Genomic DNA, 87,175 nt, shown 5'->3' with positions numbered 1-87,175 from the left:
GTGAGTGGCAAAGAGCGTTAGAACGCTCTTTGCCACTCACGACCCCGTTCAGGAACGTGCCTTCAGGCATCAACCGGACACCGAGTCACCGAAAACTGCCCTTCGCGGACAGGTCCCCGTCTCGTGAGGGAGCCTCACGTAGGTCGCCAAGGTAGTGAAAGCCTCCTTCGCTACCTTGAGGGTAGGCAAGGGGACCTTCACGGCATCGAGTCGATCACGCCACGTTTGCCCTACCTCTCAAAATAGAACCGTCATCGCCGCTCACGACGCCTGGGCTGCTGCGCGACCGGCCGCCCGTGCCCGCGGGGAGTGCCTGGGGGAGCCGTGCCGATCCCGCAACAATTCCCCTTTCCCGCAATTGGCCTCCATTTCTTTCTTGCGCTATAAACTTAAAGAACCCTTCGCGCGCGAAGGTGCTTCGCTCGCGAAGCGGCGCTTCGCGTGAATGCGGGAGTGCAAGTGGTCAGCAATTGAGGTGAATTACCGCGTGGCAGTCACTGCGCGGCCGGAGTTCGGCTCTACTTTGGCCCGCATGGTTGAGAAGGATTCGACGGCGCGGACCCGGGAACTGGGCCACCGCATGAAGGCGTTCCGGCAGCGCAGGCACTTCAGCGGAGCCGACGTCAGCCGCCGTAACGGCTGGTTGCAGAGCAAGGTCACGAGGTGGGAACAGGGCCTGCGCGAGCTGTCCGTCGTGGACGCGGCGCTGTATCTCGCGACCTGTGGCGAGGCGGAGCCCGAGCGCGAACTGCTCCTGGAACTCACGCAGTCCGGCAACGACCTCTACTGGGTGCGGCCGTACTTCGACGAACTCGTCGATCCGACGAAATCCCTGATGATCCAAGAGAATCTCGCGCATACCTTGGTGCGCTACGAGTCGCTGACCCTCCCCGCGCTGCTGCAGACCGAACCGTACGCCCGCACCACCTACGAACTGCTCGGCAACCGCGATCAGGCGCGGCTGGACCAGATCGTCAGCGCCAGGATGGACCGGCAGCAGCTGCTGCGCCGGGACCGGCCGCCGCAGTGCCGGTTCTACGTCCACGAGCGCGCGCTCCGTTCCGTCGTCGGCGGGCCGCGGATCATGCACGAGCAGCTGCTGCACCTCGTCCTGTCGGCGAATCTCCCTTATTGTTCCATCCGTGTCGTCCCCGAAACGAACGAAGTGAGCAGAACAATCGAGAATTCGTTCACCATCATGGAATTCTCGGAGCATCCGGCGGTGGTGTACACGGATTCCTATGCGGCCGGGATGTTCATCGACGACCGGGTGGCGGTCGAGGCGTACTATTCGCTTGTTGCGCGGCTGGAAAGCGATACCCTGACAGTGGAGAATTCGCGGCAAATGCTCGCCGAGTGGGCGGACCGGTACGACCGGATGGAGGAGTGACCCGATCGGGGTTTCCCGGCGCCTCGTCCTGGGGTAATCCTTCCTGGTAGCCGAGGAGAAGGAGTTCGTGGTGACGAAGACGCAGGGTGGTGCCCCGGTCGCCGAGGCGGAGATCGAGCGGAAGTACGACCTGGCGGCCGACCGGCCCATCCCGCCGCTGGTCCCGGCCGGTCCCGTGACGAACCAGGCCGAACCGAGGGTGGACGTCCTCGACGCCACGTACTTCGACACCGCCGACTTCAGGCTCGCGCAGGCGGGGATCACGCTGCGCCGCAGGCTCGGCGGAACCGACGAGGGCTGGCATCTGAAACTGCCGGTCAGCGCGGACAGGCGCGAGGAACTGCGGCTTCCGTTGTCGGGCAAGCCGGACAAGGTGCCGGGCGCGCTGGCGAAGCTGGTCCGCGCGCACACCCTCGGCGCCAAACTCGTCCAGGCCGCGCACCTGCGCACCGAGCGCACGTCGTACGCCTTGCTCGACAAGGAAGGTCGCGAGCTCGCGACGCTGACGGACGACGTCGTCACCGGTGAGGCGGGCGGGGAGAAGGCGCATCTCGATCGCTGGCGGGAGATCGAGATCGAGCTTTCGCCCGGCACGGATCTCGAAGTGCTCGACAGCCTGGACGAAGCCGTCGTGAAGGCGGGGGCTGAGCGGTCGAGGTGGCCGTCGAAGCTCCGGAGGCTGACCGACGAACTCGTCCCGTCGGCCGGGGCGGCGTCCGGTTCGGTACTCGCGGATTACCTCGCCGAGCAGCTGAACGCTTTGCGCCGCAACGACATCGGGGTTCGCCGGGACGTCGAGGACGCGGTACATCAGATGCGGGTCGCGAGCAGGCGACTGAGGAGTGCGCTGCGGACGTTCCGTCGCTCCCTCGACTCCGACGTCGCGAACGAGCTCGCCGCCGAACTTCGCTGGCTGGGCGGCGAACTCGGACCGGCGCGGGACAACGAGGTGATGGCCGAACGGCTGCACGACGACGTCAAGGCGCTTCCGGCGGAACTGGTCCTCGGCAACGTCGAGCAGCTGATGACGCGGCACTTCGCACGCGAGGCCCAGGAGGCCAAGGTGCGCGCCGTCCGGGCACTCGACAGCAAGCGGTACACGAATCTGTTGCGGGCACTGGAAAAGCTCGTCGCGAAGCCGCGGAAGATCAAGGATGGCAAGAAGGAACTCCGCAAAGCGGTGGCGCGTTCGGACCGGAAACTGCGCAAGGCCGTCGCGGCGGCGAACGACCTGCGGCCGGGCTCGGAGCAGGACGCCGCGTCGCACGAGGTGCGCAAGAAGGCCAAGCGCGCCCGATACGCCGCGGACACGGTCCGGCCGGTGACCGGCAAGAAGCTTCGAAAATGGCGTAAGAACGTCAAGGCCGTGCAAAGCACGCTCGGCACCCATCACGACGTGGTGGTCACCCGGGAGGTCCTGCGTCTCCTCGGGCTCCGCGCCTACGCCGAAAGCGAAAACGCTTTCACCTACGGCCTCCTGTACGGCCGTTCGGTCGCCACCGCCGAAGCCGCGCACCGGCGTTTCGCCGGAGAATGGCAAGAGGTACGTAAAGGTTCCCGCCCGAAATGGCTCAAATGAGGGAACGCGGGGTTGACCTGCCGCCGCCGCCGAGTACCGTCGAGGGAACTTGGTGGTCTGGAGAGAGGCGCCCCCAATGTTGCCTGGCAAGCGTGTTCCCGGCGACCCGCCTCCCTTGGCCGTGACCAGCAGCCGACGGCCCGACGGCGTCCTCGTCCTCACCGCGGTGGGGGAGATCGACGCGGCCACGGTCGGCCGGTTCCGCACCGAACTCAGCGGCGCGTGCGTCAAGGCCAAACGGGTGATCCTCGATCTGTCCGGCGTCGGTTTCCTCAGTTGCGCGGGATTGCACGCCCTTGAGGAGGCCAATGCCGTGTCGCCGCGGTTCTCGGTGATCGTGAAGACCACGCTGGTGTCGCGGATCCTGGACGTCAGCGGCGTCGGCGCGGGTCTCGACGTCTGGCGCGATTTCGAGGACGTGCGAGCCTAAACCCCCTCACGTGGGTCGTGAGTGGTAAGTGACGTTCTAACGGCACTTACCACTCACGACCATCTGAAGAACGGCCTGGTCAGCCGTCGAGTTCGACCTCGTCGGCGGTGACGTCCGGCAGCAGGCCGCGCCAGCGCGGATTGCGCAGGCAACCCGCGTCGGTCCAGCCGCCGAAGACGACCTCGCCGACGAGGGTCGGCCGCGACCAGTGCGCGTCCTTCGCCTGTTTCTCCGGGACGGAATGGAACGGGGATGTCTTGCGCTCCAAGCGGAACAGCCGGCGAGAGAGGTCCTCCAGTTCCTCGCCCGCGAATCCGACACCGACGTTCCCGATGTACCGCAAGCCGTCTTCGTACGGGACACCGAGCAGGAGCGAGCTGAACGTGCCCGCTCGGCTGCCGCCTCCCGGCCGCCAGCCGCCCAGCACCACCTGCTGGACCCTGGCGCCGGTGATGGAAAGCCATTCCCCGGTGCGCTTTCCCGGGTGGTAGGCGGAGTCGGCGCGTTTCGCGACGATCCCGGCGAGTCCGTGTTCGCGGGCCGCCCGCGCGACCGCGCCGCCGTCCCCGAGGTAGTGCCGGGGGACCTGCCAATGAGGTCCGGCGAGACCGAGTCCGTCGAGGAGTTCCCGCCGCTCGACATAGGACGCATCGACGCAGGAACGGCCGTCCAGGTGCAGGAGATCGTTCACCAGGTAGAACGCCGGATACCGGGCGGTGAGCCGTTTCGCGGAGTTCTTCGTGGCCCGCGCGCGGTGCCCGAGTCCGTCCACACTCGGCTTCCCACCGTCGAAGACGACGATTTCCCCGTCGAGAAAGGCTTCTGTGGCACCGAGTTGCTCGCCGAGGCCGCGGAACTCGGGGTACAGCCCGGTCACGTCGTCACCGGAATCGTCGTAGGCGGTGATCCGGCCGCCGGACACGCGCATGAGGGTGCGGCGCCCGGACCAGTCGAATTCGTAAGCCCATTCCGCGTCTTCGCCGGTCGAGGGGAGACGTCCGGGTTTGGTCAGCATCGGGGCGAGGAAAGGGGGAAGCTCCGCTCTGCCGGGTTCGGCGGGGTCGAGCCGTTTGAGCAGCCAGCCGCGATCGTTCCCGTCCTTCTTCACGTTGAGGAAGAGGTATTTCCCGCGTGCCCGTTCACCGTGGAAGACGATCTCGACCTTGTGGTTGTTGAAGTGCAGCGTCTCGTACCGGCCGGTGTCCCAGATCGTCATGCTGCCGCCGCCGTATTCGCCGACGGGGATCTCGCCCTCGAAGGTGAGATATTCCATCGGATGGTCCTCGGTGTGCACGGCCAGCCGTTCGGTCTCGGGCGACATCGGCAGGCCTTTCGGCACCGCCCAGGAGACCAGCACACCGTCCCGTTCGAGGCGGACGTCCCAGTGCAGGCTGCTCGCGTGGTGTTCCTGGATGACGAAGAGGTCGTTCGACCCGGTTTCGCCGTCACCGTCCGGAATGGGTTCGGGGGTCCGGTCCGGTTTGCGCTTACGGCGGTATTCGCCGAGTTTCTCCGCCATGGTCGGCCAGCGCACCCCCTCCGGATCCGGTCACGCAAGCCTAGCGCCGTTCCCCGCCACCACGCGTGGTGAAGGCCCCTTTTCCCACTGTGAGAGTAGGGAAAGGGGCCTTCACGAAGGAGCGATCAGTCGGTTTCGGCCAACGCCTCGGCGAACTGGGCGGCGTAGAGCCGCGAGTACGCCCCGCCGGTGAGCAGCAGCGTTTCGTGGTCGCCCTGTTCGACGATCGAGCCGTTCTCCATCACGAGGATGACATCCGCGTCGCGGATGGTGGAGAGCCGGTGCGCGATGACGAAACTCGTCCGTCCCTCGCGCAGCGAGTTCATCGCCCGCTGGATCAGCACCTCGGTCCGGGTGTCGACCGAACTCGTGGCCTCGTCGAGGATGAGGATCGCGGGCTTCGCCAGGAACGCCCGTGCGACGGTGATCAGCTGTTTCTCACCCGCGCTGACCGTGCCGCCCTCGTCGTCGATGACCGTGTCATACCCCTCCGGCAGGGTGCGGACGAAGCGGTCGACGTGGGTCGCCTTGGCCGCCGCGACGATCTCCTCGTGCGTGGCGCCCTCGGAACCGTAGGCGATGTTCTCCGCGATGGTGCCGCCGAACAGCCACGCGTCCTGCAGCACCATGCCGGTCTTCGACCGCAGGTCCTCGCGGTCCATCTCGGCGATGTCGACACCGTCGAGGGTGATCCGGCCACCGTCGAGTTCGTAGAACCGCATGAGCAGGTTGACCAGCGTGGTCTTCCCCGCGCCGGTCGGCCCGACGATGGCCACGGTGTGCCCGGGATCGACGGTGAGCGACAGGTCCTCGATGAGCGGCGTGTCCTCGGCGTACCGGAACGACACGTGCTCGAACTCGACCTGGCCGCGCACGTTCGCCACCCGCGCGGGTTCGGCGGGCTCGGGATCCTGCTCGTCCGCGTCGAGCAACGCGAAGACCCGCTCCGCGGACGCGATCCCGGACTGCAGCAGGTTCGCCATGCTGGCGATCTGCGTGACCGGCTGGCTGAACTGTCGCGAGTATTGGATGAACGCCTGGACGTCGCCGAGCGACAGTGTCCCGGACGCCACCCGCAGCGCGCCGATCACGGCCACCAGCACATAGCTCAGGTTGCCGATGAACATCATCGCGGGCTGGATGGTGCCCGAGATGAACTGCGCCTTGAAGCTCGCGCCGTAGAGCGTGTCGTTGTGCTCGCGGAAGACCTCTTCGGCCTCGGCACGGCGGCCGAACACCTTGACCAGCGAGTGCCCGGTGTACATCTCCTCGATATGCGAGTTGAGCCGCCCGGTGGTGGACCACTGCTTGATGAACTGCGGCTGCGCCTTCTTGCCGATCTTGGCCGCGACGAACACCGAAGCAGGCACCGAAAGCAGCGCGACCAGCGCCAGCACCGGCGAGATGACGAACATCATCACGAGCACGCCGATGACCATCAGCAGCGACGACACGATCTGCGCGAGCGTCTGCTGCAGGGACAGCGCGAGGTTGTCGATGTCGTTGGTCGCCCGGCTCAGCACCTCACCGCGCGGCTGGCGGTCGAAGTAGCTCAGCGGGAGCCTGGCGAACTTCTCCTCGATCCTCTCCCGCAGCTCGAACACCGCCCGCTGGACCAGGTTCGTGGTCAGCCGGGCCTGCAGCAGCGCGAAGAACGCGGCCACGATGTAGAGCAGCAGGACCCACATCAGGACCTGGCCGACGGCGTCGATGTCGATGCGCTGGCCGGGGACGAAGTCCATCGACGAGAACATGTCGGCGAGGGTGTTGTCACCCCTCGCGCGCATCCCGGCGATGACCTCTTCCTTGCTCAGCCCCGGGGGCATGTCCTTGGCGACGACACCGGCGAAGATGAGGTCCGTCGCCATGCCGAGGATCTTCGGGCCGATGACGCTCAGCGTCACGCTGGCGACACCGAAGGCCAGGATGCCGTACAGGACGGCGCGTTGCGGCTGAAGCAGGCGCAGCAGTCGTTTCAGTGAACCCTTGAAATCCAACGCTTTCTCGGCCGGACCACCCATCAGGGCGGCCGGACCGCGGCCGAAGGCGGCCCCGCCGCCCGGTCCCGGCCCGCGAGGCGCGCTCGCGCGCTCGCCCACGCCTTTCGCCGGAGCGGCCGAAGCACCTGAGGTGCCTGAAGTGTCCGTTGTGGACTCGGGCGCGCTCATCAGGCGGCCTCCTGTTCGGTCAGCTGGGACAGCACGATCTCCCGGTAGGTTTCGTTGCCGTCCATGAGTTCGGTATGCGTTCCACTGCCGACCACGCGGCCCTCGTCGAGCACGATGATGCGGTCGGCGTGGCGGATCGTGCTGACCCGCTGCGCGACGATCACCACGGTCGCTTCGGCGGTCTCGGCCACCAGCGCCCGCCGCAGGGCGGCGTCGGTCGCGTAGTCGAGCGCGGAGAAGGAGTCGTCGAAGAGGTAGATCTCGGGGCGGCGCACCAGCATCCGCGCGATCGCGAGCCGCTGCCGCTGGCCGCCTGAGACGTTCGTCCCGCCCTGGGAGATGGGGGAGTCGAGCCCCTCGGGCATCCGCTCGACGAAGTCCTTGCCCTGCGCCACTTCCAGCGCGTGCCACAGTTCCTCGTCGGTGGCGTCGGGCTTGCCGTACCGGAGGTTGCTGGCGACCGTCCCGGCGAACAGGTACGGCTTCTGCGGCACCAGTCCCACGGCGTCGGACAGCACGGTCGGATCCAGTTCGCGGACGTCGACGCCGTCGACGCGAACCGAACCGTCGGTGGCGTCCATCAGCCGGGGGATCAGGTTGAGCAGCGTGGTCTTGCCGCTGCCCGTACTGCCGATGATCGCGGTGGTCTCACCGGGCCTTGCCAGCAGCGAGATCTCCTGGAGCACCGGCTTCTCCGCACCGGGGTAGCGGAATTCCACATCGGACAGCTCGAGCCGCCCGTGCACTTCGCCCGGGCTGATCGGGTTCGCGGGGAGCACGACGCTGGTGTGCGTGTCGAGCACCTCGGTGATGCGTTCGGCGCTCACCTCGGCGCGCGGCACCATCATGAACATGAAGGTGGCCATCATGACCGCCATCAGAATCTGCATCAGGTAGGACAGGAACGCGGTGAGCGCGCCGATCTGCATGCTGCCGTCGTCGATGCGCAGCCCGCCGAACCACAGCACGGCGACGCTGGAGGCGTTCATCACGAGCATGACGATGGGGAACATCAGCGCCATGAGCCTGCCGACGACCAGCGAGACGTCCAGCAGTTCGGTGTTGGCCTTGGTGAACCGCCGCCGCTCGTGGGTGTCCTTGACGAAGGCCCGGATCACCCGGATGCCCATGATCTGCTCGCGCAGGATCTGGTTGATCTTGTCGAGGCGCTCCTGCATCAGGCGGAACGCCGGCCGCATCTTCGCGATGATGATCCCGACCGAGATCCCGAGGATCGGCACCACGACCACGAGCAGCCACGACAGCGTGACGTCCTGGTTCAGCGCCATGATGATGCCGCCGAAGCACATGATCGGCGCGGACACCATCAGGGTGAACGCCATCAACGTCAGCATCTGCACCTGCTGGACGTCGTTGGTGGTGCGGGTGATCAGCGACGGGGTGCCGAACTGGCCGACCTCACGGGCGGAGAAGTCCTGGACGCGGTGGAAGATCGCGCCGCGGACGTCGCGGCCGACCGCCATCGCGGTGCGGGCGCCGAAGTAGACGGCGCCGATCGAGCAGGCGATCTGCACCAGCGACACCAGCAGCATCACGCCGCCGACGCCGAGGATGTAGTCGATATCGCCCTTGACCACGCCGTCGTCGATGATGTCGGCGTTCAGCGTCGGCAGGTAGAGCCCGGCGAGGGTCTGGACGAACTGCAGCAGCACGATCAGCCACAGGTCTCGCCGGTACGGGCGCAGGTGAGTGCGCAACAGCTTCGTCAGCACAACGGTTTCTCCCCCAGTGGTGGGTAGGTGTTACTTTTTCTTCGGTTTCTTCACCGATTCGGGTCCGGTGAGCGAGGGGACGCCCGTGGCGGCCTCCCGCAGGAGGCTCTCGATCGTCTCCAGGAACGGCTCGGCGCCCTCGTTCGTCAGCCAGTTGAAGAACGCGGTCTTCACCGCGGACTCCACGATCGCCGCCATGAGCCGCGCGTTCAACGCGTTTTCCGGACCTGCCCCTGCCCGTTCGAGGATCGCCTCGGCCAGCACCTGCTCGACGGTGGCGTGCGCCTTGAGGAACTCGCCGTGCATCGACGGATGCAGCATCATCGACCGCGCGACCTTCACCGTGCCGCGGTCCGGTTCCCCCGAGCTGCCGTAGGCCTCCAGCGTCGCGGCGCTGACCGCCTCCCACAGTGTCTCCCCGGCGGGCCGCTCGCGCAGCGCCTCCCGCACGCGTTCCTGCCGTTCGACGATGAACGAGCAGATCGCCTCCTCCTTGCTGGAGAAGTAGTTGTTGAACGTGCGCGGCGAAACCCCCACGGCACTGGCGATGTCCTCGACGCGGACCTGTTCGACGCCCTTCTCCGCGGCGAGTTTCAGCGCCGCCTCGCTCATGGCGCGCCGAGCTGCGCGCTTCTTGCGTTCGCGTAGTCCGAGAGGGGCGACGGGGTCCGTGGGCACGACGGCAAGGGTAGGCAAAAGTTGCGTGGCACGCAAATTTATGCGCACTCCGCACTTTTCGGGCACGACACGGCGCACCTGACGGGCAAATTGAGCCGAATGGCCTAGTGTGCACCGCTCACCAGCCGCAATGCTTTCGTTACCACGTCACTGCCAGCTGTTGAACGGAAACCGGTTGTGGACACCGATAGTTCCGTCTGCTTGCATGTCGGACGTTGTCACTGGGGAGTGCAACACGGGTCCGGGTATGCGAAGAGAAAGAAGTGGAAGCACATGGTGACGCGGGCTCGAGGCTTGCTTGACCGCTCACGGGTTCTTCTGGACCGCTCCCGGGTGGCCGCGGCGCAGTTCCTCGCCGCACCGCCCCGGCACGCCCCTTCGGCGCCACCCGCCGAACCGGCGGCGGAACAGCGGCCCGCCGTGGAAGCGCCGGACGCCGGCGCACTCGCCGGGGTCTGTTCGAACGTCGCGCTGCGGGACCTCAATCTGCTGGACCAGTTGCTCGCGCAGCTGGAGACGATGGAGGCGGGGGAGGAGAACTCCGACCGTCTCGCCGAGCTCTACCGGCTCGACCACCTGGCGACCCGGTTGCGGCGCAACGCCGAGAACCTGCGGGTGCTCGCCGGCCGTGACGCCGACGACGCGGCGGCCGGGACCTCGTCGATGCTGGACGTGATGCGGGCCGCGATGTCGTCGATCGACCACTACTCGCGGATCACGATCGGCCGCGTCGTTTCCCTCGGCGTCGTCGGTTTCGCCGCCGAGGACGTCAGCCGGATCCTCGCGGAACTGTTCGACAACGCTGCGAACCAGTCGTCGCCGAGTTCGCCGGTCAGCGTCAGCGCGCACCTCACCGAACAGGGAAGCGTGCTGATCCGCATCGAAGACGAGGGCATCGGCATGCCGCCGGAGCGCCTCGCGGCGCTGAACGAACGCCTCTCCGCCGGCCCCGTGCTCGACGACGAGTCGGTGCGGCATATGGGACTCGCCGTCGTCGGCAGGCTCGCCCACCGGCACGAGATCATCGTCAAACTCGACCGCCGTACCCCGCACGGCACGGTCGCCACCGTGCTGCTGCCGGTCCCGGTGGTGTCGGAGCTGGCCGAGGCGCAGTGGTCCGGCACGCAGACCGTCGTGCTGCCCCAGACGAGGGTCGCCAACGGAGTGCCCGTGGGGAGCCCGGTCGCGACGCCGTCGGCACTGCCGAGGCGCCGCCCCGCCGGGTCGCCGGCACCGGAGCCGGAAGAACGGAAGCCCAGCCCGCGTCCGCGCACGGCCGTCCCGCCGCCCGCCGACGGCGGCACCACCGCCAGTGGCCTGCCGCGCCGGGTTTCCCGCAGTATCAGGACTTTGCCCGACGAACCGGCCCCGCCGACCCCCTCGTCCGCCGATCCGGCGGACGGGCATGAGGCGCTGCTGGCCGACCTCGACGCCTTCACCGACGGCGAGCGTGCCGCTCTCGATGACCGGCACGAGCGTGAGACCGGAGGAAACACCCAGTGACCGCCCAGGACGCGACCACGGATTTCACGTGGCTGCTCGACGACTTCGTGCGCAAGGTGCACGGCGCGAGTCACGCGCTGATCATGTCCGTCGACGGTTTCCCTTTGACCGCCTCGGAATCGGTGTCCAACGACGACGCGGAGCAGCTCGCCGCCATCGCGAGCGGACTGCTCAGCCTCGCGGGCAACAGCGCCGCGTTGTTCGGCAAGGGGAACTGCGAGCAGATCATCATCCGGCTCACCCGCGGGTACTTCCTGTTCATGGGGATCGGTGCCGAAGCCGGGCTCGCCGTGCTCACCGAACCCGACTGTGACATGAAGGTCGTCGCCTACGAGATGACCCAGTTCATCACCAACGCCGGTCACGCCCTCACCCCCGAGGTGCGAGCGGGGCTCCGGCAGGTCCTGACCGCCCGACGGCCGCAGGCCTGAGAATCCGGAGAAGGAAGGGATGACCGTGTCCAGCGACCAAGCTCCGGACCGGCCCGTCAAGATGCGCAGCCGCAGAATCCGGCCCTACGCGCTGACCGGCGGCCGGACCAAGAGCAGTCACCTGCTGCTGGTGGAGACCCTGATCTCGGTGCCGCGCTACGACCCGGCGCTGGCCGAGGCGCTGATGCCCGAATCGCGTTCGCTGTACGAGCGCGCCCGCGACCGCTCGTCGATCGCCGAACTGTCGGTGGAACTCGACCTGCCGCTGGGCGTGGTGCGCGTCCTCATCGGCGACCTCGCCACCCAGGGCGCCGTCTTCGTGCACCCGACGGCGCACGCCTACAACCACGATACGAACGTGCTCGAGAGGATCCTCGATGGACTCAAGCGCCTCCCGGTCTGACGCCGATCTTCTCGCCATCTCCGCCAAGATCGTGGTCGCCGGTGGATTCGGCGTGGGCAAGACGACGTTCGTCGGCTCCGTCTCCGAGGTCCCGCCCCTGAGCAACGAGGCATGGATGACCGAGGCGGGTGCCGGGGTCGACGAGCTGGTGCCGCCCGGAACCAAGTCCACCACCACGGTCGCGATGGACTTCGGCCGGATCACCCTGCGCGAAGACCTGCTCCTGTACCTGTTCGGCACGCCCGGTCAGGCCCGGTTCTGGTTCCTGTGGGACGACCTGTCGCGCGGCGCGCTCGGCGCCGTCGTGCTGGTCGACACCAGCCGGATCGACCAGTCGTTCGCCGCGATCAACTACTTCGAGAACGACTCCGAACTGCCGTTCATCGTCGCGGTCAACCAGTTCGAGGGAATGCCGGTGCACGACCTCGACGAGGTCCGCGACGCGCTGGCGCTGTCCCCGGACATCCCGCTGATCACCTGCGACGCACGCGACCCCAAGTCGGCGGTCGCGACGCTGCAGGAACTGGTGACCCACACGCTGTCCCTCGCGGTGCTCTCCGGGGGACGTGAGTTTGCTTCGCTCAGCTGACCAGTTCTGGGAGGAACGTCGAGGATGCGCAAGGTTCTGATCGTCGGTGCCGGGCAGTCGGGGTTGCAGCTGGCCTTGAGCCTGCTTTCCCACGACTACGACGTCACGGTGATGTCGGCGCGGACACCGGACGAGATCCGGTCCGGCAAGGTGATGTCGACCCAGTGCATGTTCCACTCCGCCCTGCAGCACGAGCGGGACCACAAGCTGAACCTGTGGGAGGACGAGACCGTCCGGGTCGAGGGGCTCGGCGTGTCGATCGCCGGTCCCGACTCCAGCCGGGTGCTGGACTGGTTCGGGCCGCTGGAGCAGTTCGCGCAGTCGGTGGACCAGCGCGTGAAGATGGCGGGCTGGCTGGAGCTGGTGGAGGAGCGCGGCGGCAAGGTCGTCATCCACGGCGTGACCACGTCCGATCTGGCGCCGCTGGCGAAGCTGTACGACCTCGTGGTGATCGCCGCCGGCAAGGGTGAGCTGGTCCAGCTGTTCGATCGCGTCCCGGAGCGTTCGCCCTACACCGAGCCGCAGCGCGCGCTTTCGCTGGCCTACGTGCACGGCCTCGAGCCCCGGCCGGAGCATCCGGACAAAGCCGCCGTGCGGTTCAACATCATCCCGGGTGTCGGCGAGCTGTTCATGATCCCCGCGTACACGCTGAGCGGGAACTGCGACATCCTGTTCTTCGAGGGCGTGCCCGGCGGGCCGCTGGACTGCTGGAACGACCGGCCGTCGCCGCAGGAACACCTCGACCGGATCCTGTCGCTGATGAAGCAGTTCCTCCCGTGGGAGTACGAGCGGTCCAAGAACGCCGTGCTGACCGACGACAAGGCGACGCTGGCCGGTGGGTACACGCCGGTCGTGCGGAACGCCGTCGGCGAACTGGCCTCGGGCACGGTGGTGCTGGGCATGGCCGACGTCGTGGTCGCCAACGACCCGATCACCGGGCAGGGCTCCAACAACGCGAGCCACTGCGCGGCGTCCTATCTGGACTCCATCCTCGAGCGCGGGGACAAGCCGTTCGACGCCGAGTGGATGACGGCGGCGTTCGAGAAGTACTGGGAATACGCCCAGCACGTGACGACCTGGACCAACGCGATGCTGCAGCCGCCGCCCCCGCACGTGCTCCAGATCATCGGGGCGGCGGGGGAGAACCCGGCCGTGGCGAAGCGGTTCGCCAACGGATTCTCCGATCCGACCGACTTCCAGCACTGGTTCCTCGACCCGGCCAAAGCGGAGAAGTACCTGGCCGAAGCGTGATTTTCGGACCGCGACAGTCCCGCGATCGGGTTCACGGGACTGTCGCGGTCCGACGTTTCGGGCTACCGTTGTTACCGAGCGTGAGTACGGTCGGTAACGGCGGTGGAGGTGCGGCGCGATGCGTTCGATGTGGAAGGGCTCGGTGTCGTTCGGGCTGGTGAGCATCCCGATCCAGCTCTACGCGGCCACCGAGAACAAGAACGTCTCGCTGCGCCAGGTGCACGAGGCCGACGGTGGCCGGATCCAGTACAAGCGGTTCTGCACGATCGACGGCGAGGAAGTGCCCTACGCCGAGATCGCCAAGGGCTACGAACTGCCCGACGGCGAGATGGTCGTGCTCACCGACGAGGACATGGCCGAACTGCCGCTGGCGTCGTCACGGGCGATCGACGTGCTCGAGTTCGTGCCGCTGGAGTCCATCGACCCGATCCACTTCGACAAGACCTACTACCTCGAACCGCAGAAGAACGCCGTCAAGCCGTACGTCGTCCTGCGTGACGCGCTGCAGAAGGCGAGCCACGTGGCGATCGCGAAGGTCGCCATCCGGCAGCGGGAGACGCTCGCGATCCTGCGGGTGCACAGCGACGTCCTGATGATGACGACGATGTTGTGGCCCGACGAGGTCCGCGTCCCGGATTTCGGCTTCCTGCACGACGATCCGCCGCAGGTGCGGCCGCAGGAGCTGACGATGGCCGGCTCGCTGATCGACTCGCTCTCGGAACCGGTGTTCGAGCACGAGAAGTACACCGACTCCTACCGTGAGGCGCTGGAGGCCATGATCGAGGCCAAGGCCGCGGGCAACGAGACGGCGAAACCGAAGGCCGTGGGCGCGAAGGCCGACGTCGTCGACCTGATGGAGGCCCTGCAGGCCAGCGTGAGCGAGGCCAAGAAGAGCCGGAAACCGGCCGCGTCGACTGCCAAGAAGGCCACCGCGGCGAAGAAACCCGCCACGGGCAAGCGAACCCCGAAGAGCGCCTGACCCTCCTTTGTGGACAATGCACCCGGCCTCACGTGGCCGGGTGTCGCGACACGCCGCCTCTCGCGGATGCCGGATTCTGTCGTGCCTCGGTGGTATCAAGGCAACCGAGGAGAACTTTTCCGGAGCGATCTTCTCTCTGATCGCGGGAGGCGGCATGAGCATGGAGTGCGCGTTCTGCGCCGGCGGACTCGACCACTGCCACGGAACCCTGGTGGTCCACCTCGACGGTGGCTTCATCGAATGCAGCGAAGACGGCTGCGTCGACCTCGATTTCGCCCGGCACACGCTGACGATCGACTGTTTCGACGTCGACGGTGGTTGCACGTGTGCGGAGGTGGAGGCCCGGCTGTTGCTGCGGGCTTCCTGACCGGCGGCTGCTACACCAGTCCGGCCTGATCCGGGTGATCGGCACCGATTGCCACCCGAAGGTGTAAGCCTTCGTGTACATCGTGGCCGGAAATGTGTTAACTATGACGGGGTCCTCCGGCTCTCCCTCCCCCTCGGAGCCGGGGGACCCCTTCATGTCACGGTGCTTCCTTCGCGGTGTCGTGGATCGAAGCGCCGTCGCAGTCGCGCACCGCTTCCCAGACTCCGTCTCCGTCCGCGTAGTCGTTCGCGGGAAGCGTCCCCAGTGGACCGAGGACATCGTCACCCGCTCCGGCCGCCGCGGCGGCTCGCAGGAGTTCGTCGCGTCCGCACGGGTACTTCGCCGCCGCCAAGTAGGGGCGGGGGTCCGGTCCGGCCATCGGCTCTCCCTCCTTCTCCTCGTCCACGATGGATTACCCGGTGGACGGGGGACGGAAACGGACCGGGCACCCGGCGTGAGGGGTACGCCGGGTGCCCGGTCCGTTTCGGTGCTGGTACCGGGGGCTCAGTACCAGTTTTTGGCTCGGTGCTCAGTACCAGTGGGCGCGACCGCCGATGGCCTTCCCGGTGTTCCCGAGGACGGCCAGGATGATGCCGATGACCGCGAGCGCGATCCCGATCGAGTACAGGACGGGGATGCTGGCGATGACACCGATGACAATCAGGATGACGCCGAGAATGATCACGGGGCACCTTCTCCTTCGTAGTCGCCCGGCCGAGTTGATGCCGGGGTGTGGCTACTTAGGGGATGCCCGGTCCATGCCCGGGGAAACAGGTCCATCCGGCCGTAGTTTTCACGCATTCGGCCTAACGTCACTGTCCGTAGTGTGCCCGGCTCGTGAGTGGTAATGACGGTTAGAACCGTCATTACCACTCACGAGGGTGCTCAGTATCGGTAGTGGTCCAGCTTGTACGGACCCTCGACGTCCACGCCGATGTACTCGGCCTGGCGCTTGGTGAGCTTCGTCAGCCGGACGCCCAGCGCGTCGAGGTGCAGGCGCGCCACCTTCTCGTCGAGGTGCTTCGGCAGGACGTGGACGTCGGTCGCGTATTCGCCCTGCTTCGTGAACAGTTCGATCTGCGCGATCGTCTGGTTGGTGAAGGAGTTCGACATCACGAAGCTCGGGTGACCGGTCGCGTTCCCGAGGTTCATCAGCCTGCCCTCGGACAGCACGATGATCGAGTGCGCTTCGCGGTCATCGGTGGCGGGGAAGACCCACTCGTGCACCTGCGGCTTGATCTCGATCTTCTGGATGCCCGGCGTCTTCGCGAGCCCGGCCATGTCGATCTCGTTGTCGAAGTGCCCGACGTTCGCGACGATCGCGTTGTGCTTCATCTTGGCCATCTGGTCGGCCATGATGATGTCGAAGTTGCCGGTGGTGGTGATGAAGATGTCACCGCGCTCGACGACGTCGTCGAGTTCGACGACGTCGAGACCCTCCATCGCGGCCTGCAGCGCGCAGATCGGGTCGATCTCGGTGACGACCACGCGGGCGCCCTGGCCGCGCAGCGATTCCACCGCGCCCTTGCCGACGTCGCCGTAGCCGCAGACGACCGCGACCTTGCCCGCGATCATCACGTCGGTGCCGCGGTTGAGACCGTCGATGAGCGAGTGACGGATGCCGTACTTGTTGTCGAACTTCGACTTCGTCACCGAGTCGTTCACGTTCATCGCCGGGAACAGCAGCTCGCCTTCCTTGGCGAGCTTGTAGAGCCGCTTGACGCCGTTGGTGGTCTCCTCGGTGACGCCGCGGACCTCCTTGGCGATGCGGGTGAACCGGCCGGCGTCACGGGCGAGGCTCTCGCGCAGCGTCCGCAGCACGGAGTGGTATTCCTCGGGGTCCTCTTCGGTCGGCTGCGGGACGGCACCGGCGGCCTCGAACTCGACGCCCTTGTGGATCAGCATGGTGGCGTCGCCGCCGTCGTCGAGGATCATGTTCGGGACGCGGCCGTCGCCGAAGTCGAAGAGCTGGTCGGTGCACCACCAGTACTCGGCGAGCGTCTCGCCCTTCCAGGCGAACACGGCCGAACCGGAGGGGGCGTCGACGGTGCCGTTCGGGCCGACGACGACGGCCGCGGCCGCCTCGTCCTGCGTCGAGAAGATGTTGCAGGACACCCAGCGCACCTCGGCGCCCAGCGCCACGAGCGTCTCGATCAGCACGGCGGTCTGGACCGTCATGTGCAGCGATCCCGCGACCCGCGCGCCCTTGAGCGGCTGCGAGGCGGCGTATTCGCGGCGCAGCGCCATCAAACCGGGCATCTCGACCTCGGCGAGGCGCAGCTGCTTGCGACCGGCCTCGGCGAGGGAAAGGTCGGCGACGGCGAATTCGATCCCGTTGACCTTGGACAGGGTGGGGCTCACTGGGTCTCCAATCATCGAGCAAGGCAGGGTGAAGCGGTCCTTCTCGCCGATGGCGGGAAGGACGGAGGCAGCGCGGAGGTTCAGAACTCGGCCTCGACGGCCGGAAAAGTGTTGTCAGACAAAAAAGAGGCACCTCCGCAGTGGGAGGCGCCCTTACGTCTGTCACAGCGGGCCGAGCGTGGCGGAAGAAATTCCGTCGCAGCGCCTCTCGGCCCGAAACCAGAATGGCAAAACGCCGCGATGGCTGTCAAGGCGACGCTGATCGCGCCGCCGCCGGGGGGAATTCGGCGCGGACACCCAGCAGGCGGACCGGCCTGCCGAGGTCGAACATGTCGAGCACTGCCAGCGCCGCCTTCTCGATCCCGGCCGGGTCCGCGGTCGGCGCGGGCAGGGTCACGCTGTGGGTGTGGGTCAGGAACGGCGCGAACCGGACCTTGACCGCCACCCGCGCGGCGGGTCTTCCTTCTTCGGCGACGTCCTGGGAAACGCGTTTCGCCAGCGCGACGACCTCCGCGGCCATGGCCTCGGGGTCGGTCAGGTTCTGCTGGAACGTGGTCTCGCGGCTGCGGGACCGTGCCACATACGGCGTCGCGGTGACTTCGGCGTCGCCGATCCCGCCGGCGAGGATCCGGTACCACGGGCCGAGCTTCGGGCCGAACCGCGCCGCGAGATCGCCCGCGTCGGCGCCCGCCAGCTCCAGCACGGTGTGATAGCCGGCCGCGGCGAGCTTCTTCGTGGTCTTGGCGCCGATGCCCCAGAGCGCGTCCGTCGGCTTCTCGGCCATGACGTCCCACCAGTTCTCCTGGACGAGACGGAAGATCCCGGCCGGTTTCGCGAATCCGGTGGCGAGTTTGGCGCGCAGCTTGTTGTCGCCGATGCCGACCGAACAGGACAACCCGGTCTCCTCGGCCACCACCCGCCGGATGTCGGCGGCGAGGGCTTCGGGATCGTCGGTGGTGGCGCCGAGGAACGCCTCGTCCCAGCCGAGTACCTCGACGACCACCGGGAACTCCCGCAGGGTCGCCATCACCCGATCGGAGACTTCTTGGTAGGCGGGCGCGTCCGTCGCCAGGAAGATCGCGTCAGGGCAGCGTTTCGCGGCGGTCCGCAACGGCATCCCGGACTGGATGCCGAACTCCCTCGCCTCGTACGACGCGGTCGCCACCACGGCCCGCTCGGCCGGATCGCCCGTGCCGCCGACGACCACGGGCTTGCCGCGCAGCTCAGGCCGCCGGGCGACCTCGACCGCCGCGATGAACTGGTCGAGGTCGACGTGGAGCACCCACTCCCGGACGGCCATGGAGCGAGCTTAGGACCGTTCGGCGATCTCGTCGCGCATGCGCTGCTCGTTCTCCTGCAGTTCCGGGGTGAAGGCGTCGCCGAAATCCTCGGCTTCGAGGATCTTGCGGATCTCCAGGACGGTGTCACCGTGCGGGGGAGTGGGGCAGCGCTTCGCCCACTCGATCGCTTCGGCGCGCGACGGGACGTCGACGATCCAGAAGCCGCCGACGAGTTCCTTGGCTTCGGTGAACGGGCCGTCGGTGACGGTGGCCCCCGCGGCGTTGAGCGTGACCCGCGCGCCCTTGGAGCTCTCCTGCAGGCCTTCGCCGCCCACCAGCACCCCGGCGTCGACCATGTCCTGGTTGAACTTCGCCATGGCGGTCAACGCCTCCATCGGCGGCATCTTCCCGGCCTCGGAATCCTCGTCCGCCTTGATGATGATCATGAACCGCATGGTCTTCCTCCCCGTGAACCGGACTTGACGCCCGGACTCTACCGGCGAGCGGGAAGACGGTCAGTCACGGCCGAATCGGGACAGATGCACGATCACGGCGCTGGTCACGGTGATCATCCCGATCAGCAGCAGGGCCGGGCTGTTCGTCACCATCCCCAGCAGCATCAGCAGCCCCGCGGTCAGGTCGAGGCTCAGCACGACCGCCAGCCGGAGCAGGGGAGGGTGCGCGGGCTTACCGGACCTGAGCCGGGCGGCCAGTGCCGGCTCCGTCAGTTCGAACCAGCGCTCGATCTTCTCCAGTTCTTGCCGATCGTGATGGCTCAGCATCGGTTTCTCCTTCGGCGCGCCCGCCCGGTCGACAACCAGGGAATACCCAGCGCCAAGGCGGTATAAGCATCGAATTTCGCCGACTTTCGTATAACGACCTATACGGCGTGGCCGGGTCGCGTCCACTGTGGATGGTGAGATTGGCCCATTCGGGGTTTCGGCACGCAGAAAGATCGTCAAAGAGGGGGGTGATCGGTAGTTTCCGTACTCACGGCCGTGGTGGCCACGGGCCGCTCCACCTGGGAGGAACCGCACGATGACCATACCCACCGAACCGATCGGCAGTATTCCCCGTCCGGCCTATCTCGTCGAAGCACTCGGCGAGCACGCCGCCGGACGGCTCGACGCCGACGGGCTCGGCGAGTTGCAGGAAAAGGCCCTCGTGGAGACGATCAAACGGATGGAGGAGACCGGTTCGCCGGTCATCACCGACGGTGAACAGGGCAAGCCGAGTTTCGCCACGTATCCGTTGGCGGGCTTGACTTCGCTGGCTCCGGACGGCGTCGTCATCCCCTTCGCCGACGGGCACACCCGGCAGCTTCCGCGGCTCACCGCCGGTCCGTTCCGCTATCAGACCTACGCCGCTTCGTACCTGCGCGCGGCCAAGAAGCACACGACCACGCCGGTGAAGCAGGCGGTGATCGCGGCGTCGGCGATCGGACTGGTCTATCCCGGTGAGGAATTGGCCGGATACAGCAAGGAAGAGTTCATCGCCGACCTGGTGAACGAAGCCGAGGCCGATATCCGCGGCAGTCTCGACGCGGGTGCGGACAGCGTGCAGATCGACTTCACCGAGGGCAGGTTGTCGCTGAAGCTCGACCCGTCCGGCGGGCTGCTGCAGTCCTTTGTGGACCTGAACAACGCGGTGCTGGACCGCTTTTCCGAGGAGGAGCGCAAGAAGATCGGGGTGCACACCTGCCCCGGTGGCGACCAGGACTCGGTGCACAGCCTCGACGTCGACTACGCCGCGCTGCTGCCGACGTTGTTCCAGCTGAAGGTGGGCAACGTCTACGTCCAGCTGGCCAGTGAGCCGGACCCCGAGCGGGCGCTTCGCGTGATCGCCGAGCATTCCCGGCCGGAACAGCGGATCTTCGTCGGCGTGACCGATCCGATCGATCCGCGGGTCGAAACGCCCGAAGAGGTGCGTGACAGGGTGCTTCAGGCGGCGCGGTACATCCCGGCCGACCGGCTGGGTACCTGTGACGACTGCGGGTTCTCGCCGTTCGCCGACGACCTGTCGACGTCACGGGACACCGCGTTCGCCAAGATCGCCGCCCGGGTCACGGGTACGCGCCTCGCCGAGGACTCCTTGTAGCCGGGGGGTGATGGGCACCTTCAGCTCTGGACGGCGACCCGGATGCCGAGCCCGACCAGCAAGGTGCCCATCACCGCGTCCATCGCGCGCCGCACCCGGCCCGCGGTGAAGAACCTCCGCAGCGAACCGACGAGCGTCGCCAGGACGAAGGTCCACACGACGGCCACCATGGTGGCCAGCGCCGCCAGTTGCAGGGTCTCCGCCGTCGTGGCCGAGTGGGGGAGGAACTGGGGGAGCAGCGCCAGGAAGAACACCGCGACCTTCGGGTTGAGCAGGTTGGTGAGCAGGCCGTGCCGGAACGCCGCCCGCGGCGCGACGACGGGCGTCACCTTGTCCTTGAGTTCGGCGTAGTCGCCGCGGCGCACGGCCAGCCAGGCCTTGACGCCGAGGAAGATCAGGTAGGCGGCGCCGATCAGCTTCACCACGGTGAAGGCGATCGCCGACGCGGTGAGGATCGCGGCGACACCGAGGGCGATCGCGACCACCCAGACGAAGACGCCGAGCGCGATGCCGAGTCCGGCGGCGATCCCGGCCTTGCGCCCGCCGAGGATCGCGCTGCGGGTCACCACCAGGAAATCCGGTCCGGGTGCCATCGCGCCGAGCAGGCAGACCAAGACGAACGAGAGTGCGGTAGCCCCGGAGATCATCAGCCGATGCTATCCGGCTGGTCGATATCCCGGCTCATGACGGCTCCGGGGACGTCGACGCCGTCGGGCGTCGTCACCGTCACCCGTTCGACCTCGGTGAAGCCGAACGCGCGGTACAGCGGGACACCGGGCATGGTCGCGGTCAGCGTCAGCGACGTGAATCCCTCGGCTTTCGCCGCGAGGCGGCACGATTCGAGGATCGCGCGCCCGAGCCCGCGCCGTGTCCAGTCGCCGCGGACGAACATGGCGCGGATCCGCGCGGGCTCGGTGGCCGGGTCGAGCGGGCGGTCGTCGTCCGCCGCGTCGCCGGCACCCGCATGCGTCTTGTTGCGCCTGCTCCAGCCCCCGCAGGCGACGATCTCGCCGTCCGCCTCGTGCACGAAGTAGGTGCCGTCTTCGATCAGCCGCAGATCGATATGCGCGATGTGGTCGGCCGCGCTCGCGGTCTGGCGGTCGTCGTAGAACCGGGGGAACAACTCCAGCACCGAAGCCCGCATCAGCGCGGCGATGGCGGGGGCGTCGGCGAGCGTGGCCGTCCGCTGCGGCGGCGTCTCCTTCGTCATGCGCGGAAGATAGCCAACAACGCCTGCCGCGCCTACCGGATAATCGCGTGATGATCACCGACGACGGCCGTGAACTGTGGACCTCGGCGACCGGCAGCGGTGAGCCGATCCTGTGCTGTCACGGCGGCCCGGGGCTGTGGGACATGTTCGGCACCCTCGATCTCGGCTCGCGGTTCCGCCTGATCCGCTGGGACCAGCGCGGCGCCGGACGATCGGAACCGCGCGGCCCGTACACCCTCGGCCGGATGGTGGCCGACGTCGACGCCGTCCGCGAGGAACACGGGCTCGATCGCGTCCCGGTGCTCGGGCATTCGTGGGGTGCGCAGCTGGGTCTCCTCTACGCCCTCGCGTATCCCGCGCGGGTGAGCGCGCTCGTTTACGTGTCGGGTGTCGGCCTCGGTCACGGCTGGCACCCGGAGTTCAAGCGGAACTTCGAGCGGGCCCTCGGGGACCGGCACGCGCGATGGGCCGAGTTGCGCGGGAAGGATCGCGATGAGGCCGAAGAGCGGGAACTCGCGGTGCTGCAATGGACAGCGGACTTCGTGGCGGACGGCGACCGCCACGCCGAGTCGATGGCGACGCCCTGGTTCTCGGTCAATTACGAGGCGAACGCTTTGTTGAGCGAGGAAATGCGGGCGACGCCGGAGCGGGAGCTGGTCGAGGCCTGCCGGGCGCTCACCGTGCCGGTGCTGATCATCGACGGGGCGGCGGACATCCGGCCCCGATGGGCTGTCGACTCGCTGGAGCGGGCTCTGCCCTCGGTGACCAGGGTGCGGCTGCCCGGCGTCGGCCACGTGCCGTGGCTGGAGGCGCCGGACGCTTTCCGGGCAGCCGTACTCGCTTTCCTGCCCGGCTCGTGAGTGGTAATGACGGTTCTAACCGTCATTACCACTCACGAGCGTTCAGGCCTTGGTGATCGGCTGCTGCAGTTCGGTGACCCACTGGTCGCCGTCGGCCGGGCAGTCGAGGTAGTACTCCCGTGCGGGCCCGCTCGCGCGGTATCCGTGCGCGTCGACCCATTTCGCCAGCGCCTGGTAACTGGCGAGCACGGTCTCGATCGCGCCCCGGTGCAGGATCGTCGCCGCGGCAGGGACCTCGGCGAGGCTCACCGTCGAAAACCCTTCGCTCCCGTCGGTTTCGGCCGAGATCGGGGCGGCGGCGTGGATCAGCACCTTCTCGCCGCCGGGGTCGTCCTCGTAGTAGGCGATCAACGGTCCCGACGGGGTGATCGGGCCGAGCGCGCCGAACAGCTCCCGGTAGAGCCGCTGCACCACCGGCCCGATCTCCTCGTTGACGTATCCGCTCACCGTGCCGGTCAGCTCGGCGACGCGCACCGCGGGAAGGCTCTTGACGACGACGTCTTCGGAAGGCATGACTCCCTCGCTTTCGATCGACCGGAGCCTCGCCTCGACGGCCCTGAGCCGCATCTCGTCGGCCGCGATCGCCGCTTCGAGCTCGGCCCGCCGCAGCCGCAGCATTCCGCGCAGCTCGTCCACGCCGATCTCGGCGTCGAGGATCTCCTGTACCTGGGTGAGCGTGAAACCGAGATCCTTGAGCGCGATCACCCGGTTGAGCCGGGCCAGCTGATCGCCGGTGTAGGACCGGTAGCCGCTGAACGGGTCGACCCTGGCGGGCCGCAGCAGCCCGATGGCGTCATAGTGACGCAGCATCCGGACCGACACGCGGCCGTGTTTGGCGAAGTCTCCGATACTGAACATGACGTCTCCCACCAGACAGCCTGACACGGTGTCACGGTCAAGCGATCAGCGCACCAGCCGGAAGAACGACCGCACCTCCTCGGTGAAGACAGCCGGCTGTTCGAAGGCGGCGAAATGCCCGCCCCGCTCGAGTTCGTTCCAGTACCGGATGTCGGTGAACCGGCGTTCGGCCCAGCGCCGGGACGGGCGCGGGGTCTCGCGCGGGAAGATCGAACAGCCGGTCGGCACGGAGATCTTGTCCACGGTGGACTCGGAGAACCAGCTCGACACCTCGCCGAAGCTCTCCCAGTACAACCGGGCGGACGAGGCGCCGGTGCCGGTCAGCCAGTAGAGCGTGATGTCGTCGAGCATCGCGTCCCGGCTCAGCGCGTTCTCCGGATGGCCGTCGCAATCGGTCCACGCCTGGAACTTTTCGAGGATCCACGCGCACAGCGCCACCGGCGAGTCCGTCAGCGCGTAGCCGATCGTCTGCGGCCGGGTCGCCTGCTGGTTCGCGTAGCCGGAACCGTCCACTTTGGCGTGTTCGAGATCGGCGAGCGACTTCCGCTCGAACTCGGTCAGGTCGTCGAACGTCGCCGGGTCCGGTGCCGCGAGCGGCGGATTGAGGTGGATCCCGGCGAGGCGTTCGGGAGCGGTGCGTCCCATGAGCGTGGTGATGCTCGTGCCCCAGTCGCCGCCCTGCGCGCCGAAGCGTTCGTAGCCGAGGCCTGTCATCAGGCGGATCCAAGCGTCGGCGATGCGCTGGATCGACCAGCCGGTCTTGGCGGGTTTGTCACTGAAGCCGTAACCGGGCAGGGACGGGACGACGACGTGGAAGGCGTCGGCCGCGTCGCCGCCGTGGGCGACCGGATCGGTGAGCGGGCCCAGCACGTCAAGGAATTCGAAGACCGAACCCGGCCAGCCGTGCGTGAGGATCAGCGGCAGTGCGCCGGGATGTGGTGAGCGGGCGTGCAGATAGTGGATGCCGAGGCCGTCGATCTCGGTCCGGAACTGGGGGATCGCGTTGAGCCGGGACTCCGCGGCGCGCCAGTCGTAGGTCTCCGCCCAGTAGGCGCACAGTTCGCGCAGGTAGGCGGCGGGAACCCCCTGCGACCAGTCGTCGACGGTCTCGTCTTCGGGCCAGCGGGTGCGGTGGAGCCGGGCGCGGAGGTCTTCGAGTTCGGCCTCCGGGACGCGGGCTCGGAAGGGCGTCGTGTCCATGGCGGTCGACGGTAACGATGGGGTCCGACAATTCGTGGACTTCCGCCCGACCGGGTGGCTGAAGGGAACTTTCCCCGCATGGCACGCGGCGAAGGGAGCTTTCGTCGCATGGGATGCGGTGAAAGCTCCCTTCAGCTCTCTCTGGGCCGGAGCCCGTTGACCGAGGCCAGGTCAGCGGGCTATTCTCGATATACGAAAGAAAGTTTCCGCAGAGCGAAATAACTGAGGTTTCGATGGCTGATCTTGCCGGTTCGCGTCATGCGCTGCCCTACGTGCTGAACCTGTCGATGGTCTTCACCGAGTTGCCGCTCCTCGAACGCGCGGAGGCGGCGCGCGCGGCGGGGTTCACCGCGGTCGAGTACTGGTGGCCGTTCGAGACGGCGGTGCCGGACTCCGCCGACGTCGACGCGTTCGTCGCGTCGGTCGAGAAGGCCGGGGTCGCGGTGACGGGGTTGAACTTCTTCCCCGGCGACATGGCGGGCGGCGACCGGGGTCTGGTCACCTGGACCGGCCGTGAGAAGGAGTTCGCCCACAGTGTCGCTTCCGCGATCGAGCTGGGTGAGCGGCTCGGCTGCCGCCGGTTCAACGCGCTCTACGGAAACCGGATCGACGGCGCAGACCCGGCCGGGCAGGACAAGCTCGGGCTGGAGAATTTGGCGCTCGCCTCGGACGCCGCCGCGCGGGTCGATGCGGAGATCGTCCTGGAGCCGTTGTCGGGAGCGGAAAAGTACCCGCTCAAGACCGCGGCCGACGTGCTGAAGGTGCTCGACGAACTCGGGCGGGACAACGTGAAGCTGCTGGCCGACCTGTACCACCTGGCGGTCAACGGTGACGACCTCGACCGGGTCGTGTCCGTCCACACCGGACGGATCGGTCATGTGCAGATCGCCGACGCCCCAGGGCGGCACCAGCCGGGGACCGGAACGCTGGACATCGAGGGATACCTGGAAAAGCTGCAGACGGCGGGCTACCGCGGGCAGGTCGGCGTGGAGTACAAGCCCGACGGGCCGAGCGCGGATTCGCTGTCGTGGCTGCCTTTCGAACGAAGGGGACTGGCATGACCAAGCTGGGATTCATCGGACTGGGGATCATGGGCGGGCCGATGGCGGGACATCTCGCCGCCGCCGGGTACGAGGTGAGCGGATTCGACACGAACGCCGACGCGCTCGCCCGGCTGGAGGCCGTGGGCGGACGGGCGGCCACCGGGGTGACGGACGCCGTCTCGGGCGCGGAAGTCGTCATCACCATGCTGCCGAACCACCCTCAGGTCGAGGCCGTCGTGCTCGCGGCGGGCGGGGTGCTGGAAGCGGCGAAACCGGGGACCCTGCTGATCGACATGAGCACCATCCGGCCGGAGACCTCCATCGAGGTGGCCGAACGGGCGGGCGAACGGGAGATCCGGGTGCTGGACGCGCCCGTTTCCGGCGGTCAGGCCGGTGCCCAGCAGGCCTCACTGTCCATTATGGTCGGTGGTGAGGACGACGACTTCGCGGCCGCGCTCCCGATCCTGGAAGCCGTCGGCAAGACGATCGTCCATGTCGGGCCGCACGGTGCCGGGCAGGTGGTGAAAGCCGCCAACCAGCTGGTGGTCGGCGGGACCTACGGGCTGATCGCCGAAGCCATCGTGCTGCTCGAAGCCTCGGGCGTCGACGCCGGTGTCGGACTGGACGTGCTGGCGGGCGGCCTCGCGGGCAGCCGGATCCTCGAACTCAAGCGGAAGTCCATGGTGGCAAGGGAATTCGCGCCGGGCTTCCGGATCGATCTGCACCACAAGGACATGGGCATCGCGCTCGCCGCCGCCCGGCAGGCCGACGTCGCACTGCCGATCACCGGGCTGGTCGCCCAGCTCATCGCCGCCGGACGGGCGATGGGCCACGGCTCGCTCGATCACTCCGCCCTGCTGAAAGTCGTCGAAGCGCTGTCCGGCGCGGAAAGCAAGGAGTGACGCATGCCCAGAATCCCCGCCATGCAGGCCGTCGTCGACGTCCTGGTCAGTGAGGGCGTCGACACCGCGTTCGGCTGCCCCGGCGCCGCGATCCTCCCGCTGTACCAAGCGATGCAGGGCAGCGGCATCGAGCATCTGATCGTGCGCCACGAAGAGGGCGCGACCCATATGGCCGACGGCTGGGCAAGGACCACGGGCAACGTCGGCGTCGCGATCGGCACCTCCGGGCCCGCCGGGACGAACATGATCACCGGGCTCTACACCGCACAGGCCGACTCGATCCCGATCATCTGCATCACCGGGCAGGCCGATTCGCGGAAGCTGCACACCGAGGCGTTCCAGGCCGTCGACATCGTCGAGATCGCGAAGCCGGTGACCAAATGGGCGGTGCAGGTCAAGGAGGCCGCGCAGCTGCCCTGGGTGTTCCGCGAGGCGTTCCGCGTCGCCCGGTCCGGCCGCCCCGGCCCGGTGCTGATCGACCTGCCGATCGACGTCCAGCGCCAGGACATCGAATGGGACTCCAGCATCGACTCGCCGCTGCCGGTCACCACGGTGACGCCGTCGCCCGCCCGGGTCGAGCGGGCGCTCGATCTGCTGCTGGCCGCGGAACGGCCGCTGATCATCGCCGGCGGCGGCGTGGTGCTCGGTGGCGCGAGTGACCGGCTGCGGACCGCGGCCGAACTGCTCGGCGTGCCGGTCGGCGTGACGCTGATGGGCAAGGGGACCTTCCCCGAGGACCACGAACTGTTCGCCGGGATGGCGGGGATCCAGACGTCGCAGCGGTGGGCGAACGCGGCCTTCCTCGAAGCGGATCTGGTGCTCGCGCTCGGTGCCCGGTTCGGTGACCGGCACACCGGTGACCTGGAGGTCTACCGCGGCAGCCGGAAGTTCATCCACGTCGACATCGAACCCACCCAGCTGGGCAAGGTGTTCGGGCCGGACCTCGGGATCGTGTCCGACACGGGAGCGTTCCTGGACGCGCTGATCGCGGCCGCGTCGAAACGTTCCCCGGCGCGGGATCGGGCGTGGCCGCGACGGATCGGCGAACTCAAACAGAGCCTGCCCAGGCGCGAGGACTTCGACGACACGCCGATCAAGGCACCGCGCGTGTTCAAGGAGATCAACGAGTTCTACGGCGAGGACGCCTACTTCGTCACCGCGATCGGGCTGTACCAGATCTGGTCCGGGCAGTTCCAGCGCGCGCACAAGCCCCGCCACTACCAGGTGTGCGGCCAGGCGGGTCCGCTCGGCTGGGAGATCCCGGCGGCGATCGGCGTCAAGAAGGCGAAACCGGAGGCGGAGGTCGTCGGCGTCGTCGGGGACTACTCGTTCCAGTTCCTGGTGGAGGAGCTGGCGGTGGCCGCGCAGTACGACGTCGGGTTCGTGCTGATCATGCTCAACAACGAGTACCTCGGGCTCATCCGGCAGGCCGAGACCGGCTACGAGATGAACTTCGAGGTCGACATCCACTACGACAAGATCGGCACGGACAACGTGAAGGTCATGGAGGCCTACGGCTGCTCCGGCACCCGCGTCACCGAGCCGGGCGAGATCCGGGCGTCGCTGGCATGGGCGCGTAAGGAGGCGGAGCGCACTTCGCGGCCGGTGCTGGTGGAGATCATGATCGAACGAGAAGGGAACGCCGCGATGGGCAAGGCGCTCGACAGCGTCGTCGAGTTCGAGCCGATCGCGGGCTGAGGGAACGAGATGAACGGGACTTTCATGCCAAGGCCCGCCAGGAAAGTCCCGTTCATCTCATCCGGTGCTACGCCTTGCCCTGGTCGTTGCTCAGCCACTTCTCCGGCCGGACGCGGACCAGGACGGAGTTGTCGTTGAGAGCGCCATCGACGTACTTCGTGCCCTCCGCCTCGGGCAGATACCGATGCGCGATCTTCAGCGCCTGCTCCCGGGTCGGCGGCGCGTCGTTGGCGATGACCGGCCCCTCGGCCGTCACGTACTTGTACGGCAGGGTCTCCGACTGCGCGACCAGGCTCAGCCTGCCCGCCTTCTTGATCGCCTTGTCCTTGACCGAACCGCCGTCCATCCAGATCAGGAGCTCCCCACCGGGCTCGTAGTCGTACCAGACCGGTACGGCCAGCGGAGCCCGTCCTTCCCGTTCCACGGCCAGGACCCCGATGTGGACCTCACTCAGGAAGGCTTCCCGTTCCTCGGCGGTCATGACGAAAGACGACATCCGTGTCCCACTTCTCTCGGCTCGATGATCTACGAGAGGAGGTAACGCGGAACACGTTCAGGACATTCCGGGCACGACGAGCCTCGCATCCAGAGGACTAAACGCGTGGGTTACGGCGTGGGCGAAGCGGAGCTGGTCGGCGTCGCGTCACCGGTGTTCCCGGCCGGGGTCGAAGACGGCGGCGGAGTGGTCGTGGTGCTCGACGGAGGAGGAGTCGACGACGGCGGGGTGCTCGAAGGCGGCGTGGACGAGGGCGGTGTGGAGGAGGGCGGCGTCGACGAAGGCGGGGTGCTGGTCGGCTTCGACGGCGACGTGCTCGTGGGTGGCACGGGGCTGCTCGGCGGGAACGACGAGCCGGGCAGCGGGCTCGGCGGCGGCGTGGTCGTGCCGGGCGGGGGAGTGCCGGGCAGGGTCGGGACCGGCAGTTGCCCGCCGGGTGTGTCGGCGGCGACGTTCGAGGAATCGGGCGCGCCGACCGGGACCTGGCTGTCCGGCAGCGTGGCGACGCCGCCGCGGTAGGCGACCGCCCAGCGGATCACGGTGTCCACATAGGACAATGAGTGGTTGTAGCGATACACGGCCACGCGCTGGGTCTGCTCGGAGGTCAGGTCGACGCCGCCGGAGCAGAGGTAGCGGCCCGAACCCAGGGTCGCGTCGTAGATGTTGTTCGGGTTCGACTCGCCGTCGCCGTTCCCGTCGGAGGCGTAGCCCTTCCACGTGGACGGGATGAACTGCGTCGGGCCGACGGCGCGGTCCCAAGCGGTGTCGCCGTCGTACTTGCCGCCGTCGGTGTCCGGGATGGCCGCGAACGGTCCGGCGCCGTTGAGCTGCGGGCCGAGGATCGGTTCGAGGGTGTTGCCCTTGGCGTCGACGTAGCCGCCGCGCGCGTGGTTGGACTCGATCCGGCCGATGCTGGCGATCAGGGCCCAGTCGATGTGACAGCCCGGCAGCTCCTTGGCGAGGATGTCCGCCGCGTTCCGGTACGCCTTCATCATGCTGGCGGGGATTCCGAGCGCACCCGACGGCGCGAACGAGCCGCCGACGTTGCCCGTGCCGCCGGGGACGGTCAGCGGATCCGGGTTGGGCGGTTCGGGGAGACTGCCGTCGACCGCGATCTCCGGGACGACGCCGGCGGGCGGCTGCCACTGCGCCGCCTGGTTCTGCGGCGCGGTGTCCTTCGCAGCGGCGATCGGGGTGTCGTCGGGACCGGCCGACGCGGTGACCGCGGGCAGGACGGCGAGTGCCCCGCCGGCGAGCGCGAAGGCCGTCCGGTGCCGGGCGGACAGCCTGTCCGTCTGTCGAGGGCGGTGCTTCGGCATGTTCTCTCCCGCTAGGTCGACTCCGGGCAAAACTATCCGATACAACCGAATTTCGGGGACGACACAACGAAAAACCTGCCGGGCCGCTCGGATTTCGTCCGCCCGGCACAAGACCTTCGTAGTGAACTTGTCAATTTCACGCTGAGTTCACCGAAATCCCAGCAGAATCCTCGGGCCGCCCGGAGGGACAGGTCTGAACCGCGTGCAAAGAAGTCTTTGCACAATCTTCTTTGCACGGCTAGGTTGGTGGCATGACCGGTCCACCGCCGCCCGAAGAGATCACCGATCCCGCCGTCCTGAAGGCGGTGATGCATCCGTTGCGCAGGCGGATCATGGAAGCGCTGGGCCGAGGGCCCGCGACGGCGACGAAGCTGGCCAAGGAACTGGGGGAGAGTTCGGGCGCGACCAGCTACCACCTGCGAGAACTGGCGAAATACCACTTCGTCGACGAGGCGCCGGAACTCGCGCACGGCAAGGAACGCTGGTGGCGCGCGAGGCAGCGCGACATCCGCTGGCCCCGGCACAGTGAGCAGAGCGAAGAGATGCGCGCGGTGTTCGACGAGGCGCAGCGCGCCGCGTTCACCGAAGACCTCGAACAGCTGGCGCGTTTCCTCGAACGCCGCGGTGAGCTGGGTGAATGGGGCGACGCGCTGGTGTTCTCCCGGGGCGCGGTGCACGTGGACATCGAGGAGCTCGCGCAGTTCTGGGACGACTATCTCGAGCTGCTGCGCCGCTATTGGCGGCCGGAGCCCGGCCCGGACGCGCGGAAGGTGTTCGTGCGCTGGATCGCGTTCCCGGATCCGGACGGGAAGGAAGGTGAGCGGGGGAACTGAAAAGCAGGTGGGAGAGCGGCCACTCGACCACCTCTGATCGCGTCACCACGCCGGACGGCGTGTCTTCACGGACGACTCCACAGACAAGGGGGAGCAGCATGCTGCTCTGGAAAAGAACAGGGGCCATCGGTGCGGCGATCGCGGCCGTCATGGCGGTGTCCTCGCCGGTACCCGCCGCGGCTTCCACTGGTGACGTCTCGTTCACCAGCCACGGCGTCACCCTGCACGGAACGGTGGTCGCGCCGCGAGGCGGCGGTGCGGCGCCGGGGATCGTCATGGTGCACGGCTCGGGCGAACACGACCGGGACGACTACCGAGCCGAAGCCGAGGCTTTCGCCAAAGCGGGGATCGCCACGCTGATCTACGACAAACGGACCGAGGGTTATTCACTGTTCGAGCGGGATTACTCGGTCCTGGCCGACGACGCGCTCGCCGCCGTCCAGGCCCTGCGTTCACGGCCGGGCGTGGACCCGGCCCGCGTCGGGGTGTGGGGGTTGAGCGAAGGGGGCTGGGTCGCGCCGTTGGCGGCGTCGAAGTCCCAGGACGTCGCCTTCGTGGTCACCATCGGGGCGAACGGCGTCTCACCCGACCGCCAGCAGTCCTGGGCCTTCGAGACGTACCTGCGGCGAGGCGGCGTCACCGGGTCGATGGTGGACATGGTCGCGTCGACGAACATGCGGACCCTCGCGGGTGCCGGTGCGTTCCCCGAAGCCGGGTACGACCCCGTGCCGGTGCTGGAGAAGGTGCGGCAACCGGTGCTCGGGATGTGGGGCGAACTGGACCGGCTCACCCCGCCCGGCGAGGCGGTGCGGATCTTCCGGGAAACGTTGGAGCGCACGGGGAATCGGCAGTACACGCTGAAGGTGTTCCCTCAGGCTCAGCACGCGCTCCGGTCGACGACCGACGGCTTCGACAAGCTCGACGGGTTCGCCCCCGGCTATCTCGACCTCGTCGGGACCTGGGTGAACGGCCTGAAGGACGGGCCGGTCCGGCCGTCCGCGGATCCGCCACCGGTGCAGGCGAGTCAGAGTGCCGCCCTGGCGCCGCTTGCCTGGTATGAGACCCCGTGGTCGCAGATCGCGGTGTGGGCGCTGGCGCTGCTCGCGTTCGCGGCTTATCCGGTGACGGCGTTGTTCCGCCGCCGTCGTGGCGGGGCCGTGCCGCTCGCCAAGCCGGCGCGCTGGCTGGCGTCGACCGGTTTGCTCGCCACGATGGGATTCCTCGTCTACTACGTCGTGTTGACGACAGGGGCGGCGATGGCGCCCGGCCCTGTCCTTTTAGGACGGACACTGCCGTGGCTCGCGCTGCAGCTGACCGCGGTCGGCGTCGTCGCCGCCGGTGCGGTAACCGCGGTTTCGTGGTGGCGGGCCAAAGGTGGCGGGGGATTCCGGGTCGGCCTGTTGCTGACCGGAGCCGTTCTGTTCGTCCCGTGGGCCGTCCACTGGGGACTGCTGGTGCCGTGAGGTGAGCCTGGGTGCCGGGCGGCCACCCGGCACCCAGGCGAGCGGAAGCGCGTCACCACGCCCGAGGGCGTGTCTTCACGAACGGACTTCCGCCTCAGAAGATACTCAGGACTTCGGCGTGACGGCGAACCGGCGCAGTTCCAAGGCCGGGTTCTTGGCGCGGACCTCGGAAACGCGTTCGGCCGTAAGCTCGGCGGCGGCGGTGCCCGTGCGTTCGCCGGCGGAGGCGAGCACGACGCCCATCGGGTCGACGATCATGCTGTGCCCCGACCCGGTCGGCGCCGCCTGTCCCGCCGCGACGAGATAGATGGTGTTCTCGATCGCCCGCGCGCGGACCAGGGTGGTCCAGTGGTCCTCCTTGAGCGGGCCGGGCATCCATTCGGCCGGGAGGAGCACCGCGTCCGCGCCCGCGTCGACCAGCCGCCGGGTGACCTCCGGGAAGCGCAGGTCGTAACAGGTCTGCAGGCCGAAGACGAACCCGTCCGCTTCGAAGGTCTCGGGTGCTTCGATGTCGCCGGGCCGGACGAGTTCCGATTCGCGGAAACCGAAGGCGTCGTACAGGTGCAGTTTGCGGTAGAGGGCGGCGATCGCCCCGTCGGGACCGGCCGCGACGAGCGTGTTCGAGATCCGGTCGCCACCGGGGAGGGCTTCGTTGATACCCGCGACGACGGTGATCCGGCGGTCCTTCGCGAGGCCGCGGAGTTCGGTGACGAACGGCCCGTCGAGTTCTTCGGCCGAGGTCACGAATTCCCGGCTCATCGTCGGTACGGTGAACAGCGAGTACTCGGGCAGCACGACCACCCGTGCCCCGCGGTCGGCCGCTTCACCGACGAGGGAGGCGACGCGGGCGAGGTTGGCCTGTTTGTCGTTGCCGGGCGCGAACTGCGCCACCGCGACGTGCACCATGGGACCCCTTCCAAGACGTGGAAGTCTTGTATACATGATGGATACTTGGCTGGTCCAGGTGTAGGCTCTGTCGCGGACAGTAACGGCACAGAGGGGGACGGGATGACTGCGACCGCCGAAGGGGGCGGCCCGGCGCGCGAACGGGTCTATACGTGGCTGCGCGACGGAATCATCTCAGGTGAGCTGGAGGGCGGCCGCTTCCTCGACGAGATGTGGGTTTCCGGTGTGGTCGGCGTTTCGCGGACGCCGGTACGCGAGGCGTTCCACCGCCTGGCCGCCGAACGGTTCATCAGTCTCCTGCCGCGCAAGGGCGCGCAGGTGCGCACGGTCACCGCGCGGGAACTGGAAGAGGTCTACCAGAGCAGGCGGCTGATCGAAGGCCACGCCATCGCGGCGCTCTGCGCGAACCGCGCCGGGGCGCCCGCCGAACTGCCCGAACTCATCGAAGCGATGGTGCGCGCCGGTGCCGAACACGACTGGTTCGCCGTCTCGGGATTCGACCGCCGCTTCCATCGCGCCATCGTGAACGCCGCCGGCAATTCGGTGCTGACCGAGTTGTACGACACGCTCCGCTCGCGGCAGCAACGGGTCACGGTCCGCGCGCTGGAGGCGCGGCCCGAACGGCTGACGGTGATCAACGCGGAACACCGGGAACTGGTCGCCGCCCTGAACGACCACGACGCGAAAGAGGCGTCGCGGTTGCTGGAGGAGCATCTGCGCCCGGTCTCGGAAGTGATGTCCGTCCTGCCTCAGGAGGGCTGACCAGGCTGATCGTGGGTGGCGCAGTGGATCCCGCCGCCGCCCGAGGCGATGGTCGGGATCTTCACCGGCACGATCTCGCGCCCGGGGAAGTGCTCACGCAAGACCTGTTGAGCGCGGCCGTCCGCCCGGGTGTCACCGAACTCCGGTACGAAGACCGACTCGTTCGCGACGTAGAAATTGACGTACGAGATCACGCTGTCCTCGTCGTGACCGCCGACCTTGTCCGGATCGGGCTGGACGAGGTCGATCACCTCGAACGGCTTGCCGTCGGCGTCGGTGGTGTTCGCGAGCACCGACTTCGCCTGAGCGGCCGCGCGGGACCACGAATCGGGCGGAGTGCCGGGTGCCGCCTTGTCCAGCAGGACGACGCCGGACGCGGTGAACCGGGCCAGGCAGTCGACGTGGGCGTCGGTGATGTCCTCGCCGCGGACGCCCGCGAACCAGATGACCTTCCGGACGCCGAGCACCTTCTTCAGTTCGTCTTCGATCGCCTGACGGGTCCTGCCCTTGTTGCGGTTGTCATTGACGAGTGAGCTTTCGGTGACCAGCAACGTGCCTGCGCCATCGGTCTCGAACGAGCCGCCCTCGGCGGTGATCCAGGTTCCGGTGCGCGCCAGGCCGTACTTGTCCAGTACCGACCTGGCGACGGCCTTGTCCCTGTCGTGCGGGTTCTGTTTGCCGCCCCAGCCGGAGAAGTTGAAGTCGACTCCCGCGACCTTGCCCGCCTCCTCCACGAACACCGGGACGGTGTCGCGGGCCCACAGGTCGTCGACCGGGATCGGGACGACCTCGACGGTGTCACCGCACGCCCGCTGAGCCGCGTCGGCGTGCTCGGGCCGGGCTAGGAGCACTACCGGTTCGAAGTCGGCGATCGTCTTGGCCAGCCCGGAGATCTCCTCGCGGACGGCGGGCAGGTCCGCTCCCCAGATGGAGGCCGACGCGGGCCACGACAGGTAGGTGCGTGCGTGACTTTCCCATTCGGCGCCCAGCCTGCGGGCTGTCGCGGCGGCGGGCTTCGGCGAACCGGTCACGTTGTACTCCTCGGCCGAACAGGGGATGTCACGATAGCATCCTGACTGAAAATTCAGTCAGGATGAGACCGCTGGGGTGATCACCCGTGTTGGACCGTCGGCAAAAGATCTTGGAAGCGGCCGTGCGAGTGATCGCGCGCAGTGGGGTGCGGGGCCTGCGGGTCGAGAAGATCGCGGCCGAGGCCGGGATCTCGACGTCGCTGATCTACTACCACTTCACCAACCGCGCCGGACTGCTCGAGAAGACGCTGGAATTCGTCAGCGATCGCGCCGCGGCGTACACCGGAGAAGCCGCGGCCGAGGCGGCGGATCCCCGCGCCGAGCTCGAACTCCTGTTGCTCGGGGAACTGCAGGACATCCAGGCGGTGCGGGAGAACAGCACCGCCTGGGGCGAGCTGCGGGCCAGCGCCGTTTTCACCCCGGAACTGCGTGAACCGCTGGCGGCGGCGACCCGGACCTGGGTGGACGAGGTCGCCGAGGTGATCCGGCGCGTCGGCGGTGTCGAGGCCGGAGCCGCCGCGGAACGGCTCACCGGTCTCGTCGAAGGGCTCAGTGAGCGGTGGCTTTCTGGTTCGATGGAACCGGACAGAGCGCGGGAACTCCTGCGGGGCGCGATCGCGCTGGAACTGGACAGGGTGGGGGCCTGATGGGACTCGAGAAGATCGTCGGTGTCATGCGGGACAACCTCACCGTCCGGCGCGTCTACGGCGAGCCCGTGGAGAACGACGGCGTCGTGATCATCCCGGCCGCGAGCGTCATCGGCGGCGGAGGCGGCGGGCACGGCAGCGAACAGGAGAAGGAAGGCGAGGGTGGCGGGTTCATCCTCGCCGCGCGCCCGGTCGGCGCGTACGTGCTCAAGGGCGGAGACGTGCGCTGGGTGCCCGCCGTGGACGTCACCTTCCTCGGCGCGGTCTTCGCGATCACGGTCGCGGCGATTCACCGGGCCCGGCGCCGGCGATCCCCGCAAGGATGAGATCGATCCCGGTCAGAAACTGCTCGCGGTCGTCGTGGTCACGGGCTTCTTCGGCGATGGACCGGAGGAAGGGGTACTCGCCGGGGTCGAGTTCTTCCCACGCGTTCGCCGCGGCGCGAAGGAATTCGGCGCGGTCCACGCCGGATCCGAGCGCCCGGGAGTTCGCGGCGTTCTGGGCCGCGGCGCCGAAGATGTAGTGCACCAGCGCCGAAGTCGCGGTGAACCAGGTGTCCTGGGGGACGCCCAGCGCGCTGACCCGCTGCCCGACACTTTCGAAGATCCGCGGCGTCACCGAGCCCCAAGGGCTGCGGGAGAGCTGAAGGGCGAGTTGCGGGGAGAGCCACGGGTGCCGCTCGATCGCCTCGAACAGGCCCAGCGCGACGGCGCGGATCTCGTCCTCGGGCGAGCCCGCGACCGCTTCGGTGGTCAACGCGGCCGCGATGACGGAGTCGGTCGCGGCGGCGAGCAGTTCGCCCTTGTTCGCCACATGCCAGTAGATCGCTCCCGGGCCGGTGGCGAGGCGTTCGGTCAACGTCCGGAAGGTGAGCCCGCGTTCGCCGTCCGCGTCGAGCAGCGCGACGGCGGCCTCGACGATGCGCTCGCGGGTCAGTGCCTCCGCGCGGGTCCGGGATGCCATGCCGCCATCCTGGCAGAGCGCCGATCCGCGTCGAGCGGACGCGGACCGCCGGATTTCGGGTTAGTTTCCCTTCATGGCGAAAAGCTCGGCGGTGGAGATCGAGGTCGGTGACCGGACGGTGCGCGTCTCGAACCCGGATCGCGTCTACTTCCCGGCGCGGGGTGAGACCAAGCTCGATCTCGTCCGGTACTACCTCGCTGTCGGCGACGGGATCGTCCGTGCGCTGCGGGAGCGGCCGTGCATGCTGCACCGGTTCCCGTCCGGTGTCTCGGGGGAGAAGGTCCCCCAGAAACGCGTCCCGAACGGCGCGCCGGAGTGGCTGCAGACCGTCCGCGTCGACTTCCCGTCCGGCAGGCACGCCTACGAACTCTGCGTCACACATCCCGCCGACGTGATCTGGGCGGTGCAGATGTCGACGGTCGAGTTCCATCCCTGGAACTCCCGCCGCGCCGACACCGAACGCCCCGACGAGTGGCGGATCGACCTCGACCCGATGCCCGACTGCCCGTTCTCCACCGTGCGGAAGGTCGCCGGCACCGTCCGCGAGATCCTGGACGAACTCGGCATCACCGGCTGGCCGAAGACCTCCGGCGGACACGGTCTGCACGTCTACGTCCGCATCGAACCGCGGTGGGGTTTCCAGGAGGTACGCCGGGCGGCGCTCGCCTTCGCGCGCGAGGTCGAACGCCGGATGCCGGACGAGGTCACCACCACCTGGTGGCGCAAGGACCGGGATCCCTCGAAACTGTTCGTGGACTACAACCAGAACGCCCGCGACCACACCATCGCGAGCGCGTACTCGGTCCGCGGCGTGCCCGAAGCCGTCGTCTCGACCCCGATCACCTGGGACGAGATCGACGACGTCGAGCCCCGCGACTTCACCATCGCGACCGTGCCCGCGCGCTTCGCCGAACTCGGCGACCTGCACGCGGGCATCGACGACACGAAGTACTCGCTGGACACCCTGCTCGAGTGGGCCGACCGCGACGGCCTCGAACCCGACACCGACTGACTCCCCCCCTCGCACTCAGAGGACTAAACGCGGAAGGACCGGCCCAGTAGCGAACCGCCCTCCCGCATTCAGAGGACGAAATGCGGAAAGACCGGGCCGGTGTCGCGCCGACTGTGCGCATTTAGGGGACTAAATGCGGGAGTGGGATCGGGCATTCAGGTCGAGTGGGGAAGATTCTGGACGTCGAACGGCCGGAATCTTCCCCGCTCGGGAGCCACGAGCGTCGCGCGCCACCCGAGCCCGCATTTAGAGGACTAAACGCGAGGGCACCGGGCCGAGCCTCGCATTTAGAGGACGGAATGCGGGGAGCGGGGTGGGGTTATTTGCCGACGTAGGCGGCCAGGTGCTCGCCGGTGAGTGTCGCACCGGTCGCGACGAGGTCGGACGGCGTGCCCTCGAAGACGATCTTGCCGCCGTCGTGGCCGGCGCCGGGGCCGAGGTCGATGATCCAGTCGGCGTGCGCCATGACCGCCTGGTGGTGCTCGATCACGATCACCGACTTGCCCGCGTCGACGAGCCGGTCCAGCAGGCCGAGCAGGTTCTCGACGTCGGCCAGGTGCAGACCGGTGGTGGGCTCGTCGAGGACGTAGACGCCGCCCTTGTCACCCATATGCGTCGCGAGCTTCAGCCGCTGCCGTTCACCGCCGGACAGCGTGGTGAGCGGCTGGCCGAGGCTGAGGTAACCGAGCCCGACGTCGTTGAGCCTGCTGAGGATGGCGTGCGCGGCCGGGATGCGCCCGTCGCCCTCGCCGAAGAACGCCTCGGCTTCGGACACCGGCATCGCGAGCACCTCGCTGATGTTCTTGCCGCCGAAGCTGTACTCCAGCACCGAAGCCTGGAACCGCTTGCCGTCGCATTCCTCGCAGGTGGTCGCGGTGCCCGCCATGATGCCGAGGTCGGTGTAGATGACGCCGGCACCGTTGCAGTTCGGGCAGGCGCCCTCGGAGTTGGCGCTGAACAACGCGGGCTTCACGCCGTTGGCCTTGGCGAACGCCTTGCGGATCGGTTCGAGCAGACCGGTGTAGGTGGCCGGGTTGCTCCGCCGCGAACCGCGGATGGGCGTCTGGTCGACCGAGACCACGCCCTCCGCGGCGGGGATCGAGCCGTGGATCAGCGAACTCTTGCCGGAGCCCGCGACACCGGTGACGACGCAGAGGACGCCGAGGGGGACGTCGACGTCGACGTTCTGGAGGTTGTGGCGGTCCGCGCCGCGGATCTCCAGTTTGCCGGTGGGGGTGCGGACGCTGTCCTTGAGCGTCGCCCGGTCGTCGAGGTGACGGCCGGTGATGGTGTCGCTGGCGCGCAGGCCGTCGACGGTGCCCTCGAAGCAGATCGTCCCGCCCGCCGTGCCCGCGCCGGGGCCGAGGTCGACGACGTGGTCCGCGATGGCGATCGTCTCCGGCTTGTGCTCGACGACCAGTACCGTGTTGCCCTTGTCGCGAAGCTGCAGGAGCAGGTTGTTCATCCGCTGGATGTCGTGCGGGTGCAGGCCGATCGTGGGTTCGTCGAAGACGTAGGTGACGTCGGTGAGGGACGAGCCGAGGTGGCGGATCATCTTGGTGCGCTGCGCCTCGCCGCCGGAGAGCGTGCCCGAGGGCCGGTCCAGCGAGAGGTAGCCGAGCCCGATGTCGACGAACGAATCGAGGGTGTGCAGCAGCTTCTCCAGCAGCGGCGCGACCGACGGCTCCTTGAGCTTGCGGACCCACTCGGCGAGGTCGCTGATCTGCATCGAGCAGGCGTCGGCGATGTTGATCCGCTTGATCTTCGACGACCGCGCGGTCTCGCTGAGCCGGGTCCCGTCGCATTCGGGGCAGGTGGTGAAGGTGACCGCCCGGTCGACGAACGCGCGGATATGCGGCTGCATCGCCTCCCTGTCCTTGGCCAGGAACGACTTCTGGATCGAGGGGATGAGACCCGAATAGGTCAGGTTGATGCCCTCGATCTTGAGCTTGACCGGCTCCTTGTAGAGCAGATCGTCCAGCTGCCGCTTGGTGTACTTCTTGATCGGCTTGTCGGGGTCGAAGAAGCCGCAGCCGCGCAGGATCCGGCCGAACCATCCCTCCATGGAGTAACCGGGGATCGACAGCGCGCCTTCGTTGAGGGATTTGTTCTCGTCGTACAGCGCGGTGAGGTCGATGTCGTTGACCGTGCCCCGCCCTTCGCAGCGCGCGCACATGCCGCCGGTGATGCTGAATTCGCGGCGTTCCTTCGTGGTCCGGCCGCCCTTCTCGACGGTCACGGCGCCCGCGCCGCTGATCGAGGCGACGTTGAAGGAGAACGCCTGCGGTGAGCCGATATGCGGTTTCCCGATCCGGCTGAAGAGGATGCGCAGCATCGCGTGGGCGTCGGTGGCGGTGCCGACGGTGGAACGGGGGTCCGAGCCCATCCGCTGCTGGTCGACGATGATCGCCGTGGTCAGGCCGTCGAGTACGTCGACCTCCGGCCGGGCCAGCGTCGGCATGAAGCCCTGCACGAAGGTGCTGTAGGTCTCGTTGATCAGCCGCTGCGACTCCGCCGCGATCGTGTCGAAGACCAGTGAGCTCTTCCCCGAGCCGGAAACGCCGGTGAACACCGTCAGCCGTCTCTTCGGCAGCTCGACGGCGACGTCCTTGAGGTTGTTCTCGCGCGCGCCCAGGACACGGATCAGGTCGTGGGTGTCGGCGGGGTGCTGCTCGGGCGGCTGCGGCCTGGTGGTCTTGCGCATCGTGTCTCCATCCTGATGTGGGCCGCGTGTACGGTCCGTCAGCCTCACCGGGCTCGATCTAACCAGTTCGAGCCGTTCATCCGGTTTTGTCCGTGCGGGGTGTCCGCGACGATGCTCACGCTAGGTGAGCCGCGGCCTCCGGCGCTTCTCGATTCCTGATCGGGGTTCAGACGCTCCAGCCCTCGCTCTTCGTGGCCTTCAGGTAGTCCTCGACTGGAGGCCCGACCGGCCTGCCTTCGAACTGCGTCGACAGCACCACCGACGACCGCAGCTCACCGTGCTTGCCCAGCCGTTCGAAGAGGCCTTCGAGATGTTCGAGCGACACGGCCCGCACCTTCAGCATGGTGCAGCGGTCACCGCTGAGCCGGTGCAGTTCGACCACCTCGGGATAGTCCTCCGACTTGCTGGTGCGCAACAGGCAGCTGCCGAGCGAGCAGCGCATCTCGACGAACGCCTGCAGGTCGTACCCGGTGCGGCGCGCGTCCACCTGTGCGCGATACCCGGTGATGACGCCCGTCTCCTCCAGCCGGCGGACCCGCTCGGCGACCGCCGGCGCGGAGAGGTTGACCCGGCGTCCCAGTTCCTTGAACGAGAGCCGTCCGTCGCTTTGGAGCGTCTCGACGAGCCGCCAGTCGAGGTCGTCCAGCGGTCTTTCCGATCGTAAGGTCATCGCGCCCGGATTCCTTTCATGATGCGCCTCGCGCTCCCTCGACGCCTTCGTCAGCCTATTCGCCGGGGCGCCCGGATTCCCTAGATTTGAATCATGAAACCGATGTTCGCGCTCTTCATGGGCGTCGCTTGCCTCAGCACCGCGGTCGTCGGGCTGTCCACCACGGCGGCGCTGATCGTGGTCGACCATGCCGGTGCCGCGTGGAGCGGACTGCCGAATGCCGCGCTGGTGCTCGGTTCCGCCGCGGGGTCGCTGACCTCGGGCGCGCTGGCCGCCCGCTACGGCAGGCGTTTCGTCCTGGTGCTGATGTACGGAACCGCGGTCGTGGGCGCGCTCGTCTCGTTCGGCGGTGCCCTCGCCGGATCCGTACTCATGTTGGTGGCGGGGATGCCTTTGATCGGCTTCGGCAACAGCGGGGCACAGCTTTCCCGCTACACGGCCGCCGACCTGTCTCCCGAGCATCGCAAGGGTTTCGCACTGTCCACAATGGTCTGGGCGGGGACGGTCGGCGCGATCGCGGGTCCCGCCCTGATCGCACCCGCCGCGGCACGGGCGGAAGCCGCCGAGCTGCCAGCCCTGTCCGGCCCCCTCGTGGCGGGCGCGATCGTCGTGGCCATCGCGGTGCTCGCCGTCGCCGCCCTGCCGCGCGGTCTCGCCGCCCCGGCGGAACGAGTACCGAGGCGGGAGCGGATGTCCGTGCGGGATCCGCTGATCCTCGGGCCGCTCGTGGCGATGGTCGGCGCGCAGCTGGCGATGGTGGCGGTGATGACGATGACCCCGGTGCAGCTGCACCGGCACGGTCAGGGGCTGGACGTCGTCGGCTGGGTACTGAGCGCGCACTTGATCGGGATGTTCGCGCTGGCGCCGTTGTCCGGCTGGATCGCCGACCGCTGGGGCGGCCGCGCCACGATCTTCGGCGGGATCGGTACGCTCACCGTCGCGGCCGTGACCGCGATCGGCGCCCCCGATTCGCATCACGTGGGAATCCCGGCCGCGATGTTCCTGCTCGGCTACGGCTGGAACCTGGTGTTCGTCGGCGGCAGCAGCATGCTCAGCCGTGACCTCCCGCCCGCTCAGCGCGCGAGGGCGCAGGGCACGGTCGACGCCTTCGTCTGGGGGACGTCCGCGGCGGCCAGTCTGCTCGCCGGGCAGCTGTTCGGCGTGGGCGGATACGTTCTGGTCGCCATCGCCGGTGGGCTGTGCGCCCTCGCCCCGCTCGCGGTGCTCGGCCGCCGGGCGCCCGTCGCCGCCCCCGGTGAAAAAGCCGGCCTCCGCTGATCTGCGAAACCTCGGCGGTGCCGTCATACTGCTTCATTCCGACCACGAACTAGCCCGTGATGACGCAGATCACGTCGGCCACGAATTCGGAGGGTCCTAGGGTGAAGACAGACAAGGTGCGGGAGATCGGGGGTGCACGATGAGCGAGTTCGCGGTGAATCTGCGGGACCGGGTACGGCAGGCGAGGGAAGACGTCCGGATCGCCAAGCGGGAATCGGACGAGGATCGTGCGTCCGCCGTCGGCGCCGATCTGGCCAACCTGGAGCGGCTCGCGGCCGAGCACGGCGTCGAACTGCCGGAGCAGGCCTCGGGTGACGCGCGGGCGTGACCCCGGGTTCCGCCCGCGTGATCGGCCTTTGACACCCTGGGGCGCGTGACCGAGAGCCTGAACCGGATCCGCGCCTTCCTGGCGGATCGTGAACCGCCGACGCCCTGCCTGGTCGTGGACACCGACCTGGTCGCGGCGCGGACGGCCGCGGTCGCGGCGGCGTTCCCGGACGCGCTGATCCGCTACGCGGTCAAGGCGAATCCCGCTCCAGAGGTGCTCGACGCGGTGCTGTCGGCGGGAGCGGGGTTCGACGTCGCGGGTACGGGCGAGATCGAGCTGTGCCTGTCCCGGGGCGCGGAAGCGGCGGAACTGGCCTACGGCAACACGATCAAGAAGCCGTCGGACATCGCGTTCGCGTATACGCGCGGAGTTCGTGAATTCACCACGGACTCCGCCGGTGATCTGGCGAATCTGGCCGAGTACGCGCCCGGTTCGCTGGTTTCGATCCGCTTGCTGCTGACCGGTGGCCCGGACTCGGTCACTCCGTTCGGCCACAAGTTCGGTTGTGAGCCTTCGGTGGCCGCGACGCTGCTCCGCCAGGCCGTCGACGCCGGGCTGCGGCCGGGAATCGCTTTCCACGTCGGCTCGCAGCAACCGGATCCGGCCGCCTGGGAGATCGGCGTCGCGACCGCGGCCAAGGTCGCCGCCGACGCGGGTGTCGGGCTGGCGAGGCTCAACATCGGCGGCGGGTTCGCCACCGGGCACCGGGAACCCGTGCCGTCCTTGGCGGATTACGCCGCGGTGATCCACGCCGCCCTCGGAGAGCATCTGCCTGGGCCTGGTCCGGAACTCCTGCTCGAACCGGGCCGGGTGATCGTCGCCGACGCCGGACTCATCCGGACCGAAGTCGTCCTGGTGACCACCCGCGCCGCCACCGACGAACGCCGATGGGTATACCTCGACGTCGGCAGGTACAACGGAATGGCCGAGTGCGAGAACGAAGCCGTCGCGTATCGGCTTGAGCCCGTCGGCGTCAAGGGACCGGAAGGGCCGGTGGTCCTCGCGGGGCCGACCTGCGATGGTGACGACGTGCTGTACCAGCGGACACCCTGCGCCCTGCCGATGTCGCTGCGGGCGGGTGACCTGCTGGACATCCCGGGGACAGGTGCCTACACCGCCAGCTATTCGTCCGTCGCCTTCAACGGAATCGAGCCGTTGCGCACCTACTGTGTGGGGAGGTTCGCCGATGCCGGGTGAAGTACCACTCGTCGGCCGGTTCGCCGGCCGTCATGTCCTCGCGGAGTTCGAAGGGATCGAACCGGCGCTGCTCAACGATCCCGCACTCCTGAAGAAGACCCTCGCGGACGCGGTGACCGAGGCGGGGGCGACGGTCTGCGAGGTCGTGTCGCATTCCTTCGCCCCGCAAGGGGTCACCGTGCTCGCGCTGCTGGCCGAATCGCACGCTTCCGTGCACACCTATCCGGAGATCGGCGCGGTGTTCGTGGACGTGTTCACCTGCGGGGACCGGGCGGATCCGGAGCGGGCCGTCGCCCTGCTGGCCAAGCTGCTGGGTGCCGGTACCGTCCGGATGTCCACTGTGGAACGAGGAGAGAACTGATGGCACAGCGGCGGATCGCCGAGCCGATGGGGCCGGGGCTCACCCGGAACTGGGACGTCGAGGAGGTGCTCTTCGAGCGGCGCACCGCGTTCCAGAACGTCCTCATCGGACGGACGGCGCAGGGGATCTCCCTGTTCTGCGACGACGAACGGCAGAGCACCGAACTGAGCCAGCTCGTCTACCACGAGGCGCTGATGATCCCGTCGCTGCTGCTCGCCGACCGGGTCGAGCGGGTGCTGATCATCGGCTCCAGCGAAGGGGTCGCCTCGCAGCTCGCGGTCGCCGCGGGGGCCGGGGTGGTCGATCACGTCGACATCGACGCCGAGGCGGTGCGGGCCTGTGCCGAGCATCTTCCCTACGGCTACACGCCCGGCGAGCTGGCCCGTGCCGAGCGCCGGGACGGCAAGGTCCGCGTCCACTACCGCGACGGCTGGGAGTTCCTCGCCGAGGCGCGGGAGCGCGGGGACGCCTACGACGTGATCGTCATCGACCTGCCGGACGAGAACGATGATCCGGAGGCGCAGCACAATCGGTTGTACGGAAACGATTTCCTGGCCCGGTGCGCGAAGCTGCTCACCGCCGGGGGAGTGGTCGGCTGTCAGGCGGGCTGCCCGACACTCTGGCGGAACCAGACGTTGATCGCCTCGTGGCGCAGGTTCACCGAATCGTTCGGTACCGTCCTCTACTACGGTTCGGACGAGCACGAGTGGGCGTTCCTGAGCGGCCGGGCCGACGTGCTCGACGATGCGGGCGCCCTCGTCGCGGAGAAGATCGGCAAGGCGGGATTCGGCGAGTCCACTATGGACGAAGACGCGCTGCTGGCGAATACCGTGCCGCCGTTTTCATTGCGACGGCAATAAGAACCTGACCCGTTATCGCACCGAGATCACCCGGTCGTCGTACTCCGTGACCACTTGATGAAGGATCGTCCATCTGGTCGTTGCCGGGTGCCCCCATGCGGGCCAGAATCGCTCGGGTGAGTATTCGGCGCGCGGTGCGAAGCGCGGATAGGCGACTTGACCTCCGGGACCGGTGATGGCGTTCATGGGGAGGGACGCGGGGATCGCCGCAGGGGCGGGCAGGGAATCCGCGGTCTGCGCGGCGTTCGCGAGTTTGACCGCGAGTGTCGCGGAGGACCAGGGACCGGATCGGGTCGTGGACACCTTGTCCAGTGAATGCGTACGGCTGCTGCCGATCGATTCGGCGGAAGTCTTCCTTCCCGGCCTGAAATCCGAGCGGTATCCGGCGGTGGAAGCGGGGCCCGCCCTCGAATCATTCGAAACCGGGAGTGGCGTCGCCGTCGACGACCTTTCCGCCGAGGTGACCCGCTGGCCCGGCTACGTCGCCAGGATGGCCGGGCTGGGCTTTGCCGCGGTTTCCGCTCTCCCGTTGCGGGCGATGGAGGAAACCGTCGGTGCGGTCACCTTCTTGAGTACGGAAACCGCGGCTTTGAGCGCCGAGGACCGTCGGCTGGGACAGGCGCTGGCGGACGTCGCGACGCTGTGCCTGATCCAGCAACGGGAACTACGCCATTACCGGACGCTGTCGGAGCAGTTGCAGACGGCGCTCGACAGCCGGGTGATCATCGAACAGGCGAAGGGGATGCTCGCCGAACGTGCCGGTGTCGGTGTCTCCAAGGCTTTTCAGCGGCTGCGCGCGTTCGCCCGCAGTACGAACCGGAAGCTCTCGGACGTGGCGCACGGGGTCGTCGACGGTACGGTGGACAGCGAGGAATTCCTCCGGTCACGCGGCCGTTGACAACTGCCGAACGGTATCCGGCAGTTGCCGGTAGGGTCGTTGGTCACCGGATCCGGTGACTTGTCCCGCCGAACCCGCGACCGTGCGGCCCTAGGGCGCGAGGACCTTATCGGAAAGGCTTTACGCAGATGAGAGGATGCGTGAAGCCATGGCGCTACTGGGAAGCCTTCTGGGGAGGAACCGCTCGGTACGGCCGAGCCTGCTTCCGTTGCTGGAGTTGCGGTCGTCTGCCTTGACCCTGCGGTCCGGGTTCGGGCTCGCGCCGACCGGCGTGGGCACGGTCTGCTTCGTCGCCGAGGGCCGTCCCGGAGCGGGGACGGAGGCGGAGATCGTCGCGGGCCTGGCGGGGGATTCCGTCCGCCGCAACGTGATCATCCACGACTCGCGCGGGCGGACGATCGTCCGCTGCTGGCGGGAGAACGGGGATCTGGGCTGGCTGCTCAACGACCTCGTCGACGTCAACGACAGGCTGGCCCAAGCGGGTTTCGCGGCCTGGCTGTCGCATACGACGGTCGATTTCGCCGAGCTGAGGGACATGCGCCACCCGAAGCTGTCCATGGTCTACCGCCGGGAGCGCGGCACCTTCTACCCGTACGCGCCGCGCGGGAGCCGCGGCCGCGACCGGGCACTGGAACTCAAGGTCCGCTCGTCGCTGACCCGGATCGTGCCGATGGAGGCCGACATCGGCCGGTGGCGTCCGGTCTGAGGGCCTGCCCGGTCAGCCGGGCGCACCGCTGAGCCAGCCGCGCAGCCGCTGGACGCGCCGGTCCCGCGGGTTCCACCGCGGGAAGTGATACCGGTGCCGGGGCCGCGCGGCGGCGTTGCGGGCCGGGGCCACGCCGTCGAGTCGCCGGACCGTCGTCAAGACGTCGTCGAGCAGGGGCGGGGGCGTTTCGGGTTTCACCGCGACCCTCGGCAGCTTCTCGAGTTCGGCGGAGACGAGTGCCCGGAGGGCGCCGGCGTGCGCGCCGGGACGGCGGCGGGTCTCGCAGATCCTCGTGGTCACGTCCCGGTCACCCTTTCCCTGCCTCGGTCCGGCAATTGCCACCTTCGACGATGCGGTACGGCGGGCCGTTCCGGTCACCGCCGAAGGTAGTGCCATCGAGGGCACAAAGACCCCAGTCGGTCGCCGGACGGGTACGACGTGTCACGGGTTGGCGTCGAAAGCCCGGGAAAGCCCGCGGTGGTGGGACAATGTCGGCCGGACTTGGCGTCTCCCGTACCGCGAAATCCGCCGGACACCGGTCCCGGCGAGACCACGATCGACGGAGAAGGTGCATGCCGAACCCGAACTCCCTGCGGCCCGTGTCCCCGGCCGCGGCCCCGATCAGGGTGCTCCTCGTCGAAGACCACAAGATGGTGGCCGAGGCACTCGGCGCGGCGTTCGAGGAGTTCCCCGAGATCCAGCTGGTGGCTTCGGTGGAGACCCTCGCCCACGGGATGGTCGCGGCGGCGGAGCAGCTGCCCGACATCGTCCTCCTCGACCGGCGGTTGCCCGACGGCGACGGGATCGAGGCGATCACGCGGCTCCTCGCGGTTTCGCCGTCGAGCCGAGTGCTCGTGCTGACGGGCGACGCGAACAGCGCCATCGCCGCCAGGATCCTCGAAGTCGGCGGAGCCGGGCTGCTGCTGAAGTCGGGCCTCCTCGACGAGCTGGTCACGGCGATCCGCACCGTCGCCGCCGGCGACGTGATCATCGATCCGGAACTGCTCAGCGGCGCGCTGGCCATGCTGGCCGGGAGTTCCGGTCCGCTCGGGCCGGGGCTGACCCTGCGGGAGCGCCAGGTGCTCGGGCTGATCGCCGAGGGCGCGGGAACCGACCGGATCGCCGAGGAGTTGCGGCTCGCGCGGAATACCGTGCGGAATCACGTGCAGCGAATCCTGGTGAAGACCGGAACCCATTCGAAACTCGAAGCCGTGGCGCACGCACGCAGGAATGGCCTCCTCGAACGGCCGTAGCGCCGGGGCGCGCTCGGGTGCCAAGCTGCACTATGGCCATGCTGCCATCGGAATCGGCGCCCGATCACCGCAATGCTGTGCTCTTCGAGTTGTTCGTGCACAGCGTCGTCGACTACGCCATTTACATGCTGGACGTCGACGGCAGGGTGATCAGCTGGAACCCGGGCGCGGAACGGATCAAGGGATATTCCGAGGAGGAGATCCTCGGCCGCCATTTCTCGGTTTTCTTCACCGAGGAGGACGTCGCCGACGGCAGACCCACCGCGGAGCTGCTGATCGCCGCCGAGATGGGCCGCCACGAGGACCAGGGCTGGCGGGTCCGCCGGGGCGGGAAACGCTTCTGGGCCAACACCGTGCTCACCGCCCTGCGTGACCCCGTCGGCACGCTCGTCGGATTCGGCAAGGTGACCAGGGACCTCACCGAACGGCAGCGGACACTGGAGGAAAGGAGCGGACACCACCAGGCGTTCACGCATTTGGTGCGGGCACAGGAAACCGAACGTCGCCGTATCGCGTGGGATGTTCACGACGATTCCATCCAGTCGATGATCGCGGTGAGCATGCGCCTGCAGATGCTCGCCGCCCAACGCCGCGATTCCGCTTTGCTGCAACTCGACGACGCGATCCAGGGTGCTATCCGTCGGCTGCGGATCCTGGTCGCCCAATTGCGCCCGCCCGCGCTGAACGACGACGACCTGGTCGCTTCCATCCGCGACTATCTCGACGAGGTCGTCCGAGGCTGGGGACTGGACTGCACGCTGCGGCACGATTTCACCGCCAAGCCGCCGCCGGAACTCGTCGTCACCGCTTTCCGGATCCTCCAGGAGGCGCTGGTGAACGTACGGAAGCACGCGAACGCCAGCGCCGTCGTGGTCTCGCTGACCGAACAGAACGGCGGGCTGCTGGTGAAGGTCGCCGACAACGGCGTCGGGATGAAGCCGGGCGCCGAAAGTTCTCCCGCCACGTTGTCGGGTGAGCACATCGGAATGGCGTCGATGCGTGAGCGCGCGGAGGCGGCGCAGGGATGGTTCCAGATCTCCGGCAGGCCGGGGGAAGGCACGTCGGTCGCCTTCTGGATTCCGCTGGCCGCCCCCGCGACCGTGCGGAGATGACGGTCTTCCCCTGGACCGCGGGGACCGAAATGAAGGAGGCACCTCGATGCCGGAGCCGGGAACCAAGCGGGCCGCGGTCCGCACGCTGAACGACGAAGGCCTGCAACGGCTTTTGGAGGGGCTGAAAGCCGTTCGGGACGGCGATTTCAGCACGCGACTGCCCCAGGTGGACGACGTCCTGATGGACGAGATGGCGGTCGTCTTCAACGGGATGGTCGACCAGCTGGCGTTGTTCACCTCCGAGGTCACCCGGGTCGCGCGCGAGGTGGGGACCGACGGCAAGCTCGGCGGTCAGGCCGCGGTGCCGTCGGTTTCGGGGACCTGGAAGGACCTCACCGATTCGGTGAACGCGATGGCCGGCAACCTGACCGGTCAGGTCCGCGACATCGCCGAGGTCGCGACGGCGGTGGCGAAAGGCGATCTGTCGCAGAAGATCACCGTCGACGTCAAAGGCGAGATGCTCGAGTTGAAGAACACGATCAACACGATGGTGGATCAGCTTTCGTCGTTCGCGGACGAGGTCACGCGAGTCGCGCGCGAGGTGGGCAGCGAAGGACGGCTGGGCGGCCAGGCGGAGGTTCCCGGGGTGGCGGGAACTTGGCGCGACCTCACGACGTCGGTGAACTTCATGGCGGGCAACCTCACCGATCAGGTGCGTTCCATCGCCGAAGTCACCACCGCGGTGGCGAAAGGCGATCTGTCGCAGAAGATCACGGTGGATGCGCGGGGCGAGATCCTGGAGTTGAAGAACACGATCAACACGATGGTGGATCAGTTGTCGTCCTTCGCGGACGAGGTCACGCGGGTGGCGCGCGAAGTCGGCACGGAAGGCGCGCTGGGCGGCCAGGCCCAGGTTCCCGGGGTGGCCGGGACTTGGCGCGACCTCACGACGTCGGTGAACTTCATGGCCGGGAACCTCACCGCGCAGGTGCGGTCGATCGCCCAGGTGGCCACCGCGGTGGCGAAGGGCGATCTGTCGCAGAAGATCACGGTGGATGCGCGGGGCGAGATCCTGGAGTTGAAGAACACGATCAACACGATGGTGGATCAGCTGTCGTCGTTCGCCGACGAGGTCACACGCGTCGCGCGCGAGGTGGGCACGGAGGGGCGGCTGGGCGGGCAGGCGGATGTCAAGGGTGTGTCGGGGACGTGGAAGGGTTTGACGGAGTCGGTGAACGTGATGGCCGACAATCTCACCGACCAGGTGCGTTCCATCGCCGAAGTGACCACCGCGGTGGCGAAAGGCGACCTTTCGCAGAAGATCCGCGTCGACGCGCGCGGGGAGATCCTGGAACTCAAGGACACGATCAACACGATGGTCGGCCAGTTGTCGTCGTTCGCCGACGAGGTCACGCGGGTGGCGCGTGAGGTCGGTACGGAGGGGCGGCTGGGCGGGCAGGCGGATGTCAAGGGTGTGTCGGGGACGTGGAAGGGTCTGACGGAGTCGGTGAACGTGATGGCCGACAACCTCACCGATCAGGTCCGCTCCATCGCGCAGGTCGCGACCGCGGTCGCTCGCGGGGATCTGTCCCAGAAGATCACCGTCGAGGCCAAGGGCGAGGTCGCCGCGCTCGCGCAGACGATCAACACGATGGTCGACACGCTCTCGGCGTTCGCGGACGAGGTCACCCGCGTGGCGCGCGAGGTCGGCACCGAGGGCATCCTCGGCGGGCAGGCCAGGGTGCCCAACGTCGCCGGTACCTGGAAGGACCTCACCGACAACGTCAACTCGATGGCGAACAACCTCACCGGCCAGGTCCGCAACATCGCCCAGGTGACCACCGCGGTGGCGCAGGGCGACCTGTCCCGCAAGATCGACGTCGACGCGCGCGGCGAGATCCTGGAACTCAAGACCACCATCAACACGATGGTCGACCAGCTCTCCGCGTTCGCCGCCGAGGTCACGCGCGTGGCGCGCGAGGTCGGCAGTGAGGGACGGCTCGGCGGCCAGGCCGAGGTCGAAGGCGTGTCGGGGACCTGGAAACGGCTGACCGAGAACGTCAACGAACTGGCCGGGAACCTGACCCGCCAGGTACGGGCGATCGCCGAGGTCACCAGCGCGGTGGCCACCGGCGACCTCACCCGGTCGATCTCCGTCGAGGCGCAGGGCGAGGTCGCGGAGCTGAAGGACAACATCAACGCGATGGTCCAGTCGCTGCGTGAGACGACGCGGGCGAACGAGGAACAGGACTGGCTGAACACCAACCTGGCGCGGATCTCCGGTCTGATGCAGGGCCACCGGGACCTGCGGGTGGTGGCCAAGCTGATCATGGACGAACTGACCCCGCTGGTCGGCGCGCAGCACGGGACGTTCTTCCTCACCGAATCCGGCGAGGACGGCACCCGGTTGCGGCTGATCACCAGCTACGGGCACAGCGAGAATCCGGAGCTGCCCGCGCAGTTCGCGATGGGGCAGTCGCTGATCGGGCAGGCCGCGCACACCAAGAAACCGATCGTGGTCGACCGGACCCCGCCGGGCTTCGTGAAGATCTCGTCGAGTCTGGGCTCCGCCCCGCCGGTCACGCTTATCGTGCTGCCTATCGTGTTCGAAGACCAGGTCCTCGGTGTCATCGAACTGGCGACGTTCGGCGAATTCACCGCCGTCCGCAAGGATTTCCTCGAACAGCTGATGGAGACCATCGGGGTCAACGTCAACACGATCATCGCCAACGCGCGGACCGATTCGCTGCTGGAGGAATCCCAGCGCCTGGCCGAGGAGTTGCAGGCGCGTTCGGAAGAACTCCAAGCACAGCAAGCGAAACTGCAGCGGTCCAACGCGGAGCTGGAGGAGAAGGCGGAGCTGCTGGCGCAGCAGAACCGCGACATCGAGGTGAAGAACTTCGAGATCGAGCAGGCGCGCCAGGAGATCGAGGAACGCGCGCAGCAGCTCGCGCTGGCGTCGAAGTACAAGTCCGAGTTCCTGGCCAACATGTCGCACGAACTCCGCACCCCGTTGACCAGCCTGCTGATCCTCGCCGGGGTGCTGTCGCAGAACTCGACGCAGAACCTGACGCCCAAGCAGGTCGAGTTCGCCAAGGTGATCCAGTCCGCGGGCACCGACCTGCTGCAGCTGATCAACGACATCCTCGACCTGTCGAAGGTCGAGGCGGGCAAGATGGACATCCACCACGAGCCGTTCCCGCTGCGCCAGCTGCTCGACTACGTCGGCACGACGTTCCGCCCGCTGACCGCGGAGAAGGGCCTCGACTTCCAGGTCACGGTGGAGCCCGACGTGCCGGAGCTGCTGTTCACCGACGAGCAGCGGTTGCGGCAGGTGCTGCGGAACCTGTTGTCGAACGCGGTCAAGTTCACCGAGGCGGGCAGCGTCGAGCTGCGGGTGAAACTGGTCGACACCCTGGTCTCGCCGTCGGCGGACGGGCACGAGTCCTTGGTGGCCTTCAGCGTGATCGACACCGGGATCGGGATCGCCGAGGAGAACCTCGATTCGATCTTCGGCGCGTTCCAGCAGGCCGACGGCACCACCAGCCGCAAGTACGGTGGCACCGGGCTCGGCCTGTCGATCAGCCGCGAGGTCGCGTACCTGCTCGGGGGCGAGATCCGGGCGGACAGTGTGCTGGGGAGGGGAAGCACGTTCACCCTCTTCCTGCCGGTGGCCCGGTTCGCCGCGGCCCAGATCGTCACCGAGTCCACTATGGACAATTCCGCGTCGACGGCGGCCGAGCGGCGCGTCCTGGTCGTGGAAAGCGAGCAGAACAGCCTGCTGACGCTGCTCGCCCGCGGGGTCGCCGCCGACCTCGCCGACAGCCACGGCTCGGTCCAGGTGCGGGCCATGTCGGATCCGATCGCGGCCTTCGAGGAACTGCGCCGCAACAGCTACCGCTGCGTCGTCCTCGACACCAGCATTCCCGGCACGAGCGCGCTGTCGTTCCTCAAACGTCTTGTCGAGGGACCGGATCCTGTCGAGGTCCCGGTGCTGGCACACGCGAGCCGCAAGCTCAGCGCCGCGCAGGACCGGCTGCTGCAGGGCCACGCGCGGCTGCACCCGGTCGAACTGCTGCCGTCGCTCGACATGCTGCGGGAACGCATCATGCTGCACATCTCGGCGAGTGAACTCGAAGGCATCCTCCCGCTGATGCACCAGCGCGAGGTGACCTCGGGGGCTCCCGAGGCGAAGGCGACCGACCCGCCCGCGGGATCCCCGCGATTGCGGGGACGCAAGGTACTCCTGGTCGACGACGACGCCCGCAACGTCTTCGCGATCTCCGGGGTGCTCGAACTGCACGGGCTGTCGGTCGTCCACGCGCCCAACGGGCGCAAGGGTATCGAGGAACTGCTGGCCGACGACGACATCGACCTGATCCTGATGGACGTGATGATGCCGGAGATGGACGGCCACGCCACGACGGCGGCGATCCGCGAGATGCCGAAGTTCGCGGGCCTGCCGATCATCACGGTGACCGCGAAGGCGATGGAAGGTGACCGCGAGAAGAGCCTCGCCGCCGGGGCGAGCGACTACGTCACCAAACCGGTGGACGCGGCGGAACTGCTGGCCTGCATGGAACGCTGGCTGCCGGACTGAGCTCCACCCGCGAAGGTCTCGTGAGTGGTAATGACGGTTCTAGCCATCCCTCACTCGGGTACCTGCTCGTAGGTCTGCGGCTTTGCTCGCGGTGAAGTACATGATGGCCCCCTTCCTTGCGCTAGGCGCAAGGAAGGGGGCCATCATGTACTGGGGAAGGTGTGAAGGTCGAGTTTCCTCGGCTGAGCCGAGGGAAGGGGGCCTTCACGGCCAGCCGCTAACGAACCTACCCCCGGTAGGTACCTAAAACACCCTTGGTTCTGACCCTCATTACCACTCACGAGGGGAGAGTCAGTACTCCGTGCCGTTGGCGCTGTTCACGCAGAGACGGCGGATGGCGGCGACGATCTCGGTGTTCGGGCTGCCCTTGACGACGTATTCGGAGACACCGGCCGAGGCCATCTGGGCGATGGACCGGGTGTCGCTGTGCGCGGAAAAGGCCATCAGCCGGGTATGGGGAACCCGCCGCCGGATCTCCCTCGCCATCCACGCGCCGCCGCCACCCGGGATCCGGACGTCGAGCACGGCGACCTCCGGGGACAGCAGTTCGGCGAGGGCGACCGCTTCCCCCGCGGTGAGCGCGATGGCGACCACTTCGATGTCGGGTTCGGTCTCCAGGAGGGCGCGCAGGGCGTCCCCGATGACCGGATTGTCGTCCGCTACGAGCACCCGAAGTCTGGGGGGCGGCGTTCGGTTCATGACCCAGTCCGTGCCCGCGGTGTCGGCGGTGCCGGTGGTGGTCGCGGGCCCGCCGCCGAGCTTGGCGTGCCTCAGCAAGACAGTCGTCGTTCGCCTTCGCTCGGCTGCTCGACGAGCGTCCTGGCGACGTCGTGGATCTTCATGTTGTTGTTGCGGCAGAACGAACGCAGCAGGTCGAACGCCGAATCGATGTCGATCTGGTAGCGCTCGGCGAGGATTCCCTTCGCCTGTTCGATGGGCAGCCGGTGGTCCAGCGCGTACTGGAGTTGCTCGGCACGGGCGCGGTAGAAACGGACGCGGTTGCGCATGGCCACGACGTCGTCTGCCGGGTCTGGGGTGCCGGACGAGTGAGCCGGCGAAAGCGTGGTCTCGGACATGGGGTGATCGTCGCAGCGGCGGACCGGCTCCGGGAAGAAGACAACGTCCTGACTCGCCTGATGCAAATGGACCGGGTCCGGCGGCCAGGGCACTCGAACGGGCGCCGAACAGGGTCCTTTGGCCGGTCGCAGTAACCGGTCGTGCACCGTACGCTCTGAGCCGAGGAGGGAAACCGTGGAGGTCGGAATGCTCCGGGTGTTTCTGGTCGACGACCACGAGGTGGTCCGCCGAGGTGTCGCGGACCTGCTCGAGGAGGACGAAGGCCTGTGCGTTGTCGGCCAGGCGGCCACGTTTTCCCAGGCGCTGGCGAGGATTCCGGCGCTGCGGCCCGACGTCGCGGTCCTCGACGTGCGGCTGCCGGACGGCAACGGCGTCGAACTCGCGCGGGAACTGAGGTCCAGGATCCCCGAGCTGAAATGCCTGATGCTCACCTCCTACACCGACGAGCAGGCGATGCTGGACGCCATCATGGCGGGCGCGAGCGGGTTCGTCATCAAGGACATCCGGGGGATGGACCTGGTGGCCGCGGTCAAGGAGGTCGGCCTCGGCCGGTCGCTGCTGGACGCGCGCGCCGCCGCGACGCTGATGGCGAAGTTCCGCGACGACTCGGTCAGGAAGGGCCCCCTCGCCGGGCTTTCGGAGCAGGAGCGCACGCTGCTGGAGCTGATCGGCGAAGGGCTGACCAACCGGCAGATCGCCGAACGGATGTTCCTCGCCGAGAAGACCGTCAAGAACTACGTGTCCCGGTTGCTCACGAAGCTCGGCATGCAGCGGCGTACCCAGGCGGCGGTGCTGGCCACGGAACTGCGACGGCAGTGACGGATCACCGTGCTCAGGCGGAAACGAATGTTTCGAGCAGGACGTCCTCCAGTGGGCGGCGCGGGGTCCAGGGCAACGGCAAGCCGTAGCCGAGGCGCAGCAGGACCTGCGGCCACACACCACAGCCGAGAAGGCGCCTGAGTTCGGCCCGTGCCGATGGGACCCTGATCGGCGGCGAGATGAACGACGCGGCCAGTCCCGCGGAGGTCGCGGTGAGCAGGGCCCGTTGCAGCGCCTGGCCCGCTTGCAGCCGGTCGAGCCGTTCGTCGGTCAACGACCCGATCACCACCACCAGCCGATCCGGCCGCGTGCCCTCGCCGGGGCCGCCGAATTCCTGGAGGAGCCAGCTTTCGTCGGCGGGGGCGCCGGCGGTCGCGTAGGACGGCACCCCGTCGCGGGTACCCGCGCCCAGCTGGGTCCAGCGGCCGAGTTCGGCGACGAAAGCGGGATCGGCGAGCTGGTCTCCTCGCGCGCGGGCGGTGAGGTCACGCAGATGACGGCACTGTTCGGCGTCGAGGCTCGGCATCCACGCGTGCTCGAGTTCGGTGGCGTGGCGGAGCGTGGTGAGGGCCGAGCGTGGGACGGCGGCGGGCCGGAACGGCCGCCGGTTGGTCCGGCGGCGGGGGATCGCGCGGGCGAGCCGGGCGATCTTGGGATCGGGGGTGCGTTCGGCCAGGGGACGGACGACGGCCAGCAGATCGGGATCGGCGCGGCTCGGCAGGAGGGTCGTCGCCGGATGGAAGCCCAGTGCGTGGATCGCCGTCCGGAGGGTGAACAGGGCGGCACCGCACGAGAGGACGAGTTCGCGTCCGTCCGGATCCGTGACCGGTAGGATCCGGCGCGGATCGGCGTGGAGTTCGATCCCGGTGCCGGCGCACCGGAAAAGCCACGGCTGGGTGTTGTGCGTCGACGGGGCCAGCATGGCCGACCGGAGCACGGAATTCACCTGATCGGAGTTCAAACGTCCGACCCTGGTGACTTGTAAGGTCATGGTTTCTCCCATCGCCGCGCCACGGGCAATGCCGTATCTCCGAGAACCACGGTTTCTCGGTGAGACGGTCCCGCCTGCGATGCGGGGCCGAAAGAGGAAAAAGTCACCACGGCCGCGAGTCGTCCCGATCTTCGGAGGCGAAGCAGATGCCGGCTCAGGACGGGCTGGGCGGAAGCGACGACCGGATCTCCGGCGCGCTGTCCCAGTTGCGGGTCCGTGAGGTGCTGGGGGATCTCCAGGATCGCATCGAACGGCTCATCGGCACGCGCGACAAGATGGACGGCCTGCTCGAAGCGGTGCTCGCCATCGCCTCGGGGCTGGAGCTGGACACCACGCTGCGCCGGATCGTGCAGGCGGCGATCGATCTCGGCGAAGCCACCTACGGGGCGCTCGGGGTGATCGCGGACGACGGTTCGCTCGCCGAATTCGTCTATCTCGGCATCGACGGCGAGACGAAACAGCAGATCGGGCATCTGCCGAAAGGTCACGGCCTGCTGGGTTACGTCATCGAGGAGGCGAAACCGGTGCGGCTGGCCGACATCTCCAGGCATCCCGCGTCGGTCGGTTTCCCGCCGTGCCATCCGCCGATGCGGTCCTTCCTCGGCGTGCCGATCCGGGTACGCGACGAGGTGTTCGGAAATCTCTACCTCACCGAAAAACGCGGGGAGAGTTTCACCGACGACGACGAAGTGGTCGTCCAGGCGCTCGCCGCCGCGGCCGGGATCGCCATCGAGAACGCCCATCTCTACGAGCAGGCACGGATCCGGCAGCAGTGGCAGGCCGCGACCAGCGAGGTGACGACGGAACTGCTGGGCGGCACCGATCCGGTCGAGGCGCTGAACCTGATCGCCAGCCGGGCCCTGGAACTGACCGGCTCCGACCTCACTTTGCTGGCCCTTCCCGGTTCCGGCAGGGTCGACGTCAGCCAGCAGGGCGAGGAAGAGGCCGACGAACTCACCATCGCCGTCTGCGCCGGCGCGCGGTCCGGGGAGCTGACCGGGACGCGGATCAGCGTCGCCGCCTCGTTGCCGGGCGCGGTCTATCGCGACCGGACCCCGCGCAGTGTGCCCGAACTGGTGCTCGGTGACGACCGGGAACTGTCCTTCGGCCCGACGCTGGTGGTGCCGCTGCGTGCCAGGGAACGCACGTCCGGGGTGCTGATGGCGGTGCGGAATCCGGGTGCGACCCCGTTCGAGCTCGCCCAGCTGCCGGTGGTGGCCTCGTTCGCCGACCAGGCCGCGCTCGCGCTCCAGCTCGCCGTACAGCAGCGCACGGCCAGGGAACTCGACGTACTGGCCGACCGTGACCGGATCGCGAGGGATCTGCACGATCACGTGATCCAGCGGCTGTTCGCGGTCGGTCTCGCCATGCAGAGCACACACCGGCGGGCACACACACCGGAACTGCGGCGGCGGATCGGCGAGAGCATCGACCAGATGCACGAGATCGTGCACGAGATCCGCACGGCGATCTTCGATCTCCACGGCGGTGAGGCGGGACAGCACGACGTCCGGCTGCGGCACCGGCTCTACGACTCGATCACCGAACTCACCGACGACACCCCGATCCATCCGACGGTCAGCCTGTCCGGGCCGCTCGACTCGATCCCGCTCCTGTTCGCCGAACACGCCGAGGCGGTGGTGCGGGAGACGGTCGGGAACGTCGTCCGGCACGCGGGGGCGAACGGTGTTTCGGTGAGCGTCGTGGTGAAGGACGACGTCCTGCGGATCGTGGTCACCGACGACGGCGCCGGGATCGGCGAGGCGCCCGGCGGCTTCGGCGCCCTGCGGAATCTCCGCGACCGCGCGGAAAAGGCGGGCGGGCGGTTCCGGGTGGAGACACGCGAAGAGGGCGGCACCCGCGTCGAGTGGTCCGCCCCCTTGCGCTGAGCTCTCAGTTCGCCGAGTGGGCGGCGAGGATCCCGTCGACTTCCGTGACTTCCACCGCGCGCGAGACCTCGGCGTCGACGTCGGAGGCGACGGTCTCGAGGAGCTCCGCGGTGAGGTCCGAAAGCGCGCGTGCCACAGCGAGATAGGCACCGACCTGGGAGACCGAACTGTCTCTCAGCCCGGCGTGCGCCAGCCCGACGCCGATGAACTCACCGCCGTCCCGATGCCGGAGCAACGCCTCCGCGCGCACCCGGTACGGCCCGTGCTGCAGGGAAACGTCAATGGTCCATTTGCCGGTGTTGTCGGTCATCGTCGGCTCCGTTCCGGTCATCGAGACTCCCATCGCCGCCGTCGATGGCACAGGGTCCTAAGTCCTCGCTCCGCGAAAAAACGGGGGCGAAAGTCCTCGGGATTCGTGACCGGCGGCCGCTGCGGTCGCCGGGTACCCCGGCAGAAGGTGGGTCAACCCCACATTTCCCGGAGTCCACGATGCAGATCCCGTTGCCGACCCATGTCGACCAGGCGGTGGCGGCCGCCGTGCGCGCGCCGTCACCGCTCAACACCCAGCCGTGGCGGTTCGTCGTCGACCGGGAGCGGATCGAGGTGTGGCTCGACCGCACCAGGGTGCTCCGCATCGCCGATCCGGACGCCCGCGAAGCCCGCCTCGCGTGCGGCGCGGCGGTGTTCAACCTGATCGTTTCCCTGCGGTCGAACGGGAAGACGCTCTCGCTGCGGGTGCTGCCGTCACCGGAGGAGCCGGACCTGCTCGCCGACCTCCGGATCGACGGCGACTGGTTTTCCTCGGCGGAAGAACGGAAGCTGGCCGAGGCCGTCTTTCGGCGTCACACGAACCGCCGCCCGTTCCTGAACAGGCCGGTGCCCGTGTGGGCGCGGACGACACTGCGGGCTTCCGCGCTGGTGGAGGGCGGGCTGCTCGAGCTGTTCGGCCGAGGCGACCGGGCGGACGCCGTCGCACGGGTCCTGCACCGGGCCGAAGCCGCGCAGGCGCGCAACGGCGCGTTCCAGGCGGAGGTCGCGTTGTGGACGCGGCGGTCGGCCAACACCCCCGACGGTGTCACGGCGCCGGACCGGCCGCCGTCGCCGCACGGTATCCCCGCGCAGGAATCGTTCTCCGCCGCCGAGCCCGAAGGCGGCGAGCCGGTGCTGGGCGCGGTACTGACCGCGGACGGCGGACCCGCCGCGGACCTGCGGGCGGGGATGGTGCTGCAACGGGTGCTGCTGACCGCGACGGCGGCCGGGCTCGCGACGTCGTTCGTCGGCAGGCCGTTCGAGACGCGGGAGACGCGGGCGGCGATGGACCGGATCTTCGCCGATCTCGGCCGTCCGCACGCGGTGCTGCGACTGGGCTACGGGCGTCCGGTGGCGATGACCGAGCGCAGGCCGGTCGAGGAGGTGATGGTCCGGCGGTCCGAGGCGATCCTCTGACGGTCGGGGAGCGACCGACCGGCAGGCCTTTCCACGCGCCGGGCCGGCGCTGCGCGACGCGTGGATTGACAAGGCCGCTGGTGGATCGGTCGAGCTGTACTTCCGTGTCGGTACCGGCCGTTCGGGGGGCTGCCCGGCCGGTACCGACACACCAGAGAAGAGGGGACCCCGCCGCGAGAATGACGCCTGGCCGAGTCTTTCACCTGACCGAGTGAATCAGGCGGTTTGGTGGGCGGCATTGATCCATTCGGGGTATAAGCCTCAGCCGAGGAAGGCCTGTAGCTCGTCGATGACCGCCCGCGGCTGTTCCTCGGCCACGAAGTGCCCCGAATCGGCGATCTTGCGCACCCGGACGTCCACCGCCTTGGACGGCAGGACGGCCGCGAGGTAGTCGTAATTGAACTCCGACCCCAGGCCCAGCATCGGGGCGGTGATCTTCCCGTAGGCCTTCTGATCCTCGATGTCCTGGCCGAACGCCTGGTACCAGCCGTTGCCCGCCCGGATCGCGTCCGGACGGTCGTACGCGGCGGCGTAGATCGCCCGGTCCCGGTCGCCGATGGAGGCCGGATCGGCCACCAGATGGTCGAACATCCAGTCGACGAGGAACCGCGCCCGGCCGGCCAGCAGCTGCTCGGGCAGGGTGGCGACCTGGTTGAAGGCGAACCACCAGACGTGCACATGCTGGCCGGGCGGGGCCAGCATCGGGATCTGGTAGAGGCTTTCGTCCGGGTGGGAGACGTCCATGAGCGTGACGGTCTTGGTCGCCTCCGGGTGGTTGGCGGCGAAGCTGAACGCGACCATCGCGCCGATGTCGTGAGCCGCGATATGCGCCTGCCGGTAGCCCAGCGCGCGGACCAGTTCGAAGATGTCACGGGCCATCGTCTTCTTGTCGTACCCGCCCTGGGGCTTCTCCGAGCCGCCCATGCCCCGCAGGTCGACGGCGATCACGCGGTAGCGCTTGGCCAGGGTGGGCATGATCTTCCGGTACTGCCACCAGGTCTCCGGCCAGCCCGGCAGCAGGATGAGCGGCTCGCCCCGGCCGCCCGCGACGTAGTGCAGCCGGACGCCGTTGACCTGCGCGTACGCACTGCGGAATCCGCCGGGGAGGGAACGGGCGAGTTCCGCGTCGCCGGGAGTGTTCGGCCGGCCGGCCTCGGCGGTCCCGGCCGAGGCCACCAGCGCGGCCGCGGCACCCGCGCCCAGGGTGAGCATGGAGCGGCGGTTGAGGAAGGAACGGCTCTCTTCGGTCATGTACTGAATCCTGGGCCAGGAGGCGCCCCGACCGTGAGCGGTGTTTTCGCCAACGCGCGTCGGTTTCCGGACAGCCCGGTTTCAGGACAGCATGGGTTCGAGGACACCCAGCCGGGTCCCGAAGGTGTCCCGGTACGCCACCGGCGTGACCCCCACCTGCCGCCGGAAGTGCGGCCGGAGCGCGGCCGAGGAGGAGAACCCGCAGTACCGGGCGATCTCGTCGACCGGGAGGTCGGTGGATTCGAGCAGCTGCTGGGCGCGGATGACCCGCTGATGGGTGAGCCAGGTGCCGGGCGCGGCGCCGGTGATCTCCCGGAACCGGCGGTCGTAGTTGCGCCTGCTCATATGCGCCCGTCTGGCCAGTTCGTCGACCGGGAGCGCGGTGTCGAGCCGGGTGAGCGCCCACGCCATCGTCTCCGAGACCGGGTCGCCCTCGTCGAGTTCGGGCATCGGCGACTCGATGTACTGCGCCTGCCCGCCGGGCCGGTGCGGCGGGACCACCATGCCCTTCGCGAGCCGGTTCGCCACCTCCGCGCCGCACCACGAGCGGATCAGGTGGAGGCCGAGGTCCATCCCGGCGGCGCCACCGCCGGAGGTCAGGATGTCACCGTCGTCGATGTAGAGCACCGATTCGTCGATGCGGACCGCCGGGAAGCGGGCGGCGAGCAACGGCGCCATCGCCCAGTGTGTGGTCGCCGGACGGCCGTCGAGCAGTCCCGCGGCGGCCAGCACGAACGCGCCGCTGCACAATCCGGCGACCCGGGCGCCTCGGTCGTGCGCCGTGCGGAGGGCGGCCAGCGCCGCTTCCGGCGGGTTCTCCGCCGGCGACCGCCAGTTCGGGACCAGCACCAGATCGGCGTCACGGATCGCGTCGAGGTCCTCGGGGACCGGGACGGTGAGGCCGCCACCCCGCAGCGCGGCCCCCCGCTCGCCCCCGACGACCCGGATCTCGAGGTCGGGCAGTTCTCCGAACTGCGCGGCCATGTCGAAGACCCCGAACGCGAACGACATCGCGCCGAGTGAAGCCCCGTTGAAGACCACGACGGCCAGCCGTTTCATGCTTTCGAGTCTAATCGCGACACCAGGCCCGCGGAGCTGGTTTCCGACTGTCCGAAGGGGACGGTAGATTCGCCGGACAGATCGACTGGGGAGAAGGAAGCATCGATGTCGTATCCGCAGGGACCCCAATGGGGACAGGGCTACCCGCAGCAGGGCCCGCCCCAGCAGTATCCGCAGCAGCAATACCCGCAGCAGGGGTATCCGCCGCCCGGGTACGGCGGGCCGCAGTTCCCGGGGCAGCAGCCGCCGAAGAAGGGCAACGGCCTGATGATCGGGCTCATCGCCGGCGGAGGCGCGCTCGTGGTGATCGTCTTCGTGATCCTTGCTTTCGTGGCACCCGGTTTCCTGCTGAGTGACGACAAACCGTCGTCTTCGTCGAGCGCCACCAAGACTCCGCTCAGCGTCGAGTGGGGGTCGGTCCTGGCGGGCAAGTTCATGCTCGCGGTGTTCGGCGACGAAGCCGACAAGGCCGCCGAATCGGCCTGTGCGGATTCCAAGGAAAAGGTCCGTGCCGCGGCGAAGGCCCTGGGGGACCGGAACGCGTCGCTCACCGCGAAGGATCCGCGAGCGGCCGGCCCGGACCTGATCTCGGTGACGATGTCCGGAACGCTGAACTACGAGTCGGAGTTCAGCACGACGATGGAGGTCCGCCGGGAAGGCGAGGACAAGTACTGCATCGTCTCGGTCTCGCCGCTGCCGCCTGCTTGAGTCAGGGGAGCAGGCCGAGCCGCCGCGCGTACGTGACGGCCTGCAACCGGGAGTTCGCGTCGAGTTTGCGCATCGCGTCCCGCAGGTAGCTCTTGACCGTTTCGGTGGTCAGGCCCAGCCGGTCGGCGATCTCGGCGTTGGTCAGGCCGAGAGCCACGAGCGCGACGGTGTCCAGTTCCCTCGGCGCGAGGCGGACCGCCGCGGTGGCGGCGCCGGTCAGGTTCTCGCAGACCTCGTCGAGACGGGCACGGAGCGTATTGTCGGCGACCTGACCGGCAAGGGCGCGGAGTTCGCCGTAGACCTCGCGTAGCCGTTCCCGCGGCGCGGCGTCCTCCTGATGCTCGGCGAGCGGTCGCGCCTGGGCCAGCCGCTTCTCGATCTCGTCCTCGACGGCCATCGTCTGTTCGAGGTCGCGCGCGGCGTGCAGCGCGGCGGTGATCGTGCGGTCGGAGAGGACGGCCTCGTCGCGCAGGCCGCCGTACAGCACGGCGCGGACCCGGCGGCGCACCACGACCGGGATCGCGACCACGGAGTGGATGCCCTCGTCGCGGACCGGTTCGTCGTAGTCGTGACTGATCGTGGTCGCGCTGTGGTAGCCGTTGGCGACCACCGGCCGGGTCAGGGCGAGCGCCTTGCCGCCGAGGCCGAGGCCCGCGCGGACGGACAGGCCGTCGAGTGCGGTGCCGCGGTTGCCGAGGAACGCGGTCAGCTTCATCCGCGGCGAGGGACCCGCGATCCCGGCGAATCCGACCGGCAGACCGGTGTCGCGGCGCAGGTTCGAGACCGCGCCGAGCAGCTGGGCGTCGTCGACCCGCATCGGCTCACCCTCCTCGGTGATCCCCCTCGATCGGGGGTGGTGGCGGATCCGGTCCGCCCGCACGATTCCCGGAACTGTACGCCTTCGGAAGTTCGCGGGAGAAACGATGACCGAAGCTCACGTCCGGCGGTTGCTCGAGGTCTACGGCGACGGGCTCGCGAGCGCCGCGACCCTGCTGTGCGACCGGCATCCCGCGGACGCGGTGGCGTTCACTGTGATCGAACCCGGCCTGACCGCCCACGACCTGACCTACGGCGAACTGCGCGAGCGGTCGGAGCGGTTCGCCGGGGCACTGGCCGGCCTCGGGGTGGGGCCGGGGGACCGGGTGGCGACCCTGATGGGCAAGTCGGCGGAGCTGGTGGTGGCGCTGCTGGCGATCTGGCGGCTGGGCGCGGTGCATGTTCCGCTGTTCACCGCGTTCGCGCCGCCCGCGATCGCGCTGCGGATCACCGGCAACGGCACGAAGGTCGTCGTCGCCGACGCGGACCAGCTGGCGAAACTGGAGCCGTCCGCGGACCTGCCCGCCGACGACGGGCGCCGGATCGTCGTCGCCGGTGACGCCGCCGGTGGAGCCCTGTCGTTCGGAGAGCTGGAGAACAGTGCGGCGCCGTGGCCGGAAGCGGCGGTGACCGGCGGTTCCGGGGTGCTGGTCGAGTTGTTCACCTCCGGGACCACCGGGACGCCCAAAGCGGTCCCGATCCCGCTCCGCGCGCTCGCGGGTTTCCAGGCGTACCAGGACTTCGCGCTGGACGTCCGGGCCGACGACGTCTTCTGGAACGCCGCGGACCCCGGATGGGCGTACGGGCTGTACTACGCGATCATGACGCCGATGGCGACCGGCAGGCGGAGCCTGTTGCTGCACGCCGGTTTCTCGGCCGAGCTGACCTGGGCGGTGCTGGAGAAGTTCGGCGTCACCAACTTCGCCGCCGCGCCGACGGTGTACCGCGCGCTCCGTAACGCGGACGCGCCGGTGCCGGACGGTCTCCGGCTGCGGCACTGCTCGTCGGCGGGCGAACCGCTGACGCCGGACGTCCTGGAGTGGGCGTCGTCGAAGCTGGGCGTCGGCGTTCATGACCACTATGGACAGACCGAACTCGGCATGGTGGTGGGCAACGCCTGGCATCCGGACCTCCGCGCGGAGGTCAAACCGGGTTCCATGGGACGGGTTCTGCCGGGCTTCGCCGTCGAGGTCCTCCGGGAAGACGCCGACGTGGTGGCGGAGCCGGGGGAGCGTGGCCGCGTCGCCTTGGACCTTCCCGCGAGTCCGTTGCTGTGGTTCCGGGGTTACCGTGATGCCCCCGAACGCACCGCCGCCCGGTTCAGCCCCGACGGCCGCTGGTACTACACGGGCGACGTCGCCGCCAAGGACGCCGACGGCTACCTGACCTTCGCCTCACGCGATGACGACGTCATCCTGATGGCCGGCTACCGGATCGGCCCGTTCGACGTGGAAAGCGTTCTGCAGCAGCATTCCGCCGTGGCCGAGTCCGCCGTGATCGGCGTGCCGGACGCGTTGCGGGGCGAGGTGGTCGTGGCCTACGTGGTGGTACGGGACGGCGTCACCGCCGACGCGGAGCTGGCGGACGAGCTGCGGCGTCTGGTCAAGACACGGTTCGCCGCGCACGCTTACCCGCGTGAGGTGCACTTCGTGGACGCGCTGCCCAAAACGCCCAGCGGGAAGATCCAGCGCTTCCTGTTGCGGAAGCGGCACGCGTCCTGAGGGTCCACAAAGGACACTATTGGTCGATCGGCCAGGTCTCGTCCTTCAGCAACCGCTTGAGCACCTTGCCGGTCGCGTTCCGGGGCAGTTCCTCGACGAAGTACACGTCCCGTGGCACCGCGAAACGCGCCAGCCGACGGTGGATGTAGGCGCGGACGTCCTCGGCGTTCATCCGGGCCCCGTGTTTCGGGACGATGTAGGCGGCGAACCGTTGCCCGTACTCGCGGTCCGGCACGCCGATCACGGCCGCTTCGTGGACACCGGGCAGCGCGACGATGGCCTCCTCGACCGGGCGCGGTGACACGTTCTCCCCGCCGGACACGATCATCTCGTCGGCCCGGCCGGTGACGAAGAGGCGACCGGAGGCGTCCTGGTAGCCGACGTCACCGGTCGCCATCAGTTCGTCCGCGCGCGGCACGCTGGCGCCGTCGGTGTAGCCCTCGAACAGCATGTCGTTGCCGACGAAGATCTGTCCCTCCCAGCCCGGCGGGACGCGGTTGTGCTCCTCGTCGAGGATGGCGACGCGGGTGCCGGGCGGACAGCGGCCGGCGGTCGTCGGCGCCGCGCGGAGGTCTTCGGGGGTGGCGATACTCGCCCACGAAACCTCGGTGGAGCCGTAGAAGTTGTAGAGCACGTCGCCGAAGGTGTCCATGAACTCGGTGACGATCGTCCCCGGCAGCGCGGAACCGCTGCTGGCGACGATGCGCAGCGACGACAGGTCGTACCGGCTGCGGATCCGCTCGGGCAGATCGAGGATGCGCTGCAACATGATCGGGACGGCGAACAGCACGCCCGCCCGGTGTTCGGCGATGGTCCTCAGGATCTCTTCCGCGTCGAAGCGGCGGATCAGCGACAGCGACGCCCGCACCGCCATCCCGATCTGCATCCCGGCGAGGCCCCAGCTGTGGAACAGGGGCGCGGCCACCACGAACCGGTCACCGGTGCGGAGCGGGATGCGGTCCAGCATGGCGGCCGAGGTCGCGAGTCCCTTCGGCGTCGGACGGCGCGCGCCCTTGGGTGTTCCCGTGGTGCCCGAGGTCAGCACGACGAGCCTGCCGATCCGGTCCACCGGCTTGAGTTTGGTGGTGGGCACCCCGGCGATCAGCTGGTCGATCGTCGGATAACCGTTCTCGGTCTCCGGCCAGGTGGACAGCCGCAGGAAATCGCCGGGGATGTCGGCGATGACGCGCGAGAACTCGTCGTCGGCGAGCACCGCCACCGGTTTGTGCAGGTCGACGACGTTCGCGACCGCGCCGGCGGAAAGCCCGGTGTTGAGCAGGATCGCGTCCGCCCCGAGTTTGCTGCACGCGATCAGGCACTCGACCATCGCGGCGTGGTTGCGGCACAACAGGGCGATCCGGTCGCGGGAGCGGACTCCGCGCAGTGCCAGTGCGTTCGCGATCTGGTTGCTGCGTTCCGCCGCCTGCTTGAACGTCCGGACGTTGCGCTCGTCGTGCAGCGCGACGTCGTCCGGCACCCGGGCGGCGTTGGCCGTGTAGCCGCCCGCGACCGTCGCGCCCCACTGCGAGAGCGAGGTGAGCTGCCGGGCGATCTTGTCCGGCCGCGCGGCCGCGAGCACCCCGGCCTTGATCAGCGTGCTGGCCGTGTGCAGCGTGGTGGCCTTGGTATGCGCGGGTTCCTCTTGCGGTGGCGCGGCCCGCCCCGAAAGGTGCAGGTCGATCCGCCGGGTCACCGCGCGGACGGTGCGTTTGAACGAGGCGGCGGACACCAGATGCGCGTTCCGCGCGGGAAGCATCAGCTGTGCGACGAGTTCCGTGCCGTTGTCGGGAGCCTGCCGCAGCTCGATCGAGACCCAGTTGCCGTCGTCCTCGACGCCGCACCAGACGACATGCTCACCGGGCCGCCAGACCCGGGCTTCGATGTCGCCGACGACGAGCTTGCCCGGCCTCGGCTCCAGCCGGATGAGGCATTTCGGGCCGCGTCCGCGTTCGGCGGACTGCCGGATCTCGCACCAGCTGATCTCCGCGACGAACCTCGAGTAGGACTCGGGATCGCCGATCACTTCCCAAACCTGGCCGGGAGAGTGCCCGAGGATCGAGCTCGCCTGGACCACATCGTCTCGCATGCGATTCGCCTCACCACGCGCGTTCGGGTGTTGACCGGGCAGCTGCCGGCGCCTCCTTCGTCATTCAAGTTCGGCGAACTTACCAGCAATCGGCCGAACGCAGTACTCCGAACGACACGGGTTTCGCGCCCGCCGCAAGGAACCTCCACCGAAAGGGTAGGCGCTCGCGGCCGGTGAGGCCGTCTGCCGAGGAGCTTGATCGCGACGTCCGATTCTCGCCAGCGTCCGTCGCGCGGCGCGGCGAAGCTGGCGGTCGTGACAGTGACCACGTCAGCGGCCGAGGCCGCGCACACCCGTATAGAGCCCGGAATCCTCTACTTCGGCACCCCGGTGGTGCTTCTCTCGACGGTCGACGAGACCGGGGCCGGAAACCTGGCTCCGATGTCGTCGGCGTTCTGGCTCGGCTGGCGGGGGATGCTCGGACTGGGCGCGAAATCCAAGACGGCGCAGAATCTCATGCACAACCGCGAATGTGTTCTGAATCTCCCTTCCGACGACCTGGCGGCCGCGGTGGACCGGCTGGCACTGACCACCGGATCGGATCCCGTCCCGCCGCGGAAGTACGAACGCGGCTACCGGCACGAAGCGGACAAGTTCGGCCGGGCCGGGCTCACCCCGGTCGCTTCGGAGACCGTCCGCCCGGCGCGGGTGGCGGAATGCCCGGTGGCGATGGAGGCCGTCGTCGAGGCCGTCCACCCGCTCGCCGAGGACGACGAGGCGCAACGCGGCGGGGTGCTCGTGTTCGAGGTCCGCGTGCAGCGCGTCCACGTCCACGACGACATCCGGATGCCGGGTACCGACGACCGGATCGACCCCGACCGGTGGCGGCCGCTGATCATGAGCTTCCAGAAGCTCTACGGCCTCGGCCCGCAGGTCCATCCGTCGACGCTGGCGCGGATCCCGGAACGGCTCTACCGGGGCCCCGACATCGAGCGGTCGCGGACTCAGCCCTCGCGGGTGAACGAGAACCGGTTCACCAGCGGCAGCCAGCGCTGATAGGACGCGGCCAATTCCGGCCACGACTCGCCGGACAGGCCGCGTTCGAGCTTCGGCCGCAGTTCGTGGTCGTTCAGCGACGACACGATGTCGAGCGCCTTGTCACCGGGATCCGTCCCGGCGAGGGAGGCGAAGAACCAGGAGACGGCCTCCGGGTATCCGACCAGTACCGAGAGCAGCACCAGCACCGCGCGAAACGGTGCCTCCCGCGAGCCGTCGGCGACGAACTCGGCCAGTTCTTCGCCGGCGAGCCTCGCCCGGAGCAGCCGATACAGGTTCAGGAGCCGTTTCGCGGCCCGCGGGGACCGGACGAGCGGCGCCAGTGTCGCCAGGAAGTCCAGCTCCGCCCGTGAGATGACCAGACGAGGGGGTCGAAGGTCTATTGTGGACTGTTCAGACGACGGTCCCGGTGCTGCCTCGTGCGGAGGAAGCCCGGCCGGGATTCGAGAGTGGGCGCCGGATGTCTCGTCCGCTTCCGCGGGCACGCTCACCGGTGTGGCGTCCTGACCCTCGGTGGCGGCGAGCCCGCGCACGAGCCCCGCGAACCCTGGATCGTCCATGGGGGACAACATGAACGGGACCTGGAAGATCTTCTCCAGGTAGTTCTCGGCGAAGGCTTCCGGATCGTCGCCGAGCATCTGCTCGTAGTGCTGCTCGACGGCCTTCTTCAGCCATCGCGAGTCGACGCCCACCACGACGACGAACACCGGCAGCGCAAGCAGGAGGTGAATGGCTTCGAGGACCTGGACGACGACCTTGGGCGGGCACCGGTCGAGGTCGTCGATGTAGAGCACGGTCCGCTCGATCTTGCCGGAACCGTGCGGTACTTCGGCGAGCATGGTCGCGAACGTCTCGAGGTCCTTGCGCAGCAACGAGACCACCCCGAGATGCTCGACGTAGTCCGAGAGCCGGGACTCGGCGAACGACACGAGATCCAGCCCGGGCGCGAGTTCGGTGACAGCCTTCTCGAGCCGCTCGGATTCCGCGTCCAGTTCGGCCAGCCGTCGCTCGGTCTCTTCGTCCTCTTCGGACGGACCACCGAGTTTGCCGAGTGCGTCGTGGATCCGGCCCGCGCTGGCACGCATCCGCAGGACCACGGTCAGCGCGGAACTCACCACGGTGAGCCCGCCGAGCACCCCCGAAACCTGTGACCGGCCCACGAGCAGCGTGACGACCAGGACCGTCACCAGCCCGCCGATCAGGACCAGCAACGGAACCGGATCCTGCCGCAGCCGTCGCCAGAATTCGGCGACGTCCGAACGCAGCCCGCCGGTCTCCTGCGCGAGACGTTCGAGATCCTCGGCGGTCGGCCGGTCGACCCCGAGCCGGGACGCGATCCACGCCTTGTCCGCTTCGGTGAGACTGTCGAAGACCGCGCGGACGTACTCGCGGGGCTTCCGCCGTCGCCGCGTCGCCTGCTTCTGCCGAGCGGTCAGGGTCCTGCGTTCGAGGCGGACCGCGCTGAGCCTGCCGAGGAGCGTCTTCTCGGTCTTGCGGCGTTCCGCGAGCGCGTCGGCCTGGCGCTGGAGATCGTTCTCGGCGCCGCTCGCGGCGAGGTTGTCGAAGATGTGGGTGGCGAGGCTGGCCAGAAGGTTCGCTTCGCTGTAGTGCCAGGCGTTGAAGCTGATCTGGCGGACGCTGGAACAGTAGGACGACACGGTTTTCCCGTGCGCCCCGGCCGTGGTCTCGGCCTCGCGCGCGGAATCGGCGAGTTCGCGGACCCGCAGCTGCATCTGGCGCATGAAGAAGCTCTTGCCGGAACCCCAGCTGCCGAACAGGCCGATCGACAGGGGAGGGGTGATCATCCGGGAGACGACCAGGTCGGCGAGCATCCGCACGTCGGGACCGATGCCGAGGCGGTCGACGCCGTCGTCGGTGTCGGGCCGGTAATCGGCGACGTGGGCGGAGTACAGGTCGGGGATCGGGGCGTCCGCGGGGCTCGACGGCTGTTCCTGGCCGGTCAGTCCGGCGAGCTGCCCGGCCTTGCTGAGGGGTGCCGCCCCGGGAAACATCTGATTCGCGACGAAACGCTCACCGTCGGAGAGATCCGCGGCGAGTCTCACGACCGTGGGACGAAGACGATCGAAGGCATCCCGCAATGCCGGGTTCTCGTAGCGGTCTTCGCGGATGATCCCCAAGACCCGGCGAGCGGAGTTCCGGCCGAGCCAGACCGCCAAGGCGCCGGAAAGCGAGGGGAAGGTCTCGTCCAGTTCGCCGTCCAGCCAGACGACGGCGTCGGCCGGACCCCGCAGCTGGGCGAGGTCGGTGCTCCGCGGCTTCAGGATCAGTTCGTAGTCGGAGAACGACGCCAGCAACGCTTCATAGGCTGTCCGCCGCGCTCCCGAATTGTGCTCGTAGACGATCAGGGTGACCGGGGCGGCCGACAACGCGGCCCGGATCTCCCGATCGGCGTCCCGTGGCAGGTACGGGCGCAGGTCTCCGCCGAGTGGCTGGTTCTTCAGCAGGATCGACGGATCGACGTCGCGCACCAGCACCATCCGTGCTTCCCTCCCGAGGCCGAACGGAAGGGCAAGTCTAGGCGGCCGCTCAGCCGTTGATGCCGGTGAGGGCGAAGAACTCCTGGCGCGAACGGGCGTCTTCGCGCAGCGTGCCGAGCAGGGTCGAGGTGACGGTGCTCGATCCGGTGGCCTGGACCCCGCGCAGGGTCATGCACGAATGCTCGGCCTCGATCACCACACCGACGCCGCGCGGTTCGAGTTGCTCGTCGAGCCAGTCGGCGACCTGTTTCGTGAGCCGCTCCTGAACCTGCGGGCGGCAGGCGAAGTGCTCGACGATCCTGGCCAGCTTGGACAGCCCCAGGATCCGTTCGCCCGGCAGGTAGCCGACGTGCGCGACCCCGACGAACGGCAGCAGGTGGTGTTCGCAGACCGACCGCACGGGGATGCCCCTGGCGAGGACCAGTTCGTCGTAGCCCTCGTCGTTGGGGAAGGTCGTGAGGTCGAACGAGCGCGGCGTGAACAACTCGGCGTACGCGCGCGCCATCCGGCCAGGGGTGCCACGGAGACTCTCGGAGTCCAGCGAGATGCCCAGTGCGGTGAGGAGATCGGCGGCCGCGGCCTCGGCGGCCACCAGGTCCGGTCCCGGCCCGGGTTCATGCACGACGCGCAAGGCGGGAGTGGACATAAGGCCTCCTAGGATGGACCGCGATCCCCAGTGCTGTTTGACTAAGATTTTTGGGCGTTTTACCGTCCGCCGGTTCAGCCTACATGGTAGATCGGCGGTCCAGAATGTTCCGCCGGTTGAGATGGGCGATATCGTGGTGTACGTGACAGTGTCCGATCCGGACGGCCTCGACGTCCCCGCCATCGCCGCGGTGTCGGCGCTCGACGACGACCTCCGCCGCGGCATGTACGCCTTCACCCGGCGTGCGCGGCGTCCGGTGACGCGGGACGAGGCGGCGGCCGCGGTCGGGATCTCCCGCAAGCTCGCCGCGTTCCACCTCGACAAGCTCGTGGCGGCCGGGCTGCTCAAGTTCGGCTACGCGGCGGGCCCGGTGGTGAAGGTGGGGCGCAAGCCCAAGGTCTACGAACCGGTCGAAGAAAGCATCCAGGTGCAGCTTCCCGCGAGGCGGCACGAGATCCTGGCGAGCATCCTCACCGAGGCGGTGCTCGCCGAAGGGTCCGGTGAAACGGCGCGGGACGCCGTGCTGCGGGTCGCGGGGGAGCGCGGCCTCGCGTTGGGTGAGGAGGAACGCGCGCGGACCCGGCCGGGCAGGCTCGGTGCCGAGCGCGCGCTCACCGTCGCCGAAGGGGTGCTTCGCCGTTTCGGCTTCGAGCCGAGCCGGGACACCCGGACCTGTGTCCGGCTACGGAACTGCCCGTTCCACCCGCTGGCCGCCGAGGCGCCGGAGCTTGTCTGCGGGATCAACCAGGCCTTTCTCGCCGGCTTCCTGACCGGCGTCCGCGCCGGGAGCGTGGAGGCGGTCCTCGCTCCCGGCGCGGCCGAGTGCTGTGTGGAGCTGCGCCAGACGCGGTGAGCTGGTCGGGAAATGCCTGCCTTCAGGGGCAGGGCGCGGGGTCGCACCCGTTGCGAAGCTTGATCAACAGAGGATCAGGGACATGCGCCGGTATACCTGGCATTGAGGGTCAGGAGGCCCCGGCGACCTGCCGGGTGGCGACGTTGAGCCGGTTCCAGGTGTTGATGGCCGCGATCGAGAGGACCAGGCTCGAAAGCTGCCGTTCGTCGTAATGACGGGCCGCTTCGTCCCAGATCCCGTCGTCGACCGGATCCGCCCGGTCCGCGATCCGGGTGAGTGCCTCGGCCAGCGCGAGTGCCGCACGTTCGGGCTCGGTGAAGTAGGCCGTGTCACGCCACGCGGCGACGGTGAAGATCCGCTCGTCGGATTCGCCCGCCTCGCGCATCTCCTTGGTGTGCATCTCCAGGCAGCCGGCGCAGCCGTTGATCTGGCTGGCGCGGACGTGCATCAGGTAGTGCGTGGTCTTGGGGACGCCGGTGTCGCCGGTCGACTCCGCCAACGCGATCAGGGCCTTCAGTGCGGCGGGGTTCGCCAGCGCAGGGTTCGGGATCCGGGCTTGCATGATGTTCTCCTCCAGGGTTTCCGTCTTGCCTTCACCGCACTGACGGATCCCGGGTGCCGGATGTGACCGGGCGCTACCAGGGCACGACCTCGCCGTGAAGATCCAGGAACTGCAGGCCCGGAGTACCGGCTTGCGCTTCGAGGACGTCGACGACGGCGGGGATGCTCTCCTCGGGTTTGAGCGGGGCGCCCGGGCCGCCGAGCGGCGTCTGGTTGTGGCCGGGGTGAATGAGGAGCTTGGTCTGCCCGTCGTCGGCGTATCGCGTGGCGTAGCTGCGCATCAACTGGTTGAGCGCGGCCTTGCTGGCCTTGTAAAGCTCGAAGCCGGGCCTGGTGTTCAGGGAGACGCTGCCCTGCCTGGAGGACATGACCGCGACGGTGCCGCCCGGAACGACGGACCCGCGAAGGGCTTCGACGGCACGCAGCGGGCTCAACGCGTTGGTGATCATCACCTCGGTGAACGTTTCGGTCGAGACCTCGGTGATGGGCAGGTTCCCGCGATCGATCGCGGCGTTGACGAAGAGCAGGTCGAGCGGGGTTCCGTCGAGGCGCTCACGCAAGGCCGACAGCTGCTCGTCGCTGGTCATCTCCAGCGATTCGACCCGCAGTCGCCCGTTCGAGGCGTCGGCCTTCGCCCGCAGTTCGCCGTCGTTCCGGCGGGCGGTGGCGATGACCCGCCAGCCGCGCCGGGTGAGCTCGTCGGCGAGGACGAGCCCCAAACCGCGGGAGGCGCCGATGACGAGTGCTTGACGTTCGGAGGTGGTGGACACGAAAACTCCTTGGTGGCGGGAACTTTGTCTAGACGCGACGTTGCGTCTAGACAGTAGCACGGCACCTGGCGACGCGGCTTGGCCGCGCCGGCCGGTACTGTGGTCCGCATGCCAGCCGTGAATTCGCAGCCCCGCAGGGCGCGCTCCGGCAACCAGCGCGACGAGGCCGCCCGCCTCGCCGTGCTCCATGCCGCGGACGACCTGCTCGTCGAGCACGGCTTCGCCCGGCTGACCATCGAGGCGATCGCGCGCCGGGCGGGTGTCGCCAAGCAGACGATCTACCGCTGGTGGCCTTCGAAGGTCGAGATCCTCCTCGACACGCTCATCGAGGACAGCGAGAAGCGTTTTCCCGTCCCGGAGGCGAAGTCCACGGCGGACGGTATCCGCGGCTACTTCCGCGGCTTCGCCCGGTTCGTCACCCGCGACCCGGCCGGAAAGGTCCTGCTCGCCCTCATCGCCGAGGCACAGCACAGCCCCGAAACGGCCAAGAGCCTGCAAGACCGCTACCTCGGCCCGCGAGGCGAACGGGAGCGCGAACTCCTCGCGAACGGAATCGAGGCCGGTGAGATCTCGCCCGGGCTCGACGTCGACGCCGCCATCGACGCCGTCGTCGGCCCGATCGTCTACCGTGCCCTGACCGGGGCGGGAATTCCCCGCGGCCTGGTGGACGCCCTCTTCGACGAGCTGCTCAAGCCCCGCGGTTAGGCCGTCACAGCCGCTGTGGCGCGGTCGCGGAGGAAAACGTCGAGCTTGAACCCTTCCGGCTTCAACGTCAGCAGTTCCTGCACTTTCAGCCGATAGGACGGATCACCGCGCAGTTCGTACCGGCTCAGCAGCATGCCGAGTACCAGCGTCGCCTCGTGGAGGGCGAACTGCCGTCCGATGCAGGCGCGTTCCCCGGTGCCGAAAGGTTTGTACACGTGCGGCGGGCGGGCCCGGTTGCGATCCGGGGCGAAGCGGTCGGGGTCGAACGACTCCGGATCGTCGCCCCAGACGGGATCACGGTGCAGAGCCGGGATGAGGACGAGCGCCCACTGTCCCGCGCGCATCGGATACTCGCCGCCGACGACGGTGTCCACCTTGGCCTGGCGCGCGAACGCGGGCGCCGTCGGCCAGAACCGCAGCGCCTCGTCCAGGACGCGCCGGACGTAACGGAGCTTGGCGACCTCCTCGTAGGACGGATCCGGGTGTTCGCCCCAGACCTTGTCCACTTCGGACCGTGCGCGGGAGAGGACGTCCGGATTCCGTGCCAGGTAGTACAAGGCGAACGACAGCGCGCCCGACGTCGTCTCGTGCCCGGCGATGAGGAAGGTGATGATCTGGTTCCGGATGTTGACCTCGTCCAGCGCCTCGCCCGTGCCCGGCTGCACGGTGTTCAGCATGAGCCCGAGCAGGTCTTCGGTGCTCGTGTCGTCCCGGCGCGCCTCGACGACCTCGTCGACGACGGAGCGGAGGAACGCGAGGTCGGCTTCGTTGCGCCGGTTCGCTTTCCGGTTGAGGAGCGGGCCGATGACCGGCGGCTGGATCACCGTCCGCTGCGCGTGCCGCAGGGTGCGGACCATCGCGGCGACGAACGGATGCGGTTCGGCGCGTTCGAACGACGAGAAGCTGTAGCCGAATCCCGTTCGCCCGATGGTCTCCAGCGTCAGCTTGGTCATGTCGTCCGTGACGTCGACCTCGCCACCGCGATCCCAGGTGTCCAGCAGTTCACGGGTGATCGCCAGCATCGTCGGGTGATAGCGCCGCATGGCGTCACGGCTGAACGCCGGCGCGAGGATCTCGTGCGCGCGCCGCCAGTTGGGTTCCTCGTTGTGCGCGGTGAACAGGCCGTCGCCGCCGAGCGGGCGCAGGTTCGAGATCGCGGGCGTGACGTGTTTCGCGAACCGCTTCTCGTCCGAGAGTTCGGCGACCAGACCGGCACCGTGGACGAACACGATCTTGCGGCCGAACACCTTGCGCTCGAAGACGGGGCCCAGTTCGGCGGCGTGCCGCATCGAGTCCTGGACGGGGGTCTGCGGCGAAACACCGAGCACGTCGCCGACCAGCGGGATCCGGCGCGGGGGATGGGGGAGAGCGGTGGCCATGGCCCCTCCAGGTAAGCACTGTTGAATCGACATCCAATAGCGAGCGTGGCCTGTTACTGAACCCGTGTCAAGTAAGTACGATGACCGGATGGCGGCGAGTACTTCCGGAAGGCCCCGCAGCAGGCTGAGCACCGCCGAGCGGCGGGAACAGCTGCTGCGGATCGGTGCCCGCCTGTTCGCGCAACGGCCGTACGACGACGTGTGGATCGAACAGGTCGCGGACATCGCCGAGGTGTCGCGAGGGCTGCTCTACCACTACTTCCCGACGAAACGGGACTTCGTCACCGAGGTCATCAAGGCCGAGGGTGAACGCCTGCTCGACATGACCAGGACCGATCCCACGCTGCCGGTCGCGGAGCAGCTGATGGCGGGCCTCGACGCGTACCTCCGCTACGCCGAAGCCAACGAGGACGGCTACCGCGCCCTGCACGCGGGCACGGCCATCGCGGTCGACGACGTGCGGGAGGTCCTGGACAACAACTTCGCCGAACAGGGCCGCCGGATCCTGGCGGCCCTGTGCCCGGACGTCGAGCCGCCGGAGACCCTGCGGGTGACCGTGCGCGGCTGGCTGGCGTTCGTCGTCGCGGTCTGCCTCGACTGGCTCAAGTACCGGCGGCTGACCAGGGACCAGACCCGCGATCTGTGCGCCAAGTCGCTGCTCGACATGGTCGCCGCGTCACCGGACGTGAGCATCGAATTGTAGGGATGGCGGCCTCGCCGCTCACGACCGGGCCCGCCGCGCGAGCATGGTCTCGGCGCGTTCCTCGATCAGTTTCATCCGCGCGAGCCGTTCTGTGTCGTCGTTGTGCGCGGCGGATCGGGTGACCTGCCCGTCCCACTTCCGGTAGAACATTCCGCAGGTGGACACGAAGTACCCGTCGGAGACGGCGTTCGCGGCGAGGATCAGCCCGGTGTCCTCCGACGCGGGCAGGGCCATCCAGCCGCCCAGGTCCAGCAGCACCTCGCGGCGGATGCACAGCGTCCCGGCCACCACGGGGGAGAGGTAGCCGTTGCGCCGCCAGTGCCGGAACAACGAGCCGCGTTCGATCGGTCCTTCCTCGGGATCGCTGTCGACGCCCGCCGTGGTCCCGTCGGGGAAGAGGTCGAGGACCCGGCAGGTGGTCCAGTCGATCGCGGGATTTTCCAGTACCGCGATGTCCCGCGCGAGCGCGCCCGGCGCGAGCAGGTCGTCCGCGTCGAGCGCCTTGATCAGCTCCCCCGAGGCTCGCGACATCGCCATCATCCTCGTGACCCCGGGTCCGCCCCGGCGGCCCGAACCGGGCAACGCCCGCTCGTCGGCGGGGAGGACGTCGTCGAGCAGGCCGGTCTCACCGTCCTCCTGCACCAGCCATTCCCAGGTCCAGTCCGGCGGGAGTTCCTGCGCGGCGAGGGATTCGTAGGCCTCGGTCAAGTACGGCAGGCTCGGCGGGTGGACCGGGGTGATCACGCTGACGACGGGCACGAGGCGAGGATAGTGATGATCAGCCGCGACCCGGCTTGCGAGCCGTGATCAGCAGGTGCTCCTCCGGTGGTGTGCCCGGCTCTTCCGCGGTGAAGAGTTCCGAATGTGTTCCGGTGACCTCCAGCCCGGCAGCCTCGACCCGCCGCACCAGATCCTCCGGCGCGAAGCTGGTCGCGTGGAAGGTGTGGCCGAAGAACTCCACCGGCACGTCCTCGATGTCGTGCGGGACGGTCACGAGAGCGAACAGTCCGCCCGGGACCAGCCATCGCGCGATGTCGGCGAGCACGGCTTCGGTGTCCCGGCGCGGCATCTGCAAGAACGGGAAGAACGCGCAGACGGCTTCCCACGACTCGGGGGAGGATGCCCAGTCCCGCACATCGGTGTGGACGAAGGAGGCGGCCGGAACCTGCCGCCGGGCGAGGTCGATCATCACCGACGAGACGTCGAGCCCGGTCACGCGGTGCCCGGCGGCGGTCAGTTCTTCGGCCACCGGACGACCGGTCCCGCTGCCGATGTCGAGCACCCTCGACGACGGTGGCAGCGCGCCGAGCAGATGCCGCAGCGCCCTGTCGATCACCGGCGGACGGCCGAAGACCTCCTCGTAGGCGGAACCGATGGTGTCGAACAGTTCCTCCGCCGTGGCCGGACGGTCCATTCCGCAGCTCCCCAGGGTCGGGTGACTCACTTCCGAAGGCGAGGGTAGCGAGGATCAACCGTCCGCGACCGCGACCACGTCGAGCACTTCTTCCGCCAGCCGGGTCGAAGCCTCCCGGATCCGCGCGTCGAGCCGCGCGAAGACCTGCTCCGCCCGGATGGCGGGCCAGTCCCTGGGGAGATGTTCCGCCGGGAGATGCGGATCCTGGCGTACGGCCTGGAGCCAGTCGGTGTGGAGCAGCAGACGGCGGGCGAGGTCGTCCGGGGCCGACGGAAGTGGCTTCGGCCGGTCCCAGCGGTCGAGGAAAGTGCGGTACCGCGCGGAAATCGCCTCGATGTCGAAGGCCTTGCGGACCAGGTCGGCGGAATCGGTCGGTTTGGCCTCCTGCGCGGTGAACACCGTGACGTGGTCGAGCAGGCCGAGCGGTTCGGCGATCGCGGTGACGTCCCTGGTGCCCGGCGCGATCCACAATCCGTTCTGCAGGAGGCCGAAACCCGCCCACACGAGCTGGCTGCGCAGATCGTGCCGGTCGCTGCGCCTGCTGTCGGGCAGGGAGTAGCCGACGAGTGTCCAGGTGCCGTCCCAATCACGGTTGACCGCGCCGGTGTCCCAGATCCGCCGCCCGCCGTCCTCCAGTACCTCCGTCGCGCGGGGCGTCAGTCCGAAGTAGACACGGCGGCCGTGTCGCTGCCGGATCAGCAGGCCACGGCCGACCATCCGGGTCAGCGTCGAGCGGACGGCCTCTTCGGAGACGCCGACGCGGGCGAACACGTCGATCACGCTTCCGGAGTAGACGGCGGTGTCGTGGCCGAGCACGTGCATGCCCAGGAAGGTGAGCATCAGGGATTGCGGCCGATGGGCCTGGCCGGGTGCGGTGTCGTCTTCGGTCACGGAGAGCAGCTTAGCCGATGATGTTGGGCAGATTATTGACGGCGGTCGGAATAGTGACCTACTTTGAGTCCCGCAGCGGACGACGAGAGGACTGCTTCATGGACTTGTCGGGCAAGGTCGCGGTGGTCACCGGCAGCGGCCGCGGACTGGGGCGGGCCTACGCGGAAGCGCTCGCCGCCGCCGGCGCCGCCGTCGTGGTCAACGACGTGGACGAGGCCGCCACCGAAACCGCGGGCGCGATCCGGAAAGCGGGCGGACGGGCCGTGCCGGTCGTCGCCCCGGTCGGCGACGCCGAGGTCGCCGGACGGCTGGTCGCCACCGCGGTCGAGGAGTTCGGACGGCTCGACACGATGGTCACCAACGCCGGGATCCTGCGGGACCGGGTGCTGTGGAAGATGTCCGACGACGATTTCGACGACGTCGTCCGTGTCCACCTCCGCGGCACGTTCACCTGCGCGCGGGCGGCCGCGGTGCGGATGCGGGAGCAGGGGGAGGGCGGGCGGCTGATCCTGGTCTCCTCGCCGGCGGGACAGCGGGGCAACTTCGGGCAGACCAACTACGCCGCCGCGAAGGCCGGGATCGCCGCGATGGCCCGCACCTGGGCGATGGAACTGGCGAAGGCCGAGATCCTGGTCAACGCGATCGTCCCGGTCGCGGCGACCGAGATGACCCGCACCATCCCGGCGTTCGCGCCGGTGATCGAAGAGGCCGAGCGCACCGGGAAACCGTTCCCGCCGTGGCTCCGTCGCGACGAAGGACTGGGAACGGCCGAGGACGCCGCGTCGCTCGTCGTCTTCCTGGCTTCGGACGAGGCGAAAGGCGTCACCGGCCAGGCGATCGGCATCGGCGGCGACCGGCTCGCGCTCTGGGCGCACCCGAGGGAGAAGGCCGTCGACTTCGCCGACGGCGGCTGGACCGCCGAGCGGATCGCGGCCTCCTGGCACGCCGGGATCGGCGCCGAGCCGGAGAGCTTCGGCATCCCCGCGCCGAAGGGGCCGTGACGTGCCCATCGACATCGACGACGTCGTCGCGATCGACGTCCACACGCACGCGGAGATCTCGAAAAACGGCCACGGCTCGTTGAGTCCGGCCCTGTTCGGCGCCTCGGAGAAGTACTTCAAGGCGCACGGGCACCGGCAGCCTTCGATCGCGGAAATGGCGGCGTACTACCGGGAACGCAGGATGGCCGCGGTCGTGTTCACGGTCGACGCCGAACACGCCACCGGCCATCCGCGGATCGCGAACGAGGAGGTCGCCGAGAGCTGCGCCGAACACGGCGACGTGCTCATCCCGTTCGCCGGCATCGATCCGTGGAAGGGCCGGGCGGGCGTCCGCGAGGCACGCAGGCTGGTCGGCGAATACGGTGTCCGCGGGTTCAAGTTCCATCCGAGTATCCAGGGGTTCGCGCCGAACGACCCGATGGCGTATCCCCTCTACGAGGTCATCGAAGAACTCGGCGTTCCCGCGCTCTTCCACACCGGGCAGACCGGGATCGGCGCCGGCGTACCCGGTGGCGGCGGGATCCGGCTCAAGTACTCGAATCCGATGCTGGTCGACGACGTCGCCGTCGACTTCCCCGAACTCCGGATCATCCTCGCGCATCCGTCGTTCCCTTGGCAGGACGAGGCTCTGGCCGTGGCGACGCACAAACCGTACGTCCACATCGACCTGTCCGGCTGGTCGCCGAAGTACTTCCCGCCGCAGCTCGTCCGGTATGCCAACACCCTGCTGAAGGACAAGGTGCTGTTCGGCTCCGACTTCCCGGTGATCACCCCGGATCGCTGGCTCGCCGACTTCGCCGAGCTGGAGATCAAACCCGAGGTCCGCCCGAAGATCCTGAAGGACAACGCGGCGAGGCTGCTCGGTCTCGTCAAAACCGACTAGGAGAAGCATGACCCACGCGAACGGCATCGAAGAGATCAAGGCACTCGCGGGCGCGGACCTCGGTCACGGCGACTGGCTGGAGATCACCCAGGACCGCATCGGGCGGTTCGCCGACGCCACCGGCGACCATCAGTGGATCCACGTCGACCCCGGACGCGCCGCCGACGGCCCGTTCGGCGGCACCATCGCGCACGGATACCTGACACTGTCCCTGCTGATCCCGCTCTTCAGCGACCTGCTGCGGATCACCGGCGTGGGGATGAGCGTCAACTACGGGCTTGAGAAGGTGCGATTCCCCAGCCCGGTGCCGTCCGGCGGCAAGATCCGCCTCACCGGGAAGGTCGCCGAGGTGACCGACATCGCCGGGGGAGTGCAGATGGTCCTCGACTTCACGATCGAACTCGACGGTTCCGCCAAGCCCGCGTGCGTCGCGCGGGCCGTCTACCGGCACTACGCCTGACGACAAGGGGAAAGCCATGCGATCCCAGCAGAACGTCCAGCTCCGCCGAGCCGTCGCTTCGAGCTACCTCGGCAGCCTCATCGAGTACTACGACTTCCTGCTCTACGCCACGGCGTCCGCCGTCGTGTTCAGCAAGGTCTTCTTCTCCGACCTCGACCCCGCCCTCGCGACCGTCGCCAGCTTCGGCACGTTCGCCACCGGCTATCTCGCGCGGCCACTGGGCGGCGTGCTCTTCGGCCACTTCGGCGACAAGCTCGGCCGCAAGCGGATGCTCGTGATGACCATGACGCTGATGGGCGTCTCCAGTTTCCTCATCGGACTCCTGCCCACCTACGCCGACGTCGGCGCCGCCGCGCCGGTCGGGCTGATCCTGTTGCGGGTACTGCAAGGCATCTCGGTCGGCGGCGAATGGGGCGGCGCCGTCCTGATGTCGGCCGAGCACGCCACCTCCCGGCGCGGGCTGTGGGCCAGCTTCGCGAACGCGGGCGCGCCGAGCGGGATGGTCGTGTCCACGGTGGCGATGACCGCGACGGTGGCCGTCACCGGCGAGGCCGCGTTCCTCGCGTGGGGGTGGCGGGTGCCGTTCCTGCTCAGCGTGGTCCTGCTCGCGATCGGGTTGTTCGTCCGGTCGCGGGTCGAGGAGACCCCGGCGTTCCTCGCCGCCAGGACCGTGGCGCGACGACGGCGGTTCCCGCTGGTGGCCGTCCTGCGCGAGCAGCCCAAGACGCTGTTGCTGGGGGTCGGCGTCGGCCTGGCCGCGTTCGTCGTGCAGGGGACACTGACGACGTTCGTGCTCGCGTACGGCGTTCAGGCGGGACACGGACGCCAGACCGTGCTGAACGCGCTCACCGTCTCGTCCGTCTGCGCGGTGGTGGGGATCATCGGCTGGTCAGCGGTCTCGGACCGGTTCGGCAGGCGGCCGATCGTGCTGATCGGCGCGCTGGTGACGGCGGTTTACGGGTTCGTCCTGTTCCCGCTCGTCGACAGCCGCAGCGGGACGTTGTTGGTCGTGGCGCTGGTGCTCGGGCAGGGCGTGCTGCACCCGATGATGTACGGGCCGCTGGCGGCGCTCTACACCGAACTGTTCGCCACCGAGAACCGGTACACCGGTGCCTCGCTGGGCTATCAGCTCGCCGGTCTCGGCGCCGGGTTCGCGCCGGTGCTGTTCGCCGAATTCCAGCGCGCGTCGGGCGGACCGTCGACCACGGCGGTGTCCTTGACGATCGCGGCGTTCTGCCTGTTGTCGGCGGGCTGCGTCCTGGCGCTGAAGGAGACGAACCGGCGAAACTTGACCGAGCCCAGCCCTGTCCGGTCCACCGCCGAAACCGCCGAAGTCGTCGAATAGGAGACCACGGATGCGCGATGAGGGAATCGGCGGCTGGCCAGCCCGCCGCGCACGGATCTCGCCCCAACGGACCGCACTGCTCTTCGAAGGCGAACCGACGACGTACGCCCGGCTGGCCCGGCGGATCGCGAAGCTGGCGTCACGGCTGGCGGCGGCGGGTGTGGGCCACGGGGACCGCGTGGCCTACCTCGGCCCGAATCATCCGGCGTTCGTCGAAACCCTGTTCGCGACCACGTCGCTCGGCGCGATCTTCGTCCCGCTCAACTTCCGGTTGACGGCGCCGGAGATCGAGCACATCCTCGCCGACTCCGGTGCCACGGTGCTGATCTACGCGCCACAGACGGCGAAGGTCGTCGACGGGCTGGAGAGCCCCGCCGCGCGGCTAGTGGCGCTGGAGGACTACGAAACCTGGCTCGGCGAGGGCGCGGGGACCGCGCCCGACGTGACGGTGGCTCCCGACGACGTCGCGCTGATCCTGTACACGTCGGGCACCACAGGACGCCCGAAGGGTGCGACGCTCACGCACGCCAACCTGCTCTGGAACACGTTCAACCTGCTGATCGGCGTGGACGTCGGCGGTGACGAGGTCACGCTCGTCACCGCGCCGCTCTTCCACATCGCCGCGCTGGCGCAGACCCTGCTTCCCACCGTGATCAAGGGCGGCTGCGCGCTCCTCACGGCGTCCTGGGATGTCGACGGCTGCTTCGACCTGATCGAACGGCACCGGGTGACGTGGATGTTCGGGGTGACGACGATGTACGCCGCACTGGCCGCGTCCCCGCGGTGGCCGTCGGCCGATCTGTCGTCGGTGCGGAGCCTGATCTGCGGCGGCGCCGCGGTCCCGGAGGAGCTGGTGCGGACCTATCAGCGGCGAGGGCTCGTGTTCTGCCAGGGCTACGGGCTGACCGAGACCGCTCCGGGCGTGACGTTCCTGGAGGCGCGCGAAAGCGATGGCCGGGCAGGCTCCGCGGGCGTGCCCGTGTTCTTCGCCGACGCCCGGCTCGACCCACCGGGCAACGGACCAGGAGAGATCCTGGTGAAGGGCCCGAACGTCACCCCCGGCTACTGGCGGAACCCGCACGCGACCGCGGCCGCCTTCACCGAAGACGGCTGGTTCCGCACCGGCGACGTGGCCACCGTCGACGAAGACGGGCACTTCCGGATCGTCGACCGCCTGAAGGACATGTTCATCTCCGGCGGGGAAAACGTGTACCCGGCCGAAGTGGAGAACATCCTGTACGAACATCCCGCGGTGGCCGAGACCGCGGTCATCGGGGTACCGGACGGGAAATGGGGCGAGGTCGGTTGCGCCTTCGTCGTGCGCTCCGGCGACGTCGGCGACGAGGAACTGCGCGAGTTCCTGCTCGGGCGGCTGGCGAAGTACAAGGTGCCGGTACGCTTCGAGTTCGTTGAAGGGCTGCCTCGGACCGCGTCCGGAAAGGTGCGCAAGGCGGAGCTGCGGGCGGGCTCCTGATCTTGTCGGCCCGTCCGCCTACACTGTGGCCGCCGAGTTTCCTGGGGGCAGCTGTGTTTGGGGTTCAAGATGGGTGTGCCGAGTGACGAGTTCCACCGGATGCTGGAGAAGCTCGCCGACGTCGAGCGTTCCGACGCGACGGAGTGGGAGTCGTACAGCGTGCGCGGTAAGCGATTCGGCTATTACTGGCCGCGCACGCAGACCGTCGGCCTGAAGCAGACTCTGTCCGAACAAGAGGCCCTCGTGGCCGAGCGGCCGGACGTCTTCGAGGTGCAGTTCACGGCCGGCGGATTCGGCTGGGTCGTGGTGCACCTCGACGGCCTCGAATCCGACGAGCTGAACGAACTCGTCTACGAGGCATGGCGGCTGTCCGCCCCGGAGGAATTGGTGGAGCAGGTTCCGCCGCCTTGCTGAGCGTTACTGCTTTCGAGTGTTGACGTGGGTCACTGTCCGGGCTGGAACATTTGGCGGGCGTCTGCGTTGTAGAGGGTGTCGGTGCGGATGGTGCCCCCGGGCCTCACCTTTTGCCTTCGTGGAATACCGGTTCGGCCGGAGCCATGTTGTGCCTTTCGCCGAGAGGCGGCCCTCCGTATCGGCTTTAGCTCCCGCTTCCGCTCGCAGGTGACCCCCAGGCCTTCGCTGAGCGGAAGCGGGTCCTTTGTTTTCTGGCGGGGATTTGGCGATGTAGGTCACGTGGTCGTCTGTTAGGTGTTCGGGAACATTTGGCGGGTGTGTGCGTTGTAGAGGGTGTCGGTGCGGATGGTGCCCCCGGGCCTCACCTTTTGCCTTCGTGGAATACCGGTTCGGCCGGAGCCATGTTGTGCCTTTCGCCGAGAGGCGGCCCTCCGTATCGGCTTTAGCTCCCGTTTCCGCTCGCAGGTGACCCCCAGGCCTTCGCTGAGCGGAAGCGGGTCTTTTGTTTTCTGATCGGGTTCGAGGGTGATGACGGGCGTCACGTCCGCTGGGGAACATTTCGGAAGAGTATGCGTTATAGAGAGTGTCGGTACGGTTGGTGCCCCCGGGCTCACCCTTCGCCTTCATGGAATACCGGTCCGGCCGGAGCCATGTTGTGCCTTTCGCCGAGAGGCGGCCCCCGTACCGGCCTTGACTCCCGTTTCCGCTCGCAGGAACCCCCAGCCTTCGCTGAGCGGAAACGGGACCTTTCTTTCTCGATAGACGGGTGTGTGCCGTAGTCATCAGTGGCGGGCGGTTCTCGAAGGCGAGCCCGATGGCAGTTCTTGGGAAGGTGAACCCCTGAGCGCAGATGTTAGTTGTCGGTCCGGGGAGACGAGCCGTCTGAACCTCAAACGTCTGCGGGTGGGTCGTCTGTGACGGTGTTGTCTGTCTGGGGGCATGCCGAGGGGCCCGTCGCCGGTGTGGCTGGCGGGCTCCTCGGGTGATGCAGTGGCTAGGCGGCGCGGTGGAGGGTGTTGCGCCGGGTTCTTCGGAGCGGGTCCAGATACTGGGGCGGGATGAACTCGGGGAGTCCGTCGGCGGCCATGCGGACTTCCCAGTCGCCGTGGTGGATCAGGCGGTGGTGGAACCCGCAGAGCAGGGTGAGGTTGCGGAGGTCGGTGGGTCCGCCGTCTGCCCAGTGGTGGAGGTGGTGGGCGTGGCAGTTCTTCGGCCTGCGATGGCAGCCCGGGAAGGCGCAGCCGCGGTCGCGGATGTTCAAGGCCCGGCGCTGGCCGGGGGTGACGAACCGTCGCATCCGCCCCACGTCGAGGGGTTCACCGGCCGCGTTGAGAACGACGGGGAGCATGAGGCAGTCGCAGGCCGCCATGCGGGCGTCGCGGGCGGTCATCGTCCCGACGTAGTCCACGCAGGCGGTCCCGAGACCCGACTTCAGCTCGTCGAGGCCGATGGTGACGTGCACCAGCGTCCGGTAACCGGAGGTCCCCGGTTGGTCGGGGCAGGCGATCGCGAGATCGAGCAGGTCGACCCACGCGTCGCCGAGGCGTTCGGGTCTGGTCCGCAGGTCGGCTTGGCCGAATTCGTCGACCGGGCGGGGTGACGCGTACGCCTCCAGGGCGGCGGCGGTGCGGGCACCGGCTTCGTCGTCGAGGAGCCCGTTCAGTGTCCAGAAGCCGTCTTTGCGGCGCTCCAACGTCAACTCGCGGCGCGACTGCTTCGGCTCGGGCTCCTTCGGCTCAGCCCCGTCAGGATCCAGCCAGCCGAGTAGGTTCTGTTCGGCTTTCGCCAGTTGCTGGGGACCGGCGTGCCGGGCCAGCTCGGCCAGGGTCTTCTCCGCGCTCTCCCGATCCTCTGCCGACGTATCGAGCGGCAGGCTCGCCAGGAAGTCCAAAATCTGCTGGATCCGCTCGTCCCCGACCACCCCCTCCGCAGCCACAGCCGCCGTCGCAGGCGCCAACGGAGGCAGCTCGCTGCCATCCAAAGCCCGGGTCGGGTTCAGCGCGATCGCACGATTCACCACCGGCCGCGCCTCACCGAACGACAGCCCGGCCACATCGGCGAACCATTTGATCGTCGAGCCGTAACCGTACAAGTCTTTCGCCCCGCGCGACTCGATCTCCGCCAGATACCGCCCCAGTCCGGCAGTGGCGACCCTGATCACCTGCAGGAACTGCTGCACGCCATGAGCAAGCTCCAGCTTGCCGGCGCGCCACAACTCCTGTGGCAACTCGGGAAGGATCGTCTCGGACACACCCCAAGAATACCAAAACAACTCGAACATGTGTTCGTAATTTTACGTAACAAGGAATGCCTATCTTTAATTCTGACGAGTGATTACAGGGGACCGGAGTGACTACTATGCGGCGTCAAAAGCTGCACTGCGGTGGCCCCGGCGGAATAGAGACAACGCGACGTCTCCATTTCGCCGGGGCCAATCGCAGTCAGTCGACT

85 protein-coding genes are annotated in these 87,175 nt (G+C 68.5%); 46 read left to right on the top strand and 39 right to left on the bottom strand.

The window, feature by feature from the left end; genetic code table 11:
* Positions 1-532: 532 nt before the first annotated feature.
* The 3 genes from L324_RS06505 (at position 533) to L324_RS06495 (ending at position 3,399) form a co-directional block, all read left to right on the top strand.
* A complete protein-coding gene (locus tag L324_RS06505) occupies positions 533-1,390 on the top strand; it encodes a helix-turn-helix domain-containing protein (RefSeq protein ID WP_037305033.1) in 858 nt (285 codons plus the stop codon).
* Positions 1,391-1,460: 70 nt separating this feature from the next.
* A complete protein-coding gene (locus L324_RS06500) occupies positions 1,461-2,969 on the top strand; it encodes a CYTH and CHAD domain-containing protein (RefSeq protein WP_235783422.1) in 1,509 nt (502 codons plus the stop codon).
* A 121-nt stretch (positions 2,970-3,090) separates the two neighbouring features.
* On the top strand, positions 3,091-3,399 hold the full coding sequence (locus L324_RS06495) for an STAS domain-containing protein (protein WP_235783421.1): 309 nt from the start codon (positions 3,091-3,093) through the stop codon (positions 3,397-3,399).
* A gap of 79 nt (positions 3,400-3,478) precedes the next feature.
* On the opposite strand, the gene L324_RS06490 is transcribed toward L324_RS06495, so the two are convergent.
* From L324_RS06490 to L324_RS06475, 4 genes are all read right to left on the bottom strand, one after another.
* Positions 3,479-4,918 (bottom strand): DNA polymerase ligase N-terminal domain-containing protein, encoded by a 1,440-nt coding sequence (locus tag L324_RS06490; protein WP_063624571.1) that lies wholly within the window; start codon positions 4,916-4,918, stop codon positions 3,479-3,481.
* 125 nt (positions 4,919-5,043) lie between these two features.
* The gene (locus L324_RS06485) at positions 5,044-7,086 is read right to left on the bottom strand and encodes an ABC transporter ATP-binding protein (protein ID WP_037305027.1); all 2,043 of its coding nucleotides are present in this window, start codon (positions 7,084-7,086) and stop codon (positions 5,044-5,046) included.
* Positions 7,086-8,819 carry an ABC transporter ATP-binding protein gene (locus L324_RS06480; RefSeq protein ID WP_037305026.1) on the bottom strand — a complete coding sequence of 578 codons (1,734 nt, stop codon included), beginning with the start codon at positions 8,817-8,819 and terminating at the stop codon, positions 7,086-7,088. The genes L324_RS06485 and L324_RS06480 overlap by 1 nt, the downstream gene beginning before the upstream one ends.
* Positions 8,820-8,849: 30 nt before the next feature.
* A complete protein-coding gene (locus L324_RS06475; protein WP_152546715.1) occupies positions 8,850-9,497 on the bottom strand; it encodes a TetR/AcrR family transcriptional regulator in 648 nt (215 codons plus the stop codon).
* Between the two features lie 273 nt (positions 9,498-9,770).
* On the opposite strand from L324_RS06475, the gene L324_RS06470 reads away from it, so the two are divergent.
* From L324_RS06470 to L324_RS06440, 7 genes are all read left to right on the top strand, one after another.
* Positions 9,771-11,000 carry a sensor histidine kinase gene (locus tag L324_RS06470; protein WP_037305025.1) on the top strand — a complete coding sequence of 410 codons (1,230 nt, stop codon included), beginning with the start codon at positions 9,771-9,773 and terminating at the stop codon, positions 10,998-11,000.
* Positions 10,997-11,431: a roadblock/LC7 domain-containing protein gene (locus L324_RS06465; protein ID WP_037305023.1), complete on the top strand. Its 435-nt coding sequence runs from the start codon at positions 10,997-10,999 to the stop codon at positions 11,429-11,431. Before L324_RS06470 ends, L324_RS06465 begins: the two co-directional genes overlap by 4 nt.
* 19 nt (positions 11,432-11,450) lie before the next feature.
* The gene (locus L324_RS06460; RefSeq protein ID WP_037305021.1) at positions 11,451-11,834 is read left to right on the top strand and encodes a DUF742 domain-containing protein; all 384 of its coding nucleotides are present in this window, start codon (positions 11,451-11,453) and stop codon (positions 11,832-11,834) included.
* The gene (locus L324_RS06455) at positions 11,809-12,423 is read left to right on the top strand and encodes a GTP-binding protein (protein WP_037305018.1); all 615 of its coding nucleotides are present in this window, start codon (positions 11,809-11,811) and stop codon (positions 12,421-12,423) included. The genes L324_RS06460 and L324_RS06455 overlap by 26 nt, the downstream gene beginning before the upstream one ends.
* A gap of 24 nt (positions 12,424-12,447) precedes the next feature.
* Positions 12,448-13,674, top strand: a complete 1,227-nt coding sequence (locus L324_RS06450) for a styrene monooxygenase/indole monooxygenase family protein (RefSeq protein WP_037305016.1) — start codon at positions 12,448-12,450, stop codon at positions 13,672-13,674.
* A gap of 118 nt (positions 13,675-13,792) precedes the next feature.
* Positions 13,793-14,653 carry a non-homologous end joining protein Ku gene (gene ku / locus L324_RS06445; RefSeq protein WP_037305014.1) on the top strand — a complete coding sequence of 287 codons (861 nt, stop codon included), beginning with the start codon at positions 13,793-13,795 and terminating at the stop codon, positions 14,651-14,653.
* Positions 14,654-14,807: 154 nt separating this feature from the next.
* Positions 14,808-15,020 (top strand): hypothetical protein, encoded by a 213-nt coding sequence (locus tag L324_RS06440; protein WP_081736215.1) that lies wholly within the window; start codon positions 14,808-14,810, stop codon positions 15,018-15,020.
* A 157-nt stretch (positions 15,021-15,177) separates the two neighbouring features.
* Here the strand turns inward: L324_RS06440 and L324_RS06435 are convergent, their stop codons facing one another.
* The 6 genes from L324_RS06435 to L324_RS06415 form a co-directional block, all read right to left on the bottom strand.
* Complete coding sequence (locus L324_RS06435) at positions 15,178-15,399, bottom strand: DUF2795 domain-containing protein (RefSeq protein WP_037305010.1); 222 nt, start codon at positions 15,397-15,399, stop codon at positions 15,178-15,180.
* A 150-nt stretch (positions 15,400-15,549) separates the two neighbouring features.
* Positions 15,550-15,705, bottom strand: a complete 156-nt coding sequence (locus L324_RS43040; protein ID WP_005159014.1) for a DUF6131 family protein — start codon at positions 15,703-15,705, stop codon at positions 15,550-15,552.
* A 200-nt stretch (positions 15,706-15,905) separates the two neighbouring features.
* The gene (gene ahcY / locus L324_RS06430) at positions 15,906-17,381 is read right to left on the bottom strand and encodes an adenosylhomocysteinase (protein WP_037305009.1); all 1,476 of its coding nucleotides are present in this window, start codon (positions 17,379-17,381) and stop codon (positions 15,906-15,908) included.
* A 247-nt stretch (positions 17,382-17,628) separates the two neighbouring features.
* Positions 17,629-18,681, bottom strand: a complete 1,053-nt coding sequence (locus L324_RS06425; protein ID WP_037305007.1) for a DNA polymerase IV — start codon at positions 18,679-18,681, stop codon at positions 17,629-17,631.
* 9 nt (positions 18,682-18,690) lie between these two features.
* Positions 18,691-19,116 (bottom strand): YciI family protein, encoded by a 426-nt coding sequence (locus tag L324_RS06420; protein ID WP_037305004.1) that lies wholly within the window; start codon positions 19,114-19,116, stop codon positions 18,691-18,693.
* A 60-nt stretch (positions 19,117-19,176) separates the two neighbouring features.
* Complete coding sequence (locus L324_RS06415) at positions 19,177-19,443, bottom strand: DUF3040 domain-containing protein (protein ID WP_037305003.1); 267 nt, start codon at positions 19,441-19,443, stop codon at positions 19,177-19,179.
* A gap of 256 nt (positions 19,444-19,699) precedes the next feature.
* Here L324_RS06415 and L324_RS06410 point away from each other — a divergent pair, with 256 nt between their 5' ends.
* Positions 19,700-20,758 (top strand): cobalamin-independent methionine synthase II family protein, encoded by a 1,059-nt coding sequence (locus L324_RS06410; RefSeq protein WP_037305000.1) that lies wholly within the window; start codon positions 19,700-19,702, stop codon positions 20,756-20,758.
* Positions 20,759-20,778: 20 nt separating this feature from the next.
* On the opposite strand, the gene L324_RS06405 is transcribed toward L324_RS06410, so the two are convergent.
* Positions 20,779-21,405 carry a LysE family translocator gene (locus L324_RS06405; protein ID WP_037304998.1) on the bottom strand — a complete coding sequence of 209 codons (627 nt, stop codon included), beginning with the start codon at positions 21,403-21,405 and terminating at the stop codon, positions 20,779-20,781.
* Entirely contained in the window at positions 21,405-21,968 is a 564-nt protein-coding gene (locus tag L324_RS06400; protein WP_037304997.1) for a GNAT family N-acetyltransferase, read from the bottom strand. Before L324_RS06400 ends, L324_RS06405 begins: the two co-directional genes overlap by 1 nt.
* A 50-nt stretch (positions 21,969-22,018) precedes the next feature.
* Between L324_RS06400 and L324_RS06395 the strand changes: the two genes are divergently transcribed.
* Positions 22,019-22,828 carry an alpha/beta fold hydrolase gene (locus tag L324_RS06395; RefSeq protein ID WP_037304995.1) on the top strand — a complete coding sequence of 270 codons (810 nt, stop codon included), beginning with the start codon at positions 22,019-22,021 and terminating at the stop codon, positions 22,826-22,828.
* Positions 22,829-22,870: 42 nt separating this feature from the next.
* On the opposite strand, the gene L324_RS06390 is transcribed toward L324_RS06395, so the two are convergent.
* Together L324_RS06390 and L324_RS06385 are read right to left on the bottom strand one after the other, a co-directional pair.
* Positions 22,871-23,686, bottom strand: coding sequence for a MerR family transcriptional regulator (locus L324_RS06390; protein ID WP_037304992.1), 816 nt, complete (start codon positions 23,684-23,686; stop codon positions 22,871-22,873).
* Positions 23,687-23,731: 45 nt separating this feature from the next.
* Positions 23,732-24,886, bottom strand: coding sequence for an epoxide hydrolase family protein (locus L324_RS06385; RefSeq protein WP_037304991.1), 1,155 nt, complete (start codon positions 24,884-24,886; stop codon positions 23,732-23,734).
* 233 nt (positions 24,887-25,119) lie between these two features.
* Here L324_RS06385 and L324_RS06380 point away from each other — a divergent pair, with 233 nt between their 5' ends.
* Genes L324_RS06380 through gcl form a run of 3 tightly spaced genes read left to right on the top strand, consistent with a single transcriptional unit; the run spans position 25,120 to position 28,529 of the window.
* The gene (locus L324_RS06380; protein ID WP_037304990.1) at positions 25,120-25,947 is read left to right on the top strand and encodes a hydroxypyruvate isomerase family protein; all 828 of its coding nucleotides are present in this window, start codon (positions 25,120-25,122) and stop codon (positions 25,945-25,947) included.
* Positions 25,944-26,831, top strand: a complete 888-nt coding sequence (locus tag L324_RS06375) for a 2-hydroxy-3-oxopropionate reductase (protein WP_037304989.1) — start codon at positions 25,944-25,946, stop codon at positions 26,829-26,831. The genes L324_RS06380 and L324_RS06375 overlap by 4 nt, the downstream gene beginning before the upstream one ends.
* Before the next feature lie 3 nt (positions 26,832-26,834).
* Positions 26,835-28,529 carry a glyoxylate carboligase gene (gene gcl, locus L324_RS06370; protein ID WP_081736214.1) on the top strand — a complete coding sequence of 565 codons (1,695 nt, stop codon included), beginning with the start codon at positions 26,835-26,837 and terminating at the stop codon, positions 28,527-28,529.
* A gap of 67 nt (positions 28,530-28,596) precedes the next feature.
* On the opposite strand, the gene L324_RS06365 is transcribed toward gcl, so the two are convergent.
* Positions 28,597-29,025: a pyridoxamine 5'-phosphate oxidase family protein gene (locus tag L324_RS06365; protein WP_037304987.1), complete on the bottom strand. Its 429-nt coding sequence runs from the start codon at positions 29,023-29,025 to the stop codon at positions 28,597-28,599.
* 110 nt (positions 29,026-29,135) lie between these two features.
* Positions 29,136-30,344, bottom strand: coding sequence for a lytic transglycosylase domain-containing protein (locus L324_RS06360; RefSeq protein ID WP_037304986.1), 1,209 nt, complete (start codon positions 30,342-30,344; stop codon positions 29,136-29,138).
* A 251-nt stretch (positions 30,345-30,595) separates the two neighbouring features.
* Here L324_RS06360 and L324_RS06355 point away from each other — a divergent pair, with 251 nt between their 5' ends.
* Together L324_RS06355 and L324_RS06350 are read left to right on the top strand one after the other, a co-directional pair.
* Positions 30,596-31,177, top strand: coding sequence for an ArsR/SmtB family transcription factor (locus tag L324_RS06355; protein WP_037304985.1), 582 nt, complete (start codon positions 30,596-30,598; stop codon positions 31,175-31,177).
* Between the two features lie 98 nt (positions 31,178-31,275).
* A complete protein-coding gene (locus L324_RS06350; RefSeq protein WP_051173682.1) occupies positions 31,276-32,640 on the top strand; it encodes an alpha/beta hydrolase family protein in 1,365 nt (454 codons plus the stop codon).
* 105 nt (positions 32,641-32,745) lie between these two features.
* Here L324_RS06350 and L324_RS06345 read toward each other — a convergent pair whose 3' ends face one another.
* Complete coding sequence (locus L324_RS06345; RefSeq protein WP_037304984.1) at positions 32,746-33,546, bottom strand: carbon-nitrogen hydrolase family protein; 801 nt, start codon at positions 33,544-33,546, stop codon at positions 32,746-32,748.
* 102 nt (positions 33,547-33,648) lie between these two features.
* On the opposite strand from L324_RS06345, the gene L324_RS06340 reads away from it, so the two are divergent.
* Positions 33,649-34,308: a GntR family transcriptional regulator gene (locus L324_RS06340; protein WP_037304983.1), complete on the top strand. Its 660-nt coding sequence runs from the start codon at positions 33,649-33,651 to the stop codon at positions 34,306-34,308.
* Here the strand turns inward: L324_RS06340 and L324_RS06335 are convergent.
* Positions 34,296-35,339: an agmatine deiminase family protein gene (locus tag L324_RS06335; RefSeq protein WP_235783420.1), complete on the bottom strand. Its 1,044-nt coding sequence runs from the start codon at positions 35,337-35,339 to the stop codon at positions 34,296-34,298. The genes L324_RS06340 and L324_RS06335 overlap by 13 nt on opposite strands.
* Before the next feature lie 86 nt (positions 35,340-35,425).
* Between L324_RS06335 and L324_RS06330 the strand changes: the two genes are divergently transcribed.
* The gene (locus L324_RS06330) at positions 35,426-35,986 is read left to right on the top strand and encodes a TetR/AcrR family transcriptional regulator (RefSeq protein WP_037304982.1); all 561 of its coding nucleotides are present in this window, start codon (positions 35,426-35,428) and stop codon (positions 35,984-35,986) included.
* Positions 35,986-36,312 (top strand): sporulation protein, encoded by a 327-nt coding sequence (locus L324_RS06325; protein WP_037304981.1) that lies wholly within the window; start codon positions 35,986-35,988, stop codon positions 36,310-36,312. The genes L324_RS06330 and L324_RS06325 overlap by 1 nt, the downstream gene beginning before the upstream one ends.
* Here the strand turns inward: L324_RS06325 and L324_RS06320 are convergent.
* Entirely contained in the window at positions 36,260-36,949 is a 690-nt protein-coding gene (locus L324_RS06320) for a TetR/AcrR family transcriptional regulator (RefSeq protein ID WP_037304980.1), read from the bottom strand. The two genes, L324_RS06325 and L324_RS06320, sit on opposite strands and share 53 nt — an antisense overlap.
* Positions 36,950-37,022: 73 nt before the next feature.
* On the opposite strand from L324_RS06320, the gene ligD reads away from it, so the two are divergent.
* Positions 37,023-37,961, top strand: coding sequence for a non-homologous end-joining DNA ligase (gene ligD / locus L324_RS06315; RefSeq protein WP_037304979.1), 939 nt, complete (start codon positions 37,023-37,025; stop codon positions 37,959-37,961).
* Between the two features lie 319 nt (positions 37,962-38,280).
* Here the strand turns inward: ligD and L324_RS06310 are convergent, their stop codons facing one another.
* Together L324_RS06310 and L324_RS06305 are read right to left on the bottom strand one after the other, a co-directional pair.
* Positions 38,281-40,665: an ATP-binding cassette domain-containing protein gene (locus L324_RS06310; RefSeq protein WP_037304978.1), complete on the bottom strand. Its 2,385-nt coding sequence runs from the start codon at positions 40,663-40,665 to the stop codon at positions 38,281-38,283.
* Positions 40,666-40,831: 166 nt separating this feature from the next.
* Entirely contained in the window at positions 40,832-41,335 is a 504-nt protein-coding gene (locus L324_RS06305; protein ID WP_037304977.1) for an Lrp/AsnC family transcriptional regulator, read from the bottom strand.
* A gap of 93 nt (positions 41,336-41,428) precedes the next feature.
* Here L324_RS06305 and L324_RS06300 point away from each other — a divergent pair, with 93 nt between their 5' ends.
* The 7 genes from L324_RS06300 (at position 41,429) to pspAB (ending at position 46,963) form a co-directional block, all read left to right on the top strand.
* Positions 41,429-42,613, top strand: a complete 1,185-nt coding sequence (locus L324_RS06300) for an MFS transporter (RefSeq protein WP_037304976.1) — start codon at positions 41,429-41,431, stop codon at positions 42,611-42,613.
* A 139-nt stretch (positions 42,614-42,752) separates the two neighbouring features.
* Positions 42,753-42,941 carry a hypothetical protein gene (locus tag L324_RS06295; RefSeq protein ID WP_037304975.1) on the top strand — a complete coding sequence of 63 codons (189 nt, stop codon included), beginning with the start codon at positions 42,753-42,755 and terminating at the stop codon, positions 42,939-42,941.
* A gap of 45 nt (positions 42,942-42,986) precedes the next feature.
* Entirely contained in the window at positions 42,987-44,138 is a 1,152-nt protein-coding gene (locus L324_RS06290) for a type III PLP-dependent enzyme (RefSeq protein WP_037304974.1), read from the top strand.
* Complete coding sequence (gene speD, locus L324_RS06285) at positions 44,128-44,499, top strand: adenosylmethionine decarboxylase (protein WP_037304972.1); 372 nt, start codon at positions 44,128-44,130, stop codon at positions 44,497-44,499. Before L324_RS06290 ends, speD begins: the two co-directional genes overlap by 11 nt.
* A complete protein-coding gene (locus tag L324_RS06280) occupies positions 44,499-45,359 on the top strand; it encodes a spermidine synthase (protein ID WP_037304969.1) in 861 nt (286 codons plus the stop codon). Before speD ends, L324_RS06280 begins: the two co-directional genes overlap by 1 nt.
* A gap of 175 nt (positions 45,360-45,534) precedes the next feature.
* A complete protein-coding gene (locus tag L324_RS06275; protein WP_235783418.1) occupies positions 45,535-46,257 on the top strand; it encodes a GAF and ANTAR domain-containing protein in 723 nt (240 codons plus the stop codon).
* A gap of 148 nt (positions 46,258-46,405) precedes the next feature.
* Positions 46,406-46,963, top strand: a complete 558-nt coding sequence (gene pspAB, locus L324_RS06270) for a PspA-associated protein PspAB (protein ID WP_037304968.1) — start codon at positions 46,406-46,408, stop codon at positions 46,961-46,963.
* 12 nt (positions 46,964-46,975) lie between these two features.
* Here the strand turns inward: pspAB and L324_RS06265 are convergent, their stop codons facing one another.
* Positions 46,976-47,263, bottom strand: coding sequence for a hypothetical protein (locus L324_RS06265; RefSeq protein WP_037304967.1), 288 nt, complete (start codon positions 47,261-47,263; stop codon positions 46,976-46,978).
* A gap of 272 nt (positions 47,264-47,535) precedes the next feature.
* Here L324_RS06265 and L324_RS06260 point away from each other — a divergent pair, with 272 nt between their 5' ends.
* From L324_RS06260 to L324_RS06250, 3 genes are read left to right on the top strand one after another with little or no spacing between them, the layout of a single operon-like run.
* Positions 47,536-48,216, top strand: a complete 681-nt coding sequence (locus L324_RS06260) for a response regulator (RefSeq protein WP_051173680.1) — start codon at positions 47,536-47,538, stop codon at positions 48,214-48,216.
* Positions 48,217-48,254: 38 nt separating this feature from the next.
* Positions 48,255-49,328, top strand: a complete 1,074-nt coding sequence (locus tag L324_RS06255; RefSeq protein ID WP_235783417.1) for a PAS domain-containing sensor histidine kinase — start codon at positions 48,255-48,257, stop codon at positions 49,326-49,328.
* Positions 49,329-49,374: 46 nt separating this feature from the next.
* On the top strand, positions 49,375-53,868 hold the full coding sequence (locus L324_RS06250; protein WP_037304963.1) for a HAMP domain-containing hybrid sensor histidine kinase/response regulator: 4,494 nt from the start codon (positions 49,375-49,377) through the stop codon (positions 53,866-53,868).
* A 291-nt stretch (positions 53,869-54,159) separates the two neighbouring features.
* Here L324_RS06250 and L324_RS06245 read toward each other — a convergent pair whose 3' ends face one another.
* Both L324_RS06245 and L324_RS06240 read right to left on the bottom strand, forming a co-directional pair.
* The gene (locus tag L324_RS06245; RefSeq protein ID WP_037305041.1) at positions 54,160-54,537 is read right to left on the bottom strand and encodes a response regulator; all 378 of its coding nucleotides are present in this window, start codon (positions 54,535-54,537) and stop codon (positions 54,160-54,162) included.
* A gap of 101 nt (positions 54,538-54,638) precedes the next feature.
* Positions 54,639-54,944, bottom strand: coding sequence for an ANTAR domain-containing protein (locus L324_RS06240; RefSeq protein WP_037304962.1), 306 nt, complete (start codon positions 54,942-54,944; stop codon positions 54,639-54,641).
* A 187-nt stretch (positions 54,945-55,131) separates the two neighbouring features.
* On the opposite strand from L324_RS06240, the gene L324_RS06235 reads away from it, so the two are divergent.
* Entirely contained in the window at positions 55,132-55,764 is a 633-nt protein-coding gene (locus L324_RS06235) for a response regulator (RefSeq protein ID WP_051173690.1), read from the top strand.
* A gap of 13 nt (positions 55,765-55,777) precedes the next feature.
* Here L324_RS06235 and L324_RS06230 read toward each other — a convergent pair whose 3' ends face one another.
* Entirely contained in the window at positions 55,778-56,755 is a 978-nt protein-coding gene (locus tag L324_RS06230; RefSeq protein WP_081736212.1) for an Acg family FMN-binding oxidoreductase, read from the bottom strand.
* 146 nt (positions 56,756-56,901) lie between these two features.
* Between L324_RS06230 and L324_RS06225 the strand changes: the two genes are divergently transcribed.
* Positions 56,902-58,644, top strand: coding sequence for a sensor histidine kinase (locus L324_RS06225; RefSeq protein ID WP_037304959.1), 1,743 nt, complete (start codon positions 56,902-56,904; stop codon positions 58,642-58,644).
* A 4-nt stretch (positions 58,645-58,648) separates the two neighbouring features.
* Here L324_RS06225 and L324_RS06220 read toward each other — a convergent pair whose 3' ends face one another.
* Positions 58,649-58,975, bottom strand: a complete 327-nt coding sequence (locus L324_RS06220) for a dsRBD fold-containing protein (protein ID WP_037305039.1) — start codon at positions 58,973-58,975, stop codon at positions 58,649-58,651.
* Between the two features lie 158 nt (positions 58,976-59,133).
* Between L324_RS06220 and L324_RS06215 the strand changes: the two genes are divergently transcribed.
* Entirely contained in the window at positions 59,134-60,090 is a 957-nt protein-coding gene (locus L324_RS06215; protein ID WP_037304958.1) for an Acg family FMN-binding oxidoreductase, read from the top strand.
* Positions 60,091-60,351: 261 nt separating this feature from the next.
* On the opposite strand, the gene L324_RS06210 is transcribed toward L324_RS06215, so the two are convergent.
* A complete protein-coding gene (locus L324_RS06210) occupies positions 60,352-61,341 on the bottom strand; it encodes an alpha/beta fold hydrolase (protein ID WP_037304957.1) in 990 nt (329 codons plus the stop codon).
* Between the two features lie 81 nt (positions 61,342-61,422).
* Positions 61,423-62,400 carry a GlxA family transcriptional regulator gene (locus L324_RS06205; protein WP_037304955.1) on the bottom strand — a complete coding sequence of 326 codons (978 nt, stop codon included), beginning with the start codon at positions 62,398-62,400 and terminating at the stop codon, positions 61,423-61,425.
* Positions 62,401-62,505: 105 nt separating this feature from the next.
* Between L324_RS06205 and L324_RS06200 the strand changes: the two genes are divergently transcribed.
* Positions 62,506-63,108, top strand: coding sequence for a hypothetical protein (locus L324_RS06200; RefSeq protein WP_037304954.1), 603 nt, complete (start codon positions 62,506-62,508; stop codon positions 63,106-63,108).
* A gap of 1 nt (position 63,109) precedes the next feature.
* Here L324_RS06200 and L324_RS06195 read toward each other — a convergent pair whose 3' ends face one another.
* A complete protein-coding gene (locus L324_RS06195; RefSeq protein ID WP_037304953.1) occupies positions 63,110-63,925 on the bottom strand; it encodes a helix-turn-helix transcriptional regulator in 816 nt (271 codons plus the stop codon).
* 106 nt (positions 63,926-64,031) lie between these two features.
* On the opposite strand from L324_RS06195, the gene L324_RS06190 reads away from it, so the two are divergent.
* The gene (locus L324_RS06190; RefSeq protein ID WP_037304951.1) at positions 64,032-65,645 is read left to right on the top strand and encodes an AMP-binding protein; all 1,614 of its coding nucleotides are present in this window, start codon (positions 64,032-64,034) and stop codon (positions 65,643-65,645) included.
* Positions 65,646-65,661: 16 nt separating this feature from the next.
* On the opposite strand, the gene L324_RS06185 is transcribed toward L324_RS06190, so the two are convergent.
* A complete protein-coding gene (locus L324_RS06185) occupies positions 65,662-67,731 on the bottom strand; it encodes an AMP-binding protein (protein WP_037304949.1) in 2,070 nt (689 codons plus the stop codon).
* A gap of 255 nt (positions 67,732-67,986) precedes the next feature.
* On the opposite strand from L324_RS06185, the gene L324_RS06180 reads away from it, so the two are divergent.
* Complete coding sequence (locus L324_RS06180; RefSeq protein ID WP_051173688.1) at positions 67,987-68,727, top strand: flavin reductase family protein; 741 nt, start codon at positions 67,987-67,989, stop codon at positions 68,725-68,727.
* Here the strand turns inward: L324_RS06180 and L324_RS06175 are convergent.
* Entirely contained in the window at positions 68,676-71,225 is a 2,550-nt protein-coding gene (locus tag L324_RS06175) for a P-loop NTPase fold protein (protein WP_037304946.1), read from the bottom strand. The two genes, L324_RS06180 and L324_RS06175, sit on opposite strands and share 52 nt — an antisense overlap.
* Before the next feature lie 49 nt (positions 71,226-71,274).
* The gene (gene folE, locus L324_RS06170; RefSeq protein ID WP_037304945.1) at positions 71,275-71,871 is read right to left on the bottom strand and encodes a GTP cyclohydrolase I FolE; all 597 of its coding nucleotides are present in this window, start codon (positions 71,869-71,871) and stop codon (positions 71,275-71,277) included.
* Between the two features lie 121 nt (positions 71,872-71,992).
* On the opposite strand from folE, the gene L324_RS06165 reads away from it, so the two are divergent.
* Positions 71,993-72,724, top strand: a complete 732-nt coding sequence (locus tag L324_RS06165) for a helix-turn-helix transcriptional regulator (protein WP_051173678.1) — start codon at positions 71,993-71,995, stop codon at positions 72,722-72,724.
* Positions 72,725-72,833: 109 nt separating this feature from the next.
* Here the strand turns inward: L324_RS06165 and L324_RS06160 are convergent, their stop codons facing one another.
* Entirely contained in the window at positions 72,834-73,286 is a 453-nt protein-coding gene (locus tag L324_RS06160) for a carboxymuconolactone decarboxylase family protein (RefSeq protein WP_037304943.1), read from the bottom strand.
* 73 nt (positions 73,287-73,359) lie between these two features.
* A complete protein-coding gene (locus tag L324_RS06155; protein ID WP_037304941.1) occupies positions 73,360-74,055 on the bottom strand; it encodes an SDR family NAD(P)-dependent oxidoreductase in 696 nt (231 codons plus the stop codon).
* Between the two features lie 108 nt (positions 74,056-74,163).
* On the opposite strand from L324_RS06155, the gene L324_RS06150 reads away from it, so the two are divergent.
* A complete protein-coding gene (locus L324_RS06150) occupies positions 74,164-74,760 on the top strand; it encodes a TetR/AcrR family transcriptional regulator (RefSeq protein WP_037304940.1) in 597 nt (198 codons plus the stop codon).
* On the opposite strand, the gene L324_RS06145 is transcribed toward L324_RS06150, so the two are convergent.
* A complete protein-coding gene (locus L324_RS06145) occupies positions 74,757-76,139 on the bottom strand; it encodes a cytochrome P450 (protein ID WP_037304939.1) in 1,383 nt (460 codons plus the stop codon). The genes L324_RS06150 and L324_RS06145 overlap by 4 nt on opposite strands.
* 88 nt (positions 76,140-76,227) lie before the next feature.
* Here L324_RS06145 and L324_RS06140 point away from each other — a divergent pair, with 88 nt between their 5' ends.
* On the top strand, positions 76,228-76,842 hold the full coding sequence (locus tag L324_RS06140; RefSeq protein WP_037304938.1) for a TetR/AcrR family transcriptional regulator: 615 nt from the start codon (positions 76,228-76,230) through the stop codon (positions 76,840-76,842).
* Between the two features lie 18 nt (positions 76,843-76,860).
* On the opposite strand, the gene L324_RS06135 is transcribed toward L324_RS06140, so the two are convergent.
* From L324_RS06135 to L324_RS06125, 3 genes are read right to left on the bottom strand one after another with little or no spacing between them, the layout of a single operon-like run.
* A complete protein-coding gene (locus L324_RS06135) occupies positions 76,861-77,601 on the bottom strand; it encodes a glycosyltransferase (RefSeq protein ID WP_037304935.1) in 741 nt (246 codons plus the stop codon).
* A 19-nt stretch (positions 77,602-77,620) separates the two neighbouring features.
* Positions 77,621-78,256 carry a class I SAM-dependent DNA methyltransferase gene (locus L324_RS06130; RefSeq protein WP_037304932.1) on the bottom strand — a complete coding sequence of 212 codons (636 nt, stop codon included), beginning with the start codon at positions 78,254-78,256 and terminating at the stop codon, positions 77,621-77,623.
* A 54-nt stretch (positions 78,257-78,310) separates the two neighbouring features.
* Complete coding sequence (locus L324_RS06125) at positions 78,311-79,147, bottom strand: PaaX family transcriptional regulator (RefSeq protein ID WP_268871883.1); 837 nt, start codon at positions 79,145-79,147, stop codon at positions 78,311-78,313.
* A gap of 98 nt (positions 79,148-79,245) precedes the next feature.
* On the opposite strand from L324_RS06125, the gene L324_RS06120 reads away from it, so the two are divergent.
* From L324_RS06120 to L324_RS06095, 6 genes are all read left to right on the top strand, one after another.
* Positions 79,246-80,148, top strand: coding sequence for an SDR family oxidoreductase (locus L324_RS06120; protein ID WP_037304930.1), 903 nt, complete (start codon positions 79,246-79,248; stop codon positions 80,146-80,148).
* 7 nt (positions 80,149-80,155) lie between these two features.
* Positions 80,156-81,031 (top strand): amidohydrolase family protein, encoded by an 876-nt coding sequence (locus L324_RS06115; protein ID WP_037305034.1) that lies wholly within the window; start codon positions 80,156-80,158, stop codon positions 81,029-81,031.
* A gap of 7 nt (positions 81,032-81,038) precedes the next feature.
* The gene (locus tag L324_RS06110; RefSeq protein ID WP_037304928.1) at positions 81,039-81,491 is read left to right on the top strand and encodes a MaoC family dehydratase; all 453 of its coding nucleotides are present in this window, start codon (positions 81,039-81,041) and stop codon (positions 81,489-81,491) included.
* Between the two features lie 16 nt (positions 81,492-81,507).
* Positions 81,508-82,836 (top strand): MFS transporter, encoded by a 1,329-nt coding sequence (locus L324_RS06105; RefSeq protein WP_037304926.1) that lies wholly within the window; start codon positions 81,508-81,510, stop codon positions 82,834-82,836.
* Positions 82,837-82,846: 10 nt separating this feature from the next.
* Positions 82,847-84,310 (top strand): acyl-CoA synthetase, encoded by a 1,464-nt coding sequence (locus L324_RS06100; RefSeq protein WP_037304925.1) that lies wholly within the window; start codon positions 82,847-82,849, stop codon positions 84,308-84,310.
* 69 nt (positions 84,311-84,379) lie between these two features.
* Complete coding sequence (locus tag L324_RS06095) at positions 84,380-84,724, top strand: MmcQ/YjbR family DNA-binding protein (RefSeq protein ID WP_037304923.1); 345 nt, start codon at positions 84,380-84,382, stop codon at positions 84,722-84,724.
* A 994-nt stretch (positions 84,725-85,718) separates the two neighbouring features.
* On the opposite strand, the gene L324_RS06090 is transcribed toward L324_RS06095, so the two are convergent.
* Positions 85,719-86,975 (bottom strand): HNH endonuclease signature motif containing protein, encoded by a 1,257-nt coding sequence (locus tag L324_RS06090; RefSeq protein WP_037304921.1) that lies wholly within the window; start codon positions 86,973-86,975, stop codon positions 85,719-85,721.
* Positions 86,976-87,175 lie beyond the last annotated feature (200 nt).

Origin of the sequence: Amycolatopsis orientalis DSM 40040 = KCTC 9412 (assembly GCF_000478275.1) — a bacterium.
Classification (GTDB): Bacteria; Actinomycetota; Actinomycetes; order Mycobacteriales; family Pseudonocardiaceae; genus Amycolatopsis; species Amycolatopsis orientalis.
This window is presented reverse-complemented; position numbering and strand designations above follow the sequence as displayed.

What these genes read in the sequence shown, in the direction of transcription:
- L324_RS06505 (WP_037305033.1), top strand. Translation starts at nt 533, where the DNA reads ATGGTTGAGAAGGATTCGACGGCGCGGACCCGGGAACTGGGCCACCGC.
- L324_RS06490 (WP_063624571.1), bottom strand. Translation starts at nt 4,918, where the DNA reads ATGGCGGAGAAACTCGGCGAATACCGCCGTAAGCGCAAACCGGACCGG.
- L324_RS06485 (WP_037305027.1), bottom strand. Translation starts at nt 7,086, where the DNA reads ATGAGCGCGCCCGAGTCCACAACGGACACTTCAGGCACCTCAGGTGCT.
- L324_RS06470 (WP_037305025.1), top strand. Translation starts at nt 9,771, where the DNA reads ATGGTGACGCGGGCTCGAGGCTTGCTTGACCGCTCACGGGTTCTTCTG.
- L324_RS06460 (WP_037305021.1), top strand. Translation starts at nt 11,451, where the DNA reads ATGACCGTGTCCAGCGACCAAGCTCCGGACCGGCCCGTCAAGATGCGC.
- L324_RS06455 (WP_037305018.1), top strand. Translation starts at nt 11,809, where the DNA reads ATGGACTCAAGCGCCTCCCGGTCTGACGCCGATCTTCTCGCCATCTCC.
- L324_RS06450 (WP_037305016.1), top strand. Translation starts at nt 12,448, where the DNA reads ATGCGCAAGGTTCTGATCGTCGGTGCCGGGCAGTCGGGGTTGCAGCTG.
- ku (WP_037305014.1), top strand. Translation starts at nt 13,793, where the DNA reads ATGCGTTCGATGTGGAAGGGCTCGGTGTCGTTCGGGCTGGTGAGCATC.
- L324_RS06440 (WP_081736215.1), top strand. Translation starts at nt 14,808, where the DNA reads ATGAGCATGGAGTGCGCGTTCTGCGCCGGCGGACTCGACCACTGCCAC.
- L324_RS06435 (WP_037305010.1), bottom strand. Translation starts at nt 15,399, where the DNA reads ATGGCCGGACCGGACCCCCGCCCCTACTTGGCGGCGGCGAAGTACCCG.
- L324_RS06425 (WP_037305007.1), bottom strand. Translation starts at nt 18,681, where the DNA reads ATGGCCGTCCGGGAGTGGGTGCTCCACGTCGACCTCGACCAGTTCATC.
- L324_RS06420 (WP_037305004.1), bottom strand. Translation starts at nt 19,116, where the DNA reads ATGCGGTTCATGATCATCATCAAGGCGGACGAGGATTCCGAGGCCGGG.
- L324_RS06415 (WP_037305003.1), bottom strand. Translation starts at nt 19,443, where the DNA reads ATGCTGAGCCATCACGATCGGCAAGAACTGGAGAAGATCGAGCGCTGG.
- L324_RS06410 (WP_037305000.1), top strand. Translation starts at nt 19,700, where the DNA reads ATGACCATACCCACCGAACCGATCGGCAGTATTCCCCGTCCGGCCTAT.
- L324_RS06405 (WP_037304998.1), bottom strand. Translation starts at nt 21,405, where the DNA reads ATGATCTCCGGGGCTACCGCACTCTCGTTCGTCTTGGTCTGCCTGCTC.
- L324_RS06400 (WP_037304997.1), bottom strand. Translation starts at nt 21,968, where the DNA reads ATGACGAAGGAGACGCCGCCGCAGCGGACGGCCACGCTCGCCGACGCC.
- L324_RS06395 (WP_037304995.1), top strand. Translation starts at nt 22,019, where the DNA reads ATGATCACCGACGACGGCCGTGAACTGTGGACCTCGGCGACCGGCAGC.
- L324_RS06390 (WP_037304992.1), bottom strand. Translation starts at nt 23,686, where the DNA reads ATGTTCAGTATCGGAGACTTCGCCAAACACGGCCGCGTGTCGGTCCGG.
- L324_RS06385 (WP_037304991.1), bottom strand. Translation starts at nt 24,886, where the DNA reads ATGGACACGACGCCCTTCCGAGCCCGCGTCCCGGAGGCCGAACTCGAA.
- L324_RS06380 (WP_037304990.1), top strand. Translation starts at nt 25,120, where the DNA reads ATGGCTGATCTTGCCGGTTCGCGTCATGCGCTGCCCTACGTGCTGAAC.
- L324_RS06375 (WP_037304989.1), top strand. Translation starts at nt 25,944, where the DNA reads ATGACCAAGCTGGGATTCATCGGACTGGGGATCATGGGCGGGCCGATG.
- gcl (WP_081736214.1), top strand. Translation starts at nt 26,835, where the DNA reads ATGCCCAGAATCCCCGCCATGCAGGCCGTCGTCGACGTCCTGGTCAGT.
- L324_RS06365 (WP_037304987.1), bottom strand. Translation starts at nt 29,025, where the DNA reads ATGTCGTCTTTCGTCATGACCGCCGAGGAACGGGAAGCCTTCCTGAGT.
- L324_RS06360 (WP_037304986.1), bottom strand. Translation starts at nt 30,344, where the DNA reads ATGCCGAAGCACCGCCCTCGACAGACGGACAGGCTGTCCGCCCGGCAC.
- L324_RS06355 (WP_037304985.1), top strand. Translation starts at nt 30,596, where the DNA reads ATGACCGGTCCACCGCCGCCCGAAGAGATCACCGATCCCGCCGTCCTG.
- L324_RS06350 (WP_051173682.1), top strand. Translation starts at nt 31,276, where the DNA reads ATGCTGCTCTGGAAAAGAACAGGGGCCATCGGTGCGGCGATCGCGGCC.
- L324_RS06345 (WP_037304984.1), bottom strand. Translation starts at nt 33,546, where the DNA reads ATGGTGCACGTCGCGGTGGCGCAGTTCGCGCCCGGCAACGACAAACAG.
- L324_RS06340 (WP_037304983.1), top strand. Translation starts at nt 33,649, where the DNA reads ATGACTGCGACCGCCGAAGGGGGCGGCCCGGCGCGCGAACGGGTCTAT.
- L324_RS06325 (WP_037304981.1), top strand. Translation starts at nt 35,986, where the DNA reads ATGGGACTCGAGAAGATCGTCGGTGTCATGCGGGACAACCTCACCGTC.
- L324_RS06320 (WP_037304980.1), bottom strand. Translation starts at nt 36,949, where the DNA reads ATGGCATCCCGGACCCGCGCGGAGGCACTGACCCGCGAGCGCATCGTC.
- ligD (WP_037304979.1), top strand. Translation starts at nt 37,023, where the DNA reads ATGGCGAAAAGCTCGGCGGTGGAGATCGAGGTCGGTGACCGGACGGTG.
- L324_RS06310 (WP_037304978.1), bottom strand. Translation starts at nt 40,665, where the DNA reads ATGCGCAAGACCACCAGGCCGCAGCCGCCCGAGCAGCACCCCGCCGAC.
- L324_RS06305 (WP_037304977.1), bottom strand. Translation starts at nt 41,335, where the DNA reads ATGACCTTACGATCGGAAAGACCGCTGGACGACCTCGACTGGCGGCTC.
- L324_RS06300 (WP_037304976.1), top strand. Translation starts at nt 41,429, where the DNA reads ATGAAACCGATGTTCGCGCTCTTCATGGGCGTCGCTTGCCTCAGCACC.
- L324_RS06295 (WP_037304975.1), top strand. Translation starts at nt 42,753, where the DNA reads ATGAGCGAGTTCGCGGTGAATCTGCGGGACCGGGTACGGCAGGCGAGG.
- speD (WP_037304972.1), top strand. Translation starts at nt 44,128, where the DNA reads ATGCCGGGTGAAGTACCACTCGTCGGCCGGTTCGCCGGCCGTCATGTC.
- L324_RS06280 (WP_037304969.1), top strand. Translation starts at nt 44,499, where the DNA reads ATGGCACAGCGGCGGATCGCCGAGCCGATGGGGCCGGGGCTCACCCGG.
- L324_RS06275 (WP_235783418.1), top strand. Translation starts at nt 45,535, where the DNA reads ATGGCGTTCATGGGGAGGGACGCGGGGATCGCCGCAGGGGCGGGCAGG.
- pspAB (WP_037304968.1), top strand. Translation starts at nt 46,406, where the DNA reads ATGGCGCTACTGGGAAGCCTTCTGGGGAGGAACCGCTCGGTACGGCCG.
- L324_RS06260 (WP_051173680.1), top strand. Translation starts at nt 47,536, where the DNA reads ATGCCGAACCCGAACTCCCTGCGGCCCGTGTCCCCGGCCGCGGCCCCG.
- L324_RS06255 (WP_235783417.1), top strand. Translation starts at nt 48,255, where the DNA reads ATGCTGCCATCGGAATCGGCGCCCGATCACCGCAATGCTGTGCTCTTC.
- L324_RS06250 (WP_037304963.1), top strand. Translation starts at nt 49,375, where the DNA reads ATGCCGGAGCCGGGAACCAAGCGGGCCGCGGTCCGCACGCTGAACGAC.
- L324_RS06240 (WP_037304962.1), bottom strand. Translation starts at nt 54,944, where the DNA reads ATGTCCGAGACCACGCTTTCGCCGGCTCACTCGTCCGGCACCCCAGAC.
- L324_RS06235 (WP_051173690.1), top strand. Translation starts at nt 55,132, where the DNA reads ATGCTCCGGGTGTTTCTGGTCGACGACCACGAGGTGGTCCGCCGAGGT.
- L324_RS06230 (WP_081736212.1), bottom strand. Translation starts at nt 56,755, where the DNA reads ATGACCTTACAAGTCACCAGGGTCGGACGTTTGAACTCCGATCAGGTG.
- L324_RS06225 (WP_037304959.1), top strand. Translation starts at nt 56,902, where the DNA reads ATGCCGGCTCAGGACGGGCTGGGCGGAAGCGACGACCGGATCTCCGGC.
- L324_RS06220 (WP_037305039.1), bottom strand. Translation starts at nt 58,975, where the DNA reads ATGACCGGAACGGAGCCGACGATGACCGACAACACCGGCAAATGGACC.
- L324_RS06215 (WP_037304958.1), top strand. Translation starts at nt 59,134, where the DNA reads ATGCAGATCCCGTTGCCGACCCATGTCGACCAGGCGGTGGCGGCCGCC.
- L324_RS06210 (WP_037304957.1), bottom strand. Translation starts at nt 61,341, where the DNA reads ATGACCGAAGAGAGCCGTTCCTTCCTCAACCGCCGCTCCATGCTCACC.
- L324_RS06205 (WP_037304955.1), bottom strand. Translation starts at nt 62,400, where the DNA reads ATGAAACGGCTGGCCGTCGTGGTCTTCAACGGGGCTTCACTCGGCGCG.
- L324_RS06200 (WP_037304954.1), top strand. Translation starts at nt 62,506, where the DNA reads ATGTCGTATCCGCAGGGACCCCAATGGGGACAGGGCTACCCGCAGCAG.
- L324_RS06195 (WP_037304953.1), bottom strand. Translation starts at nt 63,925, where the DNA reads ATGCGGGTCGACGACGCCCAGCTGCTCGGCGCGGTCTCGAACCTGCGC.
- L324_RS06190 (WP_037304951.1), top strand. Translation starts at nt 64,032, where the DNA reads ATGACCGAAGCTCACGTCCGGCGGTTGCTCGAGGTCTACGGCGACGGG.
- L324_RS06185 (WP_037304949.1), bottom strand. Translation starts at nt 67,731, where the DNA reads ATGCGAGACGATGTGGTCCAGGCGAGCTCGATCCTCGGGCACTCTCCC.
- L324_RS06175 (WP_037304946.1), bottom strand. Translation starts at nt 71,225, where the DNA reads ATGGTGCTGGTGCGCGACGTCGATCCGTCGATCCTGCTGAAGAACCAG.
- folE (WP_037304945.1), bottom strand. Translation starts at nt 71,871, where the DNA reads ATGTCCACTCCCGCCTTGCGCGTCGTGCATGAACCCGGGCCGGGACCG.
- L324_RS06165 (WP_051173678.1), top strand. Translation starts at nt 71,993, where the DNA reads ATGGGCGATATCGTGGTGTACGTGACAGTGTCCGATCCGGACGGCCTC.
- L324_RS06160 (WP_037304943.1), bottom strand. Translation starts at nt 73,286, where the DNA reads ATGCAAGCCCGGATCCCGAACCCTGCGCTGGCGAACCCCGCCGCACTG.
- L324_RS06150 (WP_037304940.1), top strand. Translation starts at nt 74,164, where the DNA reads ATGCCAGCCGTGAATTCGCAGCCCCGCAGGGCGCGCTCCGGCAACCAG.
- L324_RS06145 (WP_037304939.1), bottom strand. Translation starts at nt 76,139, where the DNA reads ATGGCCACCGCTCTCCCCCATCCCCCGCGCCGGATCCCGCTGGTCGGC.
- L324_RS06140 (WP_037304938.1), top strand. Translation starts at nt 76,228, where the DNA reads ATGGCGGCGAGTACTTCCGGAAGGCCCCGCAGCAGGCTGAGCACCGCC.
- L324_RS06130 (WP_037304932.1), bottom strand. Translation starts at nt 78,256, where the DNA reads ATGGACCGTCCGGCCACGGCGGAGGAACTGTTCGACACCATCGGTTCC.
- L324_RS06120 (WP_037304930.1), top strand. Translation starts at nt 79,246, where the DNA reads ATGGACTTGTCGGGCAAGGTCGCGGTGGTCACCGGCAGCGGCCGCGGA.
- L324_RS06110 (WP_037304928.1), top strand. Translation starts at nt 81,039, where the DNA reads ATGACCCACGCGAACGGCATCGAAGAGATCAAGGCACTCGCGGGCGCG.
- L324_RS06105 (WP_037304926.1), top strand. Translation starts at nt 81,508, where the DNA reads ATGCGATCCCAGCAGAACGTCCAGCTCCGCCGAGCCGTCGCTTCGAGC.
- L324_RS06100 (WP_037304925.1), top strand. Translation starts at nt 82,847, where the DNA reads ATGCGCGATGAGGGAATCGGCGGCTGGCCAGCCCGCCGCGCACGGATC.
- L324_RS06095 (WP_037304923.1), top strand. Translation starts at nt 84,380, where the DNA reads ATGGGTGTGCCGAGTGACGAGTTCCACCGGATGCTGGAGAAGCTCGCC.